This is a genomic window from Vibrio coralliilyticus ATCC BAA-450 (assembly GCF_000176135.1).
GTDB lineage: Bacteria > Pseudomonadota > Gammaproteobacteria > Enterobacterales > Vibrionaceae > Vibrio > Vibrio coralliilyticus.
This window is the reverse complement of the sequence record NZ_ACZN01000015.1, coordinates 230,687-346,029: the sequence shown is the minus strand read 5'-3', so window position 1 is coordinate 346,029 and position 115,343 is coordinate 230,687. Positions and strand designations below refer to the sequence as shown.

General features: G+C 45.1%; 87 protein-coding genes, 1 other RNA gene and 1 pseudogene (2 of these 89 running past the window's edge). 57 read left to right on the top strand and 32 right to left on the bottom strand.

The annotated features are described in order from the left end of the window. Window positions 1-397 carry the start of an MFS transporter gene (locus VIC_RS08940; RefSeq protein ID WP_006959231.1) on the bottom strand. 1,475 nt of this gene lie to the left of the window's left edge, so 397 of the gene's 1,872 nt are visible here — the first part of the coding sequence; its start codon is at window positions 395-397; the stop codon falls past the left edge of the window. A 27-nt stretch (window positions 398-424) separates the two neighbouring features. After that, window positions 425-1,015 (bottom strand): TetR/AcrR family transcriptional regulator, encoded by a 591-nt coding sequence (locus VIC_RS08935; RefSeq protein ID WP_006959230.1) that lies wholly within the window; start codon window positions 1,013-1,015, stop codon window positions 425-427. 192 nt (window positions 1,016-1,207) lie between these two features. On the opposite strand from VIC_RS08935, the gene VIC_RS08930 reads away from it, so the two are divergent. Further along, window positions 1,208-2,086 (top strand): Tim44 domain-containing protein, encoded by an 879-nt coding sequence (locus VIC_RS08930; RefSeq protein WP_006959229.1) that lies wholly within the window; start codon window positions 1,208-1,210, stop codon window positions 2,084-2,086. A gap of 103 nt (window positions 2,087-2,189) precedes the next feature. Further along, window positions 2,190-2,510, top strand: coding sequence for a DUF1244 domain-containing protein (locus VIC_RS08925; protein ID WP_006959228.1), 321 nt, complete (start codon window positions 2,190-2,192; stop codon window positions 2,508-2,510). Window positions 2,511-2,595: 85 nt separating this feature from the next. On the opposite strand, the gene VIC_RS08920 is transcribed toward VIC_RS08925, so the two are convergent. After that, entirely contained in the window at window positions 2,596-3,660 is a 1,065-nt protein-coding gene (locus VIC_RS08920) for a PLP-dependent cysteine synthase family protein (protein WP_006959227.1), read from the bottom strand. 119 nt (window positions 3,661-3,779) lie between these two features. On the opposite strand from VIC_RS08920, the gene VIC_RS08915 reads away from it, so the two are divergent. Beyond that, window positions 3,780-4,247 carry an Lrp/AsnC family transcriptional regulator gene (locus VIC_RS08915; protein ID WP_006959226.1) on the top strand — a complete coding sequence of 156 codons (468 nt, stop codon included), beginning with the start codon at window positions 3,780-3,782 and terminating at the stop codon, window positions 4,245-4,247. Between the two features lie 96 nt (window positions 4,248-4,343). Beyond that, window positions 4,344-5,363 (top strand): YHYH protein, encoded by a 1,020-nt coding sequence (locus VIC_RS08910; RefSeq protein ID WP_172974056.1) that lies wholly within the window; start codon window positions 4,344-4,346, stop codon window positions 5,361-5,363. Window positions 5,364-5,419: 56 nt separating this feature from the next. On the opposite strand, the gene bla is transcribed toward VIC_RS08910, so the two are convergent. Next, complete coding sequence (gene bla, locus VIC_RS08905; RefSeq protein ID WP_039951664.1) at window positions 5,420-6,271, bottom strand: class A beta-lactamase; 852 nt, start codon at window positions 6,269-6,271, stop codon at window positions 5,420-5,422. Window positions 6,272-6,388: 117 nt separating this feature from the next. Next, window positions 6,389-7,249: an acyl-CoA thioesterase II gene (tesB, locus tag VIC_RS08900; protein ID WP_006959223.1), complete on the bottom strand. Its 861-nt coding sequence runs from the start codon at window positions 7,247-7,249 to the stop codon at window positions 6,389-6,391. A 194-nt stretch (window positions 7,250-7,443) separates the two neighbouring features. Here tesB and VIC_RS08895 point away from each other — a divergent pair, with 194 nt between their 5' ends. After that, complete coding sequence (locus tag VIC_RS08895) at window positions 7,444-7,872, top strand: YbaY family lipoprotein (protein ID WP_006959222.1); 429 nt, start codon at window positions 7,444-7,446, stop codon at window positions 7,870-7,872. Window positions 7,873-7,893: 21 nt separating this feature from the next. Here the strand turns inward: VIC_RS08895 and VIC_RS08890 are convergent, their stop codons facing one another. Continuing rightward, on the bottom strand, window positions 7,894-8,196 hold the full coding sequence (locus VIC_RS08890) for an MGMT family protein (RefSeq protein WP_006959221.1): 303 nt from the start codon (window positions 8,194-8,196) through the stop codon (window positions 7,894-7,896). 50 nt (window positions 8,197-8,246) lie between these two features. Here VIC_RS08890 and VIC_RS08885 point away from each other — a divergent pair, with 50 nt between their 5' ends. From VIC_RS08885 to ffs, 3 genes are all read left to right on the top strand, one after another. Beyond that, window positions 8,247-8,987, top strand: coding sequence for a VP0952 family biofilm-associated protein (locus VIC_RS08885; RefSeq protein WP_006959220.1), 741 nt, complete (start codon window positions 8,247-8,249; stop codon window positions 8,985-8,987). A gap of 142 nt (window positions 8,988-9,129) precedes the next feature. After that, the gene (locus VIC_RS08880) at window positions 9,130-11,157 is read left to right on the top strand and encodes a diguanylate cyclase (protein ID WP_201765494.1); all 2,028 of its coding nucleotides are present in this window, start codon (window positions 9,130-9,132) and stop codon (window positions 11,155-11,157) included. Between the two features lie 120 nt (window positions 11,158-11,277). Then, window positions 11,278-11,374, top strand: an RNA gene (ffs, locus tag VIC_RS26260) — signal recognition particle sRNA small type. A 176-nt stretch (window positions 11,375-11,550) separates the two neighbouring features. Here ffs and VIC_RS08875 read toward each other — a convergent pair. Then, window positions 11,551-12,042: a hypothetical protein gene (locus tag VIC_RS08875; RefSeq protein WP_039951663.1), complete on the bottom strand. Its 492-nt coding sequence runs from the start codon at window positions 12,040-12,042 to the stop codon at window positions 11,551-11,553. An 8-nt stretch (window positions 12,043-12,050) separates the two neighbouring features. Then, on the bottom strand, window positions 12,051-12,479 hold the full coding sequence (locus tag VIC_RS08870) for a hypothetical protein (protein ID WP_236612170.1): 429 nt from the start codon (window positions 12,477-12,479) through the stop codon (window positions 12,051-12,053). Between the two features lie 511 nt (window positions 12,480-12,990). Here VIC_RS08870 and VIC_RS08860 point away from each other — a divergent pair. From VIC_RS08860 to VIC_RS08840, 5 genes are all read left to right on the top strand, one after another. Then, window positions 12,991-13,365 carry a hypothetical protein gene (locus VIC_RS08860; RefSeq protein ID WP_006959217.1) on the top strand — a complete coding sequence of 125 codons (375 nt, stop codon included), beginning with the start codon at window positions 12,991-12,993 and terminating at the stop codon, window positions 13,363-13,365. After that, window positions 13,352-14,587, top strand: coding sequence for a VapE domain-containing protein (locus VIC_RS08855; protein WP_006959216.1), 1,236 nt, complete (start codon window positions 13,352-13,354; stop codon window positions 14,585-14,587). Before VIC_RS08860 ends, VIC_RS08855 begins: the two co-directional genes overlap by 14 nt. A gap of 145 nt (window positions 14,588-14,732) precedes the next feature. Beyond that, window positions 14,733-16,292, top strand: coding sequence for a type I restriction-modification system subunit M (locus tag VIC_RS08850; RefSeq protein ID WP_006959215.1), 1,560 nt, complete (start codon window positions 14,733-14,735; stop codon window positions 16,290-16,292). Window positions 16,293-16,304: 12 nt separating this feature from the next. After that, a complete protein-coding gene (locus VIC_RS08845) occupies window positions 16,305-17,579 on the top strand; it encodes a restriction endonuclease subunit S (protein WP_006959214.1) in 1,275 nt (424 codons plus the stop codon). Window positions 17,580-17,742: 163 nt separating this feature from the next. After that, window positions 17,743-20,691: a type I restriction endonuclease subunit R gene (locus tag VIC_RS08840; protein WP_006959213.1), complete on the top strand. Its 2,949-nt coding sequence runs from the start codon at window positions 17,743-17,745 to the stop codon at window positions 20,689-20,691. Window positions 20,692-20,875: 184 nt separating this feature from the next. On the opposite strand, the gene VIC_RS08835 is transcribed toward VIC_RS08840, so the two are convergent. From VIC_RS08835 to VIC_RS08800, 8 genes and pseudogenes are all read right to left on the bottom strand, one after another. Continuing rightward, complete coding sequence (locus VIC_RS08835) at window positions 20,876-21,364, bottom strand: hypothetical protein (protein WP_039951660.1); 489 nt, start codon at window positions 21,362-21,364, stop codon at window positions 20,876-20,878. 12 nt (window positions 21,365-21,376) lie between these two features. Further along, window positions 21,377-21,943, bottom strand: coding sequence for an imm11 family protein (locus VIC_RS08830; protein ID WP_039951659.1), 567 nt, complete (start codon window positions 21,941-21,943; stop codon window positions 21,377-21,379). A 484-nt stretch (window positions 21,944-22,427) separates the two neighbouring features. Next, on the bottom strand, window positions 22,428-23,294 hold the full coding sequence (locus tag VIC_RS08825) for a hypothetical protein (RefSeq protein WP_006959210.1): 867 nt from the start codon (window positions 23,292-23,294) through the stop codon (window positions 22,428-22,430). 1 nt (window position 23,295) lies between these two features. Beyond that, on the bottom strand, window positions 23,296-23,694 hold the full coding sequence (locus VIC_RS08820) for a hypothetical protein (RefSeq protein ID WP_039951658.1): 399 nt from the start codon (window positions 23,692-23,694) through the stop codon (window positions 23,296-23,298). Continuing rightward, on the bottom strand, window positions 23,688-24,239 hold the full coding sequence (locus VIC_RS08815; protein ID WP_039951657.1) for a hypothetical protein: 552 nt from the start codon (window positions 24,237-24,239) through the stop codon (window positions 23,688-23,690). Before VIC_RS08815 ends, VIC_RS08820 begins: the two co-directional genes overlap by 7 nt. Window positions 24,240-24,242: 3 nt before the next feature. Beyond that, window positions 24,243-25,196 carry an AHH domain-containing protein gene (locus VIC_RS08810; RefSeq protein WP_006959208.1) on the bottom strand — a complete coding sequence of 318 codons (954 nt, stop codon included), beginning with the start codon at window positions 25,194-25,196 and terminating at the stop codon, window positions 24,243-24,245. Continuing rightward, a pseudogene (locus tag VIC_RS08805) lies at window positions 25,197-26,727 on the bottom strand (PAAR-like domain-containing protein). A 394-nt stretch (window positions 26,728-27,121) separates the two neighbouring features. Further along, on the bottom strand, window positions 27,122-27,907 hold the full coding sequence (locus tag VIC_RS08800) for an IclR family transcriptional regulator (protein WP_006959205.1): 786 nt from the start codon (window positions 27,905-27,907) through the stop codon (window positions 27,122-27,124). A gap of 156 nt (window positions 27,908-28,063) precedes the next feature. On the opposite strand from VIC_RS08800, the gene pta (VIC_RS08795) reads away from it, so the two are divergent. Together pta (VIC_RS08795) and VIC_RS08790 are read left to right on the top strand one after the other, a co-directional pair. Next, complete coding sequence (gene pta, locus VIC_RS08795) at window positions 28,064-29,113, top strand: phosphate acetyltransferase (RefSeq protein ID WP_006959203.1); 1,050 nt, start codon at window positions 28,064-28,066, stop codon at window positions 29,111-29,113. An 8-nt stretch (window positions 29,114-29,121) separates the two neighbouring features. After that, window positions 29,122-29,883: a TSUP family transporter gene (locus VIC_RS08790; RefSeq protein ID WP_006959201.1), complete on the top strand. Its 762-nt coding sequence runs from the start codon at window positions 29,122-29,124 to the stop codon at window positions 29,881-29,883. Window positions 29,884-29,894: 11 nt separating this feature from the next. Here the strand turns inward: VIC_RS08790 and VIC_RS08785 are convergent, their stop codons facing one another. Next, window positions 29,895-31,616, bottom strand: coding sequence for a cobaltochelatase CobT-related protein (locus VIC_RS08785; RefSeq protein ID WP_006959199.1), 1,722 nt, complete (start codon window positions 31,614-31,616; stop codon window positions 29,895-29,897). Continuing rightward, on the bottom strand, window positions 31,609-32,601 hold the full coding sequence (locus VIC_RS08780; protein ID WP_039951656.1) for an AAA family ATPase: 993 nt from the start codon (window positions 32,599-32,601) through the stop codon (window positions 31,609-31,611). The genes VIC_RS08785 and VIC_RS08780 overlap by 8 nt, the downstream gene beginning before the upstream one ends. Before the next feature lie 286 nt (window positions 32,602-32,887). Between VIC_RS08780 and xsc the strand changes: the two genes are divergently transcribed. From xsc to VIC_RS08700, 16 genes are all read left to right on the top strand, one after another. Continuing rightward, the gene (gene xsc / locus VIC_RS08775; protein ID WP_006959195.1) at window positions 32,888-34,699 is read left to right on the top strand and encodes a sulfoacetaldehyde acetyltransferase; all 1,812 of its coding nucleotides are present in this window, start codon (window positions 32,888-32,890) and stop codon (window positions 34,697-34,699) included. Window positions 34,700-34,764: 65 nt separating this feature from the next. Next, window positions 34,765-35,802 (top strand): YeiH family protein, encoded by a 1,038-nt coding sequence (locus tag VIC_RS08770; RefSeq protein ID WP_039951777.1) that lies wholly within the window; start codon window positions 34,765-34,767, stop codon window positions 35,800-35,802. Between the two features lie 34 nt (window positions 35,803-35,836). Further along, window positions 35,837-36,625, top strand: coding sequence for an FRG domain-containing protein (locus VIC_RS08765; protein ID WP_006959191.1), 789 nt, complete (start codon window positions 35,837-35,839; stop codon window positions 36,623-36,625). A 255-nt stretch (window positions 36,626-36,880) separates the two neighbouring features. After that, complete coding sequence (locus VIC_RS08760; RefSeq protein ID WP_006959189.1) at window positions 36,881-37,306, top strand: nuclear transport factor 2 family protein; 426 nt, start codon at window positions 36,881-36,883, stop codon at window positions 37,304-37,306. Between the two features lie 49 nt (window positions 37,307-37,355). Next, entirely contained in the window at window positions 37,356-38,807 is a 1,452-nt protein-coding gene (locus VIC_RS08755; protein ID WP_006959187.1) for an NAD(P)/FAD-dependent oxidoreductase, read from the top strand. 112 nt (window positions 38,808-38,919) lie between these two features. Further along, on the top strand, window positions 38,920-39,921 hold the full coding sequence (locus VIC_RS08750) for a TRAP transporter substrate-binding protein (protein ID WP_006959184.1): 1,002 nt from the start codon (window positions 38,920-38,922) through the stop codon (window positions 39,919-39,921). Window positions 39,922-40,044: 123 nt separating this feature from the next. Beyond that, a complete protein-coding gene (locus VIC_RS08745; protein WP_006959181.1) occupies window positions 40,045-40,593 on the top strand; it encodes a TRAP transporter small permease in 549 nt (182 codons plus the stop codon). Window positions 40,594-40,608: 15 nt separating this feature from the next. Further along, the gene (locus VIC_RS08740; protein WP_006959180.1) at window positions 40,609-41,949 is read left to right on the top strand and encodes a TRAP transporter large permease; all 1,341 of its coding nucleotides are present in this window, start codon (window positions 40,609-40,611) and stop codon (window positions 41,947-41,949) included. A gap of 47 nt (window positions 41,950-41,996) precedes the next feature. After that, the gene (locus VIC_RS08735) at window positions 41,997-42,866 is read left to right on the top strand and encodes a cache domain-containing protein (RefSeq protein WP_413788332.1); all 870 of its coding nucleotides are present in this window, start codon (window positions 41,997-41,999) and stop codon (window positions 42,864-42,866) included. 752 nt (window positions 42,867-43,618) lie between these two features. After that, window positions 43,619-46,744, top strand: coding sequence for a hypothetical protein (locus VIC_RS08730; RefSeq protein ID WP_006959175.1), 3,126 nt, complete (start codon window positions 43,619-43,621; stop codon window positions 46,742-46,744). 507 nt (window positions 46,745-47,251) lie between these two features. Further along, entirely contained in the window at window positions 47,252-49,255 is a 2,004-nt protein-coding gene (locus VIC_RS08725) for a glycoside hydrolase family 3 protein (protein ID WP_330217469.1), read from the top strand. Window positions 49,256-49,361: 106 nt separating this feature from the next. Then, window positions 49,362-50,558, top strand: coding sequence for an exo-beta-N-acetylmuramidase NamZ family protein (locus tag VIC_RS08720; RefSeq protein ID WP_006959171.1), 1,197 nt, complete (start codon window positions 49,362-49,364; stop codon window positions 50,556-50,558). A gap of 441 nt (window positions 50,559-50,999) precedes the next feature. Further along, on the top strand, window positions 51,000-52,094 hold the full coding sequence (wecB, locus tag VIC_RS08715) for a non-hydrolyzing UDP-N-acetylglucosamine 2-epimerase (protein ID WP_006959169.1): 1,095 nt from the start codon (window positions 51,000-51,002) through the stop codon (window positions 52,092-52,094). Continuing rightward, a complete protein-coding gene (locus tag VIC_RS08710) occupies window positions 52,081-54,297 on the top strand; it encodes a glycosyl transferase family protein (RefSeq protein ID WP_157622136.1) in 2,217 nt (738 codons plus the stop codon). The genes wecB and VIC_RS08710 overlap by 14 nt, the downstream gene beginning before the upstream one ends. Further along, on the top strand, window positions 54,287-57,331 hold the full coding sequence (locus tag VIC_RS08705; protein WP_006959166.1) for an NfrA family protein: 3,045 nt from the start codon (window positions 54,287-54,289) through the stop codon (window positions 57,329-57,331). The genes VIC_RS08710 and VIC_RS08705 overlap by 11 nt, the downstream gene beginning before the upstream one ends. Next, window positions 57,253-58,179 (top strand): DUF4434 domain-containing protein, encoded by a 927-nt coding sequence (locus tag VIC_RS08700; protein ID WP_080555924.1) that lies wholly within the window; start codon window positions 57,253-57,255, stop codon window positions 58,177-58,179. The genes VIC_RS08705 and VIC_RS08700 overlap by 79 nt, the downstream gene beginning before the upstream one ends. Window positions 58,180-58,259: 80 nt before the next feature. On the opposite strand, the gene VIC_RS26810 is transcribed toward VIC_RS08700, so the two are convergent. Beyond that, window positions 58,260-60,215 (bottom strand): alpha/beta hydrolase, encoded by a 1,956-nt coding sequence (locus VIC_RS26810; protein ID WP_006959162.1) that lies wholly within the window; start codon window positions 60,213-60,215, stop codon window positions 58,260-58,262. Between the two features lie 658 nt (window positions 60,216-60,873). Here VIC_RS26810 and VIC_RS08690 point away from each other — a divergent pair. Together VIC_RS08690 and VIC_RS08685 are read left to right on the top strand one after the other, a co-directional pair. Next, window positions 60,874-63,039 (top strand): S9 family peptidase, encoded by a 2,166-nt coding sequence (locus VIC_RS08690; RefSeq protein ID WP_039951654.1) that lies wholly within the window; start codon window positions 60,874-60,876, stop codon window positions 63,037-63,039. A gap of 291 nt (window positions 63,040-63,330) precedes the next feature. Next, window positions 63,331-65,145: a ricin-type beta-trefoil lectin domain protein gene (locus VIC_RS08685; protein ID WP_006959159.1), complete on the top strand. Its 1,815-nt coding sequence runs from the start codon at window positions 63,331-63,333 to the stop codon at window positions 65,143-65,145. Between the two features lie 66 nt (window positions 65,146-65,211). Here VIC_RS08685 and VIC_RS08680 read toward each other — a convergent pair whose 3' ends face one another. After that, window positions 65,212-67,215, bottom strand: a complete 2,004-nt coding sequence (locus tag VIC_RS08680) for a M4 family metallopeptidase (RefSeq protein WP_006959157.1) — start codon at window positions 67,213-67,215, stop codon at window positions 65,212-65,214. A gap of 389 nt (window positions 67,216-67,604) precedes the next feature. Here VIC_RS08680 and VIC_RS08675 point away from each other — a divergent pair, with 389 nt between their 5' ends. From VIC_RS08675 to VIC_RS08650, 6 genes are all read left to right on the top strand, one after another. After that, window positions 67,605-68,468, top strand: a complete 864-nt coding sequence (locus tag VIC_RS08675; RefSeq protein WP_039951653.1) for a hypothetical protein — start codon at window positions 67,605-67,607, stop codon at window positions 68,466-68,468. Window positions 68,469-68,675: 207 nt separating this feature from the next. Continuing rightward, complete coding sequence (locus VIC_RS08670; RefSeq protein ID WP_006959152.1) at window positions 68,676-69,809, top strand: efflux RND transporter periplasmic adaptor subunit; 1,134 nt, start codon at window positions 68,676-68,678, stop codon at window positions 69,807-69,809. Continuing rightward, the gene (locus VIC_RS08665; protein ID WP_039951651.1) at window positions 69,802-71,073 is read left to right on the top strand and encodes a TolC family protein; all 1,272 of its coding nucleotides are present in this window, start codon (window positions 69,802-69,804) and stop codon (window positions 71,071-71,073) included. Before VIC_RS08670 ends, VIC_RS08665 begins: the two co-directional genes overlap by 8 nt. Then, the gene (locus VIC_RS08660) at window positions 71,070-72,284 is read left to right on the top strand and encodes an ABC transporter permease (RefSeq protein ID WP_006959147.1); all 1,215 of its coding nucleotides are present in this window, start codon (window positions 71,070-71,072) and stop codon (window positions 72,282-72,284) included. Before VIC_RS08665 ends, VIC_RS08660 begins: the two co-directional genes overlap by 4 nt. A 3-nt stretch (window positions 72,285-72,287) precedes the next feature. After that, window positions 72,288-73,571 carry an ABC transporter permease gene (locus tag VIC_RS08655; protein WP_006959145.1) on the top strand — a complete coding sequence of 428 codons (1,284 nt, stop codon included), beginning with the start codon at window positions 72,288-72,290 and terminating at the stop codon, window positions 73,569-73,571. Window positions 73,572-73,596: 25 nt separating this feature from the next. After that, a complete protein-coding gene (locus VIC_RS08650) occupies window positions 73,597-74,301 on the top strand; it encodes an ABC transporter ATP-binding protein (RefSeq protein WP_006959144.1) in 705 nt (234 codons plus the stop codon). Between the two features lie 26 nt (window positions 74,302-74,327). Here VIC_RS08650 and VIC_RS08645 read toward each other — a convergent pair whose 3' ends face one another. Continuing rightward, window positions 74,328-74,561 carry a hypothetical protein gene (locus VIC_RS08645; RefSeq protein ID WP_006959142.1) on the bottom strand — a complete coding sequence of 78 codons (234 nt, stop codon included), beginning with the start codon at window positions 74,559-74,561 and terminating at the stop codon, window positions 74,328-74,330. A gap of 10 nt (window positions 74,562-74,571) precedes the next feature. Further along, window positions 74,572-76,614, bottom strand: coding sequence for an NHL repeat-containing protein (locus VIC_RS08640; protein WP_039951650.1), 2,043 nt, complete (start codon window positions 76,612-76,614; stop codon window positions 74,572-74,574). A gap of 263 nt (window positions 76,615-76,877) precedes the next feature. Here VIC_RS08640 and VIC_RS08635 point away from each other — a divergent pair, with 263 nt between their 5' ends. Further along, the gene (locus VIC_RS08635) at window positions 76,878-78,257 is read left to right on the top strand and encodes an NfeD family protein (protein WP_006959138.1); all 1,380 of its coding nucleotides are present in this window, start codon (window positions 76,878-76,880) and stop codon (window positions 78,255-78,257) included. Between the two features lie 9 nt (window positions 78,258-78,266). Further along, a complete protein-coding gene (locus VIC_RS08630) occupies window positions 78,267-79,037 on the top strand; it encodes a slipin family protein (RefSeq protein WP_006959137.1) in 771 nt (256 codons plus the stop codon). A gap of 182 nt (window positions 79,038-79,219) precedes the next feature. On the opposite strand, the gene VIC_RS08625 is transcribed toward VIC_RS08630, so the two are convergent. Beyond that, window positions 79,220-80,401 carry a lytic polysaccharide monooxygenase gene (locus VIC_RS08625; RefSeq protein WP_006959135.1) on the bottom strand — a complete coding sequence of 394 codons (1,182 nt, stop codon included), beginning with the start codon at window positions 80,399-80,401 and terminating at the stop codon, window positions 79,220-79,222. Window positions 80,402-80,838: 437 nt separating this feature from the next. Here VIC_RS08625 and VIC_RS08620 point away from each other — a divergent pair, with 437 nt between their 5' ends. The 7 genes from VIC_RS08620 to VIC_RS27120 all read left to right on the top strand — a co-directional run bounded on the left by VIC_RS08620 (window position 80,839) and on the right by VIC_RS27120 (window position 90,970). Then, a complete protein-coding gene (locus tag VIC_RS08620; RefSeq protein WP_006959133.1) occupies window positions 80,839-82,722 on the top strand; it encodes a methyl-accepting chemotaxis protein in 1,884 nt (627 codons plus the stop codon). Between the two features lie 178 nt (window positions 82,723-82,900). Then, a complete protein-coding gene (locus VIC_RS08615; RefSeq protein ID WP_006959130.1) occupies window positions 82,901-84,343 on the top strand; it encodes a serine protease in 1,443 nt (480 codons plus the stop codon). 163 nt (window positions 84,344-84,506) lie between these two features. After that, entirely contained in the window at window positions 84,507-86,027 is a 1,521-nt protein-coding gene (locus tag VIC_RS08610) for a M28 family metallopeptidase (protein ID WP_006959128.1), read from the top strand. Window positions 86,028-86,356: 329 nt separating this feature from the next. Next, window positions 86,357-88,252 (top strand): methyl-accepting chemotaxis protein, encoded by a 1,896-nt coding sequence (locus tag VIC_RS08605; protein ID WP_006959127.1) that lies wholly within the window; start codon window positions 86,357-86,359, stop codon window positions 88,250-88,252. Window positions 88,253-88,279: 27 nt separating this feature from the next. Further along, the gene (locus VIC_RS08600; RefSeq protein ID WP_006959124.1) at window positions 88,280-89,950 is read left to right on the top strand and encodes a pyridoxal phosphate-dependent decarboxylase family protein; all 1,671 of its coding nucleotides are present in this window, start codon (window positions 88,280-88,282) and stop codon (window positions 89,948-89,950) included. 83 nt (window positions 89,951-90,033) lie between these two features. Then, the gene (locus VIC_RS27125; protein ID WP_269078196.1) at window positions 90,034-90,507 is read left to right on the top strand and encodes a glycine betaine ABC transporter substrate-binding protein; all 474 of its coding nucleotides are present in this window, start codon (window positions 90,034-90,036) and stop codon (window positions 90,505-90,507) included. Then, complete coding sequence (locus tag VIC_RS27120) at window positions 90,452-90,970, top strand: glycine betaine ABC transporter substrate-binding protein (RefSeq protein WP_269078195.1); 519 nt, start codon at window positions 90,452-90,454, stop codon at window positions 90,968-90,970. Before VIC_RS27125 ends, VIC_RS27120 begins: the two co-directional genes overlap by 56 nt. Window positions 90,971-90,983: 13 nt before the next feature. Here VIC_RS27120 and VIC_RS08590 read toward each other — a convergent pair whose 3' ends face one another. The 3 genes from VIC_RS08590 to VIC_RS08580 all read right to left on the bottom strand — a co-directional run bounded on the left by VIC_RS08590 (window position 90,984) and on the right by VIC_RS08580 (window position 96,528). Next, window positions 90,984-92,759: a tetratricopeptide repeat-containing diguanylate cyclase gene (locus VIC_RS08590; RefSeq protein ID WP_152472091.1), complete on the bottom strand. Its 1,776-nt coding sequence runs from the start codon at window positions 92,757-92,759 to the stop codon at window positions 90,984-90,986. Window positions 92,760-93,018: 259 nt separating this feature from the next. Then, window positions 93,019-94,215 (bottom strand): outer membrane protein transport protein, encoded by a 1,197-nt coding sequence (locus VIC_RS08585; RefSeq protein WP_006959119.1) that lies wholly within the window; start codon window positions 94,213-94,215, stop codon window positions 93,019-93,021. Window positions 94,216-94,218: 3 nt separating this feature from the next. After that, window positions 94,219-96,528: a lipase gene (locus VIC_RS08580; RefSeq protein ID WP_006959117.1), complete on the bottom strand. Its 2,310-nt coding sequence runs from the start codon at window positions 96,526-96,528 to the stop codon at window positions 94,219-94,221. 628 nt (window positions 96,529-97,156) lie between these two features. Here VIC_RS08580 and VIC_RS08575 point away from each other — a divergent pair. The 6 genes from VIC_RS08575 (at window position 97,157) to VIC_RS08550 (ending at window position 103,874) form a co-directional block, all read left to right on the top strand. After that, window positions 97,157-98,788: an ABC transporter substrate-binding protein gene (locus VIC_RS08575; protein WP_006959116.1), complete on the top strand. Its 1,632-nt coding sequence runs from the start codon at window positions 97,157-97,159 to the stop codon at window positions 98,786-98,788. A 136-nt stretch (window positions 98,789-98,924) separates the two neighbouring features. Continuing rightward, on the top strand, window positions 98,925-99,845 hold the full coding sequence (oppB, locus tag VIC_RS08570; protein WP_006959114.1) for an oligopeptide ABC transporter permease OppB: 921 nt from the start codon (window positions 98,925-98,927) through the stop codon (window positions 99,843-99,845). Between the two features lie 15 nt (window positions 99,846-99,860). After that, window positions 99,861-100,763, top strand: coding sequence for an oligopeptide ABC transporter permease OppC (gene oppC, locus VIC_RS08565; RefSeq protein WP_006959112.1), 903 nt, complete (start codon window positions 99,861-99,863; stop codon window positions 100,761-100,763). A 47-nt stretch (window positions 100,764-100,810) separates the two neighbouring features. Beyond that, complete coding sequence (gene oppD, locus VIC_RS08560; protein WP_006959110.1) at window positions 100,811-101,782, top strand: ABC transporter ATP-binding protein; 972 nt, start codon at window positions 100,811-100,813, stop codon at window positions 101,780-101,782. Continuing rightward, on the top strand, window positions 101,779-102,771 hold the full coding sequence (gene oppF, locus VIC_RS08555) for a murein tripeptide/oligopeptide ABC transporter ATP binding protein OppF (protein WP_006959108.1): 993 nt from the start codon (window positions 101,779-101,781) through the stop codon (window positions 102,769-102,771). The genes oppD and oppF overlap by 4 nt, the downstream gene beginning before the upstream one ends. 158 nt (window positions 102,772-102,929) lie before the next feature. Beyond that, on the top strand, window positions 102,930-103,874 hold the full coding sequence (locus tag VIC_RS08550) for a glutathione S-transferase family protein (protein WP_006959105.1): 945 nt from the start codon (window positions 102,930-102,932) through the stop codon (window positions 103,872-103,874). Here the strand turns inward: VIC_RS08550 and VIC_RS08545 are convergent. The 3 genes from VIC_RS08545 to VIC_RS08535 all read right to left on the bottom strand — a co-directional run bounded on the left by VIC_RS08545 (window position 103,871) and on the right by VIC_RS08535 (window position 108,435). Then, a complete protein-coding gene (locus VIC_RS08545) occupies window positions 103,871-104,878 on the bottom strand; it encodes a GGDEF domain-containing protein (protein ID WP_006959103.1) in 1,008 nt (335 codons plus the stop codon). The genes VIC_RS08550 and VIC_RS08545 overlap by 4 nt on opposite strands. A gap of 95 nt (window positions 104,879-104,973) precedes the next feature. Beyond that, the gene (pta, locus tag VIC_RS08540; RefSeq protein ID WP_006959102.1) at window positions 104,974-107,118 is read right to left on the bottom strand and encodes a phosphate acetyltransferase; all 2,145 of its coding nucleotides are present in this window, start codon (window positions 107,116-107,118) and stop codon (window positions 104,974-104,976) included. Window positions 107,119-107,238: 120 nt separating this feature from the next. Continuing rightward, complete coding sequence (locus tag VIC_RS08535; RefSeq protein ID WP_006959100.1) at window positions 107,239-108,435, bottom strand: acetate kinase; 1,197 nt, start codon at window positions 108,433-108,435, stop codon at window positions 107,239-107,241. Between the two features lie 349 nt (window positions 108,436-108,784). Here VIC_RS08535 and yfbV point away from each other — a divergent pair, with 349 nt between their 5' ends. Next, window positions 108,785-109,237, top strand: coding sequence for a terminus macrodomain insulation protein YfbV (gene yfbV, locus VIC_RS08530; protein ID WP_006959098.1), 453 nt, complete (start codon window positions 108,785-108,787; stop codon window positions 109,235-109,237). A 188-nt stretch (window positions 109,238-109,425) separates the two neighbouring features. Here yfbV and ald read toward each other — a convergent pair whose 3' ends face one another. Further along, entirely contained in the window at window positions 109,426-110,550 is a 1,125-nt protein-coding gene (gene ald, locus VIC_RS08525; protein WP_006959097.1) for an alanine dehydrogenase, read from the bottom strand. 156 nt (window positions 110,551-110,706) lie between these two features. On the opposite strand from ald, the gene lrp reads away from it, so the two are divergent. Next, a complete protein-coding gene (gene lrp, locus VIC_RS08520; RefSeq protein WP_006959094.1) occupies window positions 110,707-111,201 on the top strand; it encodes a leucine-responsive transcriptional regulator Lrp in 495 nt (164 codons plus the stop codon). A 192-nt stretch (window positions 111,202-111,393) separates the two neighbouring features. Next, on the top strand, window positions 111,394-114,312 hold the full coding sequence (locus VIC_RS08515) for a DNA translocase FtsK (protein ID WP_039951773.1): 2,919 nt from the start codon (window positions 111,394-111,396) through the stop codon (window positions 114,310-114,312). A gap of 99 nt (window positions 114,313-114,411) precedes the next feature. Here the strand turns inward: VIC_RS08515 and dsbB are convergent, their stop codons facing one another. Together dsbB and nhaB are read right to left on the bottom strand one after the other, a co-directional pair. Beyond that, window positions 114,412-114,933, bottom strand: a complete 522-nt coding sequence (gene dsbB / locus VIC_RS08510; protein WP_006959090.1) for a disulfide bond formation protein DsbB — start codon at window positions 114,931-114,933, stop codon at window positions 114,412-114,414. Between the two features lie 94 nt (window positions 114,934-115,027). Beyond that, window positions 115,028-115,343, bottom strand: partial view of a Na(+)/H(+) antiporter NhaB gene (gene nhaB / locus VIC_RS08505; RefSeq protein ID WP_006959088.1) — the end only. 1,274 nt of this gene lie beyond the right edge of the window; the window shows 316 of its 1,590 coding nt (coding positions 1,275-1,590); its start codon lies beyond the right edge, outside the window — the gene reads right to left on this strand; its stop codon occupies window positions 115,028-115,030.

Sequence of the window (115,343 nt, the reverse complement as noted above, 5' to 3'; positions counted from 1 at the left end):
ATGCGTATTTGACCGGGCCAAAAAACGCCGATTGTGTCCCCATCAAAAACAGTAGAATGAGAAGAATGATGTAGCTCTCAGTAATAAAGCCGATAGCTCCAAGGCACATGATGCCGATTTCAGCCAGCTTTACTTTGCGAATGAACCAAGACTTTTCGTATTTATCGGCTAAAACACCAGCGGACGCGGAAAAAAGGAAGAAGGGAAGAATGAATAGTCCCGCCGCTAGGTTAATAAACAAGTCGCTAGAAATAGGTAGCGCTCCAACTCCAGCAAAAGCAACAAACAACAGTAAAACGTTTTTGAAGATGTTGTCGTTGAAAGCACCAAAAAATTGAGTCACGAAATAGGGCAGAAAGCGTCTCTGCCCTAAAAGAGAGGTTTGGCTGTTTGGCATGATTATCCCTGTTCCTTTAGGATGCGATTACCAGTTCGCGATATAGTGAGAGAGCAAGTTGTTGATGAGCTCTTTGCCGTCAACTGGCTCAGCTGCGAAGAATTTATCATCGACACTAAGTAGTGTAATTCCATGCACACCTGACCACAGAACGCGGCTTGCTTGCAACACTTCTTTCGATGAGCGATGAGGTGCAAGAACCTGCAGCAGCTGTTCAAGCATGCCAGTCATGTTGTCAATGCGTTCAGCTTGCCACTCAGGGAGAGTTTCGCCGTTCATGTTGTGCTCAAAAATCAGCTGCCAGCGATGTGGGTGGCGCTGAGCAAAATCATGATAGCAGTAGGCTAACTCGTAGAGCGCGGTTTTAGGATCTTGGCTCTGAGAGACGACGACCTTAGCTTCTTCAGCCAGTTCATCGAGAGTCTGGGCAACAGCATGGAGTAGCAGTAAGTTGTAATTGCCAAACACATTGACTAGGGTGCTCGGCACATAACCGATCATATTAGCGACTTTACGTAGGCTTAACTCGTGATAGGAGTTTTCGCTGAGGAAGTCTTTGACAGTGTCGAGAGTGAGAGCGATGAGCTCTTCACGCGTATGATCGTTTCTACGGGCCATGATAAATTTTCAAAAATGAACAACGTTCAATATTCTAATAAGGGTCTCGGCTAAGCGCAACTGGCGAAGCGCTAATTTGCAATACTTTGATACATGTATTCGACTTTGGCATATTTCATTCTCTAGATACAAAGGCTACTATTGCCCCATAAGTATAATTCTTACCTTATACAGGAAACCCTAAGGAAAAATATGAAACGACTTTTTTCCCTCGTTGCTTTGCTAATGGTATCTGTTGCTATTACTCCTATCGCAGAAGCGAAGAAGTTTGGTGGCGGTAAGTCATTTGGTAAGAGCTTTAAAACAGCTCCTGCACCAAAGCAGCAACAGCAAAACACAAACTCGATTGGTAAAGACCAAGGCGCAAAAACGCAAGGGTCTAGTAAAAAAGGCCTAATGGGCGGATTGCTTGGCGGTCTTTTAGCAGGCGGTCTTTTAGCAGCATTCTTCGGTGGCGCGTTTGAAGGAATCCAGTTCATGGATATCCTGATCATGGGCTTAGTGGCGTTTATCATCTTCAAATTGATGCGCGGTTTGCTTGGCTCGAAGCAGGGCAGTATGAATCAGCAAAGACAGCAGCCTGCGTTTGGTGGTTCTGCACCTAAGTTTGAGCAACCGAATGTTCATAACTTCGAGCAACAGCCTCAGTCTGGTAGCCAAGGTGGTTTTGGCTTTGGTGCGCAATCTGATATTCCACACAACTATCCACCGGGTTTTGATAAAGTGGCCTTTATTAATGGCTCTCGTGAGCATTACCGAACTCTTCAAGGCGCATGGAACCACAACCAGCTTGATACGATTGAAGAATATGTTTCTCCAAGTCTGTTTGAAGACCTGAAAGCTGAGCGTGCGAAACTGGAAGGTGAGCAACACACTGATGTTATGTACGTTGATGCAGAAATCGTTCGTGCAGACTATGACGCAAGTAAAGCTCAGCTTAGCTTACAGTTTAGCGGCCGCTACCGTGATGCTGTAGAGAATGTTGAAGAGAACATTGAAGACATCTGGCACCTTGAGCGTGACCTAACGGTACCTAACGCTCCATGGTTGATTGTTGGTATTCAAGGTTAAGCTCAATTTTGTAATAAACGCCCAAGCCAAGTGCTTGGGCGTTTTTGTATTGGGCCAAGACTTGATAAGATAATTCGATACAGAACAACAATAGGTAAGTAAAGTGGCTGAATTTAAATATAAAAACCTTTCTCAAGAAGAGCAGGACAAACTAGATGCTGCGGTATTTCGCCGTTTGCTCTCTCACCTTGATGAGAATAAAGACGTGCAGAACATTGATCTGATGATCCTTGCGGGGTTCTGTCGTAACTGTTTCAGTAAATGGTATAAAGCTGAAGCGGAAACTCAGGGCTTAGAGCTGGACATTGATGACGCTCGTGAGCGTGTTTATGGCATGACTTACGATGAGTGGAAGCAGAACCATCAGCCGAAAGCGACACCTGAGCAACTCGCGGCTTACGAAGCGCGCCAGAAAAAGAGCTAATCAGAGCCTGCGGCTTCTGGCTTAATATGAAAACGCCACTCAGATGAGTGGCGTTTGAGTTTCCAACTGACGTTGTTATTGTTATTTAGATTTGGCCAGTTGCTTCAAACGTCTCTAAATTCGTTAGGTAAGGTTGCAAATCGCCGATGTTTTGTTTTACCCAATCACTATTGTAGTAGGTGTCTAGGTAACGTTCACCACTATCACACAAAAGTGTCACGATAGAGCCTGTTTCACCACGTGCTTTCATTTCACTTGCTATCTGCAGTGCACCGTACAGGTTAGTCCCTGTTGATGCGCCTACTTTACGGCCAAGGATTTTTTCAAGCCAGTGCGCAGTGGCGACTGAAGCGGCATCTGGAATAGTGCGCATCTCGTCAATCACACCCGGAATGAAACTTGGCTCTACGCGAGGTCGACCAATACCTTCGATCTTACTTCCGCAGTTTCCTTTGAGTTCAGGGTTGCCTGTTTTGAAGAAATCATGGAAGACCGAGTTTTCTGGGTCAACGACGCAAAGTTTAGTCGAGTGTTGCTGATAGCGAATAAAACGGCCAATGGTCGCGGAAGTCCCCCCCGTGCCCGGGCTCATGACGACCCATTTAGGAATAGGGTTATCTTCAAGCTTCATCTGGCTGAAAATGGAATTGGCAATATTATTGTTTCCACGCCAGTCTGTCGCACGCTCGGCATAGGTGAACTGGTCCATATAATGGCCATTGAGCTCTTTCGCTAATCGATGTGATTCTGCGTAGATCTGATCTGAGCGATCAACCAAGTGTGCCTGACCACCATAAAACTCAATCTGCTCAATTTTCTTCTTCGCTGTGCACTTCGGCATGACAGCAATAAATGGTAATCCAAGTAGACGAGCAAAATACGCCTCAGAGACAGCGGTGCTACCCGATGACGACTCAATAATGGTGGTTTCAGGGCCAACCCAGCCATTACAAATCGCGTATAGGAAAAGTGAACGCGCTAGACGGTGCTTTAGAGAACCTGTTGGGTGTGTACTTTCATCTTTGAGGTAAATATCGATCCCTTCCACACTTGGTAAATCCAGTTTGATCAAGTGGGTGTCTGCGGAGCGTTGGAAATCAGCCTCAATTTTTCGAATCGCGTTATTAATCCAGTTGTGATCTGTACACATGGGTATCTCCTTAGCATCGTTATGCTAATAATCTATCTATATAATAGGAGAAATACTTTGCCTAATTGCCTTTAATTTGCTTTATTTGGAGAAAACTTTTCTATCATGAGACGGTGAGTATGGAACTGGATAAAGTGGACCGAAAAATCCTAGCGTTGTTACAACAAGATGGGACTTTGTCGCTCAATGATTTGGCAGAAGCGGTAAATCTGACGACAACACCATGCTGGAAGCGATTGAAAAAGCTGGAAGAATCAGGGGTGATTGAAAAACGCGTCGCTTTGCTCAACCCAGAAAAGCTCGACTTATCTTTTACTGCCTTTGTTTTGGTGAAAACCTGCGATCACTCCCATGAGTGGTATAGTCAGTTTGTATCTACAGCCTCGGATTTTCCTGAAGTAATGGAGTTCTATCGCATGGCCGGAGAATACGATTACATGATGAAAGTTCAGGTCAAAGATATGCAGTGCTTTGATAACTTTTATAAAAAGCTGGTTAATTCTGTCGTAGGGATATCCAATGTTACCTCAACCTTTGCGATGGAACCGCTCAAATACACAACAGCGTTGCCGATTGAAGAAACGTAAAGAAGTGTATAGACACGTAAAGTCTGGTAAATCAGATTTATAAATTTGGAGGGCTGGCTAATCTCACTAAAAATAATCATAAATAGAGTGAATGAAATGCCAGTCTCAAATCTAGTCTCATATTCCTCGACGGCGGCAATAATGTTGTTGCTGTTTGGTTGTAATAGTGGCGAGGAGGAAAACTCTGCCACGGGTTCCAGCTCTGACATCACAAATACCTATTTCACTAACCTTTCCGGTGATTGTCAGCAGTATTTAGGGAATTTCTTTTCTTCAGTTAACGATATTCAGCGGTCGCTACTGTTTACAGGACAAGTGGATATCTCCTCCAGTGGCACGAAGTGTATCGTGCAGTCGAATGCAATTCCCAATCATGACTTTAACGATGCTACTGCGTCATTTGCAACAAATGTGTCGGAGCAGAGTATTGGTTATGAATTCACAGCTTCTCCGAGTGCCGCCTCCAGTGTAACCGAGCTGAGTCTTGGCACATCAGAAGCGATTTTACTCAATGGCGTAAAAGTGGATTTGCTTGCTGCTGCTTGTTATGGCGTCGGAGATGAAAGAACAGGGTGTGGTCAGGACCAGATTAACAACCCTTGGCGTTACGATCCTATGTCTTCCTTGAATGGCTTCGGTACTGATACCCACAATGCCCATGTACAACCAACAGGCGAGTATCACTATCATGGTAATCCGGTGGCAATGTTTATTCAGGATTGTGCTGGTGGTGAAGCGTCGCCTGTTATTGGCTTTGCTGCCGATGGTTTCCCAGTATACGGAAGTTGTTTTACTGACAGTTCAACAGGTCAAGTAAGAAAGGCGCTTTCAAGCTATCAACTTAAATCGGGAGCTCGTGTTGATGAAGGAAGCTATACCGCACCAGTTGTGGGAGGTAATGTAGCCAGTAGCAATTACGATGGACAGTTTCGCGGGGATTGGGAATATACTGTCGGGTTGGGAGACCTTGATGAATGTAATGGTATGACGGTAGATGGGCAGTATGGCTACTATGTTACGGACACTTTTCCTTGGGTACTTAACTGTTTTAAAGGCACAACCGATTCGAGCTTTCGTGGTTACAGCGCCGAGCGCTCACACGGGCATTTCCATTAATAATGACTAGCAACTTTAAGTTAAAAAAGAAGCCATTTACGGCTTCTTTTGTGTGTTTACTTCACAGAAAACTGTTCAAACACCAGATTAGCAACTCGATTGATTACGCGGTTACGCTGCGCCATATCAAGCTGAGTTTGCGTCAGGTAGATACTGAGGATGACAGGTTTGCGCTGTGAGTTCCACACTAGTGCAGTTATACCTCTTGATCCTTGATTACCCGCTCCGGAGCGGTCGGCGATAGACCAGCTTTGAGGTAAAACGGAACGAATCAGAGGATCCGAGACCTTATTGTTTTTCATCCACGTCAGTAGTTGTTGTTGAGATTCCTGATTCAACCCGTCTTGTAGTAAGAGGGTGTTGAGTAACTCAACCATAGCACTAGGTGACGTGGTATCTCGCTTATCTCCAGGTGTGGCCTGATTGAGCTCTGGTTCAAATCGATCCAGTCGAGTGACCTTGTCGTCGAGACTGCGGACAAACTGTGTAACCTGCTCTGGCCCGCCAATTTGATGCAACACGATATTAGCTGCAGTGTTGTCGCTCATCAGCATAGTCGCTTCACATGCCTTTTGAACAGTGATCTCTTGACCAATCAACTTCTCAGTAATCGGGGACCAAGTCACCAGAACGCTTTTTTTGACCTTGGTTGTGGCATTTAAGTTAAGCTTTTTTTGTTCAGCCAAGTAGAGTGCATTGGCACACATGAGTGTTTTAAATGTGCTCATCATTGGAAAACGATCATCGCCGTGATATTGCCATTGTTTGTGATTTTGTGTGTCGAGTACAGCAACGCCCAAACGACCGCCAGATTGCTGCTCAATCAGAGCTATCTGCTTTGTTAGTGAGTCAGCAAGCACTTGTGTAGAGAAAAGAAACAGAATGAGAGTGAGGAGATTTTTTTTCATCGCGATAAGCTAAACATAATGCATATGCCAGCATCCTAATCTGATGAGATGCTCAGAGTAAACCTGAATTCTCTGAGCATACAGAAATTTTACATTGGGTGTCTTTTTGGGGATTGGTTACTTGGTAAACCTCATCACACCTTCCTGAACAGCAGAAGCCACCAGATGGCCCTGACGATTGTATATTTCGCCTCGAACTAAACCGCGAGTATTACTTGAGGTTGGGCTTTCAATAACGTAAAGCAGCCACTCGTCCATCTTAAAAGGTCGGTGGAACCATATGGAATGGTCGATAGTGGCGACTTGGAAATTAGGTGTCATCAGTGATACGCCGTGTGGGTGTAATGCTGTGACCAGAAAACCCCAGTCCGATGCGTAGCCCAGCAGATATTGATGAATCAGCTGGTTGTCCGGCATTTCTCCGTTGGCTTTAATCCACAGATATTGCTTTGGCTCTTCTTTATGTGGTTTCAGTGGGTTTACCACCGTTACAGGGCGAGTCTCGATTGGTTTCTCGCCACAGAATGCCACTTTAATTTTCTCTGGCAAAAAGTCCGCGATTCGTTCCGCCAGCTCTGACTCTGAGGCGTAATTCTCTGGGCCCGGAATGTCTGGCATGGTGTTTTGATGCTCAAATCCCGGTGCTTCGCCATGGTAGGAAGCGGTGAGATAGAAAATCGGTCGGCCATTTTGAATTGCTTTGACTCGGCGAGTGCTAAAACTTCTGCCATCACGTAGGTTTTCTACATCATAAACAATCGGCTTTTCTGGATCCCCAGGGTAAAGAAAATAGCTATGGAATGAGTGAACCGTTCGATCATCAGCCACTGTGTATCGAGCAGCAGAGAGCGCCTGACCAATCACTTGCCCACCGTAAACCTGAGGTAGGCCGAGATTCTCACTCTGGCCTCTGAAAAGCCCTTCTTCTAGCTTCTCCAGTTTCAATAATTCCAGAAGTTCGTTGAGTGGCTTGCTCATTCCTGTACCTTTAACAATTTAGTCAATATACGTCTATTTTAAGCACAAACTGATAAGTTAAACAGCTATTTGGCCGTTATGTGATAAAAATGACCAACGTGTTTAGGTGAGGGAGCATCACGCGGTTAGGAACATGACAAAGCGAACTCCACTGCATATAATCTTCCGGTATTCCATTGTTTATGTGAGGCTTTATGAAGAAAGCGTTGATGCTGTTTGTTTCCGCTATGTTGGGTATGGCATTGCTTGGTTGCCAGTCTCCGCAGAAAGTTGAAGGGGAAGTGGAAATGACAGCTGTATCAGGCACCGTCGCTTATCGACAATTCATTGCATTGCCTGACAGTGCGCTGGTAACCGTGACGCTGCAAGATATCTCACTCGCGGATGCGCCCGCTACAGTGATAGCAAAACACCGATTTGAAACGGGAGGTACTCAAGTACCTTTTAAGTTTGATTTAGCGTTTGATCCGAGAAAAATAAAACCGCATCACACTTACAGTGTCAGTGCGCGAATCGAAGTAGACGGTCAACTGCGTCTCATCAGTGATACCGTATATCCAGTGATCACCGATCAGAATCAGACCAGTCACGTTGATTTAGTTTTGGTTGGAGTCAGCCACTAGTATGCAATGTTAGATGGCAGCCTAAGGCTGCCATCGAAACTTTCTCAAGTTCACCTTTCCATCGTTGGTGACTTCAATATCTTCCGCTATCAGCAATTCCCTTTGTCTGACTAAATGCTCACCTTTTAGCGAAATTCTTCCCTGACTATTAATGACCCTAAACCAAGGGAGTTTTGAGTCTTTTGGCAGGTTACCTAAGGCTTTTCCGACATGGCGAGCATAGCCCGGATAACCAGCAAGTTTGGCGATTTCTCCGTAAGTGGTTACTTTTCCACATGGAATTTGGTGAATCACCGCAAAGATTTGCGCTAAAAACTGGTCCATAATGATTTTGTCCTAGTTCGATTTTTCCATGGAAGGGATAAGGAGAGGGCATGGTATTTTCTACATTTCAGTTCTTAGTGACAACCTTGTTGGCTGTTGTTTGTGCTCGGGCTATCAGTCTGAGTGACGGCGACATTCCTGTTTTGGCTTTGATCATTCCCGCTTTATGGATATTTCCGCAAGGTGGTGTTATTGGGCTTATTCTGATGGCCGCGCTAACGACCTATGGTTTGACGTTGCCTTATCAACCGATTGCACTTTCGATTAGCCAGTGGATATTATTCCCGCTGCTGATGGTGGTATTTTCCAGACGAAGCAGTTTAGGTGTCTTATTGACCGCTGCACTTATCGTGTTGACATTGCAGGTGGGAATTATGGTGACTCAGTCGGGAGGCAAACTCGGTGGAGATCCGATGATTACCGTTGTGCAGACTTTGTCGGTGATTGTGACATGGTGGGCTTCACGCCATTGGCAGTCTAACAACAAACATAGTTGGTGGGCATTGGGGCTGATTCTACCTTTGTGGATGGCTGACTTATCCTACGCGGCATTGGTTGCGCTATGTGTCACGGGAATATTTGCGTCCATGGAAAGCTTGTCTAAATTAGAGAGCTTCCGTTGGGGAAAGCTGCTGTGCTGGACGCTCCCTACGGTTGGATTTGCAGCGTTAGTGGTAACGCCAACGGTTGAGGTGCCAAACCCTGTTTTTGTCGTGTGGATTTGCTTGCTGGGTACCGCATGGATGACCGACTACATTTTGCGCAGCTCAGATGAGGAAGCAGATTTATAGTTAAAGAAGATAAGTTCATTTTAAAATATGCGCTTGGACAATTTTATTATCTATGCCAGAATTGCGCATATTTTAAACATTACTTATTGTGTGGTTGCACTATAACCACCTCCTAGTCGCACTGTCTTTTTGAACGTTCTCTATGCTAATAAAACGACGCTTCGGCTGGATAGCTGTATTGCTTTTCGCTATCTGGTTTCTGCCCGTCAAAGCCCAGACTCCCAATTATAAAGTTGCCATGGAAGCAGACGACGTAGTGACGCGCGTTCTGTTTGATGCCGTTGCGTCTAAATTTCAGCTTGATGTTCAATACGTTTATTACCCTAGCTTTGATGCGATCCTGGACTCAGTGAAAGCAGGGGAAAGTGACTTTGCGGCGAACGTGACTTACACGCCAGATAGAGCGCTCTACTTTGATTTCTCTAGCCCAACCAATATTGAGTATACCTACGTCTACAGCGCTACTAATGCGACATTAGATAAACTTCATACCGTCGGTGTACCGAAAGGCACTATATATGGCGAGCTGATCCGCAAGGCTTTTCCTGCGATAGCATTGGTTGAGTATTCTGGTCAGTCTGAAGCTCTACAGTTACTCAAACAAGGAACGGTGGATGGTGTGGTTGATGCTATCAATCAGCTCAAGCCTATGTTGCTTGCGGGGTATGATGCGCAGCTGCTCAATCACCAGCTTTCAATCAAGCCTGTTTCTATCGTTTCACTTAAAGGTGCCCACCACCAATTATTGAAAACGATCGAGCACTATGTACATAGCGCTGAAGTGCAAAAGCTTTTACGCGAATCTATCAACCAATATCAATTTGAGATTCGTCAGCAGGCACTACGACAAGCGGTACTCAATAGTGGTATCAACTTTAATCGTCCGCTAAGAGTTAAAATCGAAAATATCGGTCAATACGCCACGTACCTAAATGATGGTTCTATAGCGGGCATTACTGCGGATATCGTTCTTCAGGCATGTGACATCCTGATGTTGAACTGTAAGCTCGAAAGCACCGCGGATGAATCCTGGGAGAGCATGTATGGTGACTTGATTGCCAAACGTATTGATGTGCTTTCTCCAATTGCGATCTCTGAAGCCCGCAAAGACTTAGTCTACTACAGTGACCCGTATTATCAGCCTGAAGCGATACTAGTTAAGCGCGAAGGGTACAAAGATAATGTATACAGCAATGTCTCTGAGCTGATTGTTGAACGTATTGGTGTCGTTAAAGATGATTTTTACGAAGAGCTGCTAAGAGGGCTACTTCCTAAGAAGACATTGCTAACGTATGACAGCAGTGAGTCGCAATTGAAGGCGCTTATGAATCATGAAGTCGACTACATTGCGATAAGCCGAGCGAACTTTAATACGCTATTGCGAGAGTCAAAAGATCTACTTCCTTTGACGGAAGACCTGTTGATAGGAGGGTATTACACCTCAGACATTGCGATAGGGTTTGCCAAAAATCAGGTGGGGGCGTCCTTAGCGCCTTTGTTCAGTCGAGCGTTGAAGATGATCGACACCGAACGAATCGTCAAACGCTATGACTATCGGCCAGACTGGAAAGCCACTCTTCAGGCGGAACAGAGCTTTTCACGCCAGAGTAGGGCGTTGTTTATGTTGGTGTTAGGTTTCTTAGCGATCGTGGCTATATACCTTCACAGCCAGTCAACCACAGATAACTTGACCCGATTGAAAAACCGACGCTCAATGCACCGACGTTTTCGTTCTGGTATCAATGCTCATTACACTTTGCTCTATCTGGATATCAACCGGTTCAAGTTTATTAATGATACCTATGGACATGAAATTGGCGACCAAGTCTTAAAAGCCGTAGCGCGCCAAATCGAACTTTATTGGAAAGGAAACAGTTATAGGATTGGGGGGGACGAATTTATATTGATTGGTCAGCCTGAAGAAGTAACTCTAAATGCTCTGATTGATAAGTTATCTTCATTGCACTTTGTTTCCGAAGACCATCAAGTCTCCTTGGATGTGTCTGTTGCGATTGGCATATCATGCCCAAGAGACCGCTTTATGACGCTGCAAGAAGTGCTGAACGAGGCAGACCAAGCTATGTACGATCATAAACGAGAGAAGCGTCGCTGTATAATAAGCCGTCAGTCCAATGAGCAAAATGTTGTCCATTTTAGTAAGGGTGGTTAACGACTAATCACTTGGCACAAAATCGAAGGCAATATTAAGAATTTCCCTTGAATTACCTGCGGTGATGGCTGATAATCCCCTCACTCCTTAGCCATGCTAAGGAAACAGAATCTATGGAAGCCCTGGTCCTCCCGCAACAATAGCTCGTGAACTCGGTCAGGTCCGGAAGGAAGCAGCCGCAGCGAGTGACTTGTGTGCCGGGATGTGGCTGGGGCTTCCACCCATTTAAAAGCCCGCAAAGTGATTTGCGGGCTTTTTTGTATCCCTGCCTCGTCTTGAAGCTGTATTGATCTAATTAGTGTTTAAGTTGCTAAACTTAAAGTGGCTGTTAGCTAAAAGTGCATCATGTTAGATGCACTTCAAGCAATGCTGACACCCTTCTTGTGACTTTAACTATACATCTCTAACCCAAACGTCTTTCACATGCTTCTTAAGCAGATCTATCACACTTTGATGAATGAAAACTAACCCAAAATCTTCTTCTAGCTTAAATATCAAACGTTCTTCTAGAGGTATATTTTCGATTTTAGAGAAGTCAAAATCGGTTGAATTAACGTCTAACCAGTTCAGCTTACCGTGTTGCTTTTCTTTGTCCGTCAGTCTATAAGTTTGATGGATATACGGCATTCGATAATCTTCATAAACCTTTATTTGGTCATCAGAAGGTTGGCTTGGAGAACAGTCAACACGAGCATCTAACCAATCCACACCATGTTGCACTAGTTGCTCTACTTTTGAGGCAATATCGCTGATAATAAACAGCTTTGGCGAAAAGGTCATCTCCAACAGCAAATCAGGTTCTACTGGAACTATAGGGCGTGGCGTCTCTTGTAATGGGAATTCTTTAAGTCTATTTTTCTCTAGTATAAAATATTCTGATTTCATTATGGTTCCTAAAATTTAGGTGCACGCATTTTGGTGTTCTTCTTTAACTTTCTTAATAGAGCAAAACGGCTATCATCCTTTATCAAGTCAAAGATCTCTGGAGCAAAAAAAACAGCTGTGTCAGCATCTTTGGCTCTATAAATTATTCGCTTATTAAATGGTATTTTTGATATTTTATCGGAACAAAGAAATAATCGATGCACGATCAAATCGCCATTGTTAGGAGATTTTTCTACAACACTACGATCGAAATCCACAACATCTTGTATATTATTTATAGCGAGTATATATCGATTGTTAATCTCTTCATTTTTTGTTACTAGTGAAGCTGGATACACCTCTATTCCATATGGATCGAAACTCATTATTATTTCTGCTAAGTCTTTCGTAACGCATATGTCACCATTGTCAGCAATTGGGTGTACCATAGAGGACATGATATTCTTGTCCTCCCATTTTATTGAACTCTCTGAAGTTGTAGGGTGGTAGTTGTTTGTACTGTAGAAAAACTCCCTACTATCCACGCATTGGAATGCAGTCGAGCTTCTCATAAAGTCCTCAGAGATTACCGAAAACTCCATTTTATACCTCTTTTATTTGCTAATTGCTTTGACTTGTTCTCTTATACTCAAAAGTCGATATTTTCCTGGTTTATAGCAGAATGCATCTACGGTAACTTGTTCAGGAATTCGTTTTTTGAGTCTAAAAATAGATCTGAATCTCTTAGTATAATGTGTATGGCGTATACCTTTCTTCATACATCGATCACAACCTTCAGCGTCTTCTTCCATATGCCTACCTTTGCTTATTAATGCAAGAGGGACACCCTCTTAACTCCCCCAAATTTTTATCACCGGAAAATCAATAACGTATAAAAAATACGTCGATAATTTTAGTTTTTCTATTGCTTTGTTGTGTAAATAGATCGAGCTTTAAGAAAAAGAAACCATGCAAATCAATACTGCTATCAAAGTCGACGGAGACTCTAAATCTACACCTAACCACCAACTTGAACTGGAGTTAGGTCTATCTAAACAACAACTAATCAAAGCGCAGCGCTATATTGAAATTCGTTATTTCTCTATTGATGAGATCGACGACATCTTACATTTCTTCGAAAGCTGTGCTCATCGACGTGAAGTAAAGCTCCTGATTAGAAACATTCACAATTGGGATGAGTACCCTACGACCGAGATGGGGTCAATACTAAGGTATGCAGATAAACAAGCACGACAGGGTATTTTCTCGCTAATGGATAAGTTTGGTGAGGGTAAATCTTTAGATCAACTTTTAAATCAAGATTTCCTCTATGAGCAATTCTAACATCACGAACGCAGAACTACGCTTTCCTGATACACGCTTAGGTAAAGGGCAGCCCGTCGTATTAAATACAGCAGACAATCTAGCGGCTTTATTAGCGCATCATGGTTACGAAGCGAAAATAAACTTGATGACATTGGAGCCTGAGATATTCCATCTAGACAAGTGCATAGGAAGTCCTGAGGTTATTCGAAGTAAGATTGTGTCACTGTGCTCTATCCATGCTGTACCAAGAACGGCCATTGATGACCATCTCACCGCTGTAGCGCAAAGTAACGCGTATCACCCTGTAGGTCACTGGCTAGAAGGGCACTCATGGGATGGTACATCGAGAGTTGACGATGTAATTAACTGTCTCAAGTCGAAAGATGTTGCTCTGACTAGAACTGTGATCAAACGCTGGCTAATTGGATGTGTAGCATCAATAACTGTTCCAAATTTTAAAAGTAAGTTAGTTCCTGTTCTTAAAGGGGAGCAATCCTTCATGAAAACCGCTTTTGTCGAGCGTGTCAGCGCGGTAGTAAATGGAGCCTTTCTTGAAGGAGCTGAATTGAATCCAGACAGTAAAGATAGTGTGCTAAGTGTAATCAGAAGCTGGGTTGTTGAACTAGGTGAGCTAGAGCGTACCACCGCGAATTGTCAGGGTAGCCTCAAGGCGTTTATCACGAGATCGATTGATACAGTTCGTCCACCTTATGCAAGAACTGACATTAAAAAGCCACGACAAACCAACTTGATAGCCACCGTCAATGAAACTCACTTTTTGAAAGATCAGACAGGTAATAGTCGTTATGCGGTCATCGAGTTGGTTGAGCAAACGGATATGGACACTCTCAATGATCTCTTGGGCTGGCAATATAAAAGCACAGGAGAGCTCACACTGATTGAAGAGAACAAACTTCGTCAGTTCTGGTTAGAGGTTCGTCACCTTCTTGAAGTGGAGGGCTACTCGTGGAATTTAACTACTGAGGAGCAAGCGAAGGTCAGCGAGGAAAGTCAAAAATTCATGGATAAAGGTGACTATTACACTGTGCTTAAAGATTACCTTGCTAACTACCAAGACAATGAGCGACGTTGGCAGACTAGCACACAGATATGCCAACTGATCGGCGTCCACGCTAGCAAATCTAATGTTGTAGGAAAGGCATTGATGATGTTGACGGAAGAAGGAAACATAGATCGAAAGTTCTCTGGTGGCGTCAATAAATACCTGTTTCCTTTATAAATAGTTGTCCCCATCTCTTTACTGTATTGGTGGAGTAGGTGGGGCAACATTTCAATCTTGGTCGTGACATAAAACAATCGCAACGCTTTGGTTTCTGGTACAATTCGGCTTAATTATTGATTGAACGTACATCAACAGGTAAACCATGGTTCAACAACACCAACAAGAACTTCAAAAACAGCTCTGGAACATTGCCAACACACTACGTGGCAACATGTCTGCGGACGATTTTCGTGATTACATTCTGGGGCTTATCTTCTACAAGTATCTATCAGACAAGCTAAACCGTTACTGTGATGAGCTGCTTGCTGAAGATGGCATTACCTTTGTTGCTGCAGCTGATGATAAGGAGCTAATCAATGACCTTCGTGAAGAGTGTGTCGAGAACCTTGGTTACTTTATTGCGCCTAAACAGCTTTTCTCTAGTCTAGCGGGGCGTGGTAAGAAGCAAGAGTTCATTGTTGACGAGCTTGATCGCACTCTTGCTGATATTGAACAATCCACCACAGCGGCGGACTCTGCTGATGACTTCAATGGTTTATTTGAAGAGTTAGACCTTAACTCAAGCAAGTTAGGTAAAAACCCTGACGCACGTAACAAGCTAATCAGTCAGGTTTTGGTTCACCTAGATAATATCGACTTTCACTTAGAAAATACTGAGATTGATTTGCTGGGTGATGCCTACGAATACCTCATCGGTCAATTTGCCTCTGGTGCAGGTAAAAAGGCGGGTGAGTTCTATACCCCGCAACAGGTTAGTAAGATTCTCGCTAAACTTGTTAGTCTAGATGGTAATGTGAAATCGGTATATGACCCTACTTGTGGTTCAGGCTCATTGCTACTACGTGTTGCTCGTGAAGTCGGTAGCCACAATCTTGAGTTTTGTGGTCAGGAGCAAAACCCAAGCACTTACAACCTCGCTCGTATGAACATGCTGATGCACGGCGTGCGTTACGATAAATTCGACATTAAAAACGATGACACCCTAGAGCACCCAATGCACCTAGAGCAACGTTTTGATGCGGTAGTAGCTAACCCTCCGTTTTCAGCGAACTGGAGTGCTAACGAACTGCACTTAAACAGTGAACGCTTCGCTGACTACGGCAAGCTTGCTCCTAAATCGAAAGCTGATTTCGCTTTTGTTCTACACATGATCCACCAATTGAATGAAACGGGCACATTAGCGGTGGTTGTCCCTCACGGCATTCTATTCCGTGGGGCGGCAGAAGGTCATATCCGTAAGCACCTTATCGAGAAAAAGAACTACCTAGATGCAGTGATTGGCTTACCTGCGGGTATCTTCTTCGGTACAAGTATCCCGACTTGTATCTTAGTGTTTAAGAAGAACCGTAAAAACGATGACAACGTGCTGTTTATCGATGCCTCTAACCACTTCGAAAAAGGCAAAGCGCAAAACTTTATGCGTAATGAAGACGTCGAGCGCATTGTTGAGGCTTATCGTAAACGAGAATCCGTCGAAAAGTTTGCCCACGTCGCCAAGCTTACCGAGGTTGAAGAGAACGACTACAACCTCAATATCCCTCGCTACGTGGATACCTTTGAAGAAGAGGAACCAGTGGATCTAGATGCCGTAGCTCAAGACCTAGCGAGCCTAGAAACCAAGATGCACTCTGTGGATGCAGATATTGCTGATTTCTGTTCTCAGCTTAATATCAAAGCGCCCTTTCTTTCAGGTAAAGAGTAAGGTAGGTACGTTATGACTGAACAAATGAATGTGCCTAAGCTGAGGTTTGGTGAGTTTGAAGGTAGTTGGAAAACAACTAAGTTAGGCGCTCTTACAAGTAAAGTCGGAAGTGGTGCTACTCCAAGAGGTGGAGAAAAAGCATATTCCACAAGTGGTATTCCCTTTATCCGAAGCCAGAATGTTAATTACAACAGATTGCTTCTTAATGACATTCGCTATATTCCCGAAAATACACATGCTTCAATGAAGCGAAGTCAAATCCAACCAAAAGACATTTTGTTGAACATAACAGGAGCCTCTATCGGCCGTTCATGTGTTGTTCCTGACTGCTTTCAGGACGGCAACTTAAATCAACACGTCTGCATAATTCGACTGAAGAATGATGACCCATATTTTACTCAATCTCTTTTAGCATCATACCGAGGAGAGAAATTAGTATTCCAAGGTATGGCTGGAGGTGGGCGAGAAGGTCTAAATTTTGAATCTATTAAAGGGTTCAAAATGGCTTTTCCGACCCTCCCAGAACAACAAAAAATCGCCTCTTTCTTATCAAAGGTCGATGAGAAGATTGCCCTACTCACAGAGAAAAAAGATAAGCTCGCCGAGTACAAAAAAGGTGTGATGCAACAGTTGTTCAATGGTAAGTGGCAAGAGCAAGATGGACAGCTAACCTTTATCCCGCCGACACTGCGCTTTAAAGCAGATGACGGTAGCGAGTTCCCTGATTGGGAAGAGAAGGCATTAGGTGACTTTGCAAGAATATACGACGGCACCCACCAAACACCAAAGTATGTAGATGAAGGCGTTCCTTTTTATAGTGTAGAGCATGTTACAGCAAATCAATTTGAGAAGACAAAGTACATCTCTGAAGAGGTTTATGCTAAGGAGTGTAAAAGGGTAACGCTTAAAAAAGGAGATATTCTTTTAACTCGAATAGGGTCTGTTGGCGACGTCAGATTGATAGATTGGGATGTAAGAGCATCTTTTTACGTAAGCCTCGCTTTAGTTAAATACAACGATGAAATCGTTGGACAGTATCTTGCATCTTTTATGCAATCACCTAACTTCCAATCTGAGTTATGGAAAAGGATGATACATGTAGCGTTCCCGAAGAAAATCAACTTGGGAGAGATTGGACATTGTTTAGTAAGTGTTCCTTCTAGGGATGAGCAAACTAAGATTGCTAACTTCCTATCAGCTATCGATCAGAAGATCGACCTAGCCAACTCAGAGCTGGAGAAAGCTAAAGAGTGGAAGAGAGGATTATTACAACAAATGTTCGTTTAACTTTGCTAATTGAACCGTCAACGGCGTTAGCGGCTTTCACTCACCCTAGTCATATAGGCAAGCTATGGTCCTAGGGCTTCGCTCAATTGCTGCCTTGTTGACAGCCCAATTATCTGCGTTAAAAAGTAGGTAATCGTTAGTTGGATTTATAAAAAGAAGAATTATGAGCACACAATCAGAAGCACAACTTGAAAAAGAGCTAATCGATCAGCTTGTCGCTGCCGATTTCAAACCTGTCGATATTGGTAACGCTGAGGCGCTGAAGGCGAACCTCAAAACTCAGCTTGAGAAAGCTAATGGCGTCACGCTCAACGAGCGTGAGTTTGAAGGTGTGCTAATCAAACTTGAAAAAGGCAGCATCTTCGATAAATCCAAGCGCTTGAAAGGCAAGGTGGATGTTACTCGTGAAGATGGCACCACCGATTACCTGACTCTGTTATTTGATGATGCCAGCAAGAACCACTTCCAAGTGACCAACCAGCTCACCATTCAAGGGACGTACGAGAACCGCTACGACGTCACCATCTTGGTGAATGGTTTGCCGCTGATTCAAATTGAACTAAAACGCCGAGGCATTGAGCTGGCAGAGGCCTTCAATCAAATCAAACGCTACGACAAGCATACCTACGGTGCGCAAGGCGGGCTGTTCAACTACGTACAGTTGTTTGTTATCTCTAACGGTGTTAACACCAAATACTTCTCTAACAACCGTGAGCTTTCGTTTAAACAGACTTTCCACTGGACGGATATTGAGAACAACAAGATTAACTCGCTGCCTCAGTTTGCCGATGCTTTCTTAAATCAAGCTCATCTGACTAAGATGCTCAGTCGCTACATCGTACAGAACGAATCAGGAAAGTTTTTGATGGTGCTTCGCCCTTACCAATTCTATGCGGTAGAAGCGCTCGTTAATCAGGTTAAAACCAACAATAACCACGGTTACATTTGGCACACCACTGGCAGCGGCAAGACGCTGACCAGCTTCAAAACCGCCCAGATCCTCTCTACGCTTGAAGATGTGGATAGAGTGGTATTCGTGGTCGACCGTAAAGACCTCGATTACCAAACCGCAAAAGAGTTTGATGCGTTCTTGAGAGGTAGTGTCGACAGCACGGGTGATACTAAAAGCCTTCTGAATCAGTTCCTCGGTTCACGACCACTTCCACCAAAGAACATGGCGAAGACAGCCCTAAACATAAAAGGTAGTAGTGCCAATGATGGTGAAGAGCTACCTCGGGTCGCAGAGTATGCGCCTATCTACAGTAATAAAGTCAATCGCATCAATAAGCTGACCATTACGACAATTCAAAAGCTTAATAACCTGATCACCAAACCTCGTTTTAAAGAGCAGGTTGAACATCTTCGCCAAGAACGAGTGGTCTTTATTTTTGATGAATGCCATCGCAGTCAATTTGGCGAAACGCACCAAAACATCGTCGACTTCTTCGAAAAAGCACAGCTATTTGGTTTTACGGGGACACCAATCTTCGCCGACAATGCGACCGCTAAAAAAGTGGAAGGTAAAGGCACACAAAAAAGAACCACAAAGGATCTATTTGGTGAGCGCCTCCATAGCTATGTAATTGTTGATGCCATCAAAGACGATAACGTGTTGCCATTTGCTATCGAGTATTACGGCAAGCTGAAGCATAAAAACGATGGCATGGATGTCGATGTAAGTAGTATCGATGTCGCCGAGTTTTTTAGCTCTCCAAAGCGTATTAAACAAGTATGTGAGCACATCATTGGTATCCACGGTCATAAGACCAAACGCAAGTTTAACGCCATGCTGTGTGTTGCGAGTGTACCTGATCTCATCACTTATTACGACACCTTCAAAGCACTCAAAGAAGAGGGCAAACATAAGCTCAATATCGGCACCATCTTTAGCTATGGCGTAAATGAGGAAGAAGAGTTCGAAGGTGAGGTCAATGTTAAAGGCTTGGCGGAAGCCAATGCCAAAGTGCATAGTCGAGACAAGCTAGATGCTTACATCGAAGACTATAACCAGCAGTTTGGTACAAGCTATTCAACCCAAGATACCGACAGTTTCTACAACTACTACAAGGATCTATCGAACCGCACCAAGAACGGTGAGGTAGATATTTTGCTAGTCGTGAATATGTTCTTAACAGGTTTTGATGCTCCTGGTTTGAATACCATCTATGTCGATAAAAACCTTAAATACCATGGCTTGGTGCAAGCCTTCTCCCGAACTAACCGCCTAAACGGCACAGTGAAGTCGCATGGTAACGTCATGTGTTACCGCAACCTCAAACCGCAAGCTGACGAGGCGTTTAAGTTATTCTCAAACAAGAAGCCAATTGAAGATATCGAAGTACCAGATCTTAACGGGCTGACGGAAGACTTTTCTAAAGCGCTTGAAGCGTTGAAAGCAATTGCTCCTGATGTGCAGAGTGTCGATGACTTGCCTGATGAAGATATGCAAGCAGGCTTTATTAAGCAGTTCCGCATCTTGATGCGCTTAAAGAACCAGCTAGAGACATTTAGCGACTTCGACATTGAAACACTTGGTATGTCTGAACAAGAGTTCGTTGACTACGCCTCTAAATACAGCGATTTAGCCCGTGAACTCAAGAAAGGTCCTGCAGATAAAGAGTCTATCCTAGCGGACATCGATTTTGAGCTAGAGCTACTCCAACGAGATGAAGTCAACGTTAGCTATATCCGTCATCTTCTAATGACAATGTTCGAAGAATCTTGTGACGAAGCGAAAGAGAAAAAGCGCCAAGTTATCGCTAACTTACTGGCTACTGAACCGACATTGCACAGTAAGCGCTCTCTCATCGAAGATTTTATTGAGAAGTCGATGCAAGGCTTAGTGCAAGGTGCTGAATTTGATGAGTACATCGAAGAGCAAAAGCAAAAAGAGCTAAGCCAGATAGCAGAAGAAGAGAAGTTGGACACCGATAAGTTCAGCGAAATGGTGACGAACATCGAGAACGGTATGAGTGTAGACAGCTTGAAGTCGGATGATATTGCCCAGCTAACAACTGAGAAGATGACTTTTAGAACCCGAAGAACTATTCTTCCTCGCATTACTGAGCGGTTAAAAGGTTTCGTTGAAACTTTTATTGAAGGATTTCATTAATCGTTACAACCATACAGTCCAATTAAATGAAGGCAGCCAACTAGGCTGCTTTTTTGTATCCCTGTTTTGAAGCTGTATTGATCTAATTAGTGTTTAATTTGCTAAACTTAAAGAGGCTGTTAACTAAAAGTGCACCATGTTAGGTGCACTTCAAGCAAATAGTGATAACCTTCTGTGACTTTAACTATACATCCCTAACCCAAACATCTTTGACATCTTTCTTAAGCAGATCGATCACACTTTGGTGGATGAAAATCAACCCAAAATCTTCTTCTAGCTTAAATATCAAACGTTCTTCTAGAGGTATATTTTCGATTTTAGAGAAGTCAAAATCGGTTGAATTAACGTCTAACCAGTTCAGCTTACCATATTGTTTTTCTTTGTCCGTCAGTCTATAAGTTTGATGGATATACGGCATTCGATAATCTTCGTAATACTTAATTTGATCTTCATTTGGTTGGCTAGGTGAGCAGTCTACTCTTGCATCTACCCACTCAACACCATATTTCACAATCTGTTCTAACTTCTCGGCTATATCACTAATTAAAAACATCTTCGGAGAAAATGTCATTTCAAGCAACAGGTCTGGCTCTACAGGAACAATCGGAGTAGGAGAATTTTGAAATGGAAACTTATTAAAATAACTCTTAGATAAGATTATATATTCATTCATCGTTCTAACTCCTTATATATCTGGGCATTCTTCAGAAGAGTCAAAAGTATATGCAACCATACTGGTCTTAATTTTACCTTGTTCATAGATATGACGAAGAGCGTCAAATATTTCTTTTGAGAAAAATACTTTATTCATTCCCTTTGGCTTAAAAACATGTTGTTTACTTGGTATGAGAGAACTGATCTTTTTCTCAGATAAATAAAATCTCGTTGTTGCTTCCGTAACTTTTATACTTCTCTCTTTGTCCACAACGTCTACGATGTTATTGACTTCAAGTATATATCTACCATTAGCGGTTTCATGACCAGCGCAACTTAATTTAGCTGGATAAAATTCAACACCATAAGGATCGAAACTCATTATAACCTCTGCGATATCTTTAGTAACATTAAAGCAACTTGATTTCATTAAATCCAACGCATCGATATGTTTCATATTCTTATCGGACCAGACTATAGGCTCAATAAGTGATGTGGGGTTAAAGTAATTGTCATCATAGAAAAATGATCTCTTATCATTACTTATAAAAAATGATTCACCTGCGTTAAAATCTTCAGTGATATACGAAATTTCCATTATCTCTTCCTGGTCATTACCTGGTTCTATAAATCTTTTGCTACTTTAAGATAATTTACACCACCCTCAACTTTATATAAGATCTTTCTGTGAATTATGTCTTGAGTAGGCCAATTTCTTGATTCATGTTCTCGGCCAATACCGCATTCTTGACTTTGACACGGCGTTGTTGATCAAATCAGCTTAAAGAACAACGCATTTGAAAGCTAGTCTATGCTATGCTGAACTTATGTTGCAAGCATCACCATTAAAAAAGCCCGCAAAGTGATTTGCGGGCTTTTTGCATTCTATCGCTCGTCCTGAAATGTATTTAATTTGTTTTGAGCTTTTCTCGGGGCATAAATTCAAAAAAGGTGCACTCATCTTGAGTACACCTTATCGAAAGTGTTTAGATTGATTGGAGCGACATTTTACAGCTCGGGTCTATGAGGTTAAGTTGCCTAAACTCGCGGATAAAGCCTTAATTCATTTATATAGTAAACAACTAGATGTTGCTCTTTATCAAATTACTAAGGCTAGCTTCACCTTTTTCGTCCAAATGTTCGATAATCTCATCGATTGGGATTGTGTAGCCAGAGTTTTTAAGGGCTATAATAGCACTAACATGATCTGATTGCATTCTGCTCTCCGAGATTATGAAGCCCCAAGGGAAATTGTTTATCACTTCTTTATTTGGTTTGCTTTTTAAAGCATTTATTAACAGTAATGGTTGCTCAGAAAATAATAAACCTAGAAACGAATCGTAATCGCATAGCTCAAAATCTTCATCAAAGAGATAATTAATATCTATCCCTTGGTTCATTATCTTTTCGAGCGCTAGTTTTCCGTTTTCTTCAGAGTAATATTCATTGTATAGTATCCATGATGCGGATTCTGATAGTGATTGAGAACTGAATTTGAACCTGTCAATTAGTTTGTTGAATAATAAATACTCTTCTTTTTCACCAGAAAACATAGTTGACAAAAACTCATCATGATCTATTTTTCCACCTACGCTTAATATCTTATCAATAAATTCCGAATATGCATCGTAGCATAAATTGTGTATCTGGTTACTGTCGGATAAATATAGTGTCCCATCATTTTTTTGGGTGCTTATAATATCTAGTAGATTATTTTCAGAGTAATCTGAAGAAAAGTCATTGATTTTTGAATATGCTAGTCGATATATGTCATAATCAGAAATAAAATTTTTACTTCGCAAGGATGTTATATAATTTATACCGTTGCCTTCACTTTCATAAAGCAACCTCAAATAATAACTTTTCTTTTTGCTAAATGAATCTAATATATGACTGTTATATTGTTTTTCGCACAAGCTGGTTATATCTTCAAAAGTTAAAAGTTCCATACTACACCCTATATTCGATGTCCAATATACTTTTGCTATTGTTAATTTCTGATACTATGTCATTCTTTATGTATAAAGAGTTTTGATGATAAAAAATAATTGGAAGGCTCTCATTATTCTCATCTATAATATCCAAACTCAAATTTTCTCTACTAGTAGAAAGAAAAGATAGGTATGATTTATTCTCTGATGAATCTATGTATGCCGCTTCAATTAAGAGACTTTCAATCTCTGAAAACACTGAAGCTAGCTCCGACCTTATCATAATTCTTGGAAAAGAGGCTAATAAATCTATTAATAAATCAGGTTCAACAGATATTAATTTATGTCCTAAGTGTTCTTTAATAGGAAGATTTTCATAAGTATCTTTATTTAATTCAAAGTATCCATTTATTACCATAAAAGATCAAATTCCTTATCGATTTTAAAATCAATATCGTTACTATATTTAACTAAATTTTCTTTGACTCTTTTACTTACTACGAACTGAAAGGCATCTAAACCTGAAAGTTTAAAAAAATCTAAATTTTTAGGGTCAATATTACTGACCTTATTAGTATCAAAGATTACTCTTGATAAATCGCCATCTTCATCAGTTACAGAGTTATCCATATCAATTATATCTAACTCTAACTTTGAATCTATTCTATAGTAACTAAAGCTTTTTCCATCAGTGAACTTAATATTTACAGGCACACAATAAATATTACTGATATTTGATGAAAAAACTTGTTGATAGACTTCCTCACTAACGTATATAGCATCGCTGTCGTAAAATGTCTTTCTAAATTGTGAGCTGAGGGTCATTGTCTCATATTTTAAAGGCTTCTCAACTGAGAGTTCGATATAATTGAGGAAGAGATTGTTAAAATTATGTTTAGGAACTAACAGGTCTGTGACTTTTTGATAGTTTTCATTCATGAAATACAATTCAATATCACTCATAACTTAACCCCATTTTATTTCAGAAGCGACTTTCAATCCCATGCTTCTCCGAATAGACTTGTGAAATTTTTTTATATAATACTTTTCATCTAATTCAGGGTGTTCACGGTGACATTCACAAGGTGCTAGTTGAGCGCTCTCATGACTTTCTGGTAGGCGTTTTGCCGATTCTCGAATACTGATACTCTCAGCGCCTACTCCATAGCTAGATATTAACAACGTATTCATACAACCGTTGGCGTTTAAAGGCTTATAGTCTATTCCATTTTCGTGAAGTAGCCATTGAAATTTTCCTAGTTTACGAAGTATTTTTTTTGATACTTTGTTGAGGTCTTCAATAAATTCATTGTGGTTTAGATCTTTGGTGCATCTAAAATGTTTGTGTATTATAGGGGTTACTAATTTAAATACTTTTGCATGATAAGCATGCATTTCTACGTTTGGTTTCCAAACTCTTTCTCCGTCAATTAGACTATTGGCAGCTCTATCTAGTTTTAGTTCTTCTTTTTTACTTATGTTGTAATCATCATGTCCTCCTTCATGCAACGGTATGCCTAAGTGACATGCAACTACTGTGCTATTAGGGAGAATGACTAAATTTTGTGGGCTATTAACGTTATATCCAATATCATTTTCGATCACATCCTCATAGTGGCTGCTTAGTGAAGACATAACTTCACATGTGATTAAGTGGTGGGGGGTAAGTAGTCTTTTCTTAGTGTGAGATGTTGCCAATCCAATAGTTGCCCAAGGGTGACGCTTTTCCCATTCTTTTTTTGCGTCTTTGGTAGAGCTAATATTAGAAAAAAGTTTTATGGAACAAATGGGAGCATCAAGGTTTTTCAGTCTTTGAAGGTCACCTCTGAACTTGCCTTGTTTTCCTTTTTTCTCAACCCATTGGAAATATTCTCTCCAAGCTTTTAAATCGCCTTTTGGCGCGCTTGCTGTAGTTGCCATTTAGATCACCTTATGCCCTACACATGTACCACTCTTGTTTGCGTATTTTTTCCCTGGAACCTGTTTTACCTTCCTGCAAATTCTACATTTAGAAGCTCCAGTTTTTTTCTCGTTAGATTTTGCCGTTTTAGTCCCACTTTGGGCACTTCCTTTTTTTTCCACTATGGTGAATTCTTGCAGGGAATACATCCTCTGCTTTCCCTAATATTGAAGCAAATAGGTGATCGAAGCTCTTCATCGCCTCTACAATTTTATCACCTCCAACTTTGTCCACTATTCTCAACTCTTTTACTAAATCTAAGAAATACTTTGCTAACTCGTCAGCGCCAATTCTACTCGCGGCAGAAGCTAACTCTATGCCTACTTCACAACATGGCTTAATAACATCTGATAATATCTGAGCACATTGTTTGGCGTAGTCGTTCCATTTGAGATTGCGCAGGAATTTTTCTGGATCACCTTTTCCAACCGCTCTCATCACAGCTAACAGATCATCCTTAGGCGTCTGTTTCCCTAATTTTAGAGCTACTTTACATGTACCTTTCATAGCACTTCCAAAAACGGGGATGCATCCAATCAGGGTTAGCGATAACATTAGCCAGTTTTCGGGGTCATCTCGCGCTTCTTCGTCTAATAGTCGTAGAGTATTGGCTGCTAAATCTCGTAAATCACCTACTTGGTCAACAACTGGAATCATGGTGATAGCTGTATTGGCGATGATTTGTTCAACAGTTGCATCTTCATTGAAGTCGCCTAAAATTACTCCCCATATCCAACTAGCAACGCCCGATGTTTTTCTCCAAGCATTTTCCCAGAAGCCAACTTCGCCTTGTTTAGCATTATCGAGAAGTTCTTGAGGGTCAGCGGTCGGGTTGTATCTCGGGTTTTGTTTAGTCGGTTCATTCGGGGTGAACTCCCTAGTATCTTCACCGAACTCTACGTCAAACTCGCCGGGAGCTACTCCACTAACCGATGCCTTACCTTTGTCATCCAGTTTGCCTTCAAAAACACCGCCTTTTTGATCGGTGAGCTTGTAGGTCGCACCTTGAACAGGGTCACCATCTGAATAAGAAAGGAAGAGATCAACAGTATAAGTTCCTTCAGCATCTTCGGTTACGGTGACTGAAGGGTTTTGAGCACCGCCAAGACACATGGTGTTGGCTTTGTTCATTGTCATTTGGTCTGACAAACGACAAACACCTTTACCTTCCATCGAAACGGTTGGAGAGGCGGAGATGAACTCGGCCTCAGCTTCTATGGTTCCTGACGCGACACCTTTCTTATCGCCACCTGCGTCGCCGGTACTTGCCGCGAATTTACTGCCTTTAATCGCAATACTATTGCCGCCATCCATAGAGACGGTGGTCGTTCCATCTGCTAGATCAGCGGATTTTGCATTATTACCATATGGGATAGGTACAACGGCATTACCGACTGTGGTCAGACAAACGTCGGGCAATGTGGCATTGGCTTCACCGCCGGATCCCTTATGGACTACGCTAAGTCCATTAGCACAAACTGTTACACCCATGATGCACCTTGAGTTATTTAAACAAAGATAAGCAATGATATAAAAGAAAGTGCACATCAATCTAACTAAAAATATAGTTATAATGAATGCTTTGTACTTCAAATTCACCAAAGTAATAGATCTTGGCTGCATGTCTCACAAAATGGATGAAATTTTGTTGTTGCTCATCTCTTAGTGAAGTCGCTGGGCTGTGTTATTTTTACTTAAGACTCAATAGTTAATGCTCTATTCGGACATAGTGGACTGAAGTTGTAGCACTGTTGAAATCAAGCTGAGGGGAGATTAAGCCATTATTGTTTTGGTAGCAGGAAGGTATAGAGCTGGTCGTACATATCTCTGGCGAGAAAAGCGGCGACCAGCTTGATCTGAAGCTGTCTGTCTGACTGCAAAAATACTATCCGCCCCAATTCTCTGCTTCAATTTTTGCCAGTGCTTTAGCAGCTTTCTGCAGGGCAGGGAGAAACTTGATGGCTTCGTCCGGTTTGACCCGAATCACGGGGGCTTGAATAGCTAAACCGAGATTGGATTGCCCATTTGGTGACGGAACCAATACGGCGATACAGACTAAACCGGGTAAAAACTCTTCATCATCGATGGCAAAACCGTGGATTTTTGCATCGTCGATGTTTCTCTCCAGCTCATCAAAATTGGTGATGGTGTTGACCGTATATTGGGTTAGCGGGACGCTTTCTATCAAGCGGCGGCGCTGAGACTTGGACATGTGAGCAAGGAACAGTTTTCCTGTTGCTGAGCAATGCACGGGGACTCGTGAGCCGGGGTGGAGGTGGAAACGCAATGGCGCTTCGGTTTCAGCACGGTCGAGATAGATGATCTCGCCACTGGACAGAGCGGTCAGGTTACAACTTTCACCGACTTCCGCTCTAAGGTTTTCGAGAATGGTGCGGCGTGCACTGTGCATAGTGCTGTTGAGCAACAAATTCTCAGCCAACTTTCTTAGGCGAATGCCTGAGCTGTAATGCTTTTCATCACCATCTTTCTGAATAATACCTGCTGATTCGAGCTGCTGAAGCATACGGTGTAGCGTCGGCTTTGGCAGTCCGGTCTCTTCCACTAAGCCTTGCAGTGAAATGAACTCGTCTTTCTGAGCGATCACCTCCAACAATGCAAAAAGTCGGAGTGTTGGCGTATCCCCCTGAATTTGAGGTGCTTCTTTTGTCATACTTTTATTCATCCTTGCGATACATCCAAGTCTAAGATTGTACAGTCCTAATAATAATATATCCATTTTCTGAATAAAAATTGATCTTTTGTTGTCTCGTCATTAACATGAAATAAATATATGGAACAATTTGTCTCACTAAATGGAGTTTGTTAAATGAAAGCGATAAAAAGGATCATCAACAAAGCTCAACAGAATCGTAAGCGGATCATACTGAGTGAGGCGCAGGACCCGCGTGTACTCGCTGCGGCTCGAATGGCAGTGGACAGGAAGATTGCCCACATCACTTTAGTTGGTGACAAACAAGTGATTCGTGATGCCGCCAAGTTGCATCAGGTCAGTCTGGCTGGGGTACATATTGTCTCTCCTGACAGTTCACCACTTAAAGAAGTGCTAGCTGAGCGATACTACCTATTGAGAAAGGCGAAAGGGTTGTCTTACGACCAAGCTCTGCAACAAGTACAAGACCCGCTGATCTTCGCCAACCTGATGGTTCTTGAAGGCTTAAGTGATGGCACGGTTAACGGAGCGCAGTACACAACTTCAGATGTGGTGAGAGCAGCGTTACAGATCATTGGCCCTGCGCCAGACAGTGAATTGGTGTCGAGTTTTTTCTTGATGATGCTGTGTGAGCCGTTCCATAACCTTAAAGGGGGATTGATCTTCAGTGACTGTGGTTTAGTGATCGAGCCTAATGAAAGCGAGTTGGCCTCTATCGCTGTGGCTGCGTCTCAAAGCGCACGTAACCTTTTGATGGAAAAACCTAAAGTCGCGATGCTGTCCTTTTCAACCAACGGCAGTGCCAAGCACGAATCCGTCGACAAAGTTCGCCATGCCGCGCAATTGGTGAAACAGCGATGCCCAGATATCGCTGTCGATCAGGACGTTCAGCTTGATGCGGCTATAGTGACGGAAATTGCCGCTAAGAAGCTGCCAGACTCTCAAGTCAAAGGGCAATCAAATGTACTTATTTTCCCTAATCTGGAGGCAGGCAATATTGGGTATAAGTTGGCCGAAAGGCTCGGTGGAGCAGTTGCGATTGGCCCGCTTTTGCAAGGTTTGAATCAACCGGCGAACGATCTGTCTCGCGGCTGTACCGCCGACGACATCGTGAATGTCATTGCTGTGACAGTAGTGCAGGCACAAGAAGAGAATAACACGCAACCGGGCCCGGTTGACCCCGCGCTCACCAGCAGCGTGAATTAGGAGATTGAATGGAAATACCCGCTTTACTGGCCATACTCGCGACCATCGCCATTGGTACTTACTTTCAAACGGTAACGGGCTTTGGATTAGGAATCATAGTGATTGGCCTGACGGTCAGTCTGAATTTGGTCTCTCTACCCGTTATCGCCGCTGTGGTCAGCATTGTTACCCTGTTTAACTGTCTGGTAGCTCTTGTTGGTAAGCCACTAAAGGGGGAATTGAAAATCATGCTGGCATTGGTCGTGGGTATCGTGCCCGGGGTCATGGCGGGTGTGTATTTGCTCGACGAGCTGAGTGCGTCGGCGACCAATATCATGCGAGGGATGCTGGGGATCATGATTCTCGGTGCCGGGCTTAACTTCGTGTTTAAGCCCAAAACGCTTGAAAACCGTTCTGCTTCTACTTCATTTTTGTTCTCAGGGTTTGGCTCTGGTCTGGCTGGTGGTCTGTTTGGCATGGCTGGGCCGCCGATTGTCTACCATCTCTACAAACAGCCGTTTTCCATTGAGTTAGTGCGCAGCACTTTATTGATGGTTTTCGCGTGTACTTCGGCGTCTCGTACCGCTTATGTCTATCTTGACGGCAGTCTGGAATCGAGCATATTGCTGCTATCAGCAGTAGCTATTCCTTTGGTAACAGGGGTGACCATCATCGCGCGGCGTTTTCCACCCCCTTTGTCCAGTCAACAGCTGAGGAAGTTGGTATTTTCAGTACTATTGATGATAGGCAGCTACCTGATCATCGCCTCTCTTCTTTCACTACAACCTTAACAACGCCCTGTTCACCGTTTTAACATGGTGAACAGGTGACGACAGATGGTAAACAAGCAGTTTTCCTGATGATCAATAATGATGTTGCGCTGATAATAAGGGCTGAGATCGACCCCCATGCCAACGCCATAGACGTCAATCTGGGCGCTATGCGTTGCTTGCTCGATGACTTGCTTAAGGTGGTTGTCGAGATAAAACGAATCGTTAACCGTGGAGGTCGCGGTATCCATCGGGCACCCATCAGAAAAAACGATCAGAATCTTACGTTGTGCGCCTTGTTGGGTGAGCCGTTGGCTTGCAAACTGAATAGCTTCACCATCTATCCCTTCTTTGAAAATGTCGGCTTTACGCAGGCTGGCGATTCCCCGCCGTGCACGGCGCCAGTGGGTATCAAAGTCTTTGAAAACTATATGGCGCACTTCATTTAAACGCCCCGGGTGTTGGGGTTGCCCTTGTTTCAGCCATTGCCGATAAGCTCTGCCGCCATTCCAGTTTCCTGTGGTGAATCCGAGAATTTCACATGGGATGTCGGCCAGCCCGACAGATTTAAGCAAGGTATCCATTAACATGCTGAGCTTATGGGCGTGTTTTTGCATCGAGCCTGAGCAGTCGATCAGGAAGGAAATGGCAACGTTGGAAGAGGCGCCGATATCACTTTGAAAGAAAATGTGGCGATCATAGGGCGATGTCACCACCCGTGTAATGGCGGCGGCGTCAACGATGCCTTCTTCCAACTGATCCCGATGACAATTTTGCTCTGGCATTAGCACACTGCTGGCTAACATCGCCGCCAGACGTCGGGTATTGATCGAACGCGCCATCATATCATCGGTCAGTTTCTGTCTTAGTTCATCGAGCAGAGCATGGCGGACAAGGGACGTCGCTTGGCGAACTTGATCAAATTCACGTGTATAAACCTGGTACTGCGCATCGGCCAATTCAAACACTTTACTCTGGCCGGTTTCATCGGCTGGAATGTCAGTCTCTTCTATATCGCCATCGACGATAAGGGCAATTTGCGCGAGGATTTTGATGTCTTCTTCGACGGTAGGTGTGCTTTGGTTCTCGGACTCTTTTTCTTCGCTTTCAATGAGCTCGGAAACACACTGGGCAAGTTGCAGAGCATAAATCGAAAACTCGGCTTGCTGATGCCTATTTTGTTTTAATGACTTGAGCGAATGCCCGATTAACGGCACGATTCCGGCGCGCGTCGCTTCAATCGACTCGGCAATCGGTTCAGCAACCGCAACGCCAGTTAATCTTGAATAGATCACCTGTATCAGGGTAAACAGAAGAATACCGAGGCGAGACTCGGTGAAGCCATTTTGATGATATTGCTCACTCCAATAAGCAAAGTTAAATCGAGTGCTCTGTTGAACACCTTTGAAATGTTCTGGGATGAATGACTCTACCCGCACTTGTTCGCAGAAGTCGAAAAGCAGCCTTTCGATGTCATGTTTTGGTCGCCGTGCTTGGTGCAGGTGGGAGTCGGACAAAAGCAGTCTCAGTGCGGCTGAGTCCATTTTTCCCTGCGTAGCCTGTTTACTTTTTGTCATTTCGTGACGAGTCAGGAAAGTCAGGTCATTGGTGTGGGCAGACAGAAAATAAAACGGGCGATTGCCTTTGTACAGACGGTCACTTCGGTAGCTTAATGTATCTTCGCCACTGATTGCACGGGCGACAGAAACACTCAGGTCGAGGATCTTTTTCTGCTGAGAGGAAACACTAGCCATGGCTGATGGGCTCCTGAGATGTGGTAGCGCATTTGTCAGAGAACAGAGCCTCCCCAAAGCAGCGGTAGTAATACTCAGCGACCAGTTCTTGCTCTTCATCTTCACAACGATTGACGAAAGACAGCCTGAAAGCGGTAGCGACGCTGTTGAAAATCTGAATGTTTTCCGCCCAAGTCAGAACGGTTCTTGGAGACATCACGGTGGAAAGGTCACCGGCGGCAAAGCCATTTCGGGTAAGCCCCGCAGTGGCAATCATCTTATTGACCAGTTGGCGTCCGTTTTCCGTGTTGAGCTGGGGGATCTTCGACAAGACGATTGCGGCTTCATGCTGGGCATCCAAATAGTTGAGAGTTGCAATGATATTCCAGCGGTCCAACTGACTGTGGTTGAGGACTTGAGTCCCGCTGTACAGTCCAGAAAAGTTACCCAAACCGAGAGTATTGCATGTCGCAAACAGGCGAAAAAACGGATGCGGGGTGATCACGCGATTTTGTTCGAGAGACGTGTATTTGCCATCTTGTTCCAGCAATTGCTGGATAACAAACATCACATCTGGCCTGCCTGCATCGTATTCATCCAGTACTAATGCAATTGGCTGTTGTATGCTCTGAGGAAGAATACCTTCTTTAAATTCAGTGACCTGCAAACCATCTTTGAGCACTATGCTGTCTTTGCCAATTAAGTCGAGTCGGCTCAGGTGGCCATCCAAATTGATTCGCAGACAAGGCCAGTTAAGTCTCGCTGCGACTTGTTCGATGTGCGAAGACTTGCCGGTACCGTGCATGCCTTGGATCAAGGTGCGTCGGTTTGAAGTGAACCCAGCTAAAATCGCCAGTGTGACCTCAGGATCAAAGCAATAGTTAGGGTCTATTTTAGGAACATATTCTCCTCTTTTTTCAAATGCTAACACCTCCAAATCACTGTCGATGCCAAAGGTTTCGCGAACGCTAACCTGCTTGCTTGGTGCCATGAGTGCCTGATCCATTTTCCTTCCCTCTTAATACAGCGCTGATCCCCATATGTTCAGTGACCATCTACTAGCCTGAACAAATCTGTGCTCGATTATGAGCAGGTCTGAATGACTTAACGACACTTTCTGTACAAAAAACTGTCAATAATGTGATCCAGTTTTATTAATTAGAATGAATTGTTCCAATTTGATGAAAAAATTTGACGGCGAAAAAATCCCCAACTAAGGTGAATTTGAATCAAAAAAAGAGACAATTCATTCCGAAAAGTGAAATTTATGTCAATTCAAGGAGAAGGGAAGAATGAGTGAGCAAGAAAAACGCACGGTTGTTTCCGGCAATGCGACAATGACACCATCAGAAGCATTCGTTGAGACCATGGTTGCCAATGACGTAACAGATATGTTCGGCATCATGGGATCAGCATTCATGGATGCGATGGATATATTCGCTCCTGCAGGCATTCGATTGATTCCGGTAGTGCACGAGCAAGGCGCTGCTCACATGGCTGACGGTTACTCACGAGTTTCTGGACGACATGGTGTTGTTATTGGACAAAATGGTCCGGGCATCAGTAACTGTGTTACTGCGATTGCAGCGGCTTATTGGGCACACAGCCCAGTTGTGATCGTCACACCAGAAACGGGCACAAAGACTATGGGTCTTGGCGGTTTCCAAGAGTGTAACCAGCTGCCAATGTTTCAGGAGTTTACTAAGTATCAGGGCCATGTGACCCATCCAGATCGTATGGCGGAGTACACAGGTCGCTGTTTTGACCGAGCAATGAGTGAAATGGGCCCAACCCAGCTCAACATTCCTCGTGATTACTTCTATGGTGAAATTCAGACTGAGATTCCAAAACCAGCTCGTCTGGACAGAGGCCCAGGTGGTGAACAATCCCTTAATGAAGCGGCAGAGCTGATCGCAGAAGCGAAATTCCCTGTCATCATTTCAGGTGGTGGCGTGGTCATGGCTGATGCGATTGAAGAGTGTGCGGCACTTGCAGAACGTTTAGGCGCTCCAGTGGTTAACAGCTACCTGCATAACGACTCATTCCCAGCTAGCCATCCTCTTTGGTGTGGTCCGCTAGGCTACCAAGGTTCCAAAGCGGCGATGAAGCTGATTTCTCAGGCCGACGTGGTGATTGCGCTCGGAACTCGTCTTGGTCCATTTGGTACGCTGCCACAGCACGGCATGGATTACTGGCCAAAAGACGCCAAAATCATCCAGATCGATGCTGATAATAAAATGTTGGGTCTGGTTAAGAAAATTTCTGTTGGCATCTGTGGTGATGCGAAAGCATCGGCAGTGGCATTAGCGACAAGGCTTGAAGGACGTGCTTTGGCATGTGATGAAAACAAAGCAGTACGCTTGGATAAAGTCGCGACAGAAAAAGCATTGTGGGAAAAAGAGCTCGACGAGTGGACGCATGAACGTGACCCGTTCAGCCTAGACATGATCGAAGAAAATGCTAATGAAACACCGTTCTCTGGTGGTGAGTACCTACATCCACGTCAGGTACTGCGTGAACTTGAAAAAGCGATGCCAGAAGATGTCATGGTGTCTACCGACATCGGTAACATCAACTCAGTGGCGAACAGCTATCTTCGCTTTGAAAAACCGCGCAGCTTCTTTGCCGCAATGAGCTTTGGTAACTGTGGTTACGCTTTCCCAACCATTATTGGTGCTAAGGTTGCTGCGCCACATCGTCCGGCGGTTTCTTACGCAGGTGATGGTGCATGGGGGATGAGCCTGATGGAAACCATGACGTGTGTTCGTCACAACATTCCTGTGACTGCGGTGGTATTCCATAACCGTCAATGGGGCGCAGAGAAGAAGAACCAGGTCGACTTCTACAATCGCCGCTTTGTTGCTGGTGAGCTGGATAACCAGAGCTTTGCTGAAATTGCACGCGCAATGGGGGCTGAAGGGATTACCGTCGACAAACTGGAAGATGTTGGTCCTACTCTGCAAAAAGCCATCGACATGCAAATGAACGAAGGCAAAACCACCATCATCGAAATCATGTGTACTCAGGAATTGGGCGACCCGTTCCGCCGGGATGCACTGTCTAAACCTGTCCGCTTCCTCGACAAATACAAAGACTACGTATAAGTCGCGGATTGGCTGTCCGGCCAGAAAGTGGCCGGACTCAGGGATTGAGTAAGATGGTGGATGTAATGATTTCTAAAACAATGAAAATGCCGCGTAGTCTCTATTTTGAGGCGACAGGCATCGCACCGGGATTGCTGCTAAGTGTCGTGATTGCAGCGGCAGCAACCTTTGTCTCTGATCATTATGGAGGCCCTAAGTTTCTTTATGCATTGTTGCTGGGTATCTCATTGCACTTTTTATCCGATCACGAAAAGTGCGGTGCAGGTATCGAGTTTGCGGCAAAGAAACTGGTGCGGATTGGTGTGGCATTGCTGGGCGTGCGCATTGCTTTCAGCGATGTCAGTGCGATTGGGCTGGAAGGGGTAGGGATTCTGGCTGGCGCAGTCGTACTGACCATTTCATTTAGTCTTATATTGGCAAGACTGCTTAACGTATCGGGAACGTTTGGCCTACTTGCTGGGGGCGCAACGGGAATCTGTGGCATTTCAGCGGCCATGGCCATTTCATCCACCATCCCTCAAAGCAAGGAGAATGAGCAATACACCCTGATGACAGCGATTGGCGTCGCCGCATTCTCAACAATTGCCATGGTGTTGTATCCACTGATTGTTAATTCACTTGGCTTAACAGCGAGTGAAGCGGGGATGTTCCTCGGTGGTTCGATTCACGATGTGGCGCAGGTAGTTGGCGCCGGATTTATGTTATCGACAGAAATCGGTGATGCATCGACGCTAGCGAAGATGTTCAGAGTCGCCATGCTAATGCCAGTGATTTTACTCATTGCATTAACTTTCAGGGTAAAAAGTCATAACGGCAATTCAGATTCGCATATATCAACACCAATAATGCCGTTCTTTCTGATTGTATTTATTGGTTTAATTACGATTAACAGTTTTGGTTGGGTTTCTGCACCATTGGCAGAAGGTATGTCTGAACTTTCTAAATGGTGTCTGGTGATTTCAATTGCAGCTTTAGGGGTAAAAACTTCATTTGAAAAGCTTTTTTCTCTCGGATGGAAACCAATACTGTTATTACTGCTTAATGCTGTCTTTATAGCGGGATATATTTTGACTGTGATTTATGGTCAACGAATGGTTTCTTAGTATTTGTGATTATTAGTACTATAAGGATGTAATTATGGATGATAAACACTACATAAGTTCGATTAAAGACTTTTTCAATATAATAGAAACCATTGGTAATAATAGCGGTCCAACTTTATATCATGCACATGAAAATAATAACTCAATATTAGTTCCTAAACTTGGTTGTGTTCGTGCTAGAAATATATATGACCTAGAGCAAGAGACGTTATCAGCCATTAGAGTTTATGGCTTCCATTGTCAGGATAAGCGTGAGATTAATGACTGGCTATTGATGTGTATGGCGAGGCTACAAGGCTTTCCAACCAGGCTATTAGAATGGACTGAGAATGCCAGTAAAGCGCTGTGGTCTGTCTGCCACAGTGACAATGTTCAGAGTATGACGGTACTTAAAGCTAATGATAATCAGCATGTTAGATTTGTTGATTGCCCATACTCTCTGAAAAGCACAAAGATATTTAATGCTGCAAGCTGTGATACGTATGAGCGAGACCGAGAGAAGTGGTATTCCATCCACCCTCTGAAACGCAGCGCGACAGAATACTTTGAATCCTTGTATGCGGAAAAGGAATATGCAAATCGATTGACATTGATTCATATATTACCTTCAGTGAAAAAGAAACTTATAGAGGAATTGATAGCTATGGGTATTTCGTATCAATCTGAAAAAGAAAATACAGATGTGCATACTCACTTAAATGATGCAGAAATCATGAGTAATAAAAATAAAGGAGATATTTCATCAGAACATGATAATAAAAATGAACAACGTGTTCTTGAACAATACGGAAGAGTTTATCATCAAGACTTTGATTTTGATTGAGCATACAGTGTCATTATTATTTAATAATTCAAATTGATAGCTTTATTAAATAAATCTATATTTTATTTTTAATTGAATAATTAAATAGTCATAAAACTGTAATCTGTGAACTCAACGTTTGAATTAAATAAAACTCAAAGATAAAGTGAGGGACCTTGTTAACAAAATGTTAACTAGTCTTATTGCTCTAATTATAAATGGCAGATCATCTGCTGATATTAAACCAATAACGTAAACATAAAAGGACCTTGGAATATGAATATGCAAACTACTGCAGCGACATTAGTACAAGAAAACCAAGTCGATAGTGCTTTCTTACAATCATTTAGCGATGCGTGGAACAATCACGATGTTGAAGCCTTGATGACGTTCATGACTGATGATTGCGTATTCCACACGGTTGCTGGCGAAGGATTGTTTGGCACCACTATTGAAGGAAAGGAAGCGGTTCGTGACAGCTTTGCAGCGGTCTTCAAAAACTTCCCTGATGCAGCTTGGAGTGATCCGGTTCACTTCGTCTGTGGTGACCAAGCCATTACAGAATCAACGTTCTCTGCCACCAATCCAGATGGCAGTGTGACTGAAGCTCGTATGGTCGATGTCTTCACACTTAAAGGTGGCAAGATCCAAGTGAAGAATGCGTTCAGAAAAACTCGACCGGCACAGACTCCTAATAAATAAACGCGCTAAGAAATCGTTATTCACGTGTTATGACCAGGAGAGTCGAATTATGAGTTTAGTCATGGACCAGCCAGCCTTTGATGCTGAAGAGCCTCAGGTAAAAACGACACAAGCAAAAGATAAGTACGATCCCAAGTACGATCCGCTTAAAGACAAAAACCCGGGACAGGGTAAGGAATACGCGCCGACTTACTGGGTTGATACGGCAGGCGCACCGCCAGAAGACGACGGCCCGATCACATCCGATATGGATGTTGATGTCGCCATCATTGGCTCCGGATTTACCGGCTTAAGCACCGCGATTCACTTAGCTGAAATGTACGGCATTAAAGCGACAGTGATTGAAGCCAACCGTTTAAGTTGGGGGTGTAGCACCCGAAACGGCGGGCAAGCGCAATGCGCCTCCGGAAGACTGAAGCGTTCACAATGGATTCAACGCTGGGGTGTTGATACTGCTCTAAAAATGCACCAAGAGTGTGTGGATGGAATGAACACCTTTAAGTCTCTGATCAAAGACATTGATTGTGATCCTCAGCCGGGTGGCCACTTCTACATTGCTCACCGCGCCAAGATCATGCCGACGTTGGAGAAGGAAGCCAAATTGCTTCGTGAGACCTTCAACTATGATGCGCAGATCTTAGATGCCGACACTGTAAAACGAGAGTACGTTGGTGATCAGGAAGCGGCGGGGGCGATGCATGAGCCTGAAGGCATCGGTATTCATGCGGGCAAGTTGGCGTTTGGTTACTTGAAAAAGGCGCGAGCACTTGGAGTTAAAGTGCACCCCGCCAGTCCAGTCACAGGGTGGGAAACCCGAGGTGGTGTGCATTATCTCAAGACACCTGGCGGAGTGGTGAAAGCGCAGTCGGTCGGTGTGTGTACGGGTGGCTACACCAGTCAGGGTCTGCATTCTTCTCTCAAAAACCGTCTGTTGCCGGTGCTATCTAACTCCATGGTGACGCGTCCACTGACTGCAGATGAAATAGCAGCGTGCAATTTTAAAACCAATCAGGTGATCACCGATACACGCGTATTGCGTCACTACTACCGTTTATTGCCAGACAACCGAGTACAGATTGGTACACGAAGTGCTATCACGGGCCGTGACGCTCCGCAGAAAAAGTACGAAGACATGCTAAGAGCAGATCTGGCGCGTAAATTCCCCGCACTGGATCAGATTCAGGTCGATTACTCGTGGTGGGGCTGGGTAGACGTCAGCCACGACATGATGCCGCGGATTTATCAGCCAAACCCGAGCGAGTCCATTTTCTATGCGTTGGGCTATGGCGGAAATGGCGTGATGTATTCGGCGCAGGCTGGTAAGCGCTTAGCACAGTGGATAGCAGGTGAAGGCCATACACTCGACCTTCCAATATTTGAATCAAAACTTCCATTCCCGAACGTGAGGGAAGTGGTGGAATCGGAGTTATTTGCACCATTTCGACGAGTTGGGCAGCGGTTCCTCTATCAATGGTATCAGCTAAAAGATGAGGTGCTGTAACCAGTTAAACGTTCCAGATTAGGGAAATACAAACGACCAGGAAAGTTGTACCAGGTCACCTTGTGAGCAAAGCGTAGGTAGGGAATCTGCGCGATATGAAAAGGTTAAGACTATGAAACTTATAAAGAATAAAATTGTAGCAGGCATGACAATTGTAGCGATGACAGTATTGTCACACTCAGCGGCTGCACAAACTTTCAAGATGGCAATCGGCGATGCCGCCGGTGGCACTCAATGGGAACTCGGCACTAAGTTTACAGAGTTGATGGAGCAAAAAACGGATGGCAAGGTCAAAATCGACCTGTTTCCGAATGGTCAGCTAGGTAACGAGCAAGATACCGTCAACGACGCGGCCATTGGGCTGTTGGACTTCTCTGTTTTGGCGATCAATAACGTCACACCTTTCTCTCCAACGGTTGGCCTTCTAACTATGCCTTACGTGATTCAAAGTGCTGAAGAAGCTGTGCTATTGACGCAAGGTCCTGTCGGTCAGGAGCTGGTGGAAAACACCATCCGTGATGCTGGTGTGCGTGTTGTGGGCTGGGCCTATTCAGGCTTCCGTGTGCTGACAAACTCGAAAAAACCGGTTGCGTCTCCGGCTGACCTAAAAGGCTTGGTGATTCGTGTCCCTCGTAACGAAATTATGATTGCCTCTTATCAGGCTTGGGGCGTAAACCCAACTCCGATGGCGTGGTCTGAGACATTTACTGGTCTGCAACAAGGCGTGGTTGATGGTCAAGACAACCCATACATCACTGTCTATGCGATGAAGTTTAACGAAGTGCAGAAGTACGTCACCAACATTCGTTACATCTTCTCGCTTGAACCACTGATCATCAGTGAAAGTATCTTCCAGCAACAATCTCCTGAAATGCAGAAAATCATTCTTGATGCAGGTAAAGAAGCAACGGAACACAGCTTTGCTTACCTACAGGAAACAGAAAGCAAAATTCGTAAAGACCTTGAAGACAAAGGCATGGTGTTTACAGACCCAGCTGACGGTGAGAAAGAGTGGATTGATAAAGTCACTAAATCTGTCTGGCCTAAGTTTTACTCAAGTATCGGAGGCAAAGAAAAGCTAGATAACGTTCTTGAACTACTGGGTAGACAATAACGACAAGATACACCCTATCTGTCCCGAGCAGGGCAGGTAGGGTTTTTACATGGCCTTACTTGTTTATCTGTTCAATACCCTTGAGCGACTGGTTGTCATGTAAAGATCAACATCGGAGGCTATATGTCAGTCGCTAAAACAATTAAAAAACACTTGAACAATGTCGAGGAATACACTTGCTGCCTGCTACTGGCAAGTTTTGTCCTGCTGTTGTTCTCACAGATCATTTCACGCCAGCTGTTCGATTACTCCATTCCATGGGGAGACGAAGTCGCCACCTATATGTTTGTTTGGTTTGCCTATTTAGGCGCGGTTGTCGCGGCCAAAATGTCGGCGCATAACCGAGTCAGTTTTCACTTCAAGTTTTTCCCTCCTATCGTCCAGACCATCAGTGAAACCATTGCAGATTTCCTTTGGTTACTGTTCAACGGTTACTTCGTTTATCTGAGCTATGACTTTGTGTTCAACAAAATGAACCTGTTCTGGAAATCTCAGACGACGGGGATTCCGATGAAGTATTTCTACATGATTCTTCCGATCGCGTTTTCACTAATGATGATCAGGATCCTCTGGAACAATTACGAGCGCTTGTTCAAAGGAGTGAAAAGTGAAGACCCTGAGGTCAAGGAGCTCAATAAACTGACGATGCAGAAGTCGCTGAACTCGCAGTAAGAGAGAGAAGTAACGATGGATGAATATTTAACTCTGATTTTGTTTGGCGGCTTTTTAACCCTGCTGATCTTAGGCGCACCGATTACTGTGTCTCTGGCAGGGGCTTCAATGGCTGCCTATTTAATACTGGATAAGAACCCGATTGCCTTGGTGCAAATCGCATTTACCTCAGTCGGTAATTTCCCTTTGATGGCTTTGCCTTCATTTGTTCTGGCGGGTGCTTTGATGGAAGCGGCCGGGATTTCCAAGCGATTGGTGGATATCGCCGAGAGCCTTGCCGGGCCGGTTACTGGCGGGCTGGGTGCCGCCACCGTCATGGCGTGTCTTTTCTTTGGTGCTATTTCGGGCTCAGGGCCTGCGACGACTGCGGCGGTGGGTATGCTGATGGTGCCAGCGATGGTCAAACGTGATTATGAGAAGAGCTACGCTTCGGCGGTCACCGCTGCCTCAGGGGGCCTCGGGATCATCATTCCGCCTTCGATTCCTTTGGTCATCTTTGGCATTTCGGCGATGGGTTTAATGGCCCCACCGGAAGCCATTGCACAGCACGGGCAGTTTGCCTCTCTATCGATTCCAAAGCTGTTTGTGGCTGGGGTCATTCCGGGGTTGATCATGGCATCGACCTTAGTTATTACCAACTACATGATTGCGAAGCGCAAAGGCTATTCCGGCCTGACAGAGAACTGGTCATTCGGTGATATCAGGCATACTTTGCGCCGTGGTGTGTGGTCCATATTAGCGCCGTTTCTGATCCTTGGCGGTATCTACAGCGGCATGTTTACTCCGACCGAATCGGCCGTGGTTGCGATCTTCTACTCGCTGTTTGTCGGGCTGTTTATTCACCGTGAATTGTCGTTTAAGAGCATTACTAAATCGCTGTCAACCACAACCTGGATTACAGGTCGCGTCCTGCTGATCTTGTTTGCTGCCACTGTGTTTGGTCGCCTGCTGATCGAACAGAAAATACCAGTGGTAGTGGCGGAATCTCTGCTTGGCTTCACCGACAACATGTACTTAGTGTGGGCGCTAACCATCACGTTACTGCTGTTCATTGGTATGTTCATGGAAACCCTAGCGGCCATCATGATCATTGTGCCGGTATTGCTGCCCATTATGTACATGCTTGGCGCGGATCCAACGCACGTTGGGATTGTGGTGGTATGTACGTTGTCGATTGGTTTTGCTACTCCACCACTGGGAGAAAATATCTTCGTTGCCTCGGGGATAGGCGGGGCCACAGTGGAGCAAATTACCGCTAAGATTCACCCATTTGTGCTTGCCTCGGTAATTGGTGTGTTTGTGATTGCCTTCTTCCCACAAATCAGCTTATGGCTGCCATCTATGGTCGGATACTAGGAGGTATGAACTTGAAATTACAACGAATTCTTCTTTTAGCCACTGTGATGCTGAGTGCTCTCAGCAGCGCGATAGTACAAGCTGAAGAGAGCCAGCAAGCGGTCAATGTACTGGATATCTCGGAGCCGCATGTCTCAACACAAGCAGAGCGCAGAGCAAAAACGCTGTTATCCAAAGCCGTGCTGCATATTCAGAACCAAGGCGATAAGGCGGTCAGTGATTTTTCTACTGACTCAGCATTTGTTGATGACGAACTGTATGTCTTTGCGGTGGGAGTCGATGGCCAGTTTCTCGCCAGTGGTGGCTCATCAATGGTGCTAATTGGTGACAGTGTTTTGGATACTCAGGATGTGTATGGTAAGCCCTTCTTTCGTGAGATGATCTCGAAAGCGGTTCACAATGGCTATGGTGAGGTGGACTATCACTGGACCAATCCAACCGATCGAATGGGGGAGCCCAAGAAAACCTTCTTTGAAAGGGTGGGGGATGTGATTGTGGCCGTGGGCTATTATCCTGAGCGTTCCAGTGCGACTGAGGCAAAACAACTATTGTCTAGAGCAATGGCCGCGATGGTGAGTTCCGAGCAGCGGAGTATAGACGAGTTTAACGACATCGATGGTGAGTTCGTGGATGGTGACTTGTACGTGTTTGTACTCGACATTAACTCAGGTAAGTTTCTCGCTCACGGTACCTCTCCAGAGTTAGTGGGGCGTTCGCATAACGAAATTCTTAACCCAGATCTCAAACCAATCGTGACCGAGCTATTGTCATTGGCGCGTAAGAATGGGCGAGGGGAGTACTCCTACCGATGGTTGAATCCGTTATCAGGTAACGTTGAGAATAAACACACTTATTATCGAGTATTAGATAACAAGGTAGTCGCTGTAGGTTATTACACTAAATCGCAGTCGTCGTAATCTAATTAGAGTATAAATACAGGGCTTAATAAGGCCACTCTACGGAGTGGCCTTATTATTTCTTCATTAACAGATATTCATTAGTTTTTTGATTAACAACTTATTTTATTTAAATGAAAGGTTGGAAATGATTGTAACGATATTAAATAATGGGTATAGAACGTTAAGTTATAAGACCGTCGGTTTTAATGATTATTCTTTCTTTCATTTATAAGTATTAATGGATTTTTCAGTCAAAGTAGGATTTCATCAGGGTAATACTTGAGGATTTAAATTTTCATTTCAGAATTGGTCTATTTAAGTTGTTGAAATTGTTTGTTTTTGTGTAATTTATCGTCGATTGCGTGAATGGACTGGTTTTTATCGATGAAAAGGTATTAATATTTATCAATTGATTTAATTGATATTATTTTTATCTGAGTTTTTCAGCCATATATGTTTCTATATTGTTTCATTTCTTCACTTTTATTTTTGATTGTTATAAAAATCTCAAGAATTAATAATGGTTGATTATTTAATTTTTTGACAATTTAAACGAGGTTGTTGAATTCTGGGATGCTTATCAAAATTTAATTAAGCAACTTTGCCTTATTAAGATTCCCACTAAAAAATAGTTTTGGTTCCGACTTTTCCTGTAAGACAGAGAATTACTGTCTTAATACAGGTGATAGTGCATCGGAACAAACTATAAATTTGGCTTAACAAATAAAGGCATCACCTAAGTTTGATATAGGTGCCATAGGATTTAAATCATGAAAAAGACAACGATCAGTTTGTTGGTAACTGCAGCGTTAATGGGATCGCCATTGCTGGCTGTTCAATCTGCCATTGCCGCGCCACAGAATAGTATCGCCGCTACTCAGAGTGAGTCGGTGGAAACACAGATTACAATGCAAGGCGTAGAGGAATGGTACTCAACGGCGCAAGTCACCGTCAGTAATGTGTCTGGTGAAACGTTGGATTTAGACAGTGCTGAAGTTTGGGTCACCACAAGTAAAGATGCGTCGGTGAACACCGTATGGGGAGCACCGGGTTTTAGCGTTAGTAGTCCAGCACCCAATACTTTTGTTTTTACACACGACGCGACGTCTGACCCGCTGTCAGCAGGTGCATCATTCGATCTGATATTTGGTCTTAACTCAACAAACGGAGATTTCATCGATCAAAACGACCTTAATGTTGAGCAAGTCATCATCAAGAATGACCCCGCGTTACAAGGTAAGATTGAACTGATTGCGCCAACATCCCCTCACTCCAGCCTGTCTTCAGCTTCCATTTTAGTTGAAGGGGAAAGTTACACAGAAACGGTTTCAGTCGCATGGGGCTCTACCTACACACTCGACCATTTAAAAGATGGTGAATATCAGGTCACCGCTTTGGATGTGTCGAGTGAAGAGGGGATTGCTACAGCGGCTTCGCCAGCAACAACGGTGACAGTGGATAGTGACCAAGCAGCACCGACAGCTTCCGTTCAATACGATGCATTTGTTTATTACGCGGCCATCGATCTCACCATGCCTGCCATTGAAGGAGTTGCTGGAAGCCTAACTACAAACGTTGCGGTACATCCTGCAGGCAGCGAAGATATTGAACGCAGCGTCATCGTGCCATTTGGTGGAAATCTGGATATTGGTAAACTGCTTGACGGCCACAGCTACGATCTAAGTTACTCGCCAGTCACCGTGAATAACACTTTGTACCAACCTCAGGACAACTTGAATATTTCAGTTAACAAAGACAGCGAGACTGAAGTAACTGCAGACGTTTCGTCCACTGCTATTGATACTGAAGGTTTCCGTATCGTAGAAACAACGCTTTCAGGGCTGCCATCTGAAGCGATGCCAGTCTTGGTGAATTTAGTGGCGACAGATGGTTCTGGTCTTTATAGCTATGAGATCACAGAGAACACGTTCACCCTGCCTGATACGGTAAAACCGGGGGAATATCAGGTAGAGATTGATCCAGTTTCCGCTGGTGAGACGCGCTACGCCTACGATGGCGAAGAGTCAGTTACGGTGACCGAAGGTAGTACTCCGTTTGTGTTAGCCCTGCCGTTCCGAGAAGCGATGAGCCTGGCAGTGAAAGGTTTCCCTGATTTCGTTGCCAACGGCACCGTGACCAATGACAGCGAGCAGGCTACTCAAGAAATCGGAGCTACGCGCGTCGATGCAATCTTTAAGTACGCGGGCCTGAGTGGCTCCGGTGACCCAGATGTTATCTTGCCGAAAGATGGTCTTCCTCTCCATACGACCTACGCGAACGCTCAAACGGCTTCTGGAATTTCTGGAAAGCCTGTGTTGCCTGTCATGGTAGTTTACACCGCGAACGCCAGTGGTGGCGCAAGCTGGGGTGACCTGAAAGACAACAACCTTCTTTACAAGCATTACGCCACCTTCATTACTCAGGCGACAGCCGCGCAGGAATACGCTCGTGGCGATGGCAGCTCGCCTATGTCGTTTGTACTGAACCCAGACTTCCTTGGTGAACTGCAGAAAAACCCATCTGACGTTGAAATGCTCAGTGTGTCGGGCAGTGTCGAAGTCAACAATCAGTTGGCGCGTGCTCTGGAGTTCATGGAAGAGACCTACGGCTATCAGCCACCTGTAGAAATCCCGCAGTTTGAGGATACGTTGAAGGGCTATATTGCGTCATTAAACTTCATCATGAACGCGCTCGCTGAGGATGTGACTTACGGTTGGCAGATTAACCTTTGGGCAGTGGGCTCTGCGAATTGGATCCATACATCCGAGGATCAGTCTGAAGCTAAAGGCCAAGAAGTGGCGGAGTTTATCGCTTCGTTAGATGTCTACAGCGGCACCTACACTCCTGACTACATCGTGTTTGATAAATATGAACGAGATGGTTTTGGATCGGAAGCGATTGCTAACTACGCATACAATGCAACGAGCTGGACACGTTATCTTTCTTATGTGAAAACCATCAGTGATGGCGCAGATTCACCAGCAATGATTTGGCAGATCCCAGGCGGCCATATGCCGACCGAAGAGGAAGGTAATGATCTCATCAGCGTTGAACATGAAGCGTCAGGTGGCTCTTACTTTATGGGTGACGCTCGTATCAGTACAGATATCAGTACTATTCGAGCAGGCTTACTCGATAAAGCTCTGAGCGCGGAGATCTACAACGGTGCGAGTAACGTTGGTGAACTCCTTGCAAAAGATAATGGCTATGATTGGTCGAGAATGGCGATGCATGATTTGCCGAAGAGTAATGTATTCTCTATTTTCTGGGGAGGCGGCTCGACCACAGCAGTTGTATCGATTGGCTCCAACGGTACGGACAACGGTTGGTTAGACGGTAAGGTTGACGCCTACGCTCAAAGCCCTGCATGTCTGATGGGCAACGAATGTGATGGTTCTATCTGGGGTGGAGAAGGTGGAGAAACGCCACCGCCGGGTAATCAGCCACCAGTGATTGAACTATCACCGAATTACGAGGTTGATAGTGGGGAAACGGTTACCATTACGGCATCGGCAACGGATCCGGAAGGTGAACAAGTGAGCTACCAATGGACGGTACCTTCAGATCTAACAGTCGTAGGAGACACGAACAGCGCCACGCTCGAAGTGACCGCGCCTGTGACGGATTACAATCTGACCTACTCTATTTCACTAGAGGCTTCAGATGGTGAGGAGTCAGCGGTTAAGTCAACACAACTGAAAGTGATTGGTGAAAACACCGGTGGTGGCGATGGCATTTGTGCGGATATTCCTGAATTTGAGCCGGGGCAATATGAGGAAGGCGCACAGGTGACATATCAAGGTAGCCTATATGAAGCTGAACGTTGGACGGATGCAGAATTAACGCCTGCGGATCCTTATTCTGGCTGGGTGTGGATTGGAAGCTGTACTGAGTAGTTTCACTCCAATCGATAAAGAATAAAATGACCAATCCGATATTGAGTAATCAATATCGGATTTTTGTATAAATTAATATCCACTAATCAATAAGGATATATTACTCTTTTTTGAAATATGGTCGTTTATATTTAGTTTGCTTATTCTATATTTTTATTTATTTGAATATGTTTGAATTAACTAGTTTAGTTATTGTTCATTTTATGTGACATAGAATTGATTGTTAGAAAATATCGATATCTCTTCATCATAATATCACCAATATTATTCCTATTTGGAATAGCCTTTTCTCATCTTTGTAATCATAGCTTTTGATATCTTTATTCATAATTAATCAGTGTTTTATTCCATTTTAAAACTTATTGGAATAGATAAGTCGTGATATTTATTCCAATAATTATCGTGTTTATTGAATAGCATTCTACCGAGCAGAGATTAGTGTGGCGCAATTTATAAGCGAATACGCACTCAATCTGAGAAACAAAATCATATTATGCGGGGGGTAGAATGAAAAAGAGCTTAAGACTTTCTTTAATTACAATAGCATGCCTGATGGGAGTTGGATGTCTTGATGATTCGGACTCCCTCTCTTTGGAAGATAGGGCACGCGTAATTACACAAGATATGACATTGAGAGAAAAGATCTCACAAAAAATAATAATGTCATTTCGTTATTGGTGTGATGAAGGAGATCCTGAATGTGTTGATGGATTAACGGAAATAAATGAGAGTGTTCGACATATTATTGGCAATGATAAAGTCGGTGGTGTGATTTTATTCAGTAGTAATTTGGTCGATATTAATCAAACTGGCGAGTTGATCTGGAACATGCAAAATGCCGTTGAAGAGGATCAAGAGGTTGGATTATTTGTCACCATAGATCAAGAAGGTGGGAATGTTGTTCGTTTGCCAAGAGCACAAGCCACAAACTTACCCGGTAATATGGCTCTTGGCGCTGCTTATTTAAATGATAATAATCCTGAACTGGCCTACGAGTCGGGTAGAATTTTAGCGAAAGAAATTAAATCGGTTGGGTTTAATGTTAACTTCGCTCCTGTTGTTGATGTCCAATCCAATCCGCTTAACCCTGTTATTAATGTTCGATCCTACGGCGAAGACCCTCAACTGGTGGGTTTACTCGGAGGGCAGTCAGCAAAAGGAATGGCCGATGAAAATGTCATCGGGACGTTTAAGCACTACCCGGGGCATGGTGATACTGAATCGGATTCACACTACGGCTTACCTATCGTTAATAAGTCCATTGAAGAAGCATATGCGATTGATCTAGCCCCTTACAAAGAAGCCATCGACCAAGGCTTGGCACCAGACATGATCATGACGGCTCATATTCAATATCCGGCCTTGGATGATTCCGAAGTCGTGGGCAGTCGTAGTGGCGAAACCATCGTTGTACCCGCGACATTATCACACAAGATTCAAACTGAATTATTGCGTGAAGAACTCAACTATCAGGGCCTCACTATTACCGACGCGCTGGATATGCAAGGTATCGCTGCACACTTTGAAGAAGCGGATGCGGTGATTAAAACGTTCCAGGCTGGTGTAGATATCGCACTGATGCCAACCCTTTTCAGAACAACCAGCGGTGAAGGGCAGCTAGGTGAGCTGATTGATGAAGTGGTAGCAGCGGTAGAGGCTGGAGAGCTTTCTGAGCAAAGCATTGATGAGTCTGTTGAACGAATCATTGCTACTAAGCTAAAGCGGAATGTGCTTAACGTTGCGGGGAAAGTAGACCTTTCTGAGGTTCAAGATAACGCTCAGAATTTGATAGGTAATGTGCAACATCAAGAGACAGAAAGGGAGATAACCGACAAGTCAATTACCTTGATAGAAAACCAAGACGACACCTTACCCCTCAATCCAGATGAAATTGAAAATGTACACATCATCATGCCTGATTATGGCGAAGGTGATAAAGCCAAAGCGTTGAAAGCGGCGCTCAATGAGCAAGGGGTAACGCAAGTGACAGGTGTTTTAATATCTGAAACCACGGAAGATGCAGAAAAGACAAACATTGATGGTGCTCAGACCATTATTGTCGGTACTGCTGCCACAGAACCATCTCCAGTCGAGGACAACGGTGACTCTTTCAGCACAGCCTTGAAGCGTTTATCGAGTGCATCAAATTCACTGGTATTCAATGTTCACGAGCGTCAAAAAGCAGAGGAAATCGATGATAACCAATTTGCTTACAGCATGATGAAATACGCTTTCGACAATCAAAAAAGAGTTGTCCACCTTACCTTGCGGGCTCCATACGATGTCGTGAACTTTGAGGATGTCTCGCACAGCGCTATTGCGACTTACAACTACTACGGTATCGATGAGCAAGGCAACGATCTTGGCTCACACGTGTTGGAGTCTGTGGCTAAAACCATTCTGGGTACCCTCAATCCAAACGGGCGATTACCAGTGCAAGTCTTCGAACAGAACGAAGACGGTAGTATGGGTGACCTCAAATACCCCATCGGCCACGGCCTGAGCTACTAATCCCACTGCTTTTTTAGCGAATATCCCTACCACCCTTTTCAGGAAATGAAGAGGGTGCTTAACAACATCTAAATATCAAGCAACACACTAAAGATGAGGTAATAACATGAAGGTTTTACTGTCGATATTATTGATAGTCAGTACGATATTTACCCTAGGTTGTGATGAAGAAGAGTCAACTACTTCCTCAATTGCAGTGGGCGCCGATCAACTGGAAGAATACCTGCCTTATTTGGAGGGCAAACGGGTTGGGTTGGTAGTCAATCCAACTTCGCGCCTGAATACGGGCGTTCACCTTATTGATGCCATGATTGAAGAACAGGTAAACGTGACGACTTTGTTCGCACCTGAGCACGGTCTACGAGGTGAGCAGGATGCAGGTGAAGAAGTGGAAGATGGCATTGATCCTGAAACCGGGTTGCCAGTCATTTCTTTATATGGCGACCATAAAAAGCCTACCGAGGAAGATCTGCAGAATGTTGATGTACTGGTCTTCGATATGCAGGATGTCGGCGTCCGCTTTTACACGTACATCAGTACTATGCAGTTGGTTATGGAAGCGGCGGCAGAATACGGTCGTCAGGTAGTAATTCTCGATCGCCCGAACCCAAATGGGAGCTATATCGCCGGCCCAATCATGGAGCCAGAACATGTCTCCTTTGTGGGGATGGCACCCATTCCTGTCGTCCATGGCCTGACGATTGCTGAGTTAGCTCTGATGATTAACGGTGAATTGTGGCTCAGTAATGGTGTGTCCCTTGATGAAGGTGATCTTAAAGTTGTTAAGGTACCGGAATACAGTCACAGCGATAGCTATTCTTTACCTGTCGCGCCATCACCAAATCTGCAAACGGATGAGTCTGTTATTCATTACCCAAGCTTAGGATTGTTTGAATCGACCACCATCAGTGTAGGCCGAGGAACGAATACTCCCTTTGAGGTGATTGGTTACCCCGATGAAAACTTAAAAATTAACCACGAGTTTCAAATTGCAGATGACAGCTCTGCTTGGCCGCAGCAAGGGCAATATGTGTATGGTGAAAGCTATCGAATTGCTCCACCTGAAAACACCAAATTCAGTATTGAGGCATTTTCTCGTTGGTACTGGGCGATGCGCGATCTAGGTTATCAAGATAGTGAAATTGTGGATCGACCAGAATGGCTCGCTCAGCTTATTGGGACAACGGAAGTACTCAATCAAATTCGCCAAGGAAAACCGTATCAGGAAATTGAAGCCACTTGGGAGCCAGAACTAGAGGCATTCAGCACATTGCGTGAAACTTATCGTTTATACCCTGATTAAAGCCATTAAGCACCAAAATCAGAGCAAGATTCGGCGAGCGATTATCGCTCGCCAATTTCAATCAATACTAACAAAGTTCCCATTGCTTTGAGCGGAACACTGATTATGAATGTTCGTCTCATATATGAGACATTTAGATTATAAATAATCTATTAATGCAGTTTATTGTGACTTTTTTTGTAATTCTGGAGTTATTTTGTGATTATTTATGCGGTTTATTGTTCTGTATAAGGTGTGGTCCTGTCTTTGTTTTTAGGTTTTTTGAGGGTTTATTTTAATGATTTATCTTTCATGAAAATCACCATGCTACGCTTCGCGCCCCTTATAGTATTTCATCAAATGCTTTATTCGTGAGAGAGCAAAATGCGGATGCTCGACGTTAGTTTGGTCAGGAAGCCCAGAGTCTAAATAAAGCATATTTGACATGTGGTTATCGCTAAAATGACTGACGTAGTATGTTCTGACGTATTGATAGTGACAGGTACTCGACCTGAAATTATCAAAATGGCTCCGGTGTATTTTTCTCTTAAAGCGCAAGGTTCTTTGGTGGTTTGGTGCCATACCGGCCAGCATGACTCCTTGGCTGAGCAAACCTTTGATGTGTTCTCTATCCGCCCTGACTTTATCTTACAGCGCCCTCAAGGCGATGGTGTCAGCGGTTTGGTTTCTGGCTTAATCGATTCGATCAGCGAGCTGCTACTCCAACACCCTTTTAAAGCCGTGTTAGTTCATGGTGATACTGCCACGACCTTCACTGGCGCATTGGCGGCGTTTTATCAACGTGTGCCCATCATTGCCCATGTAGAGGCAGGACTGCGCAGTGGAAACATGCAGCACCCTTTCCCTGAAGAGTCGAATCGTCAGATGGTGGCTCGCATTGCAAATCTACACTTTGCACCAACCGCGGGTGCTTATCAGGCTTTGGTGCAAGAAGGCATTTCTTCTCAACATATCCACCTTACGGGGAATACTGCGATTGATGCTCAGGTGCATCTACTAACGCAAGGTAAGGTAGAGACAAAGCGCTCTAATAAGGTGTTAGTGACCGCCCATCGCCGTGAAAACTGGGCAAATATCGCCACGATTTGTCAGGCCGTAAAACAGTTGTCCGCACTCCGAACAGACTTGGAGTTTGTGTTTGCGGTTCATCCCAATCCGCAAGTTAAACAGCAGGTGTTGCAGGCCTTGGAGGGCGTAGAACGAGTCACTGTTAGCGAACCGTTGGACTACCTTGAGCTGCAACAATGTTTAGCAGAAGCCTGTTTAGTGTTAACCGATTCCGGTGGTATTCAGGAAGAAGCCCCGACCTTTGGCACTAGAGTGGTAGTACTGCGCGAAACGACAGAGCGTCCTGAAGCCGTTGCAAAAGGCTATTCAGTATTGAGTGGCGCCGACAAGGTAGACAGAATCGTGACCAGCGCATTAGAGATGCTATCGCTTGGTTCATTCAGTCAGCAGGACAACCCGTTTGGTGACGGCAAGGCATCGGAGCAGATTGCTCACGTGATCAGCGAGGCATGCCGTGAACTTTCTTGATTTTTTCATGTTCTACCTGCTGGGCCTAAAGGCTTTGCTGGCAGTACTTATGATAGTGATGGCGGTATGTGGCATTGATGATCTGTTTATCGATGTCTATTACTGGGTGCGCCGATTCTGGCGCGAGACAACAACATATAAAAAATACTCGCGTAAAGAAGCGAAAGAGCTCTACAAGAAACCTGAACAACCTTTGGCGATCATGGTGCCCGCTTGGCAGGAGCACGGTGTGATCGGCAAAATGGCGGAGTTAGCCGCATCTCAGCTTGATTATGAAAACTATCAGATTTTCGTTGGGACTTACCCTAATGATCCTGAAACGCAGAGTGACGTAGACAAAGTCTGCGCGCAATACCCCAATGTGCATAAAGTGGTGTGCGCCAGACCGGGGCCGACAAGCAAAGCAGACTGCCTTAACAACGTCATCGCATCCATTATTGAGTTTGAGAAGAAGGCAAAGCTAGAGTTTGCGGGCTTCATCCTCCATGACTCTGAAGACGTTCTCTCTTCCATGGAATTAAGACTGTTCAACTATCTGTTGCCGGACAAAGATCTGATTCAGCTTCCCGTTTATCCCTATACACGCAAATGGTACCAAATGACGCCGGGTCACTATGCCGACGAGTTTGCGGAGCTGCATGGCAAAGACGTTGTGGTCAGAGAAGCCATCGCCGGTCAGGTGCCGAGTGCCGGTGTCGGAACCTGTTTCAGTCGTAAATCCGTGTTAAGACTTTTGGTCGAAGGGGATGGATTGCCGTTTGATGTTCAGTCACTGACGGAAGATTACGATATCGGTTTTCGCCTCAAGCAGTGGGGGATGAATGAAATTTTTGTTCGCTTCCCAGTGATCGACAAAGATTTGCAGACGTTGAAAGAAGACGCTTTTGGTGTTTCCTTACGTGAAGGAAGCGTAGTGTGTGTCAGGGAATATTTCCCAACCACTTTTTCCACCGCGGTGCGGCAGAAGAGCCGCTGGATCATCGGCATTGTCTTTCAGGGGTTTAAGAATCACAAATGGACCAACGATTGGCGCGTTAATTATTTTCTATGGCGAGATCGTCGCGGTGTGATCAGCAACGTAGCGGGCTTTTTAGCTATGTTCTTGCTGATTCAACTGGTGAGTTTAAGTCTCTACAGCAACTTTGTGGAAGGCGCATATCGGTTTATGTCATTGATTGGTAATGATCCGTTCACATACGCAATCTTAACCTTTAATGCTCTGCTGTTAGCCAACCGTCTGTTCCAGCGTTTTTATTTTGTCAGCCGATATTACGGTTATGCCGAAGGAGTGCTGTCGATTGTTAGACTCGCTTGGGGCAACGTCATCAACTTTGCGGCCAATCTACGCGCGATTCGTCAGGTGATTGAGCAAGGGGATCCGCGTCGTGTCGCATGGGACAAAACCACTCACGATTTTCCTTCGGTAACAGTAGCAAAGCGCAAGAAGCCTCTCGGGCAAATTTTGGTCGAGAAAGGGCACTTATCCAGCAAACAATTGGAAACCGTCATTCTGGAAAAGCCGAAGAACAAACTCTTGGGTATGTATTTGGTGGAAAGCGCTTTAGTCAGCAATGAGCAACTGAGTGAGGCGATTGCTGAACAATGTCAGATGCCATACGTCAAAGTCGAGCCATTCGAGCTGGATCATTATTTAGTGGAGTCACTGCCGAAAAAGATGGCATTGAAATATTCCGTATTGCCAATAGGTTGGGAAGAGGGTGTTCTGATTTTAGGTAAAGAATCTGCGCTTAGCCCTGTGGGGCTATCGGCCATCAAACGTAAACTTGGCGTTCCTGTTCGTTGGGTGATCACCACCAATGGTGCGGTAACCCTTGGCTTGCGGTATTGGTATCTCGATGATCGTAGCGTGGACCCAAACCCAGAGATTCAACGCGCGATAAATGAAGGTAAGTTGAGCACTGCATCTGTCGAGCAAATTAAAGGCATCTACTTCGCGACGCAAAGCCAGTTAGGTAGCTGTTTGCTGTCTGCACATCTAATAGAACCAGCGGTTTTACATCAGGCGATACTTGCGTTTGAAAATGTGAGCGACATGAGCCTTGGTGAGTTTCTGGTTGAAAAAGGGTATCTGCAAGAGTCGGATATCACTCGTGCGCTTAAGCTACAGAATGATCATAAGCGCAGTATTCCCGACCTGATAATACGTCAACGTGTCGAGAAGGAGCCGCTGTATGAAGTCTAACGTTTTTGGCGCCTTAGTCGCGGTATTGCTGCTGTTCAGCTCAGTGGTAGAGGCAGATAGCCACCTGAATGATCAAATCTATTCCGGGCTTTCGGAGTCGTTGCATTTTCGCGTCTACCCCTATGTGGATAAAGCTTATCGCTTAGAAGCGGCAGGGCAGTTTTCTGACGCCCTGAGTGAGCTGCGTCATGCGATGGTGCTGGTACCTGACCATGTGCCATTTATGAAGTTCGCTTATCAGTTGGCGGTAAAAGCAGGTATCCATGACGGTGATTTGGAGGCCTATATTGATCAACTACCAGAGAGTGAGCGAGGTGAGCTGCTGCTGGAACTCAGAGCCAGACGTTCCCTTAATGCGGAGCTGTTTACACCGTATCAATTTTACACATTAAGCCAAGGGCTTACTGAGCCTCAGGTGAAGCGATGGTACCTGATTCATCTTTATGCGATAGAAAGCAAGCGTGGCAAGAAAGCAGCGCTTCACTGGAGTGATTCTCAACCGCATCGTTATAAGTCGACGGAGGTTTATCGTTATGAGGCGTATCAGTGGTTTAAGCAAAAGCAATATCAAAAATCGCTACCTTTACTAGAGCGAATTCAGTCTAATCAAGAGAGTACGCTTGAGGACGACAAAACCTATCTTCTCTCGCTTTTATACCTAGGCCGCGAAAAGGATGCGCAAGCGTTTGTTAAGCAGAAAGATAATGACCAATTGACGGCCTTGTTACTCAAAAATCAGGCTGAATCTCAGATCAATACCCGTCGCTTGGCACAGGCTAAAGTGTCTCTTGAAGCCTTAGAGAAAACCTCTCAGCTGACCGGTGATGAGGAAAAACAATTGGAATACATTCGTTCACTTAGCTCCGAACAAATGGATCTGATTCGTCGCAAAGGGATGTTGTTTCCAGCCTGCTTGCAGCAAGTACTCGCTCTGGATAAATCGGGCGACCACCAAGCTGCACTTCAACAAATGAGCCACTGTGACCCGATGGATAGCCCAGAAGCCTGGTTGAATGTCGCGCAGCAAGTCAGTTCTTACTCTTTGCTTGAAGGTGCGCATTTTGAGCGCCGTGAGTATGAAACGACAAGGCGTAAACTGCTGGTGGATCATTACATTGAGAAGAGTGATTGGCAGGCTGTGGTTGCGCTGCTGAAAGATGCACAAAATACGAGCGAAATGGCGGCACTTGCCACCGCTTATGGTCATCAAGGCGAGTACTTGTTGGCGGCTGAGCAGTGGCAATACTTGTATCAACATTCTGAGCGCCTCAAGCACCTTGATTTAGCCACATACAACGCGGCACTAGCGAAAGATGAGGCGCTGGAAGGCAAGCTTTATCATGATGCGATAGAGAGTCACCCTGAAGAATTTGCTCAGAACCTGGCTTTGGTTCAACGTGCACAAACGTTGGCCTATCGTGATATCTCCGCATTGCACGTCTCAGATATTGAGTATTTAGCCAATGTTGGTTCCAAGCAAAGTGAGTATCCAATCGCACCTTCGATTTGGTTTGAACAGCAACAGTGTTCGAAACTGGATACAAACGTTCGATCTGACTTTGCTGCGCAGGCGCTTGCCTATTGTCAAAGTGCCAAGCAACCGATCAAAGCGGCTCATACTTATCTTGGCACACTCTCAGATCAGGTCTCAGCACAAGATGCACTAGTGGTTGCCCGATGGCTCCACCAAGGTCAGGATTTTCAAGGCGCCAAAACCTATTGGCTGATCGCCGGAAAATCCGTCATGACGCCTTTTGACCAGCTCGATTATGTCGAAACATTATTGAAAGTGGGGGATGTAAGCCAAGCCAATGCAGAGTGGTTAACGTTGGCTGATTCTGAATCTTTGGCATGGTGGGAGCTAGATGTCGCCATTGCCAACAAGATGGATGATGGCGCAGTAGCCAGAGCGAGAACGGAGCAGGCGATTAAACAGGTTGGCTCAGCGGAGTTAGCACGCAGTTTAGCGCTTACTTACAGTGAGTCTGACGATGTGCGTGGTTTAAAGACATTAGAGCAAACCGTGATTGAACATGACCAGCAAGGTGGAATGAGTGCGGCGGTGGGGTACGCTTTGGCCAAATCCTATCCTGAGATTTCAAAGCCGCTATTTGCCAATGCGGTGAAGTTTGCGCCCTACAGTCATGATGCGTCTGTTTTGGCTGAATACGCCTCCGCTGCAATACGAAATGGCGATAAATCGCAGGGTAAAGACATTTACCAGCAAGCGATACAAGAGCCAAAAATTAGCGATGAGCAGAGGGAGTATTTTCAGGCAGCTCATCGTGATCTGAATTTAGGATGGAAGTTTGCGGTCGCAGGCTGGATTGGTGAAAGCCGAGGCTCCGCTGTTCCGGGATACTCCGATCAGACAGGAGATTTCTTCCTTTATGAAGACGCAAAGTACTACTTCGATACAGAAAACTCTCTCGAAACTGCCTTTAGTATTTCTGGTTTACATAGTGGTCAATATGACTCTGATAACGACAATTGGACATCAAGTGAGCTTGATATCGGGGTTCAGATAAAGCCGCTGCAAGAGTGGAGTTATTTTCTAAAGCTCGGGGTAAAGCAGGGACTAAATTCAGACAACGATGACACTAAGCCTTACTTGAGATTAAGCGCCGATGTATTTTCTAATGATGATTGGTCTAAAGCGTGGAAAGCGGATAAAGACAACTGGCTGACTCAGCAACTCTACGTTGACGCGTTGTACGACTTGGATGGCAGTGACGAATACTCGTTATACTCCCGTTACGATGTAGGTAGAACATTTAAAGTGGCAGCAGAAAATCGCCAACGCGTGACACCTTATGTGTTTGCTCAATGGGGACAGAGCGAAACGAATCACAGCAAATTTGAAGACACCCGCGCAGGCGCTGGTGTCAGTTTCACGTGGGAATGGAAAGATAGCAATTATGACGGCTATGCCGTCTCTTCAGAGGTAGGGTTAGAGTGGCAACACATTATCGACAACACTGGCTATCAGGACAGCGGAGATACGCTTATCTTGCGTTTCTCTTCGTACTTCTGACGTTATTCAGCTTAAGTGCCTGTCAACATGATGCGCAAGAAGATAAAGGGATTTTTTATCAGCCGCTGAGTCGAGATAAACCTGTCTCCCCTGAGAAGTGGCGTACACTGCTCTCTGAAGTGGAGCGTGTTGGCATCCGTTCGCTGGTGGTGCAGTGGAATCAATACGGTGAGGAAGCCTTTGGTGGTCGGCAAGGTTGGCTGGCGGCGCGCCTTGAATCGACGATAGAGCAAGGCTCCAAGATCTGGTTAGGGTTGTATGCTGACCCTGACTATTTTCAGAGTATTCACAGCACTGCGCAGCAGCAAAATCGTTATCTTCAAAGCTACTTTGAGGAGCTGGGCGCTAATTATCAACGATGGCACTCGTGGGTTGAGCGTCATCGACATGGTGTCGCGGGGCTGTACATCCCGATGGAGCTGAGTGATTACGACTTTGATACAAAAGAAAAGCGAAAACAGCTTGAGTACTTGTTGCAGCAGCACGTAAAACAATATGACATTCCTTTAATGATCAGTGTGTACTTGTCTGGTGCCATGTCACCAAAGGAAACCCAATATTGGTTGCAAGATTTAACTGGGCTGGGTCTTAAAGTGTTGCTTCAGGACGGTCGGGGAACCCAACTGTTAGATGATGAAACTTGGGTTGAATATGCTCAGCAGCTAGGCTGCGACATAGGAATCATCAACGAAATTTTTGTTCAGCAAGAAGGAAATGGGTTTTCTGCACGGAAACTCAATCTCGACCAGTTTCAAGCAGTAATGAAGCAGACACCTTGTCACGCATCTGTACTGTTCTCTCTGCGCTACCTTCCATTTGAATCTAATCCTTTGAAGCTGGCAGATTAAAGTCTATTCACTAGAAAACTTCAGCAAAGGCTGGAGTGTTACCCCTCCAGCCTTTTGTTACTATGATTAGGCCATTTGACTTAAGGAACCAGTTTCCACGCCATTTCCCAATACAAGCCGACGCCCGGTTCATATTGATTGGCAGATTCTGACCACTGCTGACAATAGCCGCTGGCTTGACCATCCAGACATTGGTAAATGTTGCCATCTTTTTCCTGAAGCACCTGAGTGCCAGCTTGATAGCTTTCTAAGCTTTCAGGGAAGACGTAATCGTATCTAGGCAAAGGGTTAGCGTTAGTTACTGATAGTAACCAATGTTTATAGCTTTCAATGGCTTCTTCTTTCATGAAGATCAAGTGATCCCCGTCTAGCTGTAGTGCACCATCTCCGGAGCGATAGTCAGGTGCGGTTTCTAGATGCTCGCGTGTTTCAAGGACGGGCTCAATCAATGGAAGATTACCCAATTCCACCAGTGCTTCACCTGTGTATGGTGGTACAAAGCTGTCTTTTAAGCCATATACCATGCCTATTGGAGTGACCTTATCCTCCAAATAACTAACGCCTTCGCCGATTTCAAACTCTGTCTGCATCATAGACCAGAAAAGTGAGGCTTCTGATCCCGTGGCAGATTCAGGTACGACTCCCTGCCAAGATACTGAGTTAGAGGTGTAAGTAACTGAGTTGGTGAGAATACGACTAAAGTTTGTGCCGGGGACTTGCAGGAAGCCGCCATTCAAACCTTGACCAGAGGTGGTTGAAAGGAATCCGTGTCCTAGAATCGTGCCGAGAGACGTTCCAAGGAAAGTTATCTTGGTCTTATCTAAGTCAGGCACACCATCGGGCGAAGGTAAGAAGTCCAGCTCTTGCAAAGATGTATTGATTGCATTGAGGAGAGTGTGCATATCTAGGTTGCTTTGCACAGCACCACCTGGCAGGCTGGCTGCATTTTCCGGGGTCATGATTGAACCAACGTGCCCAGAATCATCCTCCGCTCTGGAGCCATGCCATACCCAGTCAATGGCGATAACAGCATGACCATCTTCAAGCGCCGGCGCGGCAGCGAAGCTGGCATCTGATTGGTCGCCATTAAGCCCGTGTGCGTAAATAACAACAGGGGTTGAGTGTGATAGCGCGTCTTTAGGAAATAAGATAGTAAAATCTAGCCAGACATCACGTGCTTTATCGGTGATTCGGCCTGTTTGCTTGTCTCGGAAGTCTTGAGACAGCATGCGTCCCTTGAGCGAATAGACCACTTCATTGCTGTCATGCACATAGCCAGAGTTATCCCAGTCAAATTCAACCTTTGGTGCTGACTGAAGCACTTGCTCCTTTAATGGTGCGAACTGCTTTGTTGCGTCATCCTTGGTAACAGTGGTGAAAACTGTCAGAGAAAGAATCTCCTCTCTTTCGATGCCTTTAGTTTCGAGATACTCAATGTAAGGTTCGTAGAAATTGGATAGCTCTGATCCATCTTGGCTCAGTGCTTGTTCCACCCCTTTGGAAGGATGAAAGTGCTCACCGCTTTCACTTTTTAGCTTGTTAGTGACCACCGCAATGTGTGTATTGCCATAGTTAAATCTTGCTCTTGGGTAGACTGAAAGTACGTGGCTATCGTGGTCTTTGACATCCGCTGGCTTGCTCGATAAAGGAGCAACAGGCACTTTTTGGTCGGTGCTGAAGTCGAAAACCTGAACGGTGTTGCCACCATCTTCAGGCAAGCTGGATTCATCAAATGGTTGGGGAAATTCAAAAAGCACCGGAGCCGCCACTGAGAATCCGGTTTTACCATTGACAATATCTTCAGGGGTAAAGCTCTTTGGGAGTTCTTGGACAAAGATGTCGGAAAACACCGCATTCTTGATGTTAATACGAAGCCCTGTTTCTGATTGGCTATCCTCTTTTGCAAACGCCTGATTGCTTGGCCATGGTAAACCGCATGAATCGCTCGCTAACGGGTTACAGTGATTGCTATCCACTGCACCCCATGCGCTGCCTGTCAAAAATGTCATGCCCAATAAAAGCTTGTTTAATTTCATAGTTTTTCTTCTCGCCTCGTTGTTGTGAATTCTTCTTGTCAGCACGTCTTGTGTTATAGATAAAACTACCCATATGCACTTGGTTGCTTTTTCGAACTCTATGGCGAGAAGAAAATGAATGCTTGCCAATGATCATTAATAGTTATTAATTTTCATTTATTCATTCTCGGTAATGATTATTAATATTCATATCAAATGTAGAGTTAATACACTAACTTTTTGATGTGAATAGATAAAATATCTTTATAAAAGCTGAAATGTTACAGCGACTTTAGAGTTAGTCAGCAGTTAACAAGTTCGCTTTGAGGCGTATGAATTTCGTCTATGAGATATTTTTACCGACCAACTTATGGTTTCTGCTAGGAAATAGCACAGTAACCTAACCGATGGGCGTCAAAAATGATGTGTATTTGCGGAATTAAGCCCTACGCCTGCCCAATTTTATCTTGTCAGTGATTGCTCACTTTCGACATAATAACTCTTCGTACTATTTGAACCTTGAATGTATGTTTGATAGCGTAACTGTTTGTTAAATATAAGATATTGGTGGCTCGTTGCTGAGTTTTATAACAGTAGTGTTTCACTATCTAGGCTGTTTTACAGACGCGTTCACTGAGTGGACTACTTCAGCTTGATGGACGCTTTTAAGGATCGATAGATGCGTTTTCCCTTAACTACATTAGCTGTATCTGTGGCGCTTATTGCCGGGTGCAGTTCTCAAGGAGTTCAAACTGTGGCTCAACCTTCTCAATTAGAACTGGCGGTTCAGCAAGTTCCGGCTCCTGTGGCCAAGAAAGAACCCTATGCGCTTAATAATCACGGTGAGCGCCGTATAGATAACTACTACTGGATGCGTGACGATGAGCGAAAAGATCCTGAGATCTTGGCGCATCTCGAAAAAGAAAATCAATACACGGATTCGGTGTTAAAGCACACTGAACAGCTACAGGAAAAACTATTCCAAGAGATCAAAGGGCGTATTGCAAAAGATGACAGTTCAGTTCCTGTAAGAGAAGGGAGTTATTTCTATTCGAACGAAGTCTCTGGCGACAATGAGTACCCTATCTACCAGCGCGCCAAAGATTTCTCAGGGACGGATAAGACCGTTATCTTAGACGTCAATGAGCTGGCGAAAGAGCACGAATTTTTCAGTACGGGTGGCTTGTACGTTAGCCCAAATGAGAATTTACTGGCGTACGGTGAAGATACCCTAAGCCGCCGAATTTACACGATTAGAGTCAAAGACCTTGCCACAGGCGAATACCTCAAAGATGAAGTCGAAGGGGCATCGAGCGGTGTGGCTTGGCAAAATGACAATCAAGCTTTTTACTACATCAAGAAAGATCCTCAAACCTTGTTGGGCTACCAGGTCTATCGTCATGTGCTTGGTACTCCACAAAGCAGTGATGAGCTGATTTACCAAGAAGATGACAGCGCGTATTACATGTCTTTAGGCAAGAGTAAAGACGGCGAACAAGTTTACATCTTCCACTCAAGTACAGAGACAAGTGGGGTGTCTGTCATTGACGCCAATGATCCTAAAGCCAAGGCTGAACCTTTCTACCCGAGAGAGGAAGGCATTGAGTACAGCATCGCTAAGCTGAACGACTGGTATTTTATCTACACCAACTATCAGGCTGTGAACTTTCGTTTAATGAAAGTGCATAAGGATCAGATGCATGACCGTTCGAAATGGCAGGAAGTGATAGCCGCGGATGATAAAACTCAACTGGTCGATTTTACGCTGTTTGAAGACCATTTAGTTTATGAGCAGCGTAAAGACGGCTTAACCACGGTTAAGGTGCGTCAGCTTTCGACGGGCAAGGAGTTTCCATTAGCCTTTAACGACACAGCGTTTGCGGCTTACATGACTGGCAACCGAGAGCTCGATAATTCAAAGGTTCGTATTTACTACAGTAGCCTGACGACGCCGGGGACGTATTACGATTTCGACCTCGAGTCAGGTGAATCGGAAATCATGAAGCAAACGCCAGTACTTGGTGATTTTGATGCCGATAACTACCAATCTGAACGTATTATGATCACCGCTCGAGATGGGAAGAAAGTGCCAGTTTCGTTGGTTTATCGTAAGGATAAGTTCAAGAAAGATGGCACCAATCCTATCTACCAATACGGTTATGGTTCATATGGTCATACGATCGATCCTACTTTTGGTTCAGCGCGTTTGAGCTTGCTGGATCGCGGATTCGTCTATGCGATAGCGCATATCCGTGGCTCTGAAATGTTGGGAAGACCTTGGTATGAAGACGGTAAAAAACTGACCAAACAGAATACTTTCAATGACTTTATCGATGTTACCAAAGGCTTAACGGAAGCTGGTTATGGTGCGAAAGACAAAGTGTTTGCGGTCGGTGGATCGGCGGGTGGTTTGTTAATGGGAGCCGTTATAAATCAAGCGCCTGAGCTGTATCGAGGCATTGGTGCTCATGTCCCGTTTGTGGACGTAGTTACAACCATGTTGGATGAATCTATTCCCCTGACAACCAATGAATACGATGAATGGGGTAATCCGAATGACAAGCCATACTACGATTACATGCTGAGCTACTCGCCGTACGACAACGTCAAAGCGCAGAGCTACCCGAACATGTTAGTGACAACAGGCCTGCATGATTCTCAAGTTCAGTATTTTGAGCCAATGAAGTGGGTGGCGAAATTGCGAGAACTGAAAACGGACGATCATGTGCTGCTGTTTAAAACAGACATGGAGGCGGGGCATGGTGGCGCATCTGGTCGCTTTAAGCGTTTACGAGAAGACGCACTTGAATACGCCTTTTTCTTAGATTTGCTCAACGAAGAGTAAAATTTAACCAAGTTATCGATATGCCCGCCTTGTGCGGGCATTTTTTATCGACGCAACAAAGTTAACAGAAATAGGGTATTGCAAATAACCTTCTCATATATAAATAAAAATCGCTCTAGATAAACACTGAAGTACCTAGACTGCTTTTTGTTGGAACCATTCACGGTTCTGATGTTTGGTTGATTTTCACGATTGATTTGCGGAACAAAGATCACCACTCTACGTGCCGCCCAGAGTCGAGGTATCACTCTGGCTTATAGAACATAAAAACTAACAACGTAGAGCTTTATAATGAAAAAAATCATCACCTTGTTGTCTATCTCGGTGCCTTTGACCGCTGTTGCGGACAATGCACGCATAGATGCATTTATGACGGCGTTTCACGCCAATCCGCAAAAAGTCATGGATGCGTTACCAGAGAAAGAAGGAGACGAATATCAAACCATGAGTGCTGAAGAGCTTGAGCGCTTCAGAGATCAAATGCGTGAAACGGTTATGGAGAGAGCAGAGCCAGTCATTGCTCCTCGATTTTCAGCAAACCTGAACAACGATAACCCAGCGCGTCTGGTTGATGTGGGTAACGCACTGATTCGCAATCTGGTTGAATTGGATAGTGCGGCACCAGATTCAAAATATCTGGACGTTCAGCCTTGGTCTGATACTTACTGGCCTTTGTACTCCGGCGCAGCCGCTTGGCGTTATTCTGACCGTGAACTTTATGCGTCAGACTGGCAGGAATACTACGATTTTTCACATACCATCAAACCGTTGGATAGCTACTCAAGCGAGCAGCGCCACTTACTTTCTCCGGCAGAGAAGTATGACTTATTGGTCGGGGATAAAAACTTCACGCTGACCAAGCGTTCGTGGGACTCAGGTAAAGGTTACTATGAATCTCAGGGTAAAGTAGAGCGTTGGATGGGACTTTGCCATGGCTGGGCTGCGGCGGCTTACATGCTTCCTCGTCCTGAAAAGTCGATTACGGTACCTGATGCCAATGGAGAGATGCTTAAGTTCTATCCGTCAGACGTTAAAGCTCTAGGCACACTACTTTGGGCTGAAGCGCCGTTCAATACACGTTTTATTGGTGGTCGCTGTAATATTCAGAACCCTGAAAAAGACGAAAATGGTCGTGTTATCGAACCTGACTGTGTGGACAACAACCCAGCAAGTTGGCACTTATCTGTACTCAACCAGATCGGTATTACGGGTCGTAGTATGATTATGGATGCGACATATGATTACCAAGTCTGGAACCAGCCGATCCTTGGCTATCAGGTTAAGTACTTTAACCCAGAGACTAATCGTTCATCAGGCAATCCAGCCGATGTGACCATTGCGATGGCGGACTACAAAAAAGATAAGTTCACCCAGTATCGTGCATCACGTGCTGTCTCAGTTGTTGGTGTACAGATGGTTGTTGATTATATGGTAGAGACGAATCCAACTCATCGAAACTACGACAAGCCAAAGCTTGATGGCGTATCGCGAGTAACGTATTACTACGATTTGGAATTGGATGCGCAGGGCAATGTGATCGGAGGCGAGTGGTATCAGAATCGTCACCCTGATTTCCTTTGGACACCAACCCCTGAAGCGGTAGCGAAGTCCTACTACGATGGCAGTGGCGAATGGGATGTGACTCAGTCAGTTCCACAGAGCTGGCAAGATAGAGCGCCCAAAGCGTCTCGTTATACTCAACCTATGACTTCTGTTGTTTCAGCTTTGTTTAGTGCGGCTTCAGGCGATGAAAAACCAGCAGAGCAATGGAAACAAATTGCCACTCAAGGTAGCCAGTGTCTGGACGTTGAAGGAAGTTCCGCCACTCCGGGAGCTCGAGTATACGGCTGGAGTTGTCACAGCGGTGACAACCAACTTTGGCAACTAACGACTGAAGGTAAGATGATCAGCAAGGTAGCACCTGGTCTATGTCTGGATCAGCAAGGCTCAAGCATCACTATGGAAACTTGTAGCCAGCGTCCAAATCAGACATGGCGAATGGAAAATGGCCAGCTTAAAAATAGTCTAGATAACGCGCTGAAATGGAACTCCAACAGTTGGTTGGTCCAAGCTGACGTCAATGGCAGTCAGTGGTCTTGGAAATAAATCACTAAAACAATAACAATGCTCTCCTTACTAAAGAGCCCGCGTGCGGGCTCTTTTTTCATTCGACTATTGCAGGCAGCTGCCTTCAAATGACCAGTACCAGTAGTAACTGTAAGGATCGGCTCCCCAGTTAGTTTGGGTTGCGATAAAGCGGTTCCCGTAGGACTGCACCTCGGTGCCTTGTGGGTAATAGTAATAAGGTGACCATTCTTCTAAGTTGGCGCACAAGTCCTGTGGTTCTGGCGTCGGTTCTTCGAGATAGGCACTAACGCCAACATAGGCATCTGAGGAGCTACGCGCACCTGTGACCATCACATAAACATCGGCATCACCAACACCGCTAAAACCACAGTATTCGTTGTTATCGCGGTTGGTGGAAGCACAGTCATGATCCGACAGTGAAGCAGGACGATTGATCGCGACATACATATCAACATTGCCATAGCCGTTATAGGTTTGTACCCAGATATCCTCAGCTGGTGCATTCTTCAACACAAAGTGTTGCTCGTCATTACCCGCTGATTCAATCGCACTTGGAATATTGATTTGTAAGCTTACGATATCGGGGTTAGGTGTCGGCTCAGGATCTGGCTTCCCAGAAGCGCACTGTGTCACCTGAATACCCACCTGAGCGAATGCGTTGTTCACCGCGGAAGTGTCGTATCCCAGTTCGTGAGCCGCTTTACAAACACCTTCAGCGCCTTGTTGAAAATCAGAGTTTGGTCGCCAGTAAAGTTGGTTAGCGGTGGCATAGGCGATGAACGCTTTTTTGATGTCCCAGTTTGAGCTGATCGCGAGATGGTAAAACGCCTTGTTGAACACACCGGAGCTGTGGTGGACGTCGATACCATTGTAATACTGGTTGATATGGTCAATGGAGACGCCGTCTTTGCTTGGCTGAATGAAGTAACGCATGGCATCGGAGTACTTCATGACATGTTCGCCCATTTTCCAGTTGAAGCTGCCATGAACGTATTGGCTGAGTGCCGCCGCAGCTACATCAGAGAAGGACTCATTCATCCCACCCGACATACCTCGGTATTCCAGTCCAGAGTTCTGCTCTGTAAAGCCGTGGCTGACTTCATGCGCAATCACATCCCACGTGGCCAGTGGATACATTGACTGGTTACCATCACCAAAGGTCATCTGACGACCATCCCAGAATGCATTGCCATAGTTAGAGCCATAGTGAACACGCATGGTCAGTTTCTGCTGAATAGGTCGGGTGTTTAACCAATCCATGTACATATCGAAAACGCGTTGACCAAAATAGTGTGCGTCATTCATTGGAGCGTAGGCCCCGTTCACGCTACGGTAGTTATTGACGTTACAGTCAAACTGATGAACTTGCCCACCGTATTGCTGGTTGTTCATATTGAGTGTGACGACATTTGGGCTGTCCATTTGGCAATACTGGTTAACTTCAAAGCCGCCGTATTGCGTTTTAGGTCCAAAGTAGTAGCGACCACTTTTGCGGTTACCACCAGGCCCTTCCGCTTCAATGAAAGCAATCCCTTCCCACCGGTCAAGCACGTCACCGGACTTAGCATCGACTAAAGTAATCGGCCTTGAAGGCCCCATACCATGCATCTGAATAAAGTCGACTTTGTAGACCAAACGAGCGATCTGTTGCTTATCTTGCCAGATCATTAGTTCAGCATTTGGATCGCGAATCGCTTGAGAAGCAAAGCCTTGGCTATTGCCTTTTGCCAGCTCTATCGCTTGCTTTGCGTTGAGCATAGGTAAGGTAGAGCCAATATCGGCATCAATGCCTGTTAGGACCTTTCCGTCAACAGGTGTCACTGTACCTTGGGCGGAAACTTGTGCGACTAAAGACTGGCCGTAAACCGGGACACCATAGTGTAACTGTTGCTTTCGAAGCAGTGTCTGCGGGCCAGCTTTCACACGGCTAGCATCTTGATAAGCCAGCGGCTGATTGGGTGCTGAAAATGCCCGTGTTGTCGGCGGATTAAGGACTTGGGAAAGGTCAACTTGAGAGTAGTCAACAACGTTGGCAGCTTGAGAAGCGAAAGCCATTGGAAACAGCATAAGTAAATTAACGTTACGCATACTTCACCTTTGTAATTATTTTTCAATTGATTGGGGAAAAAATTGCGTGTGTAGAGTAGTGATATGCTGCTGAAATCATAAGTGCAACTGGTTTTATATGATGCTTGGGTGCAAAACATTTAAGCGCTTTTCTAATAAATGAGATGCTGAGTCGAGAAATGATAATCCCTATTTTATGTTTGGCGCTTTTTGGTCGCGCCCGCCCCAGATTTTAAATGTCAAAAAAGACAAAAAGTTAAAAACGATAAATTTATTTATGTCTTAAATTCAAACTCTTAAATGTAAATTAAACATCCATTTTGTTTTGTGTTGATTCGTTATTTGTAGTTGTTGCAGCTTACTTGGACACTAACCTCACTTTATACGGTTAAGAATGAATTGAGGGTGTGATGAAGAAGAGTGTTCTACTGACATTGGTCAGTGCAGTGGTAATGATACAAGGGTGTACACGTAACGTGATTAACCAGACCGAGCTTGCTCAGGTGAAGAAAGTCGCGGTTGTGATGTATTCCGTTCCGGAGACCATTGTACGTGATGTCAGAGATCCAGAGGATATTTCCGAGGACAAACAAGTCATGGCATTTGATGCGTTATCCATGGCGAGCCAATTGTTGGATGGCTCGGCAAAGAAAGTCGTGAATATGATGGACTCAACTTCTCACGTTCAAAAACAGATCGACGGGCAAGAAGCCGCGGACATCTCTTTGGTTGCAATGCTCAGTGAGTTAAGTGATGAAACGGGCTGGCAATACCTCACGCCACAGCAAGTGGCAGATAACACTGAGTATCAGCAGTTGAGCCTAAAATTAGCCAGTTCTCAGCATATGACAATGGAGCGTTCGATTCGCCGACATGCTGCAGTGCCTGCGGGTTACGTTAATCTTGGCCTGCCTCATGGTCACGCTGAAGTGATGAGTTACCAAGATCGAGAAGAGTTTAAGTTGTGGGCGAGTAAAGTCGCTCGTGCTTTGAATGTTGATGCCGTTATTTTAGTGAGCGATACCGGATACGCGACGGACTCAAAAAGCCTTCTGATAGGCGGTGGTTGTTACACCAAATCCGCCATGCACTATGCGATGTATAACGTTAATGGCGAGCAAATTGTTGATACTCGAGTGAGCTTTTCTGAGGCGCCGATGATTGAACAATCTGGCTGTGTCGATGGTAGCTTCTTTAAGTCAGATTACAAAGGCGCTCTGGTAGAACATGGCCAAGAGCAAGGCCGGAAAATTGCGGAAAAACTGCGTTCATAAATTGTCAGAATAAATTTAGATTAATTTACTGTCCTGTAGACCGGCCTAAGTGTATTACTTAGGCCGTTTTTTTTATTGTCAGAACGGGCCTACAAACTCATACAAACTGTGACTGTATTTCACGCTTCAGTACGCTGTATGATTTTCGGAACTTAATAATCTCAGGGTAGTCAGATGGCTACATATAAAAATCATTGGAAGTAAAGCATGGCTAAACGTTGGCTCTTGTCTGCTGCGAGCATCGCGCTGCTCGGCGGTGGCACGTATTTTTATCTGCAATCCTCTGCTCAGCCAGAGGCGTTTCCTACTTTGGCAGTGGAGAAAGGCACCATTGAGAAGGAAGCCGTAGCGGTGGGTAAAATTGTCCCAGCGCATTCAGTCTCCATTAAGTCTCAGATCGACGGTATTGTTGGGGAGATTTATGCGCAGGTCGGAGAAAACATAAAGCAAGGACAGCCGCTGATAAAAGTTCGTCCCAACCCTACACCACAAGCGTTAACCGATGCCTCAACAGAGCTGATGAGCAGTGAAGCAACGTTGGAGTCGGCTAAGCAAAAGCTAGCGAACTTAGAGAGCTTAGTTAAGCAAGACATTATTCCAAGCAACTACGATGATTACGTTAGCGCGCGATCGGAAGTGAAATCAGCACAAGCTGCAGTGCTGCAAAAACGTCAAAACCTTGAGTTGATTCAAAGCGGTGAGGCATCCATCGGTGATGCTCGTCTGACTTCGACCATTTATGCGCCGATTGATGGCACAGTGTTGAACCGAAAAGTGGAAGTAGGCGAACCGATCATTTCAACTGAGTCGAGTCAGGCTGCGACAGAAATGATGTCTCTCGCAGACATGAACAGCCTTATTTTCAAAGGCAGCGTGAGTGAGCACGACGCTGCGCAATTAACACCGGGAATGCCAGTTCTACTGACGGTAGCACCATACCCTGATGTACAAATCGAAGGGGTCTTAACTAAGGTAGCGATTCAATCGGAGAACCTCAATTCACCAGAGGATACATCGACAGTAAAGAGCTTCGATAATGGCTTTGAAGTGGAAGTTGGGGAACTGAAAATTCCACAAGACGTTACATTACGTTCGGGATTCTCTTCTACAGCAAAGATCACGCTCAAAAAATCTGAAAATGTACTGACTTTGCCAGAGCGTGCACTGCAATTTGAAGGGGACACGCCAAATGTGCTGATCCCGGATAGTTCAGAGCAAGGTTTCCACAAGCAGAAGGTCAAGCTTGGTCTGTCAGACGGAATCAACGTTGAAGTATTGGAAGGCGTTGAGCTCGGTGAAGATATTATCGATAACAGTATGATGGGAGCCGCCCATGGCTAAACATCATCTCTCATACTTTGGATGTGCATTGCTGGCTGCAATCTTGAGTTTCCCCAGCTATGCCATTTCGATTGAACAAGCTTGGAAGCAAGCGAAACAGAGTGATCCCGATTACGAAAAAGCCAAGATTGGCGTCCAGATCAGTGAAACAGGTGTAGCTTCCAGCCGCAGCTCGTTGTTGCCATCTTTAAGTGCGACTGCATCATCAAACTGGAATGAAGACAGTGATAACACCAATACCTATGGTGCGACGTTATCCCAAACAATATGGGACAGCAGTCTTTGGTCTGACTTAGATGAAGCACAAGCAAACTATCTGCGAACGGAGCTGGAGCTATCTCAGGCTCATAATGAATTAGCCCAGAAGCTATTGGCGACCTATCTTGATGTCGCTAGTGCGCAAGGTGACCTTCTACTGGCAAAAAATAAGCTGGAAGAAGGTAATAAGCTGCTGAAGATTATCGAAAAACGTTACCAGGCGGGTAAAGTCAAATCGATTGACGTTGAAGAAATTCGAGCCACTCTGGTGACCGATAAAGCGGGAATCCTCAGCGCGCAGGCTAAGCTAGAAGAAAAAAGAGCTGAGCTTGGGGCGCTCATCAACCAGATGCCTGAGCATGTTGACCAAATTCGAACCGATAACCTGATTCAGCCTCCGATGTTGGTTGAGTCCCAAGAACAATGGCTTAAGTTGGCGAAAGACAGTAGCCCAGAGCTGTTAGTTGCCGCACAAAAGGTCAAAGCCAGCGAGTTCGCACGCCAATCAGCCAAAGGCGGCTATTACCCAACGGTAAAGGGTAATCTTGGCTACAGCGACGATGACAAATATTCTAACGGAGAGTTTAATGCCGGGCTAACCTTGAGCGTGCCGATTGACCTCAACGGTGCGACGCGCGCTAAGGTGGACGAAGCGTCTCTGAATATATTGAGTGCTAAGCAGGACTTGCGCAGGGTTGAAATTGATATTCAGAAACGCATTGTCCAGCAGTTTACTCAGGTCGACATCAATTGGAATCAGGTTCTGATGGCCAATGAGGTGGTTGAGTCCCGTGCTAAGGTGTTGAGCAGTAAGGAAAAGCTCTACGATGCTGGACTTCTCGAAGCATCGGAAGTAATTGATGCTCATAACAATCTGTTTGATGCGAAGAACAGTTTGCAAAACAACCTCTACAACTACTGGCGTCAACGCGTTGGTTTGCTGCAAACGGCTGGTAAGCTCGACGACAATACGATGGCCCTCATTTCTCAGGCCTTTCATTCATGATTAGCTTGCTTCAGCAAACCTGGCAGACTCTGATCGCGCATCGGATGAAAAGCATTCTGGCCATTATTGCGATCGCTTGGGGTGTTATCTCTGTGGTGGTGCTGATTGCACTTGGGGAAGGATTCTACCGTCATCAAAGCCAGTCTTTTTCATTTATGGTGAACAACGTGCAGGTGGTTTTCCCGTCTCAAACCAGTAAGCCTTGGCAAGGATTACCATCGCGTCGTGAAATCGATATTCCACAAGATAAAGTCGAGATGATTAAGCAGTCGGGCTTTGTTAAGGAAGTTGCGTCCGTGTATGCCAAGTGGGATGCCAGTGTCACGAATATCAAAGGACAAAATTTAGCTCGCGCCGTGAGTGGGATTGACCCTGCTTACTTTGCTCTTGCAGAGCGGAAACTTCAGACGGGTTCCCGCAATATTTCACCGAGTGACATTGCGAGCCACACTCGCGTTGCAGTGCTGGGCGATCAGATTGCCAAAATGGGTGGTATCGGGATTGGTGAGGAGGTCAAAGTTAATGGCATTCCTTTCTTGGTTATTGGTGTACTCAGCGACGAAGACACCGGTATTTCTTTTGGTGATAGCCGCAGAGTTTTCATCCCGCAAACCACCTATCGCGATCTATGGAACGATAAACCTTGGATGCTGTTGATGAAACCGATAGATGGTATGGACTCTGCCTCGTTCCGAGAGAGTATTGTGCGCTTTTACGCTAAGCAGCTCCACTTTGACCCAAGTGATAAGGATGCGGTGCGTTTGCCTGACTTTAGTGAGGGAGCAGCTGTGATAAGCGGTATTCTTCGCGGGATTCAAATATTTCTTGGAGCCAGCGGTGCAATGACAATGGCGGTGGGGGCACTTGGTGTAGCGAACATTATGTTCCTTTCGGTCACTGAACGAACCCGAGAAATCGGTGTGCGATTGGCGATAGGGGCAACACAGGTGTCAATACTGAGCCAGTTTATCATTGAGGGGTTGATACTGGTCGCCGTTGGAACTGCCATGGGGTTAATGATCTCGTTTGCGCTGGTGGCGCTATTGGGCACTGTTGCATTACCAGAGTGGATTGGTTCGCCAGTGATTACCCCTGACTCGATTGCGTTGTCATTACTGGTCACCGTGGTATTAGCGTTAATGGCGTCTTACTTCCCTGCAAGACGAGCTTCGAGACTGACGCCGGTGTTAGCGCTGAGTGCGAGGGCTTAAACAATGTTGCTACCAATGAGACAGATTTTTCAGGAAATGGCAGCAGAAAAGCTGAGGTTAGGGCTGACAATATTGGCAGTTGCTTGGGCGACCTTATGTATTGCGGCCATGTTAGCTGTGGGAGAGGGCATTCGCCAGGGAGTGCTGAAAACCGCGCAAAATGGTAATGGCAATTTGATCTACCTGACAGGTGGGATGGCAACCGTAGATTATGGCGTGTTCCATCAGGGCAAGCCGCTGACGCTAAAAGTCGATGATGCCGATGTCGTCAGAGCGCTGCCGGAAGTCAAAGCTGTAGCGCCGACGGCACTATGGGATGAGCGCATCACGGTTGGCGATCGCGGTACATGGCGAGAGCCACTTGCAGTCACCACTGACTTTCGAGCTATGACCAACCTTGCTCCGCTTTCGGGTGGTCGCTGGCTCAACCCGCTTGATCAGAAAGAACAACGTAAAGTTGTTGTACTTGGCTATCTGTTAGCTGCAGATTTGTTTAACCCAGAAGATGACTTTAACTGGTTTGCGACTGTAACACTGAAAGTCAATCCGGTTGGGGAAAAGGTCAAAATCGGCAGTGAAGAGTTCACAGTGGTTGGAGTACTGGAAAAAAACAGTGCCGATATTGAGCAGGGTGATCCCATTAATTACTCCAGCTTTGTCCCGCTCTCCACGTGGCAGCGCTTTCATACTAGTGGTGATATAGCTGGTATTAATGTTCAACCAAAAAGTGGTGTTGATAGAGTCAAATTAGCGAAAACCATTCGTCAGGTGATAGCGCGCAAGCATGGTGCCAGTGTTACTGATCAGCAGATTGTTCAAGTAGAAGATATGTTCTTGAAGCAAAAAAGCATGCAGCAGTTTCTAGTTGGCTTACAGAGCTTTCTTGGCATCATTGGTTTTGTCACACTCGCGGTTGCGGGAGTCGGTATTGCCAATGTCATGTACGCTACCGTGAAACGTTCAACCCGAGATATTGGTGTGCGAATGGCTGTGGGCGCGACGCCGACGGCGATTCGGCTCCACTATCTGGTTCAGTCGCTCATGACGATGGTGATGGGTGGGGCTCTCGGGCTTGCAGTCACTTACGCATTGGTATCTGCAATTAGTTCTGTCAGTCTCGAAGGCAATGTTTTTTATGAACGCTTGGGCAAACCTGTCCCAGAGCTTTCTTGGGTTGTAGTGGCAATTGTGATTGCGACTCTGGTTGTCATAGGCGTGGCGTCAGCGTGGTTGCCAGCGAATCGCGCCGCTAAGGTGACACCTATGGAGGCGTTACAAAGTGAATGATGTGGTCAAAAAATCAGGAGTCACTATGTCAGATAATGCATTGGTTCAATTAACGAATCTTTGTAAGTATTACTCAAGCGGTGAAGTGGAAGTTCGGGCACTAGATGGTGTAGAACTGACGATTGAGCAGGGCGAGTTTCTCTCTATTCTCGGCCCTTCAGGTTCGGGTAAATCTACTCTGATGAATATGCTCGGCTGCTTGGATAAACCAACCGATGGCGATTACTTGCTTGATGGGCAGAACGTGGCAACACTGAGTGCTAATGAATTAGCGGGAATACGAAACCAGAAAATCGGCTTTGTTTTTCAGAGCTTCAACCTGCTTGAATACGCAACGGCGCTTGATAATGTCGCGTTGCCTTTAGTGTACTCAGGTATCAAAGCTAAAGAGCGTCGCCAGCGCGCGGCTAAACTGCTTGAACAGGTTGGGCTGGGTGATCGTCTCGATCATAAACCAAATCAGTTATCCGGTGGCCAAAAACAGCGTGTTGCGATTGCTCGAGCACTGGTTAACGATCCGCAGATTATTTTGGCAGATGAGCCGACCGGTGCTCTGGATTCCAAGTCTGGTGCTGAAATCGAAGCTTTGTTTAATCAGTTACATGCGGAAGGACGAACCTTGATTATCGTTACGCATGACAATGCGCTGGCTGAACGTACCAAACGCATTATTACGATTAAGGATGGCAAGGTCATATCAGACAGGCTACCCGTCTCAGAGGTCGCATAAAAAAGCGAGCCATACGGCTCGCTTTTTTAGTTCTCATGTGGTGGAGACAGGGTGTGATTAATGGCATGAGCCTGATGGGCACTGTGCCACTCCTCGAGCTTTTTACGGGTTTCTTTTGACGATGGCTGATTGAGGCAGTGTTCAGTGACGCACTGGTACTGCTGAATCAGCTTGTCACTAGCCTCCACCGATTGTTCAGAAATGTCAGTTGTCGCTTGCTTCAAACGTTTGGTCTTCGCTTTGTCGAATACTGATGTCATGGCGCTCTCCTTAGCTGATTTTATACACGTTGACGCGATTTAAAGCGCAGTCAGGTAAGTAAAGGGTTTGATTGTGCGCATGGAGAAGGTAGGGCATCCATAGTTCACCTTTACTTGGATCCGCGCCAAATCCACTAAAGCTGTCGATAAACTGGCCTTGTTGATCGAAGATTTTAATCGCGCGGTTGACCAAATCCGATACAAACAATTTACCCTCATCAAAATCGATACTGGTCGGCAACAAGAAGTTGTCGTTGTCTGTGCCGTAACCTTGTTGGCCAAAGCTGCCTACGTATTTGTCATGACGGTCATAAATGACTACTCGGTTGTTGTTCTGATCCGTAATGTATTTTTGCCCGTCTGGCGTGATAGTAATGTCGGTTGGAGTAAAGAAATCTTGGTCACCATGGCCTTTTTGACCAAAGGTACTCACTAGGCCTGCAATCCCCTGAGCGTTTAATCGCCAGCGGCAGATGCGATTATTGCCGGAGTCAGCGACGTATATATCTCGGCTGATCGGATCCACCGCGATTCCCTGAGGTTTAAACAGTTGCCAGTCGGCGTGACCTAAACCACCAAAGTAACTGAAAGGCACTAATTCGCCGATGAATTCATCGTATTGGTAAATGGTAATAATGCCGCTGATGTAGTTACTCACAACCAGTAACGGGAGATCAGGGTTAAGCTGACCAATTAACGGCGTGGTAGGCGTAAGTGAGCAGATGCCCAAAGAGCCAGGAAGAAGCGGTAAGCTACCCGGTCTTGCTGCATCTGGTTGGCTGCGCTCAGTAGCCTGAAGCTGATAGTTACCGGCATCCACTAACCAAAGCAACTGGTTTGGATCATCGAATTTGTCGCCAAGGAAGATACGTACCCAGGTTTGCTGCCATCTTTGCGTCCATTCTAGCTGCGTGCTCAATGTCATCGACACCCAAGATGGTGCATCGAGCTGATGTATTGAATTGAGCCATTTATCTTGCTGCTGGAAGTGTTGGTCCCACCATTCGCTGACCATAGGGTACTGGCTGGTGTATCCACCTTGAGCGGTTGGTGAGGTATCGCCGGCAACCGAAGTCACGAAGTGAAGCTGGCCTTTTCGATCCCGCTCATCACCTAACTGGTCGATTACTAAAGTCGCTGTTGGTAGTTCTGGTGATAAGTCGGACCAATCAACTTTATGAATTTGTAGTGAAGCGAGAATGGGCTCAGTGATCAGTAACACGTCCTGATGCATCTTAGTGACCTGAATCGGCGAGAAGAATCCACTTAAACTGCCTGAGTAATGCCCGTCAATATCGTAGACCGATACAGAGTACTGCTTCGCGCCGGGAATGAGTATGCGGTCATCAATGACTGATACATCGCGAGCAAGGTCGATGTCATCTAGGTATGTTTTTCCGTTGGCAAATGGGACTGGGTTGCCATCCCAATCACAGCGAACCACAGTGGCGAACCCAGTATTCGCAATATACAAGTGGCCATTGTTATCGCAGCTCAGACCCTGTGGCCACAGAAAATGCACCGCTTCTTGTGCATGAACGACATTAATATCCCTTAGCCAGTTTCCATTTTCGTCGAACACGACCAAACGGCTTTCGTTGTCGGGTCCTTCGTAAAATTCATCAGCGACACATAGTTTCCCTTCATAAAACGCTAATCCATTTGGCCCCTCGAGGTGAACGGGTTCACCTGCACCGAAGCGGTGAATGGATCGAATGTTTAGTGTTTGGTTGTATTCAAGGATATGGATGCGTTTGTTGGCAATGTCACTGACATAAATCCATGGCTTTTCTGGGTGAGGAAGAAGGCGAAAAGGCATATTAAATTGTTGGCTGCCACTTCCTACCGAACCAAAACTGGCGAGTAACTTTTTCATTTTCCTATCGAACACCAACAAACGATTGTGTGCAGTGTCTGCCAGCCAGATGCGGCCGAAGCGATCGATGCAGTTGCCTACTGGTGTATTCAGAGAAACATTTCCTGCCGCTCGGCAGGGGAGATTGGGCAAGTGAGTGACCTGCTTGCCAATATAGGTGTGATACGCGATTCCCATAGTTCTAGCCTTTGACATTAATTATATGTAATCAAATACATAACTCTAGCAGTCAAAAATGACAGTTCCACGTTGCCACTTGTATAAACGAACGCTCGATTATCTGGAATGACGTTTTTGCAGGTAAGGTAAAATTATATTTTACGTGTTGCATATTCATTGCGGAATAAGTTGCTTTGTGACGCATGATTATGAACCTTCACACTGGGTATCTATAATTTAAGGCGTGACCACCAAAGACTTGTTAACAACAGGAGGGTGGTATGAAACGGATATCGATTTTTATCATCAGCTGGTTACTCGCGATCTCATCGGCTGTGGCCAATGAGGTGTGGATTATTCCGCTCAAGGGAGCGATTGGCCCTGCGACCAGTGATTATGTGTCTCGCGAGATAGAACAAGCGCATCAGACGGGAACGGTTAAGCTGATCCTACTCAAAATGGACACCCCCGGTGGGCTGGACAGTGCGATGAGAGACATGATTCGCTCAATCACTACATCACACATTCCAGTCGCCACATGGGTTGGCCCTTCAGGCGCAAGAGCCGCCAGTGCTGGTACTTACATCTTATTTGCCAGTCATATCGCAGCGATGGCTGAAGCGACCAACCTTGGGGCCGCCACGCCTGTCAGTCTGGGAGGCGGTGCACCGCCATCTACCACACCTGCTAATGAAGATGACTCAACTCAGGGAAGTGATGAGTCTGCACCTCAAAACTCAGAAAAAGTGCCTGCTAAAACGGCGATGGAAAAGAAAGTCATCAACGATGCGAAAGCTTACATCAAAGGTTTAGCTAGGCTACATGGTCGTAATGCCGAGTGGGCAGAAAAAGCCGTCAGTGAGGCTGCCAGTTTGGATGCGATGGAAGCGTTTGAATTAAACGTGATCGACTTTATTGCCTCTTCACCAGAACAGCTGATAGAAAAAGCCAATGGTCGCGAGGTGATGATTAACAGCGTTGCTACAGAGCTGGTGCTAAAAAACGTGGCTTGGGTCGAGCGAAAACCCGATTGGCGAGCGGAGATGCTTGCGGTGATTACCAACCCTAATGTTGCCTATATTCTGATGCTGATTGGAATCTATGGCTTACTGCTTGAGTTTTATAATCCAGGAATTGGCCTGCCCGGTGTGTTGGGTGGCATCTGTTTATTGCTGGCGATGTACGCCTTGCAAATGTTGCCCGTGAATTATGTCGGTTTAGCGTTGTTACTGCTCGGTATCGCGTTGATGGTTGTGGAAGCATTTAACCCCAGCTTTGGAATTTTTGGCTTGGGTGGCATCACAGCATTTGTACTCGGGTCGATCTTTCTTCTTGATAGCGGTTTGCCCGCTTTCCAAATTGCGGTGCCTTTGATTCTCGGTATTGCGCTGTTTTCCGCGGCATTCATCATTCTTACTGTTGGTCTGCTACTTAAAGTGCGTCGTAAGCAGGTCACAACAGGGGTGGAAAATTACACAGGAAAAACGGCGGTGGTGTGTGAAGACTTTGCTGAAGGTGTTGGCAGGGTAAGAATGGATGGTGCGTTATGGCATGCAAAAGCGACAGATGAAGAAATACTAAGGCAGGGTGACAAAGTCGAAGTCATCCAAATTCAAGGGTTAAAGCTGACAGTGAGAGCGCAACAAGGCGCGAAAAACTAGGAGGCGTTTATGTGGATGTATACAGGTGGAGTGATCGCGCTACTGTTGATTGCAGTAGCGACTCAAATGTTCAAAGTACTGCGTGAATATGAGCGCGGTGTGGTGTTTTTCCTTGGCCGATTTCAAGAAGTAAAAGGGCCGGGGCTAATAATCTTGATTCCGTTTATACAACAAATGGTACGTGTTGATCTTCGTACAGTGGTGTTAGATGTGCCGACTCAGGATCTGATCACACGGGATAATGTCTCTGTGCGCGTTAACGCCGTGGTCTATTTCCGGGTGATAGATCCGCAAATGGCGATCAATAATATTGAAAGTTATAGTGATGCAACTAGCCAGCTCTCCCAAACAACGTTGCGTTCTGTGCTGGGTCAACATGAGCTGGATGAACTGCTGTCGGAACGAGAACAACTGAACAAAGATCTACAGGCGATACTTGATCAGCAAACGGATGATTGGGGAATTAAAATCGCCACTGTTGAGGTGAAACATGTAGACCTCAATGACAGTATGGTACGAGCTCTGGCTCGGCAAGCGGAAGCCGAACGTAATCGGCGAGCGAAGATTATACATGCGACTGGTGAGCTAGAGGCCTCGAATAAACTCAGAGAAGCGGCAGAGATACTCAATCAAGCGCCCAATGCGTTGCAGCTTCGATATATGCAGACGCTAACGGAAATCTCGACCGATAAAACCTCAACTATTATTTTCCCAATGCCGATTAATTTGGTTGAAACCATGGCTGAGTTTGCTAAATCACAGCAGAAAAGTAATGAGTAGAGATGGGATGTCTTTGCTTTTTAAACAAAGTGAACCTTAATTTGGTCGCGTTTCAGTGTCACTTCTAGTTTTCCGTTTGAGATAACGGGATATGCTGACTTTTATGAGCCTGATTTATCAAAATCCAAACCCCCAAGGAATCATGGGGATTTGGATTAGCACAAGCAGATGTAGAGTCTAGACTAGCGCCATACACCCCAGTCTCCGGTAGTGCCCGGCTCTTCACCACGTGTCCACCACTGTGCTGTCCAAGGACGGCCGTTATGAGTCACCACATCACCTTGCTCATAAGTGCTGTCGGCAGACCACGCATTATCCGGTTGCGTTGGTGGTGGCGTATCACCTTTCACCAAGGACAATTGATAGCTGAAGTTTGCGGTTGGAGCATGGACTTGATTTGCATGGATATTCGAAGAGTCATACATATAGTGGTTCATTTCGGCATGCCAGATGCCAATAAACCAAGCCCCCGCTGTCAGGCTGTTAAATTGCCCAGCCAACTCAGCAGACCAAATTTCTTCACTGGTATTGTTAGCTGTGATCGCCAATGAGATATCGTGCTGTTCGCTGCCGTTCTGATCAAAGGTACGGAAACGAATGGTATCACCAGATTCCACTGGCCCAAATCCTTGCGGGACATAGTAACCAAGTACAGAGAGGTTATTGCCCGGGTCGGTTGGGTCCGTCGGGTCGGTAGGCGTGCTGCCATCCCCATTGAAGGTAATGTCACTACAGTTATAGAAACCTTCACCAGCTGGGTCTTCACGTTGCCAGCGGGTATAGAGAACCGCTTCGCCTGTTCTGTCAGAGGGCAATGTTATTTTGATGCGGTACTTTTTATCCGAACCGACTGCGACGTTACCCGCAGTATCCACCAGATCCAAGTCGGACCAAGTTAAAGGCTGGCTGCTATCGTATTCCGGCTTGCTCAAGTAAAACTGCCAATAAGACGGGTTGTGCGGAGCGGTGGCGTTAAATACCAATTCGAATTGGTTGTTGGCATCTAGCGACAGTGCCGTTTTCTGCCAATGTGGGGAAGCGACATCTAGCCCTGCTTTTGCACTGTCACCAGCGCTACACAGTGTGCCATCTCGGACAATGGCATGTACGTGTGCCATATCTCGATAGTTAGCCACATTAGCTGCCACTTCATTACGTTGAACAAAAGGGTAGGCACCGGACTGATCAAAGGCTGCCTGACAAGCAGCATTCGGAATCTGATCGTCCCAGAACCCCCCATCTAGGTAGCAAGTATTCTGACGAGCACTTGGATATTCGACCCAGCCATGAGCATGGACATTGACTGATGTGAGGGCCGTTAGGCCGGCTAGGGTAGCAAAACTGACATTCAAATAAGATTTCATAATCTTTCCTTATAATGGTTATCGATCATCTGAAAGCACCTACGACGTGCAGACAGCGATCTCAACCTAGCAAGAATTTTATAAAATATTCATTTAAGTGATTAATAAGTCGTCGTTTTGATGTCAATTTGCCACATTGTCCGCATGGAAAAGTAATGCGCTGTTGGCCGCTGATTTTCCTTTCGAGTCACTTCAAATAAATTTGATTACCAATATTTACTCAGATTCATACCTAAGCATTAAGTTGAGATTTAGCAATAAAAATAGTTCATATGATTGTTTTATTTTAAAGTGTGAAATAAATCCGTGATAACCATACAAAGAATTGCTCTTGAAGTGGGGCGCACAAAGCGGGTGAGTTATCTTTGCAATTGTGTAGGCGAGCAACTACAGCTTAGTACTGCATGACGATAAAAATGATCAAACAAGGTTGTCCTATGTTTAAAAACTTGTCTTTAAAGAACAAACTGGCGTTGTCAGCCAGTGTTGCCATCATCGTTGGTGGTTTGCTGGTGGAGCTGCTCTCTTTTCGAGCGTCTTTACAACGTCTGGATATTGAAGTGACTCAGCGGCTTGAGAGCTCATCGGCATCTTACAATCAATACGTATCAGACTGGATCGAATCCAAAGAAAGGGCGCTGACGTCAATCGTGCCTGATGCCAATATGAGTTCGATTGTCAGTAACCTCAAACAGGTGAAGAATTCAGCAGGTTTGGACAATGTATTTCTTGCTTACCCCGACGGCTCTCAGGAGAACGCTGATGGCGTCGTCTTACCGCCTGGTAATGATGACCCGCGTAAGTGGGGGTGGTACATCAATGCGATGAAGAACCCGTCAAAAGTCTTTATGGACAACCCAACGGTAGCGGCGGCGACAGGTGCAAATGTGGTCTCTTTAGGTAGCGTGGTCAGCCTAGGTGGCGAAAACGTTGTGTTGGGTGCAGATGTAGAAATTACCGATATTATCTCAGGGTTGGACAAAGTAATTCTTCCAGGTGAAGGCTACATGTTTATTGCCAATCAGCAAGGTAATGTATTTACTCATAAAGATACCAAACTGCTAAACCAACCTGTGCAACAGCTTGGCTTAGACTTCGGTGTTATCCAGCAGGCGATGAGCTCGGGCAGTGATGTCTATACCGACGTTAATGGCGAGTTAAGCGTCGTCTACGCAGCGTCGATTCAAGGAACGCCACTGATTACAGTTACTGTGCTTAATCGCGAGTCGTTAGTGGCTCCTTTGTACAGTGCAGTCTGGGGACAAATTGCAGTGACTATCTTGGTGGTCATTGTCTGTACTTTCTTGTTTAACATGTTGTGTGGCATTTTGTTCCGTCCGCTAAAGAATGTATCAAACGCACTGGAACAAATAGCGCACGGTAGTGGTGATCTTACTCAGAGACTTGAAGTGGACAGCAATGATGAAGTGGGTCAGCTTGCTAATAACTTCAACACATTTGTTGGCAGTATGCGTCAACTCATCGCCCATATTCGCGAGCAGTCCCAGCAGTTGTCTCAGCAATCAGAAGTCAGCAATCAACGTGCTAATCGAAATGTGGATGAGATCAATCACCAGCAGCAGGAAATCACTATGGTGGCGACGGCTGTTACAGAGATGGCTTCCGCAACTGCCGAGATTGCTTCCCATGCAGAACAAACCGCTCACTCTGCACAAGGCTCAGCGAAAAATACTGAGAATGGACGTGCTGTTGTTCTGGAGAACAAAAACTCCATTAACCGTCTCGCCAATGAGCTGCAAGAAGCAAGCAATGTTGTTGGAGAGTTAAACCGCCATTCTCAGGATATTTCAACCGTTCTGGCGACGATTCAGGGTATTGCTGAGCAAACAAACTTGCTGGCACTGAATGCAGCGATTGAGGCTGCGCGTGCAGGTGAACAAGGACGAGGCTTCGCGGTTGTCGCTGATGAAGTTCGAGTGCTGTCTCAGCGTACTCATGATTCAACTGAAGAAATAAAAGCGACGATCGATACGCTGCAAGTTACTACCGGTAATGCCGTTAAGTTGATGGAAAATAGTTCCGCTCTGGCGACGCATTCTGTGGAAGATGCGGACAAGGCGAGTGTGGCATTGGAAGAGATTAATACTGCCGTTCAAACCATTAGTGACATGGCGACACAAATCGCGACAGCGGCTGAAGAGCAAACCCATGTAACGAATGAGATTACGCAGAATATTACTTCAATTAAAGATGTCGCTGATCAGTTAGTTCATAGTGCTCGGGAAAGCTCGCAGGAAGCGGGTACAGTGAAGGGACTTTCTGGCGAATTAATGGCCAAGGTTTCGACATTTAAGCTCTGATATTTCAATAAATTATATCTTGATTAAGGCACTCTTTGAGTGCCTTTTTATTCACCCCAATAAAACGACCTGTTCAATTTTCTTTACTCAAAAACAAATATGCAATTGATTGCTTATTTGTTTTTTCCGCATATGTTTGTTTTTGGGACAACACAAATAAACAAAAAAGGAAAAAACAATGAAGACAAATTTATGCAACGTTGGGTTGGCTATTGCATGTTTTATCACTCCAGTCGCGATGGCAGATACAGTGTTGCCTGTCATTGCTGATGAAGTGAAATTCACTATGTCAGATGCAGAATTGACCGGTGTTTCAGGTCAGCACTTGAGCCAGATAGTGGAGCATGAAGGGGCTGCGTTCATTAAGTTGCACTTCAAACAGCTTTCACTACCAAAAGGGGCGGTTTTACGTGTTAAATCCGCTACTACGGATGAGATGGTTGAGTACACTGACAGCCAGCTAGATTGGTTTGCACAATCTATCTCAGGCGATGCACTTGTTATTGAACTGATAGCGAATGCTAAAGGTCAGCAAGGACAGTTTGAGCTCGATTACTACATGGCAGGTAAAGATACGGCAGAGCAAGAGATGTCGACACTTTCCACCTGTGGGGTTAATGAGCGGAAAGATGTGGCGTGTTGGGAAGATTCACACCCAGAGAAAGTCGCTTGGACAACGCCAGTCGCGAGGTTATTGATTAACGGTCGTAGTTTATGTACCGCATGGCGCGTAGGCCCGGATAACCGTATGTTTACCAACAACCACTGTGTTGAGAGTGAAACGGAACTGAAAAATACCGAAGTCTGGTTTAACTATCAGCGCTCGACCTGTAATGGTTCGATGTCTACGACCGTCAAAGTGATGGGTGATCAAATGCTCAGCACAGACTATGAGCTGGACTACACGCTGTTTACCGTTGATGATTTCGCCAAGATCGCCTCGTTTGGTTACCTGGGTCTGGATGCTTCCGAGCCGACTTATGGTGACGGTATTTATATTCCGCAACACGGTTCAGGTAACCCGAAAGAGCTCGCGATTGAAAGCGATCAGAATGGTTCCGGACTGTGTCAAATTGATGTTGCTTCGGCCAATGGCCGTGGAGTGAACACCGATACAGGTTACTTCTGTGACACTATTGGTGGCTCTTCTGGTTCACCAGTGCTCAAAACCAGCAGTAACAAAGCGATTGCGCTGCATCACTTTGGTGGCTGCGAAAACCAAGGGGTGAAAATCAGTAAAATCTGGCCAAAAGTGGCGAGCCATTTTAACAACACTCTGCCCGATGGCATGGTTGAACAACCAGGAAGTGATATCACTGAGCTGAGCCTAGATACGCCGTTGTCTGGTCTTGCTTTAGCGAAAGGTGAGCAGAAAATGTATGTCCTTCGCTCAGATAAACGTGCTTCTGACGTCACAGTGTCTATTGCATCTGGATCGGGCGATGCTGATCTGTATGTTCGTTCAGGACTTCAACCAACTAGGAGTGCCTACGACTGCAGACCATATCGCTCTGGTAATACGGAGTCATGTGATGCAGTGAATGCGAGTGAAGATCTTTACGTCATGCTCAATGCTTACAGCAATTTTTCAGGCGTAACCTTGTCCGTAACGGCAAAATAGTCTGAGTCAAGCCTGGGGCACTTCGGTGCCCTTATTAACCATTCTCTGTATTGATATAAAAGTGACAACATATTGTTACGACCTGATGTAAATCGAATAATTCTCAAAATGTAAATAAATATCCTAAGTTTTGGTGATTTTATAAAACTCCATGGAGGAGATAATGAACTACACTAAAACGCTTTTGGCTATGGCGCTTTCCACGGCTTTCATGAATGCACACGCAGAAGACAAAGTATGGATATCAATCGGTGCTGATGCATCCAAAACAGTGGCGAAATCAGGGGCGCAAGCTGTGCTGCCGAATTCACTGGCTAGCAGTGGGAGTGTTTGGGTCGGGCAGGTTGATGAAACGGAACTAGCAGAATTGTCTCACAACATGCATGAAGAGCATCATCGTTGTGGGGGCTACATGGTTCACCCTTCCGCTCAGAGTGCAATGGCGGCAAGCGCGATGCCACTGGCCCTCAATACTTTTGCAATCCCTGATATTTCTCAACAAACAACCGTTAATGCATGGCTGCCGCAAGTGGATTCGGCGCAGATCACTGGCACAATCACTTCGCTGACGAGCTTCAACAACCGTTTTTACACTACCACCTCTGGTGCGCAAGCGTCTGATTGGATTGCCAGCGAGTGGCGCTCCTTGATTTCAGGGTTGTCTAATGCCAGTGTTGAGCAGTTCTCTCACTCAGGTTACAACCAGAAATCTGTGATCTTGACGATTCAGGGTTCAGAAAGCCCTGATGAATGGGTTGTGATTGGTGGTCATCTAGATTCCACTATTGGCTCAAGAACGGATGAACACACAATTGCCCCCGGTGCTGACGATGATGCGTCGGGCATCGCAAGTGTGACGGAGATAATTCGTGTTCTGGCTGAGAACAATTTCAAGCCTAAACGCTCGATGGCCTTTATGGCTTACGCAGCAGAAGAAGTAGGGCTGCGTGGCTCTCAGGATATCGCCAACTCCTACAAATCTCAGGGTAAAAATGTCGTGTCTGCCCTTCAGTTGGATATGACCAACTATCAAGGCTCTGCTCAAGATATCGTCTTCATTACCGATTACACTGACAGCAGCCTGACTCAGTTCTTAGCTAACTTGCTTGACGAATATCTGCCAGCGTTGAGTTATGGCTATGATCGTTGTGGCTATGCGTGTTCAGACCACGCTTCTTGGCACAACGCTGGGTATTCTGCTGCGATGCCTTTTGAGTCAAAGTTTAATGACTACAACCCTAAGATTCACACTTCACAGGACACCTTAGAGAATTCGGATCCCACCGGTGCTCACGCAACCAAATTTACTAAGCTTGGTCTTGCTTACGCAGTCGAGATGGGCAATGCATCTGGTGGAACAACACCTCCTCCTACTGATAACGTCCTTCAGGATGGTGTGCCAGTGACTGGCTTATCGGGAGCAACTGGCAGCGAGGTCGCGTACAGTTTCGAACTGACTTCTTCTAAAACACTTGATATTAAGACCTCCGGTGGCTCTGGTGATGTGGATCTTTACGTTAAGTTTGGTTCGGAAGCCAGTAAACAGAATTGGGACTGCCGACCATACCGTTATGGAAATAGCGAAACTTGTACATTCAGTAATGCCACACCGGGTACTTACCATGTTTTGCTAAATGGATACTCTTCGTTTAATGGCGTCACGCTTGAAGCCTCTACACGCTAAGAGCAAATTATTGATGGCTCTATATGGGGCCATCTTATCTAGCTTTTATATTGTTTAAGCCACTGAATTAAATTGTAAAAGAATATAGACTTCCCCGATTTTCTCGTCGCTTCTTCCTTTTTAAAGATAATAAATTTATATAATAATGGTTGCATATATTTGTGATATCAAGCTAAGGTAATTGTGTTGGCTGGGTGTATAGACGGTTTGATGATGGGCACAAGCTCACGATTTGCTGATAATTCAGCAACCAATATACAAATTAAAATGCAGACCGGAATTCATCCTTACGTTCTTTTTATCGCTCGTTCATGTAGTGAGGAGGCGTAATGAATATAGGTTTTAAAACGCGTATCTATCTCGGTGTGGGTTTGCTGGTGACGATCTCATTGATTGTTCTTGGCACGCTTAACATCCTATCTATGAAAGAAAAAATGGTCACGTCCTTGGTAAATGAAACTCAAAACAAACTGAGTTTCCATGTGACCGAACTCGAACAATTGATGCAGTTTCGTATCAATGCAATTGCGACTGGTGCAGAGCAATTCGACCCTAGCTTGTCTGATGCTGATAATCAGAAATTGGTCAATCTACTTGCCAAAAGCACAGGGATTTCCAATGTCATCATGACCTATGAAGATGGACGGAACTTTATGTCTGTCGAGAGTAGCAATCAATTCGACTTCAGAACTCGTGATTGGTACAAAGCGGCAAAAGTAGCTTCCTCAGTGGCATTGACGGATATTTATCAAGACAAAGTTACTGGAGAAAAAGTGGTCAGTGCGACCATGCCCGTTGAACAAGGCGGTCAGGTTGTTGGTGTATTGCTTGGTGATATCCAGTTAGGTGAAATCATCAGTACGGTTAGCAACATGCGCTTTGCTGGTGGGGCGGCAACGCTGACTGATCAGAACGCAGTATTTTTTGCCAGTGATGATCCTAATGATATCGGTCGGACACCTTCTCAAGTGAGTCCGAACTTTATTGAGATGGAGCGGATGTTCAGCAGTCAGCAAAATGGTCATCTGACTTTTCCTTACCTTGGTATTCAGTTTGATGGTTATTTCCAGAGAGTAAATCTGACAGACAACATGTACTGGACTCTGATGGTATTCGTCGACCAAGCCACAGCGTTAGCGCACGTTGACAAAGCCGAGCAAGAATCAATCATTACGGGCTTTTTGCTGTTCCTTGTCAGTTTTGGCGCTATCTTTGTCATTCTTCACTATGCCTACAAGCCTTTGCTTGGCCTAAAGTCTGCTGTATTGGATCTGTCTCAGGGGAATGGTGATTTAACCCAGCGCCTTGAAGTGAGCAGTAACGATGATCTCGGGCAGATCAGCCAGGGTTTTAATCAGTTTGTAGAAAACCTTCAGCAGATGATGTTACAAATTTCAAATGCCAGTGAAAGCATCTCTTCTAGTCTGGTTCAGTTAGGTCAAACCGCGAAAGAGAATGAATCCAAGTTACTTACGCACTCCAGTGAAACGGAACAAGTCGTCACAGCAATTACTGAGATGAGTGAAAGTGCGCGAACGGTAGCCGAAAATGTTCATCAATCCAATCGAATCACCGAAGCCGCCAGTGGAGAGGCACAATCGTCACTGGATATCGTGAATAACGCAGTATCAACGGTGAGCGCGTTGGTGACGGAAGTGGATGATATGGCAAACCGTATTGTCAGCATGAAGCAGGATGCGAATCGCATTAGCGAAGTGTTGACCGTAATTGGTGAAATCTCGGAGCAAACTAACTTGCTGGCGCTTAATGCGGCGATAGAAGCAGCACGTGCTGGTGAACAAGGCCGAGGCTTTGCCGTAGTAGCGGATGAGGTTAGGGCACTTGCTGCAAGAACGCAAAACAGTACAACAGAAATCTCCGATATGCTCAGTCAGCTACTTGATGGTACCGAGAGTGTGGTTCGCGCTATGGAAGCAACCAAAGATCAGTGTCAGTCTACTGCTGAGAAAACGTCAGAGGTATCTGAAAGCCTTGGCATGATGACAGTTTCAGTCAAAGAGATTGATGATGTCAGCACACAGATCTCGGCTGCAACCGAAGAGCAAAGTACGGTTGCAGAAGAGCTAAGCCGCAACATGCTTTCGATTAGAGAGATCGTTGAATCGCTAGTAAGCAGCGGCCAGCAGACAGTTTCAGCAACAGAATCGCTGAGTGAATCCAACCATGAACTAGAAAGGTTAGTCGCCAACTTTAAATTACGATGACACTTTTAAGCCACCAGGAGGTGATGTATGAATCATGCAGCAACACTCGAGAAAGATGGCTTAAAAGCGAACGCGTTATCACCTTGTTATGTAGAGAAATATAATGAGGTGATCCGCCGTTTTTTTAGTCGTGATAAACGGTTATGGCCTCTGTTTGCTTCCCCAGAAGTGAGCATGCTTGCAAGTAGAAACTCTCCATTTTCTACTGAAGATTATCGTCAGCTGGAAAAAGCACTTCGCGAACGTGAAGATATTCCTGACCGAATGAATGCTCCTATTGATGCGTTTGATCCACTAGCGTTATTTGTGGCCCATCATTGTAAAGACTGGCAGGATCCAAGATCGGTTGAGAATGTCATTTCAACACCCTGTGATCCGGCGATCCATGGAGCGATGCTCGCAACGATGAAAAATCCCAATTTGGTTTATAGCGAATATGCGGGCATGGCCGTGGAGCTGGAGAAAATGGTAGTCCGCCAGATTGCTCATTTAGCTGGTTATGATCCTCAAACTGCTGGAGGCCTGTTTACGCAAGGCGGCACGTTTTGCAATCTTTATGGCTACTTGTTTGGTTTACGCAAAACGTTCCCAAAGTCCAAGTCTGAAGGGGTGGCAGGTCGCCGATTTTGTATGCTCAATTCAGAGTCTGGTCATTATTCAAATATGACCAACCTGTCTTTACTGGGTATTGATCTTGATAGGCAGGTCATTCGGGTTCGTATCAATCGAGATAACCAAATTTGTCTCGATGATTTGGAACGGCAACTAGAGACATGCTTTAAGCAGGGAACTGTGGTGCCGACGATTATGCTCACTTGCGGCACCACTGATACCTTTGCGATTGATGACATTCAGCAAGTTCGCCAACTGTCAGAACGCTTGTGCCGAAAGCATGAAATCGTTCGCTCTCCTCATATCCATGTGGATGCGGCAGTAGGCTGGAGTTTGTTGTTTTTCCTTGACTACGATATCCAAGCGAATCCTTTGTCGATCAATAGTGCCACGCTGACCAGTTTGCGTTACTTAAAGAAAATGATGGCTGGTCTGAAAGAAGCAGATTCTTTTGCCGTCGACTTTCAGAAGTGGGGCTACGCACCTTATACCTCGAGCTTATTGATGGTACGAGATAAGCAGGATTTTGAAGCTCTCCGGCAGGAACCGAGCTACTTCTCTTACTTTGAATCTCAACTCAAACAAAAGACCCACCTGCAATCGACAATCGAGTGCTCGCGAGGGGCCGCAGGTGTTTTTTCTGCTTATTCAGCGATGCAATTTCTCGGCAAGGAAGGCTATCAAGTAGTATTAGCTCATGGCCTACAGAATGCGAACTATTTGCGAATGAGGCTGGGCCAGTTACCCGGTTGTAAGGTGGTATGTGCAGGTAACCATGGCCCGGCGGTTGCGCTGAGGTTATACCCAAAGCATACGCCTTCCGTTCTCCATGCCTTTGAACGTGAGCTCGCAATTAAGAACAGTGATGCCGCAGTTGATGAGTTGATTCAAAATACTTTGTTTCATCGCAATCATTTTCTTAAGCGGCAAGGGCAAGGGCTGAATACAAACTGGGTCGAATCTATCGCTCATACAGATTACGACTTTCAAGGACACTGTATAGCCTTGCCGGGTGAGAAGGCAGTGTTTCTCAATCCATATACATCTCGAAAGCAAATTGATGAGTATTGCCGCTTATTCGTATAAGGACCCATAGAACAGCTGTTTTAATCACTACGTGGTAACGGATGAACTAATCTTTATATATGAAGATTTGTTCGTCTGTTGCTATGAAGATAAACGCTGTATCGATTTTCTGCGGCTTAACCTACTGTTGTTCATCTAGTGTTGGTGCTGAAACCGTCCGGCTGCTTGAGCTTGACTGGTCAAGTCAGCGTGTCCTCACACACGTGTTGGCAGAGATATTACAGTCAAAGCACGTCGATACTGAAGTCATCACCATTCCTTCAACACCACAATGGATGTACTTGAGTACAGGGAAAGCGGATATTCAGGTAGAGGTTTGGGAAGGGTCAATGGGGCCACAATACCAAGAATTGCTGGACAAATCTTTGATTGAAGAGGGAACAACCCATCAAGCAAAGACCCGAGAGGAATGGTGGTATCCAGACTATGTTGAATCTTTGTGCCCCGGTCTACCTGATTGGGAGGCGCTGGAGTCGTGTTTTTCTGTATTTTCTGAAGAGGGTGAGCAAGTCGGTACTTTTTTATACGGGGCCTTGGGAGAAACCCGACAACGCTAGAATACGTGCCCTTAATCTCAACTTTAAAGTCGTTGTTCTACCAACCGGGCAAGCAATTAATCAGAAAATCCATCAATATGTTAAAGACAAAAAACCTCTGCTTATCTTTAATTGGACGCCCAACTGGGTTGAGTCTGTGTATTCGGGAAGCTTTATTGAGTTCCCTACCTATACACATGAGTGTGAAAAAGATCCTTCTTGGGGATCAAATCCCAAGTATTTGTGGGATTGTGGTAATCCATCGGGTGGTTGGCTGAAGATAGCGATTTCCAATCAGCTTAAAAGCCGTTCTCAATGCGCTTACGACGTAGTTCAACGCTTCCAACTTAACAATAGAGATATCGCGTTGGCGGCTACATTAGTCGATGTCGAACATTTTGATGTTAAAGGGGCTGCGAAGACTTGGATAGAACGTAACTCAGAGTACGTTGAACAGCTATTGATGTCGGTTAATTGCCAATAAACATTTCTTTCCGTCAATCTTGATAATGGAACGTAATACACTTGTTTCGCCCACTCTGCTTCGCTTGGTATAGGGCTTTATCTGCTTTTCTAAAAACACGATCCCAATCCGTTTCAATGTCTTGGTAATGGCACAGCTGAGTTCCGACTGAAATGGTTACAGCAAGGCTATCTTCATCGATATGAATCTTATGACTTTCAACGCTCTTTCTAAGCCTTTCTAAGGTTTCTTCAACTGTATGTACGTTATCGATAGGAATGATCATGACAAACTCTTCACCGCCCCAGCGAGCGATAATGTCATGGCTGCGAGTATTGTTCTTTAACTGATTCGCCGTTGCTTTGAGTACAGTATCACCCACGTCATGGCCGTGAGTGTCGTTGAATTGCTTGAAGTGATCAATGTCGATCACACTCAGAGCATAAGACTTATGTTGTTGCACATTATCAGACTGCGACAACCAGTTTTCGATATAGCGACGGTTAGCTAAGCCAGTGAGTGGATCCGTGGTGTTTTGACTCTCTAGCTCTTTAGTAATTCGCTTCATCTTCCACAGGCGTCGAATGACAAGATATGCTAATGCGAAAAACAGGGTAATAAATAGAATCTCACGGGTACGTTGAGACCGCAGCTTGGTTTGCTGCAATTCATTTTGAGCCTCAAGCAACTCTATTTCCCGTTTATTTAATTGCCTTTCCAGAGCATTTTTCTCACTCAGAATCTCGTCGTCGTATGTCTGCCGATAGAAGTTTTGACGTACCTGTGATTGTTGTTTCATGTAAGCCAAAGCTTGTTGATAATCTCCTTGCGCCTCATAAGCTTTGACCAATGTCTCCAGAGTTTGAATTTCCCAAACCACTTCGTTGCTTTCTGAGGTATGCAGTACTTCGATGACTTGTTTGGCGTAGTCGATGCTTTTTTGATAGTCACGAGCGACAAAACTGGCCTCGGCATAGGCTTCATAACATGTGGCTAAGGTGATGTTTGACTTGGTATCGAGAACCTGGCTTTCTTCAATACATTTTCTGGCGAGTTTTAAAGCTTCTTGTGAGTTTCCAACGTCACTGTAACGCTGTGACATATTTGATAATGTTGAAAACTTAATCTTGTTTGACCCAGTTTTGTCGGCCTCCTTGAGTGCTTTCAACATGTATTGTTCCGAGCGCTCCTCTTTGCCCAACGCAAAATAGATGGCACTGGCATTTGAGTACATAATGGCTTCAAACAAGCTATTGTCATAACCGTGTTTTTGATAAAGATCCAATGCACGCTTGATGTATTTATTAGCACGTTTCCATTCTTCAGACTGCATGTAGACAGTGGCAATATTATTGAGCGTCATTGTGGTCTGAAAGTTGTCTCCAATCTCTGTCATCACCTCATATGCGGTTTTGTAATAACTGAGACTGGACTTAAGATTCGAACGCTGAATCTTAACGTTACCCAACCAACGATAGGTACGACCCAATAGCCGCTTATAACCAATGTCTCTCGCAATCGGGACGACTTCATGCAGTAAGAATTCCCCTTCCAAAAGTAGATCAGACTCGATTAAGTGAATAGCTTTGTTGAGTGTTGCTTCTGCACTGACCCATTCAATACGACTGTCGTCGCCGAGTGAAAGCAAATCGGGTATGCGAGGCGTTTGTAATCCTTCATATTTACGAAGATTTTTGAGGCCAAAGTAATAAAGAGCCTGCTCAGACGCAGACGCGTTTGGCGGCAATTCAATATGTGAAAGGTCGACTTGTCCTGGTTTACAAAGTGAGTCGTAGTAAAAGGTCAGCATTGCCTTTTGCTTGGCGTTCGTATGTGAGTAGAGATAATCGCTATCTGTCTGGATATTGCACGCTGACATAGCGGGCAGGGGGAGAGTGGAAATAAAAATTGCGACAATTAGCACAAAGAATGGGGGCATTATTCACCGAGTCAGAAGATAACGATAGCTCATGCTTAAGTTTATCATTATATAAATAGCCTGCCTAACCGCAGGAAAGAAAAAGCCAGCTTATTGCGCTGGCTTTGAATGGTTGTTTTTGCTGAGCCGATTAGAACGCGTAGTTCAACTGAGCTCCAACTAACCAAGCACTGGTGTTGACCGTTGCTTCGATGTTGTATTCATCAACAACAGTTTGAGATTCATTGATTGCCGCTTGCTCACCAGTCAGGTAACCAATGGACAGATCCAGCGTTAGCTGATCCGTTGCTGCGTATGAACCACCGAATGTAAACCAGTGTCTGTCAGTGTCAGGAATAGACAGTGAGCTGATTTGGTCGACAGGTGAAAGGTCATACATGTAGCCTGCGCGTAACTCGATGTCCTTATTTAGATAATGCGTAACCCCAACAGAAACATGGCCTGCATTCTTCCATTCGTAATCTTTGATCGATGCGCTGTAGTTCTCTGAAGTCAGCTTATCAAACTCAGACCAAGCGACGTATTGTAGGCTGTAGTGTGCGGCCCACTTAGCGTTGAGTTTGTGGTAACCGGAGAACTCAATGATGTCCGGAAGGGGAATATCAACACTATCAGTCTTACCTTGTTCCCAAGCGTAGACATCGCCTTCGGCTGTTAGCTCAGGGCTGTATCGGTATGACAAACCAAATCGATTGTTTTCATCGACCACATAGGCTACACCTAGATTGAAACCAAGCCCTATGCCGTCTGCATCAATTCGCAGAGGGTTAGCGCTGTTAGGTGTCCGAGATATCTCGCCTTCACCGTAAATAATATCGATGCCACCACCAAGTGACCAAGCTTCATTTAGCTGGAAGGCCGCTGAAAAGCCAGCATTGATGCTGCTAAGGTAAGTTTTTCCACCAAAGATCGGAGCTTCAAAGCTATCTTCAAACTCAACGTCGGTACCAAAGTTTGAGTGAACCGTCGCGCCTAGCGTCCAGTTTGTACCCTCTAATGGGTAAACCACGTGAGCATTAGGAATAAAGGTGTTGTTATCCAGCCCAGTATCGCCAATTTCCTGTGTCGTAGAACTAGGCGGCGTGTAACGAATATTGCTGAAGTCTACCTGGCTGGCAATATTCACTGCACCAACAGAGATCATCGGCTTGTCGATTAAACTCATAGCAGCAGCATTTTTCGCTACAACTGAGGCATTATCAGCAATGATTGCATCACCCGCGTATGCGCGGCCCAAGCCAGTTGCAGATTGCGCGTTAAGTTGGAAGCCAGCGGCGTGGCTTTGCAGAGCAACGAGAGGTAATGTGTAGATTACGAGCTTTTTCATGGATTAATTGTCCTTTTCAACTTCATGTTCATCTACGATATTGATGTAATCATCACTTTCGTTGAGAACAATATCGGTTCCCTTACTCTTGACCATATCCAAAACGGCTTCTTGTTGCGTTTTGCGTGAACTTTCAACATCTCCAAGATTTTCTGTGGATGGTAATCCACTTTCATCCATTGGGCCTTCGTATGGGAATAGGAAAGTACCATGGCCACCAACTGTTGCCTTAATGACACCTCGTATTCCGCTTGCATTGCTTGTAGTCTCCAAAATTGGGTCAAGACCTAGAGCACTAATCAGCGGATCTGTCCCCGTCATGATATTGTTATCGGCATTGTTTGGAACTACGGTATCAGGCATGTATTCGCCGACTTCACATTCGGTACCACAATCACCAACAGCTTCAATAAGCAAAGTTGGCTGCTTGGCTTCGCGTTGGCGAGCGACTTTGCCTGCTGGGTCAGCCCCATCAATTGTTTGCTGGACACCATGCTTTAAAACTGGAATTAGAGCGTCATAAATCTCGTCTTCCAGCATTTCAATACTGTCACTCAACTGATCACTATGGTTATTGAGCTGAGTGATACACTCTTCATTGCTTGTTTCAACAGTACACAAATTAGGTATCAAGGTTTCTGCGATGGCGCGCTGAACATCCGCTGATTTCTTGACTGACTCTTCCATCTCCGAACCAAGCGTTAGTGATGACAGAGTCAGGTTAACTAGACCTTGGCCTGGAACCGCGTAGTTAGCGGTTTCGAACTGCAGTTTTCTTATCGGATTACTATCTTGGTCATAGGTGGCTTCTGTTGTCATAACCGACATAATACCTCCTAGCGATACGCCAACTAGGTGCGCTTCTCGGCCAGAGAGCTCACCAAAGTTCAGGGCTGATCTTAGTCCGATAAAGTCACTGACCGACTGGTGAATATTGGAACGAAGAGCCAATGGAGACGTGATATTGATAAAGTACGATTTGTCTGCTCGAGCACTAATGGGCTTACCAAATGCTGGTCCTGGACAGTAAGTTATTGTTGTATCGTCACTGTAGCCTGAGGTGTCACAAATGATTCGATCACCGTGATAAGGCATATCGATAGCAGCGAATACATATTTTTTGCCTATACCTGTAACGTAGTCTTTGGCGACTAGGGACGCAGAGCCACGGTCACCGGTGATACCATGAATAAATAAAACTGTAGGATTCGCTGTATTTTCTATGTACTGTTTAGCAATTGCTGAGTGCAGTTTTTCGTTTTTATCTGTGAAGAGATCAGGCAAATAAAAATCTACAGGAATCAAAGTGGTAGGATCTTCGTGTACGTCAATTTTGCCTCCATTCTCAAAGAAATTTTGAGTCAGATGTTCGCCATTCTCACCAGCCATCCACTTAAACATTGATGGGCAACCAGCAATAGGATCGTAGCTGTTTAGTACACAGCTTTCTCTATTGGCTATGTCTTGTGTGAAAGGAAGGTAGTTATTGGTGGTGAGTGTTGCGCCGGTTACTACCGCGTACTTTTTAACCGTCCCCTTAATTTCTACAGTTAGATTTTCTAGATCTAGAGAAGGCTTGTTTTCAAGAGTTTGCTGAACAATGTTATCGATGCCTGCATAACTGCTCTGAGTTTTGAACGTTGCAGCGTAAGCGATACCATTTGCACCACCTAACTCCTGATATGCGCTTATAGCGTCTTTAGTAAGTTGTTGTAGGTTGGTTTGCTTCTCATCTATATCTTCTGGATTGGCATCTAACAGCTCTGTGAATGCAGTTGATGCTTGGAGAGAGATACCTTCAGTTGTTTTCACACCGCTTGTGACAATGAGGTGATATGTAGTACTTGGTTGAAGTGCAGATCCACATTCAACAACCAATTTCCGACCATCACTAGATAATTTGAGTCCGCCGTCAAATACGTTGTTTGTCTGACTATCTATTAGCAGTACATTCCCATCCAGCGAAGACTGGTCAATAGCGGGCACCTGACCTGAATTTACACTATCCAGTGGAATCTCTATTGGTTCAACACAAAGTCCCCAACCGTCAACCGCAGCGTAACTGGTTTCAAAACTCTGGTAGTAGGCCTCGTACTCTTCATTAGTCGAGTAACTTTGAGGAGATGATGGTTCATCGGGTAGGGAAATGGAGCCATCGTCATCGTATCCATAGCCATCATTTGGCATCGGGATATCGTTTAATGCAAAAGGAACTTCTACCGCAATGTTTTCTGTTGTGCTTTCTTCACCATCGCAGCCAGCGAGTATAAATGCGGCAGATAGTGATACAGCTAGTATATTGAGCTTTCTCATAATAGAGGTGCCTATACAGTTGTGGGGGTAGCGGTATATCAATGCGCATGTACCTCTCTCACAAATGATTAAGCTTAAAAAAAGCTAAGAAAAAACTAAAAATCCATATTTTTTATAAACTTAACTATTGTTATCAAGATGTTAATGTTTTGGGTATTTTGAGGCGATCGGACCAAAATGGGGCATGGAGCACATTACTTGTGCAACAGAGTGATTAACTTCACAGAATGCTATTTTGGTAAGAGGAAAGTAGTTAAATGTTATGTCGCTTACATAACTTTTGTTAAAAGTTTTGCACAATATTTAGAATAAGATGCTAAAAACTAGCGCCTTATTAGATGAATCGGCACTTCAATCTAAATCTGAAGAATTTCTTATTCTAATAAACTGGAAATCCTTTCTTTAGTAGTGTTTTTTACCAAAATGTTGCACTGGTCGGAGAATTAAACGATTTTTCGCTACATTTTTATGGCAAATTACACCGATGATTGATAATGTGTGCTGCAATCTTTGTAGGGTTTTAGATTTTTGTGCTTAAATTTTGCGCTAAACAGATCTAAATCACTGTCCGTTCTAGTGGCCTTACGAAGAAGTCATGGATGCAAATGAAAAACTTGGAGTTTTACTCATGTATAAGAACAAAATCACTCAAGCCCTTCTTCTGGGTGCTGGTCTGGCAGTGGCCGCTACTTCTACCGCAACACTCGCTGCAGATGTCCCTGCAGGAACTAAGTTAGCAGAAAAACAAGAACTAGTTCGTGGTAACGGTACTGAAGTTGCGACGATCGACCCGCATAAATCTCAGGGTGTTCCTGAGTCTCACGTGATTCGTGATCTTCTAGAAGGCTTGGTGAACCAAGACGCGGACGGTAACACTATCCCTGGTGTTGCGGAGTCTTGGGAAACAACGGACAACAAAACATTCACTTTCCACCTACGTAAAGATGCTAAATGGTCAAACGGCGACCCTGTAACTGCCGGTGACTTCGTATACAGCTTCCAACGTGCTGTAGACCCAGCAACAGCTTCACCATACTCTTGGTACATGGAATACACCAAGATGGCGAACGCGAAAGACATCATCGCTGGTAAAAAGGACAAGAGCACTCTAGGTGTTAAAGCAACAGACGACCACACTCTAGTTGTTGAGCTTGAAACCGCGGTTCCTTACTTCGTAATGATGACTGGCCACACAACGATGAAGCCAGTTCACAAAGCGACAGTTGAGAAGTATGGTGATCAGTGGACTAAACCTGAGCACTTCGTTGGTAACGGTGCATTCGTTGTAAACAACTGGGTAGTGAACGAGCGTCTAGAGCTAACTCGTAACGACCAGTACTGGGACAACGACAAAACGGTTCTTAATAAGGTCACTTTCCTACCTATCGAAAACCAAGTAGCGGAAATGAACCGTTTCCTATCTGGTGAGATCGATTTCACTTCTACTCTTCCTACAGAGCACTTCAAGCGTCTTAAGAAAGAGCACCCACAAGAAGTATCAGTGGAAGGCAGCCTATGTACTTACTACTACTCATTCAACACAGCTAAAAAGCCGTTTGATGATGTACGCGTACGTAAAGCGATTTCTTACGCAATTGACCGTGACATCGTAGCAAATGCGATTCTAGGCCAAGGTCAGAAGCCAGCTTATTTCCTAACTCCGGAAATTACAGCTAACTTCAACCCAACATTGCCTGCTTACGGTCAAATGTCTCAGAAAGATCGTATCGCTGAAGCGAAACGTCTTCTTGAAGAAGCTGGCTTCGGTCCAGATAACCCACTTAAGTTCAACCTTCTATACAACACTAACGAAAACCACAAGAAGATTGCGGTAGCGCTAGGTTCAATGTGGAAGAAAACACTTGGTCTAGAAGTTACTCTAGAAAACCAAGAGTGGAAAACTTACCTATCTTCTAAAGACCAAGGTGATTTCGAAGTAGCACGCGCTGGCTGGTGTGGTGACTACAACGAAGCAACTTCATTCCTAACTCTAATGGTGAGCTCGAACACTACCGGTGGTCAGCACTGGGGTAGCAAAGAGTACGATGCGTTGATTGAAAAAGCGCTGAAATCTACTTCTGAGGAAGAGCGTACTAAGATCTACCTAGAAGCTGAAAAGATGATGGCGAAAGAAATGCCTATCGCTCCAATCTACCAGTACGTACGTTCTCGTCTACTATCAACTGAAGTTGGTGGTTTCCCAGCGAACAACGCTGAAGAGAAGATCTACTCAAAAGATCTTTACATCAAAGCTCAATAATTCTGAGCAGATAGAACTATAAAAAATTTGGCTCTACATGTGAGAAATCACATGTAGCGCCTTATTTCAGTCCAAATTTATGGAATATGGGCTGATCCTTTTCTTTTTAACCGTCACAGACTGAAAGAGTGAGTTTATGCTTAAATTCATCGCAAAAAGGATATTTGAAGCGATCCCAACTATGTTGGTATTGATCACAGTATCTTTCTTTCTAATGCGTTTCGCACCGGGTAACCCTTTCTCGAGCGAGCGTCCTCTTCCGCCAGAAGTTATGGCAAACATCGAAGCTAAATACGGCCTGGATAAGCCAGTATTTGAGCAATACACCACTTATTTGACCAACGTTCTACAAGGTGATTTCGGACCGTCATTTAAGTACCTAGATTACTCTGTAAATGAGCTAATCTCGGTGGCGCTTCCAGTATCGGCAAAGGTTGGTTTTATCGCCTTTATCTTTACCGTGATTATGGGGGTGACCGTCGGAACCATTGCTGCGCTGAAGCAGAATACTTGGGTCGACTACACCATAATGTCGACTGCAATGCTAGGGGTTGTAATGCCATCGTTTGTACTGGCCCCAGCTCTGATTTATCTATTCTCCCTGCACTGGAATATCTTCCCTGCGGGTGGCTGGCATGATGGTGGCTTTAAGTATCTTGTACTTCCTGTCATTGGTATGTCTTTACTCTACGTAGCGACATTCGCCCGTATTACACGTGGTTCGATGATTGAAACGCTGAACAGTAACTTTATCCGTACTGCTCGTGCAAAAGGTCTAAGTTACCGCTACATAATTGTAAAGCATGCTCTTAAGCCAGCACTTCTCCCTGTTGTGTCTTACATGGGCCCAGCATTCGTAGGTATCATCACAGGTTCGGTAGTTATTGAAACTATCTTCGGCCTGCCAGGTATCGGTAAGCTTTTCGTTAACGCTGCATTTAACCGTGACTACTCGCTAGTAATGGGTGTAACCATTCTGATTGGTTTCCTATTCATTTTATTCAACGCGATTGTAGATATCTTACTTGCAATGATTGACCCGAAAATTCGCTACTAACAGGGAAGTTTGGTTATGTTAACGAAAAAAGAAAACCTTGAAGCGATTGAGAAGTTCTCTGAAAACTTAGAGATCGAAGGTCGCAGTTTATGGCAAGACGCCCGTATCCGCTTTATGCGTAACAAAGCGGCAATGGTGAGCTTGTTTATCCTATTTGTAATGACATTGGCGGTTATTGTTCTGCCAATGATCGCCCCTTATGCCTACGATGACACAGACTGGTATGCAATGCATGTAGGTCCAAGTGTAGATCATTGGTTTGGTACTGATAGCCTAGGTCGAGATCTATACGTGCGTACACTTATCGGTGGCCGAATCTCGTTGATGGTTGGTGTTATGGGCGCGTTGGTTGCGGTACTGATTGGTACGCTTTACGGTGCGGCTTCTGGCTTCATCGGCGGTAAAGTGGACCGTATCATGATGCGTATTCTGGAAATTCTGTACGCTGTACCATTCATGTTCCTAGTTATCGTACTGGTTACCTTCTTCGGTCGTAATATCATCTTGATCTTCGTTGCGATCGGTGCAATTGCATGGCTGGATATGGCGCGTATCGTACGTGGTCAAACCCTTAGTCTACGTAGCAAAGAGTTCATTGAAGCAGCCCATGTTTGTGGTGTGAGCAAGTGGAAAATTATCACTCGTCACATTGTTCCAAACGTTCTGGGTATTGTAGCCGTATACTCGACGCTGCTAATCCCAAGCATGATTCTGACTGAGTCATTCCTATCCTTCCTTGGTCTTGGTGTCCAGGAGCCGATGACAAGCTGGGGCGCACTACTTCAAGAGGGTGCACAAACGATGGAAGTTGCTATTTGGCAGCTAACATTCCCAGCGGCGTTCATGGTTGTAACTTTGTTCTGTTTCAACTACGTCGGTGACGGTCTGCGCGATGCGCTGGATCCAAAAGACAGATAAGTAAAAAGCAATAAATTATAAAATCTATAAAGATTAAGGAAGCAATGATGAGCTTATTAGATGTCAAAGATCTGCGTGTCGAATTTACCACTCAAGATGGTATTGTTACCGCAGTTAACGATCTAAACTTTTCTCTGAACCAAGGCGAAACTCTCGGTATCGTGGGTGAATCTGGTTCAGGAAAATCGCAAACAGTATTCTCTATCATGGGATTGCTGGCAAAAAACGGCATTATCTCTGGTAGTGCTAAATTTGAAGGTAAGGAAATCCTTAACCTTCCAGAAAAAGAACTGAATAAAGTACGTGCTGAACAGATCGCGATGATCTTTCAGGACCCAATGACGTCTTTGAACCCATACATGAAAGTTAGCGACCAGCTTATGGAAGTACTGATGCTTCATAAAGGTATGGGTAAAGCAGAAGCGTTTGAAGAGTCGGTGCGCATGCTTGAAGCCGTGAAAATTCCGGAAGCACGTAAGCGTATCACTATGTACCCGCACGAGTTTTCAGGCGGTATGCGCCAGCGTGTAATGATCGCAATGGCATTACTATGTCGCCCTAAACTACTGATTGCAGATGAACCGACAACGGCACTAGATGTAACCGTTCAAGCGCAGATTATGGATCTGCTTAATGAGCTGAAAGATGAATTCAATACAGCCATCATCATGATCACTCACGATCTGGGTGTGGTTGCTGGGTCATGTGACAAAGTGCTTGTTATGTATGCTGGCCGTACGATGGAGTACGGTACTGTCGATGAAATCTTCTACAAACCAAGCCACCCTTATGCTGAAGGCCTACTCAAAGCCATCCCTCGTTTAGATACGGAAGGTGAGATTTTGCCGACGATTCCGGGTAACCCGCCAAACTTGCTACGTCTGCCAACTGGTTGTCCGTATCAAGAGCGTTGTCACCGTGTTATGGATCGTTGTAAGCGTGAAGCGCCAATCCTGACACCATTTGGTGATGGTCGTCAGCGTGCATGTTTTTCAGAATGGGAGGCTTGGGAAAAATGAGTGCAGATAAAAAATTAATTCTGGATGTATCGGATCTTAAAGTTCACTTCAGCATTGCGTCTAAATCCGCTTGGCCTTGGTCTAAGCCATCGAACCTGAAAGCCGTTGACGGTGTTAATGTTCGCCTTTATGAAGGTGAAACATTAGGTGTAGTAGGTGAGTCGGGTTGCGGTAAATCGACGTTTGCACGCGCCATTATCGGTTTGGTTGAAGCGACAGATGGTGAAGTGGTTTGGTTGGGTCAAGACCTGACTAAGATGCAAGACGTACAGCGCCGCGAAACGCGTAAAGAAATTCAGATGATCTTCCAAGATCCGCTAGCATCGCTTAACCCGCGTATGACGGTTGGGGACATCATCGCCGAGCCTCTGGAGACTTTCTATCCTGAGTTGTCAAAAGAAGAAGTAAAAGATCGCGTTAAAGAGATGATGGCCAAAGTAGGTCTTCTGCCTAACGTAATCAACCGCTACCCACACGAATTCTCAGGTGGTCAGTGTCAGCGAATTGGTATCGCTCGTGCACTTATCCTCAAGCCTAAGATGATCATCTGTGATGAGCCCGTTTCTGCTTTGGATGTGTCTATTCAGGCTCAGGTTGTGAACCTTCTGAAAGAGCTGCAAAAAGAGCTAGGGTTATCCCTTGTCTTTATCGCACACGATTTATCAGTAGTTAAACATATCTCTGACCGCGTATTGGTTATGTATTTGGGTAATGCTGTAGAGCTGGGTGAAGCTGAATCGTTATTCGCTGATCCTAAGCACCCTTACACACGCGCTTTGATGTCAGCGGTACCAATTCCTGATCCGCACCTTGAACGCAATAAGCAGATCGAAATGCTGGAAGGTGATCTACCATCTCCAATCAGCCCGCCGTCTGGTTGTGTATTCCGTACTCGTTGCCCTCAGGCAACAGAAGCGTGTGCTAATACGAAACCGTCTATACAGGGCAGTGATGTTCATGCCGTATCTTGCCTGCATGTCAGTGTCTAGCCGATTCAGCCTGTGACGGGCTTAAGCGCGGCGTCCTTCGGGAGTCGCGCTTTTTTTACTTCAAATAATTCGAACAACAAAGCCAACTTATTCTGCTTTAGAGTAAGCTGGCTTTTTTTATACTTAGTCTATAGATATTAATCAGTTGAGAGTGTGATATGGGCAAGTTAGTAGAAGGTAAATGGCAAGACGTTTGGTATGACACTAAAACCAGTGGCGGTAAGTTTGTCCGAGAAGATGCTGGGTTTCGAGAATGGGTGGAAAATAAGCCTAATGCCAAGTTTCAGCCTGAATCAGGTCGCTATCATTTATACGTATCGCTCGCTTGCCCGTGGGCTCATCGTACCCTCATATTCCGAAAACTGAAAAAGCTAGAAGAGCATATTGATGTGACTGTGGTGTGCCCAGATATGATGGGAGAGGGTTGGCAAATGGGCTTGCCTGAGCCTTTATTTGGGCATACTCGAATGCACCAAATCTACACTCAAGCTAAATCAGATTACACGGGGCGCGTTACGGTGCCAGTGCTGTGGGATAAAAAGCATAATACGATAGTGAGCAACGAATCTTCAGAGATTATCCGCATGTTTAACTCAGAGTTTAACGAACTCACGGGCAATCAAGATGACTACTACCCGGATGAGTTAAGAACGTTGGTGGACGAGTGGAATGATTACATATATCCCAATGTGAATAATGGTGTATATCGTTGCGGGTTTGCAACGGCTCAGGAAGCCTACGAAGAAGCTTACGACAATTTGTTTGAAGCGCTTGATCGGATCGACACGTATTTAGCAACCCACCGTTATCTTGCAGGTAATGTTATCACTGAAGCGGATTGGCGATTGTTTACAACATTGATTCGATTTGATGCCGTGTATGTCGGTCACTTCAAATGCAATAAAAAGCGCATTGCCGACTATCCAAACTTGCACGGGTATATGAAAGAGTTGTATCAGGTAGAAGGGATTGCAGACACGACCGACTTTTATCATATCAAGCGTCATTACTACTTTAGCCACACAGGAATCAACCCAACGCAAGTGGTTCCCAAAGGCCCCGAGCTTGACCTAGAATCTGCTCACGGTCGAGAGAGTATTTAAATAGCAATAACCTGATTACGGCCCTGTGCTTTCGCTTGGTACAGGGCCGCATCTGTTATCTTCATTGTTTCGTCAATTCGGACGGTACCTTCCTCGACGACCAATTCGCATAATCCTCCACTAAGCGTCACTTGCAGAGTTTGATCTCCAATCGATATGGGTGTCTGACTTAACTTCTCTCTCAGTGCGTTGGCAATGCTGAACGCGCTTTCTTTGTCGGGCGCTGAAAAAATAGTGCAAAACTCTTCGCCGCCAACTCGATAAAATGCATCTTGGCGTACTTGCTGACCTACGATTTTAGCGACCATTTTTAATACTGTGTCACCTGCGGCATGGCCATAGTTGTCATTGACTCGTTTAAAGTGGTCGAGGTCAAAGTGTACAAGGTAGTGATTGTGAACCAAATCCGGATTGTCGGACGTGTCTGCTTCAAGAGCTAAGCGATTTTTTGCTCCGGTCAATGGATCTAGGAGAGCTGCATCACTGAGCTTGCCTTTGATCTTGGTTTGCATATCCTCATGAACAAAAGAGATCGCCCAAATTAGAAAGTAAGGAATGGTGAAGTTGATTAAGGTATAGGGTGTCGAATTGATTAGTGGTGGATATGAGGCAAGGATAGAAATCGCAACTAAATAGAAGGCGAATGTGATGGCTGAAGCGATATAACGGTTAAAAAATATGTGGTACAAAGCGGGAAAACAAAATGCCCAAAAAACCAGAACAGAGTAGCCATCTGCAACTGCCATGCTGTAGATAAGCAGGGCAGTGAGACCAGAAATCAGTAGCGCCGAATGCCAAGGCCTGTAATGGCCAAATTCGATTCTCAAATACACGTAGATACAGATAGCGGTATAGATAGAGTCGATAACACCGAACTTTGGTAAGTCCCAGAAAAAAAAGTTAACAATCGTAAAGCCTGTGCCTGTGATCGCCAGAAAAAAGCTGGTGATTTTCAGAACATTTTGTTCGAGTGAGGCTTGTGAGGAAAATAGCTTTACTGACATTTGAAACCCAAGCATGACGTTTGGGATAAGTGTAGCAATAAAAAAAAGCAGCAGTAAAATACTGCTGCTTTTTCATCAACATAAACCAATAGAGCTTAGTTTTGCTCTTGGTCTGCCTGAATTGCCGTCAGAGCGATTGTGTAAACAATATCGTCTACTAGTGCACCGCGAGACAAGTCGTTTACAGGCTTGCGCATACCTTGCAACATTGGACCGATAGAGACTAGGTCTGCTGAACGTTGTACCGCTTTGTAAGTCGTGTTACCCGTGTTTAGGTCTGGGAATACAAATACGGTCGCTTTACCTGCTACTGGAGAGTTTGGCGCTTTAGATGCTGCCACGTTTTCCATAATAGCCGCGTCGTACTGAAGAGGACCATCGATGACAAGATCAGGACGCTTCTCTTGAGCTAGTTTCGTCGCTTCACGTACTTTATCAACGTCTGCACCCTTACCAGATTCACCAGTAGAGTATGAGATCATTGCAACACGCGGGTCGATACCAAATGCCGCTGCAGAATCCGCCGATTGGATAGCGATTTCAGCAAGCTGTTCAGCCGTTGGATCTGGGTTGATTGCACAGTCACCGTAAACCAGTACTTGATCAGGCAGAAGCATGAAGAATACTGAAGATACGATAGACGCATTTGGTGCAGTCTTGATGATCTGGAATGGCGGGACAATCGTGTTTGCTGTTGTATGAACAGCACCAGAAACCAGACCGTCAACTTCATCGTTTTCTAGCATCATAGTGCCAAGGAATACTGAATCTTGTAGCTTCTCACGAGCCACAACTTCCGTCATGCCTTTCGCACCACGTAGCTCAACTAGACGCGCAACGTAATTTTCACGTACTTCATCAGAGTTGATGATAGTTACACCGGTACCTAGCTCAACGCCTTGTTGTGCTGCAACACGTTTGATCTCTTCTGGGTTACCCAGAAGCACACACTCTGCAATACCGCGCTCGGCACAGATAGCCGCCGCTTTAACGGTACGTGGTTCATCACCTTCAGGCAGAACGATACGTTTACCTGCACGACGAGCGAACTCAGTAAGCTGGTAACGGAATGCTGGTGGGCTTAGACGGCGAGACTTTTGAGTGCCTTCCGTCATAGACTCAATCCAGTTGCCATCGATGTGGCCAGCAACGTGTTCGTTGATGAACTCGATACGCTCTTTATCATCTTCAGGTACTTCAAGGCTGAAGCTCTGTAAGTTCAGAGATGTCTGCCAAGTGTTGCCTTGTGCTTTGAAGATTGGAAGGCCGGTGTCAAACGCTGGCTTACAAAGACCAACGATTTCTTCAGGAATGTCGTAGCCACCCGTTAGAAGAACCGCACCAATATCCACACCATTCATTGCTGCAAGTGCTGCTGCAACAATTACGTCTGGGCGGTCCGCAGAGGTTACCAATAGAGAGCCATGCTTAAAGTGCTCAATCATGTTTGGTAGTGAACGTGCACAGAACGTGATGCTCTTGATACGACGAGTGTTGATATCACCTTCGTTGATGATGTCTGCATTGAGGTGCTTCGCCATGTCGATTGCACGAGTAGCGATCAGGTCAATGCTCCATGGCACGCAGCCAAGAACGCGGATTGGAGATGTGTTAAAGATCTCCATCACTTTCATTTCGTTTTGCTTCGCGCTGTCTGCATCATCAAAGATTTCTGACAGGTCCGGGCGAGTACGGCCTGCTTCATCAACTGGAGCGTTAAGCTTGTTGATGATTACGCCGGAGATATTCTTGTTCTTAGTACCGCCGAAGTTCGAACATGCGACTTCGATACGCTCTTTAAGCTGCGCAGGGTTATCTGTGCCTGGTGTCGCAACAAGTACGATCTCTGCGCCAAGTGTTGCTGCGATTTCCGCATTCACTTGGTTCGCAAATGGGTGCTTACGAGTAGGTACAAGACCTTCGATTAACGTAACGTCCGCGTCTTTGTTGATCTGGTTGTAACGCTCTACTACTGTTTCCAGCAGCTCGTCCATGTTGTCGTTACCAATCAGGCTCTCAGCTACAGACATTGCCAAAGGTTCACCGATCTTCATATCGCTGTTATAACCAACGATCGTTGAAGTCAGATCTGGTTGATCACCACCTGAGCGTGGCTGACAAATTGGCTTGTAGAAAGAAACCTTAACGCCTTTGCGCTCCATTGCGCGAAGAACACCCATGCTTACACTAGTAAGACCAACACCAGCGCTGGCAGGGATAAGCATAATAGTACGAGACATTCGTAGAGTACCTTTAGCTATTTTAGATAAAAGCCCAACTTCGTATTCCCTGAGATGGAATAGGAGTTACGCCCCTTAGTAAGAAAACCGGCTGACTTAAAAGTCAGCCGGTTGAGTCAATTAAAGACCTGCTAGACGTGCAGTGTCTTCAGCGATAACGAGCTCTTCGTTAGTAGAGATAACCATCGCTGGGATGCGGCTGTCAGCTGTAGTGATAGTACCTTCGCCGCCAAAACGTGCTTTCAGGTTAGCTTCTCCGTCAACTTCGATACCGAATACGCCTAGACGGTTAAGAACCATCTCGCGGATTGGACCAGAGTTTTCACCGATACCACCTGTGAATACGATCGCGTCTAGACGACCTTCTAGAGTCGCAGTGTAACCAGCCACGTACTTCGCTAGGCGGTGGCAGAATACGTCCATCGCGCGAGTTGCTTCTTCTTTCTCACCGTAGTTGTCTTCAACGAAACGGCAGTCAGATGTAACTTCAGTTAGACCAGCAAGGCCAGACTCTTTAGTTAGCATAGTGTTGATTTGCTCTACAGAGTAACCAAGTGCGTCGTGTAGGTGGAAGATGATCGCAGGATCGATATCACCACAACGAGTACCCATTACTAGGCCTTCAAGTGGAGTTAGACCCATTGAAGTATCTACAGACTTACCGTTTTTGATTGCACAAACAGATGCACCGTTACCTAGGTGACAGTTGATGATGTTTAGTTCATCTGCAGGCTTACCTAGGCGCTCAGCTGCTTCGCGAGCGATGAATAGGTGAGATGTACCGTGCATACCGTAGCGACGGATACCGTGCTCTTTGTACAGGTTGTATGGAAGGGCGTATAGGTACGCTTCTTCTGGCATAGACTGGTGGAAAGCCGTATCGAATACCGCTGACATTGGCAGGCTAGGGAATGCTTTTTGAGCCGCTTTAATACCGATGATAGCCGCTGGGTTATGAAGAGGTGCTAGTGTTGCACAGTCTTCGATACCTTTAAGAACGTCGTCAGTGATAAGAGCAGATTGAGTGAACTTCTCACCGCCGTGTACAACACGGTGACCAACTGCTTTCAGTTGATCTGCAAGTTCTGGCTTAGAAGCAAGAATAGTTTCTACGATGAAAGAAAGCGCTTCATCGTGTGCTGCACCTTCACCTAGTTGTGCTTCGTGCTTACCATCCAGTTTCCATTTGATACGTGCTTCAGGAAGGTGAAGACATTCAGCAAGACCTGTTAGGTGCTCGTTGCCGTTTTCTGCATCGACAATCGCGAACTTAAGAGAAGAACTACCGCAGTTTAAAACTAAAACTAGCTTAGACATGAGTGACTACCTGTAATAATCAATTAGGATAAAAAATTAATCACAAGAATAGACGAAGCTCAAAAGGCTGCGTACTAATCTTGGTCAAAAAAACTTCGAATTCCGTATAAAAGACAGCAGTGATTCCCGCTCACTGCTCTTGCATCCGCTGCAGAAGGGTCCCGAGAGTTGCTTAAATTGTAAATAACAGCAACAATGAGATTGTGGGCCTGCAAAGGATAACGATAATAGCCAATAATAACAAAAAAATTTGAAAGAATATTAACTTTCATCAATTTTTTACGCTGAAAGTTGAATCTTTCAACTGAATTTTAGTTTTTAAGGCCCGATACTGGAGTGAGAGAGTCCTATGAGTAATAAAGTCGGTTTAGTTCATAACCTACGTGATGGGCAGAAGTACATGGAAACGTGGCCTATGCGCAAAGAACTCAATTTACTGTTTCCAGAGCAACGCATTATCAAAGCCACTAAATTTGGCGTAAAAGTAATGCCTGCAATCGCTGCTATTAGCGTTTTGACCCAAATGGCCTTCAATAACTACTCAGCAATGCCCCAGGCGGTGATTATGGCATTGTTCGCCATTAGCTTACCGATTCAGGGTATGTGGTGGCTTGGCAGTCGTGCGAATACCCAACTTCCTCCAGCATTGGCGGGCTGGTATCGTGAAATTCACCAAAAGATCGTTGAGAGTGGATTTGCGTTAGAGCCGATGAAAAGTCGCCCTCGTTATAAAGAGCTGGCTCAAATTCTTAATCGTGCTTTTCGTCAGCTAGACAAAAACGCACTGGAACGTTGGTTTTAGAGAACACATCGGCGATTTCTTGAGAGCACCTCATTTTTAATCACAATGGCTTTTCTGAGAAGCTGTGAATAAAGAAAAGGTTTCATCAACCGATGCAGACCTGGTGAAGCCAAAAAACGGCCCTAATCCCCATAAAAAAAACGCCCACCGAAGTGAGCGTTTTTTTTGCTATATATTGCTATTCAACATTAGTTGAACATTGCGATAGCATTCGCTGGGTCTACGTATTCTAGGTCGAAGCTTTCTGCTACTTCTTTACACGTTACTTTACCGTGAATAACGTTTAGACCTTCTAGGAAGCCGTTGTCCTCTAGAAGTGCTTCGCGGTAGCCCTTGTTCGCTAGCTTCACAATGTAAGGCAGTGTTGCATTGTTTAGAGCGAAAGTAGAAGTGCGTGCAACAGCGCCTGGCATGTTTGCTACACAGTAGTGAACAACGTCATCAACAATGTAAGTTGGATCTGCGTGAGTTGTCGCGTGTGAAGTTTCGAAACAACCACCTTGGTCGATTGCAACGTCAACAACAGCTGCGCCTGGCTTCATCTTAGCGATGTGCTCTTTAGTCACTAGTTTAGGTGCAGCAGCACCTGGGATTAGAACAGCACCGATGACTAGATCTGCTTCTAGAACATGCTTCTCAATAGCATCTTCTGTAGAGTAAACCACTTTTGCACGACCTTGGAATTCTTCATCTAGACGGCGAAGCGTGTCTACATTGCGGTCTAGGATAGTGACGTCAGCTCGTAGGCCTACAGCCATACGTGCCGCGTTTGCACCTACTACGCCGCCACCAACAACAACAACTTTTGCTGGCTCAACACCTGGTACACCACCAAGAAGAAGACCACGGCCACCGTGAGATTTCTCTAAAGTTTGTGCACCCGCTTGAATAGACATGCGACCTGCTACCTCAGACATTGGAGCAAGTAGTGGCAAGCGACCCATATTATCTGTTACAGTCTCATACGCTATACAGACAGCTTTGCTCTTGATTAGCTCTTCAGTTTGTGGAAAATCTGGTGCTAGGTGCAAATAAGTAAATAATATTTGTCCCTCGCGGAGCATAGCACGCTCAACAGCTTGAGGTTCTTTAACCTTTACAATCATTTCTGCTTGCGCGAAAACGTCAGCAGCGGTAGGAAGAATGGATGCGCCTACAGCGATGTAATCATCGTCTGAAAAGCCGATGCCAGAACCGGCATTGGTTTCTACAAAAACCTGGTGACCTTGAGATACTAGCTCGCGAACGCTCGCTGGGATCATACCAACACGGTACTCGTGGTTTTTGATTTCCTTAGGTACGCCAATGATCATCCTGACTCCTCATTTTATTTTGGTTGTATTAACTATGTGTAGGGTAATTCTGTCGAATTAATATCTAGTATAGATACGATTGAATAAAATTTGATACTGAATATTAAAAAGTTGTAGTATATTTTTTTGCAAGGAAGTAATAAGGTGGAATAAAAAATGGCAGACAACAATAAGAAGCCGTCTAAGGATCTAGACCGTATCGATCGCAACATTCTAAACGAACTGCAGAAAGACGGTCGTATTTCAAACGTTGAACTGTCTAAACGAGTTGGTCTTTCACCAACGCCGTGTTTAGAACGTGTTCGTCGTCTGGAACGTCAAGGGTACATTACGGGCTATACAGCTTTGTTAAACCCGCAGTTCCTTGATGCATCACTATTGGTTTTCGTAGAAATTACGCTAAACCGTGGTGCGCCAGATGTGTTTGAACAATTTAATGCAGCAGTGCAGAAGCTCGATGATATTCAGGAATGTCACCTAGTATCAGGTGATTTCGATTACCTATTGAAGACTCGAGTGTCGGACATGAGTGCATATCGAAAGCTCCTTGGCGATACGCTTCTACGTCTTCCTGGTGTTAACGACACACGTACGTATGTTGTTATGGAAGAAGTTAAACAGACAAACCAGTTAGTTATCAAAACACGCTAATCTTTGCAGAGTAGCGTAATACCTTTCGATATTCTGACTTAAGGTAATTGGGTTTTAAGTCCCGATATGGTTAAATCGATAGTCCGAGTGGCATAGCTGCTCGGACTATTTTTTTCCCTACTGATTAGCCGGGTGGATGTTCAAGCAAGGGTGTTGCATTCGGGTCAGTATCACGTAGTTGATAAGTTGGTTATGTTCAAAGAGAACAAAAATAAAGTTGAAACAATAATCAAAACCGGAGAAGAGCCTCAGTCTTCTCGTCTTGATGGCCCTCAACGCCTTAAAGAGTGCAGTCTTATCGTGATTGTGCTGTCTTCTATATTATTGTCCATCGCCTTACTCACGTTTAATCCTGCTGACCCCTCTTGGTCTCAAACCGCTTGGGGTGGAGACATCAATAACGCAGGCGGTTTGGTCGGCGCTTGGGTTGCCGATACATTATTTTTTACCTTTGGTTCGATGGCTTATCCGATTCCAATCATTATCACGATTACCGCTTGGGTCATGTTGAGAAAGCGAGGTGAAAACGAACCTATCGACTTGATGCTTTGGGGCACACGTCTTCTAGGTTTAACGATCCTTATCCTGACGAGCTGTGGTCTTGCAGATATTAACTTCGATGATATCTGGTATTTCTCTTCTGGCGGTGTAATTGGTGATGTGCTGACCAGTTTATCGTTACCTACTCTCAACATCTTAGGAACTACCCTAGTTTTTCTCTTTTTGTGGGGAGCGGGTTTCACCCTACTGACTGGGATTTCATGGTTATCGATAGTAGATTGGCTGGGCGAAGGTGCCATCCACTTACTAACAAACCTGGTGAACAAAGCTCGTGGTGAAAAAGAAGAACTCATAGAACCTCAATTAACGACACCTCGTGATGATACAAAGCAAGCTCCGGTAGATGATGCAGAAACAGAAGACGCGTTATTTGCAGCGAATGTGGATGAGGAACCTCGCCGTTTCAATATCCACATGCCTGATTCTCGCAAAGAGCCAACAGTGAGTGACCCAGTTGTCGAGAGAATCGACATTGAGCCTCGCTCGTACCAACCTGAACCAGAAGAACTTCCTGAACCCATTGTCGAAGCACCTCCAGTCGTTCAAAGCAACGTATATGACAAAGAACCAAAAGAAGAGCGCACCAGACAGCTTGGTTCGACGATAGAAGAACTCGAAGCGGCAGCTCAAAGCGAAGATGATTTTGCGCTTCAAGAGCAAGAAAGCATAAAAGAAAACATCGATGTCGCAGATAGAGAACCTGAACCGGTGGAGTCTCCTGTTAACGCTGACCCTATTCAAGGTATGCCGTGGAGCACTGAAGAGGTTCATGAAGAGCAAGAAATAGTTCAGCCTCGAATTGACCCTATAGAGCTCGAACAGATCTCGACTGAGGTGGAACCAGACAGCAGCCATCAAGACCCTGTTATCTCGTCATTTGAAGTCGCTGATGAAGACAGTGACATTAACGCCTCCGTAGAAGTCGAAGATGTTGAAGAGGGCGATGCGGATGTCGCAGCGTTCCAGAACATTGTCTCGGATGCTCAGGCAAAAGTTGCTGCTCAGCAGAACCCGTTCCTTGTTCAGCAAGAAGCTAATCTCCCTACGCCAAAAGAGCCAATGCCCACATTAGAGCTGTTGTATCACCCAGAAAAACGCGAGAACTTTATTGACCGCGCTGCGTTGGAAGAGATTGCTCGCTTGGTGGAAGCTAAGCTTGCCGACTACAAAATTAAGGCTGAAGTCGTCGATATCTTCCCAGGTCCCGTCATTACAAGATTTGAACTGGACTTAGCGCCAGGGGTTAAGGTCTCCCGTATTTCAGGCCTTTCTATGGACTTAGCTCGTTCATTGTCAGCGATGGCGGTTCGTGTTGTTGAAGTAATACCAGGTAAACCATACGTAGGACTTGAGTTACCAAACATGAGTCGCCAGACAGTGTACTTCTCAGATGTTGTTGGTAGCCAGCACTTTATTGAAGCCAAATCGCCGACAACGGTCGTACTTGGTCAAGATATCGCAGGTGAGGCTGTTGTCGCAGATTTGTCGAAGATGCCGCACGTTCTGGTCGCGGGTACCACGGGCTCAGGTAAGTCGGTGGGTGTAAACGTGATGATCTTGAGTATGCTGTACAAAGCGACGCCTGAAGAAGTACGTTTCATCATGATTGACCCGAAAATGCTCGAGCTATCGGTATACGAAGGCATTCCACATCTTCTATCTGAAGTGGTTACTGACATGAAAGATGCGTCGAATGCGCTGCGTTGGTGTGTGGGTGAGATGGAACGTCGTTACAAGCTAATGTCTGCACTAGGTGTACGTAACATCAAAGGCTTTAACGACAAGCTCAAGATGGCCGCAGAAGCAGGGCATCCGATTCACGATCCACTGTGGCAACCGGGTGACAGCATGGACGAAACGCCACCACTGCTGGAGAAACTGCCTTATATTGTGGTTATTGTCGATGAATTTGCTGACTTGATGATGGTGGTAGGCAAGAAGGTCGAAGAGCTCATAGCCCGTCTTGCTCAAAAAGCGCGTGCCGCTGGTATTCACTTGATTCTCGCGACGCAGCGTCCATCTGTTGACGTCATTACTGGCTTAATCAAAGCCAATATCCCAACCCGTGTTGCGTTCACTGTATCAACTAAAACAGATTCTAGAACCATTCTTGATCAAGGTGGTGCTGAATCACTATTAGGTATGGGTGACATGCTTTACCTTCCTCCGGGTTCCAGCCACACGGTGCGTGTACATGGTGCGTTTGCTTCGGATGACGATGTACATGCTGTGGTAAACAACTGGAAAGCGCGTGGTAAGCCAAACTACATTGATGAAATCACCAATGGCGATCAAGGACCAGAAGGCCTACTACCGGGTGAGAAACCTGAAGGTGAGGAAGAGATGGACCCGCTGTTTGATCAGGTTGTCGAGCACGTCGTGCAGTCACGCCGTGGTTCTGTTTCAGGTGTGCAGAGACGTTTTAAAATTGGCTATAACCGTGCAGCTCGCATCGTTGAGCAATTAGAAGCTCAAGGGATTGTAAGTGCGCCGGGGCATAATGGAAATAGAGAAGTGTTAGCCCCTGCACCTGGCCGTGAGATGAACTAATGCCATCTGAACAATAGATGAGAGACCAAAATAAAAAGGGTTGGCACATATGTGCCAACCCTTTTTAATCTCTAGCTTCTAGCTTCTAGCTTCTAGCTTCTAGCTTCTAGCTTTCGCAAACTGTGCAATAACGATAACGACCAATGCCGCTAGGTTTGCTGCGAAGATAACGACCAACCATTGAGGCATAGAGAGCGAAAGAAACTGCCATACGACTTTGCTACAGTCACCAAATGCTTCAAACATCCATGGAGCCCACTTGTTGAGAGGTGCCCAATCGGGGAAGGTGACAAACAAATCGCAGGTGGCAAACGGAGAAGGGTTGAATTGGTAATCGACGTGCTCCAGAGCTAGCATTAAGCCTTTATATGAACTCGCACCCCAAGCCGCGAGTCCCAGCCAGCGTGCCGCTGTGTTATCCGGTGCTATCAAACCGATTATGGCTGCTGCGCCGATGCCAAGCATAGCGACTCGCTCGTAGATACACATAACACAAGGTGCGAGCATCATGACGTGCTGAAAGTATAATGCTGCAACTTCAAAGAAGATGACAAAGGCTAGTAACAGTAACCAAGACAAGCGCGATTGGGAAAAAGACTTAATGGTAGAAAGAATGTTCACAGAGATATCCTGTTTATAAAAAAAGCTCTGACTAATCAGAGCTTTTTATCGTGGAAAAGTTTCGGCTTCAACTAAAACTTTTGAGTTTTCTTGATTAATGTCCGCCAGAGACAGCTGGAGTCAGCTCACCTACATGTGCTGAAATCCAACCTGCATCGTAAAACCACGCTGTCATCGGCTCAACAAGGAACACAATACCTGCAAGACCAACCAGTGCAAGGACGATCGTGTAAGGCAGAGCCATTATAACCATGCGGCCATAAGATAAGCGAATCAGAGGCGCAAGAGCTGAGGTCAACAGGAATAAGAAGGCTGCCTGACCATTTGGCGTGGCTACCGAAGGAAGGTTGGTACCAGTATTGATTGCTACTGCGAGTAGGTCGAACTGGTCGCGAGTGATTACTCCCTCA

Bases quoted from the DNA above. Each gene is read 5' to 3' on its own strand.
- VIC_RS08935 (WP_006959230.1), bottom strand. From the start codon at position 1,015: ATGGCCCGTAGAAACGATCATACGCGTGAAGAGCTCATCGCTCTCACT.
- VIC_RS08930 (WP_006959229.1), top strand. From the start codon at position 1,208: ATGAAACGACTTTTTTCCCTCGTTGCTTTGCTAATGGTATCTGTTGCT.
- VIC_RS08920 (WP_006959227.1), bottom strand. From the start codon at position 3,660: ATGTGTACAGATCACAACTGGATTAATAACGCGATTCGAAAAATTGAG.
- VIC_RS08915 (WP_006959226.1), top strand. From the start codon at position 3,780: ATGGAACTGGATAAAGTGGACCGAAAAATCCTAGCGTTGTTACAACAA.
- VIC_RS08910 (WP_172974056.1), top strand. From the start codon at position 4,344: ATGCCAGTCTCAAATCTAGTCTCATATTCCTCGACGGCGGCAATAATG.
- bla (WP_039951664.1), bottom strand. From the start codon at position 6,271: ATGAAAAAAAATCTCCTCACTCTCATTCTGTTTCTTTTCTCTACACAA.
- tesB (WP_006959223.1), bottom strand. From the start codon at position 7,249: ATGAGCAAGCCACTCAACGAACTTCTGGAATTATTGAAACTGGAGAAG.
- VIC_RS08895 (WP_006959222.1), top strand. From the start codon at position 7,444: ATGAAGAAAGCGTTGATGCTGTTTGTTTCCGCTATGTTGGGTATGGCA.
- VIC_RS08890 (WP_006959221.1), bottom strand. From the start codon at position 8,196: ATGGACCAGTTTTTAGCGCAAATCTTTGCGGTGATTCACCAAATTCCA.
- VIC_RS08885 (WP_006959220.1), top strand. From the start codon at position 8,247: ATGGTATTTTCTACATTTCAGTTCTTAGTGACAACCTTGTTGGCTGTT.
- VIC_RS08880 (WP_201765494.1), top strand. From the start codon at position 9,130: ATGCTAATAAAACGACGCTTCGGCTGGATAGCTGTATTGCTTTTCGCT.
- VIC_RS08875 (WP_039951663.1), bottom strand. From the start codon at position 12,042: ATGAAATCAGAATATTTTATACTAGAGAAAAATAGACTTAAAGAATTC.
- VIC_RS08870 (WP_236612170.1), bottom strand. From the start codon at position 12,479: ATGTCCTCTATGGTACACCCAATTGCTGACAATGGTGACATATGCGTT.
- VIC_RS08860 (WP_006959217.1), top strand. From the start codon at position 12,991: ATGCAAATCAATACTGCTATCAAAGTCGACGGAGACTCTAAATCTACA.
- VIC_RS08855 (WP_006959216.1), top strand. From the start codon at position 13,352: ATGAGCAATTCTAACATCACGAACGCAGAACTACGCTTTCCTGATACA.
- VIC_RS08850 (WP_006959215.1), top strand. From the start codon at position 14,733: ATGGTTCAACAACACCAACAAGAACTTCAAAAACAGCTCTGGAACATT.
- VIC_RS08845 (WP_006959214.1), top strand. From the start codon at position 16,305: ATGACTGAACAAATGAATGTGCCTAAGCTGAGGTTTGGTGAGTTTGAA.
- VIC_RS08840 (WP_006959213.1), top strand. From the start codon at position 17,743: ATGAGCACACAATCAGAAGCACAACTTGAAAAAGAGCTAATCGATCAG.
- VIC_RS08835 (WP_039951660.1), bottom strand. From the start codon at position 21,364: ATGAATGAATATATAATCTTATCTAAGAGTTATTTTAATAAGTTTCCA.
- VIC_RS08830 (WP_039951659.1), bottom strand. From the start codon at position 21,943: ATGGAAATTTCGTATATCACTGAAGATTTTAACGCAGGTGAATCATTT.
- VIC_RS08825 (WP_006959210.1), bottom strand. From the start codon at position 23,294: ATGGAACTTTTAACTTTTGAAGATATAACCAGCTTGTGCGAAAAACAA.
- VIC_RS08820 (WP_039951658.1), bottom strand. From the start codon at position 23,694: ATGGTAATAAATGGATACTTTGAATTAAATAAAGATACTTATGAAAAT.
- VIC_RS08815 (WP_039951657.1), bottom strand. From the start codon at position 24,239: ATGAGTGATATTGAATTGTATTTCATGAATGAAAACTATCAAAAAGTC.
- VIC_RS08810 (WP_006959208.1), bottom strand. From the start codon at position 25,196: ATGGCAACTACAGCAAGCGCGCCAAAAGGCGATTTAAAAGCTTGGAGA.
- VIC_RS08800 (WP_006959205.1), bottom strand. From the start codon at position 27,907: ATGACAAAAGAAGCACCTCAAATTCAGGGGGATACGCCAACACTCCGA.
- pta (WP_006959203.1), top strand. From the start codon at position 28,064: ATGAAAGCGATAAAAAGGATCATCAACAAAGCTCAACAGAATCGTAAG.
- VIC_RS08790 (WP_006959201.1), top strand. From the start codon at position 29,122: ATGGAAATACCCGCTTTACTGGCCATACTCGCGACCATCGCCATTGGT.
- VIC_RS08785 (WP_006959199.1), bottom strand. From the start codon at position 31,616: ATGGCTAGTGTTTCCTCTCAGCAGAAAAAGATCCTCGACCTGAGTGTT.
- VIC_RS08780 (WP_039951656.1), bottom strand. From the start codon at position 32,601: ATGGATCAGGCACTCATGGCACCAAGCAAGCAGGTTAGCGTTCGCGAA.
- xsc (WP_006959195.1), top strand. From the start codon at position 32,888: ATGAGTGAGCAAGAAAAACGCACGGTTGTTTCCGGCAATGCGACAATG.
- VIC_RS08770 (WP_039951777.1), top strand. From the start codon at position 34,765: ATGATTTCTAAAACAATGAAAATGCCGCGTAGTCTCTATTTTGAGGCG.
- VIC_RS08765 (WP_006959191.1), top strand. From the start codon at position 35,837: ATGGATGATAAACACTACATAAGTTCGATTAAAGACTTTTTCAATATA.
- VIC_RS08760 (WP_006959189.1), top strand. From the start codon at position 36,881: ATGAATATGCAAACTACTGCAGCGACATTAGTACAAGAAAACCAAGTC.
- VIC_RS08755 (WP_006959187.1), top strand. From the start codon at position 37,356: ATGAGTTTAGTCATGGACCAGCCAGCCTTTGATGCTGAAGAGCCTCAG.
- VIC_RS08750 (WP_006959184.1), top strand. From the start codon at position 38,920: ATGAAACTTATAAAGAATAAAATTGTAGCAGGCATGACAATTGTAGCG.
- VIC_RS08745 (WP_006959181.1), top strand. From the start codon at position 40,045: ATGTCAGTCGCTAAAACAATTAAAAAACACTTGAACAATGTCGAGGAA.
- VIC_RS08740 (WP_006959180.1), top strand. From the start codon at position 40,609: ATGGATGAATATTTAACTCTGATTTTGTTTGGCGGCTTTTTAACCCTG.
- VIC_RS08735 (WP_413788332.1), top strand. From the start codon at position 41,997: ATGCTGAGTGCTCTCAGCAGCGCGATAGTACAAGCTGAAGAGAGCCAG.
- VIC_RS08730 (WP_006959175.1), top strand. From the start codon at position 43,619: ATGAAAAAGACAACGATCAGTTTGTTGGTAACTGCAGCGTTAATGGGA.
- VIC_RS08725 (WP_330217469.1), top strand. From the start codon at position 47,252: ATGAAAAAGAGCTTAAGACTTTCTTTAATTACAATAGCATGCCTGATG.
- VIC_RS08720 (WP_006959171.1), top strand. From the start codon at position 49,362: ATGAAGGTTTTACTGTCGATATTATTGATAGTCAGTACGATATTTACC.
- wecB (WP_006959169.1), top strand. From the start codon at position 51,000: ATGACTGACGTAGTATGTTCTGACGTATTGATAGTGACAGGTACTCGA.
- VIC_RS08705 (WP_006959166.1), top strand. From the start codon at position 54,287: ATGAAGTCTAACGTTTTTGGCGCCTTAGTCGCGGTATTGCTGCTGTTC.
- VIC_RS26810 (WP_006959162.1), bottom strand. From the start codon at position 60,215: ATGAAATTAAACAAGCTTTTATTGGGCATGACATTTTTGACAGGCAGC.
- VIC_RS08690 (WP_039951654.1), top strand. From the start codon at position 60,874: ATGCGTTTTCCCTTAACTACATTAGCTGTATCTGTGGCGCTTATTGCC.
- VIC_RS08685 (WP_006959159.1), top strand. From the start codon at position 63,331: ATGAAAAAAATCATCACCTTGTTGTCTATCTCGGTGCCTTTGACCGCT.
- VIC_RS08680 (WP_006959157.1), bottom strand. From the start codon at position 67,215: ATGCGTAACGTTAATTTACTTATGCTGTTTCCAATGGCTTTCGCTTCT.
- VIC_RS08675 (WP_039951653.1), top strand. From the start codon at position 67,605: ATGAAGAAGAGTGTTCTACTGACATTGGTCAGTGCAGTGGTAATGATA.
- VIC_RS08670 (WP_006959152.1), top strand. From the start codon at position 68,676: ATGGCTAAACGTTGGCTCTTGTCTGCTGCGAGCATCGCGCTGCTCGGC.
- VIC_RS08665 (WP_039951651.1), top strand. From the start codon at position 69,802: ATGGCTAAACATCATCTCTCATACTTTGGATGTGCATTGCTGGCTGCA.
- VIC_RS08660 (WP_006959147.1), top strand. From the start codon at position 71,070: ATGATTAGCTTGCTTCAGCAAACCTGGCAGACTCTGATCGCGCATCGG.
- VIC_RS08655 (WP_006959145.1), top strand. From the start codon at position 72,288: ATGTTGCTACCAATGAGACAGATTTTTCAGGAAATGGCAGCAGAAAAG.
- VIC_RS08650 (WP_006959144.1), top strand. From the start codon at position 73,597: ATGTCAGATAATGCATTGGTTCAATTAACGAATCTTTGTAAGTATTAC.
- VIC_RS08645 (WP_006959142.1), bottom strand. From the start codon at position 74,561: ATGACATCAGTATTCGACAAAGCGAAGACCAAACGTTTGAAGCAAGCG.
- VIC_RS08640 (WP_039951650.1), bottom strand. From the start codon at position 76,614: ATGGGAATCGCGTATCACACCTATATTGGCAAGCAGGTCACTCACTTG.
- VIC_RS08635 (WP_006959138.1), top strand. From the start codon at position 76,878: ATGAAACGGATATCGATTTTTATCATCAGCTGGTTACTCGCGATCTCA.
- VIC_RS08630 (WP_006959137.1), top strand. From the start codon at position 78,267: ATGTGGATGTATACAGGTGGAGTGATCGCGCTACTGTTGATTGCAGTA.
- VIC_RS08625 (WP_006959135.1), bottom strand. From the start codon at position 80,401: ATGAAATCTTATTTGAATGTCAGTTTTGCTACCCTAGCCGGCCTAACG.
- VIC_RS08620 (WP_006959133.1), top strand. From the start codon at position 80,839: ATGTTTAAAAACTTGTCTTTAAAGAACAAACTGGCGTTGTCAGCCAGT.
- VIC_RS08615 (WP_006959130.1), top strand. From the start codon at position 82,901: ATGAAGACAAATTTATGCAACGTTGGGTTGGCTATTGCATGTTTTATC.
- VIC_RS08610 (WP_006959128.1), top strand. From the start codon at position 84,507: ATGAACTACACTAAAACGCTTTTGGCTATGGCGCTTTCCACGGCTTTC.
- VIC_RS08605 (WP_006959127.1), top strand. From the start codon at position 86,357: ATGAATATAGGTTTTAAAACGCGTATCTATCTCGGTGTGGGTTTGCTG.
- VIC_RS08600 (WP_006959124.1), top strand. From the start codon at position 88,280: ATGAATCATGCAGCAACACTCGAGAAAGATGGCTTAAAAGCGAACGCG.
- VIC_RS27125 (WP_269078196.1), top strand. From the start codon at position 90,034: ATGAAGATAAACGCTGTATCGATTTTCTGCGGCTTAACCTACTGTTGT.
- VIC_RS08590 (WP_152472091.1), bottom strand. From the start codon at position 92,759: ATGCTGACCTTTTACTACGACTCACTTTGTAAACCAGGACAAGTCGAC.
- VIC_RS08585 (WP_006959119.1), bottom strand. From the start codon at position 94,215: ATGAAAAAGCTCGTAATCTACACATTACCTCTCGTTGCTCTGCAAAGC.
- VIC_RS08580 (WP_006959117.1), bottom strand. From the start codon at position 96,528: ATGAGAAAGCTCAATATACTAGCTGTATCACTATCTGCCGCATTTATA.
- VIC_RS08575 (WP_006959116.1), top strand. From the start codon at position 97,157: ATGTATAAGAACAAAATCACTCAAGCCCTTCTTCTGGGTGCTGGTCTG.
- oppB (WP_006959114.1), top strand. From the start codon at position 98,925: ATGCTTAAATTCATCGCAAAAAGGATATTTGAAGCGATCCCAACTATG.
- oppC (WP_006959112.1), top strand. From the start codon at position 99,861: ATGTTAACGAAAAAAGAAAACCTTGAAGCGATTGAGAAGTTCTCTGAA.
- oppD (WP_006959110.1), top strand. From the start codon at position 100,811: ATGAGCTTATTAGATGTCAAAGATCTGCGTGTCGAATTTACCACTCAA.
- oppF (WP_006959108.1), top strand. From the start codon at position 101,779: ATGAGTGCAGATAAAAAATTAATTCTGGATGTATCGGATCTTAAAGTT.
- VIC_RS08550 (WP_006959105.1), top strand. From the start codon at position 102,930: ATGGGCAAGTTAGTAGAAGGTAAATGGCAAGACGTTTGGTATGACACT.
- VIC_RS08545 (WP_006959103.1), bottom strand. From the start codon at position 104,878: ATGTCAGTAAAGCTATTTTCCTCACAAGCCTCACTCGAACAAAATGTT.
- pta (WP_006959102.1), bottom strand. From the start codon at position 107,118: ATGTCTCGTACTATTATGCTTATCCCTGCCAGCGCTGGTGTTGGTCTT.
- VIC_RS08535 (WP_006959100.1), bottom strand. From the start codon at position 108,435: ATGTCTAAGCTAGTTTTAGTTTTAAACTGCGGTAGTTCTTCTCTTAAG.
- yfbV (WP_006959098.1), top strand. From the start codon at position 108,785: ATGAGTAATAAAGTCGGTTTAGTTCATAACCTACGTGATGGGCAGAAG.
- ald (WP_006959097.1), bottom strand. From the start codon at position 110,550: ATGATCATTGGCGTACCTAAGGAAATCAAAAACCACGAGTACCGTGTT.
- lrp (WP_006959094.1), top strand. From the start codon at position 110,707: ATGGCAGACAACAATAAGAAGCCGTCTAAGGATCTAGACCGTATCGAT.
- VIC_RS08515 (WP_039951773.1), top strand. From the start codon at position 111,394: ATGTTCAAAGAGAACAAAAATAAAGTTGAAACAATAATCAAAACCGGA.